We start from the raw sequence: 112,140 nt of genomic DNA, 5'->3' as shown, positions 1-112,140 counted from the left end.
TCGAACAGCTCACCCATTGGGTGAGCTGTGTCTTTTCTCGCCATCCGGATGACGAACGCCAAGAGCTGACCATCCGTTTCGTGGACGAAGAGGAGAGCCAGGCGCTGAATCGCGACTATCGCGGTAAAGACAAGCCCACCAACGTGCTCTCGTTTCCGTTCGAGAACCCACCCGGCATCACCCTGCCGCTGCTGGGCGATCTGATCATTTGCCACGTCGTGGTCGCCCGCGAAGCCGACGAACAGCAGAAACCGCTGGCCCACCACTATGCGCATATGGTCGTACACGGCACGCTGCACTTAATGGGCTACGATCATATCGACGACCAGGAAGCCGAGGAGATGGAGCAGCTAGAGCGCGAGCTGTTGGCGACTCTCGATATTCCTGATCCTTATCACGCGTAAGCCGCCCCCCTAAATCAAGCGAACGTTTAGAGTGGTGTCAACGGCAACTCAGTGATAAAACGATGGCGTGTACGTACGATCATCCTGGTAACACCTTTTTTCGTAACTGAGAGATTTGACGCAATGAGCGAAGACCGATCGAGCAACCCCAATCAAAAATCATGGCTCGAGAAACTCTTTGGCGCCCTTTCCGGAGACAACGACGAACCCAGCTCGCGGGATGAGCTGATGACGTTTTTACGCCACACCGCAGGGAAACTGAAGCTGGATCAAGACGCCATCATGATTATTGAGGGGGCGCTCGATATCAGCGATCAGCAGGTGCGTGAAATCTTGATCCCACGCTCTCAGGTGTCGGCCATTACCCTCGACCAAACGCGGGACGACTACCTGCCGTTGATCCAAGAGACCGGCCACTCCCGCTACCCGGTGGTGGGCGAGAACCTGGACGACGTAAAAGGCATTCTGCTGGTCAAAGACCTGCTGCCGCTGCTGTCGCAATCGCAAGAGAGCCGCGACGCGTTCAAACTGGAAGACGTGCTGCGTCCGGCGATGTTCATTCCCGAATCCAAGCGCCTCAATACCCTGCTCAAAGAGTTCCGCGAAACCCATAACCACATGGCGATCGTGGTGGACGAGTACGGCGGCACGGCGGGTATCATCACCATCGAAGATATTCTCGAACAGATCGTCGGGGATATCGAAGACGAGCACGACACCGATGAAGAGGACGACATCCGCACGCTGGAGAACGGCCACTTCGCCATTCGCGCCCTCACGCCCATCGAAGACTTCAACGAACGCTTCGGCACCGAATTCTCCGATGACGAATTCGATACGGTGGGCGGGCTGGTGATGCAGCAGTTTGGTCACCTACCCGGTCGCGGCGAACACACGACGCTGGGCGGCTGGCGGTTCGTCATTCTGAACGCCGATAACCGCCGCATTCGCCTGCTCGAAGCCTATCGCGACAGCAACGCCGCTGACGACGAACCACAGGACGACTAGGCGGTCGTTCTCTCACTGCCTCTACCACCCTAGATAGGATATCGCCATGGGGTTCACACCCACGTTGACGCTACAGCTGCTCGCCGCCCTGGTGGCGGGCGGCTTCACCACGCTGACTGCTTCCCCTTTCGAACTCTGGTGGCTAGGCCCGGTGGCCATGGGTCTGTTGTACGTGGGCCTACACACGCTTACCCCGCGCCAGGCAGCGCTAAAAGGCTGGCTGTATGGCGTGGCGCTGTTTGCCAGCGGCACCTCATGGGTTTACGTCTCGATTCACGACTACGGCTATACCGGTGTGCCGCTCGCGGTCTTTTTAACCGCGCTGTTTGTGGGCGTACTGGCGCTGTTCTTCGCGGGCACGTTCTGGCTCTACCGGCGCTTTATCGCCCCCCGCTGGGCGCTGCTTACCTTCGCAGGCGCGTGGGTGCTGGGCGAAGTGCTGCGCACTTACTTGTTTACCGGCTTCCCCTGGCTGCTGGTGGGCTCTAGCTACGTGGACTCCCCGCTGGCTAGCTGGGCACCCGTTGGGGGCGTGTACTTACTCTCGCTGCTGGTGGTGCTTACCGGCACGCTGGGGGTGGAAGTGCTGCGCCGCCAGTGGTGGGCCGCGCTTCCGCTGGCGGCCATTTGGCTAGCCCCGCTTGCGCTACCCCACCAGTGGACGACACCGGTCAGCGAATCGACTCGCGTGGCGCTGCTGCAGGGGAATTTGCCGCAGCTACTCAAGTGGACCCCCGAAGGCCAGCGCACCGCCGCCAATACCTACAGCGAGTTGACTCGCGACGTCGCAGACGAGGCAGATCTGATCTTGTGGCCGGAAACCGCGCTGCCCATGATCGATAGCCAGGCGCGGCCCGTGCTGGAACGAGTGCAGGCCAACCTGCCCGTCGACACCGCACTGCTGACGGGCATCGTGCAGTTGGATGAGGACGACCGCTACTTCAACAGCGTGATTGGCGTTGGTAACGTGGAAGGCAGCTACCAAAAAGAGCACTTGGTGCCGTTTGGTGAGTACCTGCCGCTGGAGAGCCTGCTGCGCGGCGCAATCAACTTCTTCGACTTGCCCATGTCCAGCTTTACCAAGGGCGCTGCGGATCAAACGCCCATGCAAGCGGCCGGTGTCGCTATCGGTAACGCCATTTGCTACGAGATCATCTACCCTGAGCTGGTCGCCCAACGGGCGGCAGACAGCGGCGTGATCGTGACCGTTTCCAACGACACGTGGTTCGGGGCCTCCATTGGCCCGCACCAGCACCTGCAAATGGCGCGCCTGCGCGCCTTGGAAAACGGCCGCTACGTGGTACGTGCCACCAGCAACGGTATTACCGCGATCATCGACCCGCGTGGCAACGTGGTGGACCGCGCGCCGCAGTTCGAGACCACCTACCTCACTGGCGAGTTTTACGCCATGGAGGGGCTCACGCCGTTCACCCGACTGGGCAGCCTGCCCGTTTGGTTGCTGGCGGGGTTACTGCTGCTGCCGGGGTTCGTGCGTCGGCGCTAATGCCCATAGCCCAGCGGCCATACAAAAGCCCCCAGCCACGTTCGTGGTCGGGGGCTTCGTGTTAGGCGGCTTCGTTAAAACGCGCCGGCTAAGTACTGCTGGGGATTTCTCCTAACACTTCCGGAATGGTCATGCGCACGTAGCGACCCGGTGCGGGTTCGATCACTTTTAACTCCCCCTCCCCCGGCTGGCGGGCGGGCACCATCTTTTTCGGGTCGGCATCCGCGTAGCCGTTCTCCGTCACCCACGCTTGCCAGTGGGGCCACCAGGAGCCTTCGTGGAAGGTCGCGCCTTCCTGCCAGGCGTCGTGACTGTCGGGCAGCGTGTCGTTGGTCCAATAGCCATATTTGTTTTTATGGGGCGGGTTCACGATACCGGCAATGTGTCCAGAACCACCCAGCACGAAGGTCGTCGGGCCTTTGGGCAACAGTGCGCCATAGTAGGTGCTGTTCCACTTGGCGATGTGGTCCTCTTTGGTGGACACAAAATAGCTGGGCGCCGAGATTTTGCGCAGGTCGATTTTGACGCCATCCAACTCGATGCCGCCGGGTTCCACCAAGCGGTTTTCAAGGTACATATGGCGCAGGTACCACGCGTGGGTACCGGCCGTCAGGTTGGTGCCGTCGGTGTTCCAGTAGAGCAGATCGAAGGCCGCCGGAATCTCGCCCTTCAAATAGTTGTTGATATAAAACGACCAGAACAGGTCGTTTTCCCGCAGCAGGTTGAAGGTATAGGCCATGGAGCGGCCATCCAGATAGCCCTTCATCTGCATGGTTTGTTCGATACCCTGCACCACGCGCTCGTTCAGGAACACGCCGATATCACCCGGATCGCGGAAATCCTGCAGCGTGGCCATATAGGTGACCGACTTCACCTTGCGGCCACGGCGGGTGCTGGTGAGGTAGGCCACGGTGGAGGCCGTCAGCGTGCCGCCCACGCAGTAGCTCAGCAGGTTGACCGACTTCTCGCCACAGGCATGCTCGATGGCCTCCATGGCACTGATCGGGCCCATCTGCATATAGTCGGCCCAGGTAATGTCGCGCTGCTCGGGACCGGGGTTACGCCAGGAGATCAAAAAGACCGTGTGACCTTGATCGACCATCCACTTCACCAGCGAGTTATCTTCCCGCAGATCGAGGATGTAGTACTTGTTGATCCAGGGCGGCACGATCAACAGCGGCGTTTTGAACGTTTTTTCGGTGGTCGGCGTGTACTGAATGAGCTGAATCAGCTCGTTTTCATACACCACGGCGCCAGGCGTTACCGCGATATTCTCGCCCACGCCAAAGGCGCTGCGGTCGGTCATGCGCACGTTGATGCCCTCTGCCGAGTTGGCGAGGTCTTCCCGCAGCCGGGTCAGGCCATCGACGAGATTCTGGCCTTTGGTTTCCAGGGTGCGGCGCATCACTTCCGGGTTGGTGGAGACAAAGTTGGTGGGTGACATCGCATTCACCAACTGTCGGGCATAGAACGTCAGGTTGCGCTTATGTACGGGGTCTAACCCGTCGAGGTCGTTAATCAGCTCGTCGACCATCTGCGAAAACAGCAGGTATTGCTGCATGATCGCCATGTAGTAGGGGTCGGTGGTCCAGGCGTCGTCCTTGAAGCGGCGGTCATGTTTGGGCGGCGTCACCAGCGGAGCCACCTGTTCACCGGCCATGGCGCGCACGCCCTGCTGCCATAGCAGCCACTGGTCTTGCAGCAGCCGCGACTGGGTCTGCCACAGCAGATTCGGGTTGCTCATCAGCGAGCGGGCGGCGGCTTCGAAGCTCTCGCGCATATCGCTGTAGACGGAGTCGGCGGCTTCGCTGGGCGCCATGCGTGTCAGCAAGTCTCCCAAGAGCGCTTTGTACTGCTCACCAATATCGTCGAGCTGCTCTTTCCATGCCTCCATCTCTTCTTGCGAATAGTGTTGAGACGGCATTTTCCACCCTGACTGCATACCACTTCCCCCTCACCTGCTGGGCGGCGTCCGCCCTGGCAACGCACTAAAGAACACGACAAAAGAAGGCGGCGCCTTATGGGCGCCGCACAACTCTTTCAACGATTAGCTCTTGCGAGACGACTGACTGGACGCCTTGGCAGGCTGCTCGCCTTTGGCGGCCGCGCTAGCTTGTTCGCTCATTTTTTGTCCGGCTTCGCTAAACAGCTTTTCCATTTCGGATTTGAACTGCAGGCTCATTTCGCTCATCACCCGCGCGTCCTCCTGCATTTGCTGGGAAAGCTCGTTCATCATTTCCGCTTGCTTGGTACCGAAATCGCGCAGGCTTTCGGCGTCGCTGATCTCTGTGGCGCTGCGGATGCGCTCGGTGCCCATTTGGCTGTAGCGTTTCATCGCTTCCAGCTGGTATTGGGTCATTTTTTCCATGTTGTTGAGCATTAGCGAGTTCATCTTACGCATCGGCTCGAACATTTGGCGGGTTTGGGCGTTAAAGGCGTCCATCATTTTATCTTGCATTGTGGTTGCTCCTGTCTCTCGTTCCTTGGCATGAGCCTGGAGTGGCTCATCACATCGCAAATTGTTGCACCGCAAAAAAGAGTAATACGTGGCATGCTGCTTTGCAACATGCCACTAACTCCCACTGCAGGGCCCCTTTTGATAGCGCCTGGCTCGCCTACCCTTTGGCTCGAGAGCGCGACGATGCCGTGGCTTTCGCCTTGGTGGTCTTCTCACTGGCCGCCGACGAGGGTTCGCTATCTGCTTGGCTGGCACCGCCACTATGGGCACTACCGGCCTGACGCAGCATATCCAGCATCATCTGCTGATAGGTGCCAAAGTTAGCAAGCCCCTGTGAAAGTCCTTGCTGCATCATGGGTTGCTGCAGGAAAGGACGCATCAAGCTCATGGGGTCGTAACCTTCTACCCCTGATTCCATCTGCCGTTGGATGTTGTCCAGCAGGCTCTGTTGGAACGCTTCCACATCGGGCAGCCCCAGCGACTGCCGAAATTCATCCGGCGTCAGGTCAAACTCAACGTTAATTTTCATAGGGCACTCCTTAACCGTCTTCCTTGAGTGTAGCAGCGAACCACTCAGCGTACCTTGGCGTTATTGCTGGCCTAAACGCGGTGTATCAACGCTGACATCAGCGTTTTGGCCCCGGTGGCGCAGCCAGTGGTCGAGCAGCGTAATCGCCATCATGGCCTCGGCAATCGGCGTTGCCCGAATGCCCACACAGGGGTCGTGACGCCCTTTGGTGATCACCTCGACCGGCTCGCCGTGCACATCGATGGAACGCCCTGGCGTGGTAATACTGGAGGTCGGCTTCAGCGCTAGGCGTGCGACGATGGGCTGGCCGCTGGAGATACCGCCCAGTACGCCGCCCGCATGGTTGGAAAGAAAGCCTTCCGGCGTCATCTCATCGCGGTGTTCGCTGCCGCGCTGGGCAATGCAGCCAAAGCCCGCGCCAATCTCGATCCCTTTTACCGCATTGATACTCATCAAACCGTGCGCTAGGTCAGCATCCAGACGGTCGAAGACCGGCTCGCCCAGGCCTACGGGCACGCCATCGGCAATCACGGTAATTTCCGCGCCCACGGAGTCTTGGTCCCGGCGCAGCTGGTCCATGTAGCTTTCTAGCTCGGCGACTTTATCGGGGTCGGGGCAGAAGAAGGCGTTCTGATCGACGGCTTCCCAGGTTTTGAAGTCGATCTTGATCGGGCCGAGCTGGCTCATGTAGCCGCGAATTTGAATGCCCTGTGCCGCCAGCACCTTTTTGGCAATGGCACCTGCCGCCACGCGCATGGCGGTCTCACGGGCGCTGGAGCGGCCGCCACCCCGGTAGTCCCGGTGACCATACTTGTGATGGTAGGTGTAGTCCGCGTGGGCGGGGCGGAACTGGTCTTTGATCTTGGAGTAATCTTTGGAGCGCTGGTCGGTGTTTTCGATTAGCAGGCCAATCGAGGTGCCGGTGGTTTTGCCTTCAAACACGCCGGACAGAATACGAACCTGATCCGGCTCTTTGCGCTGGGTGGTGTGGCGCGAGCTGCCGGGGCGGCGACGATCCAAATCGCCCTGCAGATCCTCTTCGCTAATCGCAATGCCCGGAGGGCAGCCATCGACAATGGCCCCTAACGCGGGGCCGTGGCTTTCGCCAAAGGTGGTGACGGTAAACAGTTTGCCAAACGTATTGCCAGACATGGGCGTTAATTCCTCACGCAAAAGACGCCGCATGGGCGTCGAGTTCAGCGGCGCTCAGGGCAAACACGCCCTGGCCGCCACGCTCGAATTCAAGCCAGATAAAGGGCACTTCCGGGAAGGCCGCCTCTAAGTGGCAGTCAGAGTTGCCGACTTCAACAATCAGCCAGCCCTCGGCCGTTAGATGGTTACGCGCCTCGCGCAGAATGCGCCGCACGATATCCAGGCCGTCGCTGCCGGAACCCAGCGCCAGCGCTGGCTCATGGCGAAATTCGGCGGGCATGGTGGCCAGGTCGCGCTCATCGACATAGGGCGGATTGGAGACGATCAGGTCGAAGCGCTGGCCTTCCAGGCCGTCGAACACGTCAGACTCCACGGCGCGTACACGGTCGCCGACATCGTGACGGGTAATATTCTGCCGCGCCACGGCCAAGGCATCCTGGCTGATATCCGCCAGCGCCACTTCGCAGGTGGGCAATACCAGCGCCGTGGCAATGCCAATGCAGCCGGAGCCGGTGCACAAATCCAGCACGCGGGCGGGCGGCTCTTCGGGGAACCACGCCGCAAAACCATCTTCGATCAGCTCGGCAATCGGTGAGCGGGGAATCAGCACGCGCTCATCTACATTGAAGGGGTAGCCTGCGAAGAAGGCTTCCCCCAGCAGGTAAGGCAGCGGGCGGCGCGTGGTAACGCGCTCGCGGGCGAGACGAATGATCCGCTCACGCTCGATGGGCAGCAGCCGCGCATCCAGCACGGCCGGGTCGACGTTCCAAGGAAGATGCAGCGCGCCCAGGCAGAGGGCGACCGCCTCGTCCCAGGGTGACTGCGTGCCGTGCCCATAGTGCAACCCCGCCAAGTAGAACTCGCTGGAGACCCAGCGCAAATAGTCCCGCAGTGTAAAAAGATCGCTGACCAGCGCCGAATCCGGCAGCGATAGCGTCGAAGGGGAGGACTCATCGGTGAGATGCGTGGTCACAAGGGCTCCTGGCGTCAAAAGGTCGTTGGGGGATTGTACCTTTGACGCCGCCCGGTTCACAGCAGCGCCAAGCTCGCTATACTGTCTCGCCTTAGCGTTTTTTATCCACCGCCCCTTTTTTCACCACTACTTAGTTGATTCGAGCCGACCATGACGCGACACCTGCCCAATGATGACGATATCAGTGCCTTTCGCCAAGCGCTGCAGGCGGCAGGGGTACGCCGTATTGCCACCAACCAAGCCGACCCCGGCAAGCCAAAGCGCCAGTCAGATGCCAGCGAAGCGCGTCGCCGAGCGGCGGTCGAGAGCAGTACGCTGCAAACCAGCGGGCGCACGTCCGATGGCCGGGTGGAGGCGGTTCGGCCCTCCGAGTATTTAGAGTTCAGCGTGCCGGACCTGCCCTGGCGCACCTTCAGCCAGCTCAAGCGCGGGCAGACGGCGTGGCAGGCGGGGTTGGATCTGCACGGTTACACCTTGGAAGAGGCGCGGCTGGAGCTGGAGAGTTTTTTGCGCGATGCCGCTGCCCAGGGGCTGCGCTGTGTGCTGGTGGTGCATGGCAAGGCGTGGGGCACCACGTCCGATTTCCCGGTACTGAAAAGCCACACCAACGCGTGGCTACGGGAGTGGCCCGGCGTGCTGGCGTTCTGCTCCGCCACCGATATCGATGGCGGCACCGGGGCGGTGTATATCCTGCTGCGCAAGCGCGGCCAGTAGCGATACCTTTTCTGCCATTGCGTTGAATCACTGTTTTTTCGCCGCCACGCCCTCGTCACGACTACTCAGCTGCATCCGAGGCGATGCTCGGCATGCGTCGCTCCAACGCTTCGTCGGCTAGGTGGCGGCCTAACCGAATCAGCTCGTTGGCGCGGTGAAACTCGTAGGTACTGCACACCGTTTTGGGAATTTCGATCAGTACGTCAGGCGGGTAGCCCGCCACTTTGTACTTCGCCAGCGCCGCCTGGGTGATATCGAACGACTCCAGAATCATATCCAGCTTGCCCCACTCGCGCTTACCGCGCAGGTCCACCGTCTCATCGTCGTCGCTGTCGTCACCGCCGCCGCCCAGGCCGCCCCAAAGCCGCCGGGTCGTGGCGCGTACTTCATCCATCCAGCCGCCTATATTGGCGTCGCGGTCTCGCTCCAAGGCGGTGCGGTCGTCATCGCCCCCCTCCTGGGGCAGCAGCTCGTCCAGCGTTACGGGCTGCGGGCTGTGGGCGGTAACGTTGACGGCAACCACGAAATCCGCCTCGTGGGCGGCGAGAATCGGCATCATGGGGAGCGGGTTGAGCAGCCCGCCATCCACCAGCACCTGCTCGCCGATGTGGACCGGCGTAATCACCCCAGGCACGGCAATCGAGGCGCGAATGGCTCGCAGCAGCGGGCCGTTTTGAAACCAGACTTCGCGTTGGCGCACCAAGTCCGTCGCCACGGTGGTCACCGGGATGGGCAGATCTTCGATCAGTCGGTCGCCCACTAACTCTTCCAATTTGCTCATCACTTTATTGGCGCGCATCGCCCCCATGGGGCTCCAGGTCACGTCGACCAGCTTTAGCACGTCCAAGTAGTCGAGGTTGCACACCCACTCGCGGTACTCCGGCAGCTTGCCCGAGGCATAAATGCCACCGATCAGCGCACCCATGGAGCACCCGGCAATCGAAATGATCTCGAAGCCTCGGGCCTCCAGCGCTTCGATCACACCGATATGGGCGTACCCTCTTGCACCGCCGCTCCCCAGCACCAGGGCCACTTTACGACCGCTCCCCAACGCTCTCCCCGTCAACTGGCTAACCACGTTCTGCCCCTCCTTTTTGGCATGGTGTCTCATACGCACACGTCGGTATTGTGTTCCAACGTTAACTGGCCGTGTGGCCTTCCCGGCAAATCACCTCGGCCACGCGCTCGACGGCCTGCGGCTCCAAATGCAAATGGTGACCGCCAGCCAGCACGTGCCGAGTGAGCTGCGGCACCGCCTGCCGCGCCTGGGCTGCCCAGGCACGCTCGCCCAAAATGCCCTGCTCTCCTTCTATCAATAGCACCGGTGCGCGAATCTCGCTCAGTACCGCTAGCACTTGCGGCGGTGTAAAGCGCACCAGAGAGGGCTTGAGCAGGCGGCTGTCGGTACGCATTTGCACTTTGCCATCGGCCGTGGCTTGAGTATTACGCTCGACCAGCGGCGTGGCGGTGATGCTATCCAACGGCGTGACGCCGCCCGCCACCCGGGCCGCAATGGCACTTTCCAGGTCGGGGTAGCGCGGTGTGCGAGACGAGGAGCGCCGGTGAGCGATGATGCCTTTACGCAGTTGGCTGGCCGTCTCTTCTGCCGACGTATTGAGCGCGCCCAACCCGTCCAGCAAAATCAGTCGCGCTACTTTTTCCGGCAGCGCGGCCGCGACCAAGCAAGAGACCGCCGCGCCCATGGAGTGCGCCAGCAGCGTGGTCTGCTCGAGGCCTAGGGCATCCATGGCATCCAGCACATCGTGGGTGTAGTCCCAAAGCGCGTAGTCGCTGCCAGTCGGGGCATGAGCGGAGTGCCCGTGGCCTCGAAAATCGATCGCCACGATGCGAATGCCCAGCGCGCTCACCAAGCGTGGGGCCAAGCGTGTAAAGCTGGCGGCATTATCCAGCCAACCATGCAGCGCCAGCCAGGTGGGTGCGTCGTACTGCCCCCAGCTCAATGCCGCCAACCGCCCACCGGCCAACGAAAGCGGCTGAGGCGCCGCGCCTACTCGGGAAGCGTCGTTCATAACAATGGGTCTCACTGCGAAAATCTGGCGCGTCTGATGATGCGCCTAAATGTGAACATTACGATGCAAACATTGCGGTGCAAACGTTGTGGCTCAAACGTTACCATGCTCGGCGCAGCGCTTGTGCTGCTTTTACGCGGCCATGGGCCACGACGCCGTTCATTTTTTGATGGAGATTGCCATGAAACCTCGCCGCGATACCCGCGTTCGCAACCTTGTGTTCTTTATTACAGTCATCAGTGCTTTGGTCGTGGGGCTGTGGCTGGCTCGCTAAGGGCAGTGCTTGCAATTTTTGCCTCGTGAATAAATACTGTTTATATATACTGTATATAAACACACTATTTATTCTTGAGGATACCGACGATGCCGTCTCAACTCGCCCCCGTTGCGACAGCCTTGCCGTTAACGTCTCAGCCGCTGCCGTTTCCTCCCCAAACGGGCCGCGCCGGCATTAGCGGCTTTCCCTCCCCCGCCCAAGATTACGAGCCGCGCACCCTCGATCTCAATGCGCGGCTGATCAAACACCCCACCCAAACGTTTTACCTCACCGCCACCGGCGACAGCATGGAGGGCTGGGGAATCTTCGAAGGCGATTTACTGGTCGTCGACCGCAGCGTGACGCCCCGCTTAGGGCATATCCTCGTGGCCATGTTCGACGAGGAAGTGCTGATCAAGCGCTACGCACTATATCGCGGCACGCCCCACCTCTGCTCTGCCCACCCCCACTATCCGCCGCTGCCGCTAGAAGGCACTGACTGCCAGCTATGGGGCGTGGTGCGCGCCGTCATTCACGAGTACTTGCCATGATCGGGTTAGTGGATGCCAATAACTTCTATGTCTCCTGCGAGCGGGTGTTCAACCCCGCGCTAGAGGGCAAGCCGGTTGGCGTGATGTCGAATAACGACGGCTGTGTGATTGCCCGCTCGGAGGAGATGAAAGCCATGGAGATCGCCATGGGCACGCCCGCGTACCAGTTAGAGGGGCTACGCCGCCGTGGGGCGATTCATCTGCTCTCTTCCAACTACGAGCTGTATGGCGATATGTCGGCGAGACTTGCCCAACTGCTGCGCGACGCCTGTCCGGAGGTTGCCCCCTACTCCATCGATGAGATGTTTATCTACCTGGATGGCTTCGACGACGCCCAGTGCCAAGCCATCGGTGCAGCGCTGCGCCGCCGTATTCGTCGCCATTTAGGGCTGCCCGTGTGCGTGGGCCTTGCGCCGACACACACGCTAGCCAAGCTTGCCAACCACGTGGCCAAAAAGCAGCCGCATTACGAGGGAGTGTGCTTGCTTCACGGCGAGAGCCTTACCACGCAGGTAGTGCTGAGACAACTGGCCGTTAGCGAGGTATGGGGCGTCGGTCGGCGCTTGGCGGAGCGGCTAGCGGTCAGTGGCATTCGCACTGCCTGGGATCTGCGCGAGTGCGACCCCAAGCAGCTGCGCAAACGCTTTTCTGTGGTACTGGCACGCACCGCGCTGGAGCTACGCGGTACGCCCTGCCTAGAGATGAACGCCGTGGAGCAGCCCCGCCAGCGCATCATGACCTCCCGCTCGTTCGGCCAATCCACCGGCGTAAAAGAGGAGCTGCACGCCGCCCTACGCCGTCACGCCCAGCGAAGTGCCGAAAAATTGCGCCAGCAAGGCAGTCTGGCCCGCGCGGTGATGCTGTTTTTAAACACCAATCGCCATCGCAAAGACCAGCCGCAGCTCTCGCCCAGCGCGATGATTCCCCTCGCTGCGCCCACTGACGATACCCGCCTCATTCTAGAAGCCGTGCGTGAAGGGCTCGATCAGATGTATCGCCCCGGCTACACATTCATGAAAGCCGGCGTCATGCTGCTGGACTTGGTGGATGCGCAGCAGTACCAGCTCTCTTTGCTGCAGCCCACGACCAAGGCGCACCCGCAGCTGATGAAGACGGTCGACGCCATCAACCAAAAGATGGGGCAAGGCACGCTGCGCTTTGGCATGACCGATGCCGACGCGCCTTGGCAACTGCGCTGCGCGCATCGTTCCAGGCGTTACACCACGTGCTGGGAGGAGTTAATGGAGGCAGGTACTCACCCTGGCGCGATTGCCGACGCCAGGGCAAGGCGAGAAAAACAGCGCTTAGCGGGCGGAAAGCGCTTGGCGAAGACGCGGGCTAATGGCTTCACCGATCACGGCAATGAGTACCAGCAGCGCTAGCAGCACCGGCCAATGGGCGGCAAACGAGACCTGATACAGGCCCAAGGCATCGACAAAGATCACCAAAATGCCCAGCGGGCTGACGTAGCGCACCATGGCCAACCACAGCGCATAGGGCAGCGGCGCTAGCCCCAGCTCGTCGCGGAACGTCTCGCTTTTCAATACGAAGCCCGCCAACAGCACCATGCCCAGACCGCCCAGCGGCATCATCCAGCGGGAGGTGAGGTAATCCAGCCAGTCAAAGACGTTCTTGCCCGCCATCGTCCAGTCGGCGCCCAGGTTGAACGACAGCATCGCCAGCGTGCTGATCAGCCACAGTACGATGCCGGTGGCCCAAGCAGCCGACTTACGGCTCATGCCTTTGTTATCGCACAGCCACGAGACCGTCGCTTCCACCATGGAGATCGACGACGTGAGCGCGGCCATGGAGAGCATCAAGAAGAACAGCACGCCGAAGAGCGTCCCCATGGGCATTGCTTGGAACGCCAGCGGCAAGCTCATGAAGATCAGCCCTGGGCCTTCGCCGGGATTCATGCCGTTGGCAAAAATCACCGGGAAGATCGCCAGCCCGGCCATGAGTGCTACCACGGTATCCGCCACGGCGACGCTGAGCGTGGTGCGGCCAATGGAGGTGCCTTTGGGCAGGTAGCTGCCATAGGTCAGGATCGCTCCCGACGCTAGCGAGAGCGTAAAGAACGCATGACCCAGCGCCGCCAGCATCCCTTCGCTGGAGAGGCTGCCCGCCTTGAAAGAGAACAGGAAGCGCACCGCGTCACCAAACCCGCCGGAAAACACGCCAAATACGATCAACAGCAGCAGCATGAGTACGAGGCCAGGCATCATCCAACTGACGTTTTTTTCGATGCCCTCTTGAACGCCTTTGCCGACGATGACCATAGTCAGCAGCGTGACCAGCGTACTCCATCCCCCCAGCGTCAGCGGGTTGGCATTGTTGGCCCCAAACACGGCCGCCATGTCGTCGACGCTGGTGCCTGCCAAACCGCCAGAGAGCATTTTCCACAAGTAGGAGAACGACCAGCCCGCCACCACGACGTAGAACGACAAAATCATAAAGCCGCACAGCATGGCCATCCAGCCCAGCAGCGACCAAGCGGACGAGCGGCCTGACTCGTTTACCACCCGGCGAATGGCGTCGATGGGGCTACCGCGCCCTCGGCGGCCAAAGGCAATTTCCGTCATCATGACCGGCACACCTACCGCCAAGATACAGGCCAAATAGACCAGCACGAAGGCCCCACCACCGTATTCACCGGTGATGTAAGGGAATTTCCAAATATTGCCGAGCCCTACCGCTGAGCCAGTGGCTGCCAGCATGAAGCCCCAGCGGCCCAGCCACTGAATGCGAGGTTGTCCCGAAGACGCCATGACCTTCCACCCTATCGGAAAAAAGCGCCTATCCTAGTGGATTTTGCCGCGAATGCCCACGTATCACGGCGTGGCATAGCTGGCTTTGGCTTCGGTATCTAGCCGCTGGGCGGTTTGGTCGACGCGACGCAGCCACGCCAACAGCAAGGCACCCAACCCCACAAAGCCACCCGCTAACCACAAGCCGACATCGTAATGGCCGGAGGCTTCCGCGAGCATGCCGGTGAGCGCAGGTGCCACAATCTGCGCTGCGCCGTAAGCCAACGTCATTTGTCCCATCAAGCGGGCGGGGCTGGCGGGGTACAGCCTACCCGCCATGGTCAGCACTAAACTGACGCACCCCAGGAACGTGCCGCCGTAGAGCACTGCGCTAATCAAAATGCCCGGTAACGTTGGGCTGATCGCAGGCAGCACAATGCCGACTACCTGCACCAGCATGGCCACAATTAGCGCGCCTAAGTAACCAATCCGCCGCGCGATTAAATCCCACAGCATCACGGCGGGTGCTGCGGCCAGCCCCACCAGCGCAAAGGCCCAGTTTCCGGCTCCGGCCAGCAGCGGTTCACGCTCCACAATCGCGACCAAAAACGTTGCGCTGATCACATAGCCATAGCCCGCACAAAAGTAGGCAGGCAGCATAAAACGCATAAAGGTGCGGCTAGGCGGCGTTGCAGGTGCTTGATGACTGGCAGCGCTGCCTACCACCGGTTTCACCGGACGCGGTAACCAGCACCAGGCAGGCACCAGCAGCACCGCCCCCAACGCGCTAAAGCCCCACCACTGCGCTTGCCAGCTCATTGGCAGCGCCAGCATTAGCTCTACTGCTAAGGCCGCGACCACAATGCCAATGCCGACGCCTGCAAAGTGGATGCCCAGCTCGCCCCGCTGATGGTGCTGAATCAGCCAGTGCAAAATCAGCCCTGATGCCAACAGCATCGAGCCGCTGCTAGAAAGCCCCGCCAAAAAGCGCAGCCCCGCCCATACCCAAAATTGCTCGGTTAGCGCCATACCGGCGGTGGTTAATACGGCCAGCACTAAGCCAATGCGAAACAGCGTGTCCTTCAAATAAATCGTGCGAATGGAGGCCGCCAGCACCGCTCCTAGCATATAGCCAGCGTAATTCAACGCTGCTAGCCAACCGCCATCGGCATCACTGATCCAGCTCTGCTGCTGCATCACCGGCAGTAGCGGCGTATAGGCAAACCGCGCAATGCCGATACATAAAATTTGGCTAAATACCCCCGCCAACAGAACTTTAAAGCGCTGGGCCTGAACACTTCTAGTAGGCATGGACACTCCCTCGTCGTGACTATTTTTGTTGTGGTAGTGTGGCTTAAATAGGTAGCCAGCTATCTTCCATCATACGCGGAAACCAGTGCCGTACTATCGGCTAAACGTGGCATGGAGAAGCAGCGCATTAGCGCTCGGAATCTGGCAGACTAACTCTCACGTTCACTACCCTCATAAGCGAGTAAGCACCATGAGCGATACTGCAAAACCCTGGACGCAACCGATGCCCGACGCGCAGTTCAAACTGATGCGCGACATTTTGGCAGCCCCCAGCCCGGTAGGCCTGGAAGGCGCGATGACCTACGGCGTGCTGAAGCCCTACTTCGAGCGCTTCGCCCCCAGCGACTGGCACTTGCACCAGTTCAAAGGCAACGCGGGCGTGGTACTGGATACGCACCCGGGCCGCGATGATATGTTCAAGCTGATGATCATCGGCCATGCGGACAAAATCCGCATGCAGGTTCGCTCGATTGGTGAAGACGGCAAAATCTGGATCAATACCGACTCTTTCCTGCCCGGCGTATTGATCGGTCATGAAGTGACGCTGTTCAGCGAAGACCCGGACGCCCCCGGCAGCTACCGCAGCATCGAGGGCGGCACGGTGGAAGCGCTGGGCGCGATCCACTTCTCCGACCCTGCCCAGCGCGATGGCAGCAAAGGCATCAAGAAAGAGCAGATCTACCTCGACCTGCAGATTCATGGCGAGAACAAGAAGCAGCAGGTGCTGAACCTGGGCGTGCGTCCGGGCGACTCGATCATCTTCAACCGCCCTATCCGCCAAGGCTTTAGCCCGAATACGTTCTACGGTGCGTATTTAGATAACGGCCTGGGCTGCTTTGTGACGGCTGAAGTCGCGCGCCTGATCGCCGAAGCAGGCGGCACCGAGAATGTACGGGTCATGTTTGCCATTGCCAGCTACGAAGAGATTGGCCGCTTCGGCAGCCGCGTGCTGGCCGGTGAGCTAAAGCCCGATGCGCTGATTGGCGTGGACGTGAACCACGACTACGTAGCAGCACCCGGCATTGGCGACAAGCGCATGCAGCCGCTGGAAATGGGCAAAGGCTTTACGCTATCGGTGGGTTCGATTGCCAGCGAGCAGCTCAACCGCATCATCGCCAGCGCCGCTAAAGAGCAGGACATTCCCATGCAGCGGGACATCGTGGGTGTGGATACCGGCACTGATGGCATGGCAGGCGTCCTGGCCTCCATCGATAGTGCAGCGACCTCTATGGGCTTCCCGATCCGCAATATGCACACCATTTCGGAAACCGGTAACACCCAAGACGTGCTGGCAGCGATTCACGCGCTGCACCACACCATTCAAGCGCTGGATGCCCTGCCCAATCTCAAGCGGGCGTTCTTGGATAATCACCCGCGTCTCGATCAAGCCAGCCCGCTGGCTCACCAAGGCAGCGCCAAACCCGGTAGCGACGAAGAAGTCTCCGCTTAATCAGCATAAAAAAACCCCGGCCAAACATGGCCGGGGTAGCAGTGACTCCTCCGTAATCCTTCTTCACGAACGTCCTGTTCGTGCATCCCTGGTCTTACAAGCGCTCCGTGCTTGCTCTTACTCCTTGACACCCTCCCTGTGTTACTGCCCACCATGAACCTTATATGTGTCAACGACATTAACGTGAGATAGAAAACACCGCACTTTTATTAAATTTTTTGACGCTTCCCTCTGCCATTCGCCCAAAAACGCCTGCGCATGCTTTTTATAGCGCTTTGTGTCAGCGCTACCTATACTTTTTGAGCATCCTTCGTGATGCTTCTCTACACGGACGTTACCACGCCTGAACCCATTCACCCCCTAGCGGTAGGAGGTCAGCGTGCGACATATCATGATCAGTTCGAAAGTCCACGGTGTGGATATCATGTGCCGCCACTGCGGCAATGCAGAATCCGCCACAACACCGTACCTCAATCGGTTCCGGTTGGAAGGCACCGGTAAAGACAGCGTGCTGCTGCGCTGTTTAAGCTGCCAAACGGCAGTGTCAGCACCCATGAGCCAGCTCAGCACTCTGTTCTATCACTACGCCTGTTAATGGCCTTTGCAACGGCCGCGACCACAGCAACAGTCCGTACGTTGCTGGCTCATAAAAAAACCCCGGCCATCGCTGGCCGGGGTTTCATCAGGTCCTCCTTAATCTTACGTCACGAACGTCCTGTTCATGCTTCCTTGTGCGCCGCAAGCACTCCCTGCTTGCACTTCCTTGTAACGCCATCCCTGCGTTATATGCACACAGTGCGCCCTATCACGGCTCAGTTATCTAACCTGGGATATGAAACGCAAAAAGTTTTTCGTGTCATCGCCGGGCGCGCTCACTCGCGCTTGCGCAGACGAGTGAGAAAAACATACCATCACGTACGTTTGTTACTCATAAGGACATACCCGTGACCATGAATCTCTCAACGTTTTCTGCCTCTGCTTCATCCACGCGCTTGGCCCCTTACCTCGCAGCAGCCTTCGGGGTCATGCTGGCGACCCCTGCCCTGGCTAATAGCTGGGAAGGTACCGTGGGCGCCGGTGCGGCCTACGCCCCCGACTATCTGGGTAGCGATGATTACGACGTGCAGCCGCTACCGGTGCTGAACCTCACGTACGGTGACGATGTTTCCATCAACCTGCGCGACGGGATCGCCTGGCACGCTCTCCGCCAAGGTGACTGGACCGTGTCGCCATATATCGGTTACACCTTCGGGCGAGACAACGAAGGCGACATCAGCCGCTTCGAGAAAGTGGATGGCGGCGCGACCCTTGGCCTGCGCGTCAGCTACCAGCAGGGCATGTGGCGCTACAGCATCGCGGGCAGCACGGCGGTGACGGGAGATGTCGAAGGCGCTAACTTCACGGGTGAGGCGGCCTTGCGACTGCCCATGAGCGAGCGCGCGCTCTTCACGCTGACGCCCAGCGTGAGCTACTCCAACGAAAAGTGGACCGAATCTTTCTTTGGGGTTTCTGCCCAAGATAGCGCACGCAGCGGTATCGCTCCTTACTCACCGGATGGCGGCTACTGGCGAGCAGGCGTCAATGCTTCTCTGAGTTACGCGCTCACCCGGGAATGGACCGCCACGGGCTTCGTAGGCACGACCATTCTCACCGGAAACGCGTCGGATAGCCCCATCGTGGATGAGCTGGGCAGTGACTGGCAGGGATTGGGTGGCGTATCGCTGACCTATCGGTTTTAGCATCTGACCGGCCACTCGCACAGGTATCAAAAAGGCGGGCTCAACGGCCCGCCTTTTTTCGCTGTCACGCCATGGATTAGCGCGTGAACCACGCCATCAGCGCTTCTGCCGTGGGTGCAGAGGAAGGCGGGTTCTGGCCGGTGATCAGTTGGCCATCTTCACGTACGTAGGGAGTGAAGAGATCGGCTTTGCTATAGATACCGCCGCACTTCTGCAACGCATCTTCCACCAAGTGTGGGACCACGTTGGTGAGGCCAACCGCCTCTTCTTCACCGTTGGTAAACCCGGTGACTTGACGGCCTTTCACCACCGGTTCTCCGTTGCTGTCCTTGGCATTCACCAGCACGATAGGCGCGTGGCAGACGGACGCCACCGGCTTACCCTGAGCGATGAAGGTTTCGATCAGTTTGATGGAGTCTTTGTCATCCACCAGATCCCACAAGGGGCCGTGACCACCGGGATAGAACACGGCGTCGAAATCATCAGCGCTCATGTCGCTCAGGCGGTGAGTGTTCGCCAGTTCGGCTTTCGCCACCTCATCTTGCTGGAAGCGACGGGTTTCGTCGGTTTGGCTATCTTCCGCATCGCTTTTGGGGTCCAGCGGCGGCTGTCCACCTTTGGGTGAGGCAAGCGTCACTTCTGCTCCCGCATCCTTGAATACGTAGTAAGGCGCTGCCAGCTCTTCCAGCCAAAAGCCGGTTTTTTCGCCTGTATCGCCGAGCTGATCGTGCGAGGTCAATACCACTAGAATACGCTTGCTCATCTCGATGCTCCTAATAGTGAAGAGTGGGATAGCGTGGTGCGTTGCTTCACCTATGTTGGGGCGATCATGGTGGGTTACAAGCCCCCTCCACGTCTCGTGTATAGAAAATCCAGCAGTGCCAACGCTCGGATAACGCGATGTTTTCACGCCAATAGATAACACGCAGCATCATTTACGTACTATTCAAGTACAATAAAGATACAATTTAATCTTGTACATTATTTATCCCTAACCTATAGTTAAACACGTTCGCGGCAGGGATACCGCGTCACAAGGGAATGAACGCTAAGGAACAGCGAGATACTGCTCATGGAAAGAGCATGCTCAGGAAGAGCCATGTAACGCCAAGGAAGGAGCACGCTCAGGAAGAGCTAAGTGATGACCATGGAAGGCTAGGTACTGGAAGCATTGGTGCTTAAAAAAGCGTTCTCATTTATGAGGGCGCTTTTTCATGGGCGCCATGTAGCCAACGCGATGACTCCCACCGTCATAGGTGACACGTGAGCTTTCACGAACGCACATTTTTTCGTAACGGTCCGCGACATCGCGCAGACGCTGCCAGCAGCTTTGGCGCAATTCGTCGCCAATTCGATTTCCGCTCCATCGAGATTGGCCGCTGGGTGACGAACGAAGAGCGCGACCGAGCCGCAGCGCTGTTTCACGACGCACTCTGTGACCTCATGCTGATCTTGCAGGGCACGGAAACGTTGATTTCGCTGAGAGGCACACTGGCACTACAGTACGGCACCGGAGGCCGCCCTGGGGTATCGGCACACTACGACCCCAGTCAGCGCAGCTTTGCACTCGCCAAGAACGCAGGACCGGGCAGCATTGCCCATGAGTGGTTTCACGCCTTCGACCACTACATTGCGCCCAAGTGCTTCCAGGCAGCCCCCCACAACGCCTTTGCATCCGCCGCTTGGTTAGCCGATGCCACGCCCATTCGCCACCCTCTCAACCAACGATTGATCGCCTGCTTTCGGGCCATCTTGCTTCAATCGGACGGCCAGCAGCCTAGCCCGCTATTTCGCCACTCTGCCGCGATGGACAAGGCCCTGGGACAGCTTTACTACAGCAAACCCGAAGAACTTTGCGCCCGCGCTTTCGAAGCCTTCGTGCAGGACGCTGCCATCACAAATCACTTTTTGGTCAAAGGTACCAAAACTTCGCCTGAAGCCGAGCGCGGCCTGTACCCACAAGGCGAACAGCGTGCGCAGATCAACGGAGCGTTTAGCGACTACTTTTCAGCTCTTGGTGCAGCGCTAGGCTGTGGGCGGTAGCCCAATGTGCGAAATCGTCCACTAGCGTCTAGGCTAATAGCTCACTCATTTCTCAAAGGACGAGAGCATGCCATCTACTACTACCATCGTGGTTGTCGTTGTCGTGGTTGCCGTGGCGGTTTTTGGCGTTAGCGGCGGCCTACCGTTTTAACATGGCGGATGACGAGCGTCCGCGCTGTCTCTTCATTCGATACATGTTGACGTCAGCATAGTGAAGCAACGCATCGGCACTTTTGCCGTCTTCAGGGTAGATGGCCACCCCTACACTGCAAGACGGCATGCCGATACTAGGTGTACCGCTCTCTTCGTTCGTGACTAACGCATCGAGCAGCTGGGCCACTTTTTCCATCGCGGTCTCTTTAGAGTGAATATCGGTCAACAGCACCGTGAACTCATCGCCGCCCATACGGGCCACCGTATCGGTTTCCCGGACGCACTCTTTCAAACGACGCGCTATTTCACATAGCACGGCGTCGCCTGCCGCATGACCATGCACATCGTTGATGCGCTTGAAGTCGTTCACATCCAAAAAGAGCAGCGCAAAACGCGTTCGATATCGCTTGGCAGCGCTCATCGCCGACGCCAGACGATCGTAAAACAGCGACCGGTTGGTCAGTTTGGTCAACGGGTCGTGGTGTGCAAGAAACCGCAGATCGTCTTCCGCTTGCACCAGGGCGGTCACATTGCGAGCCACCCCGATGCGTACTTGATCCTCCTCCGACCAGCGCGCCGACCACAGCACGTGCACCACGCTTCCACTTTTATGCAGGTAGCGATTGCGAAAATCGAGATGGGGCTGCCCGTTCATCACCCGCTTGATGGAGTCTTGGGTGACCGCCAAATCTTCTGGGTGCATATAGCGAGTAATCAGTGTCCCTACCAGTTCATCCGCGCGGTAGCCCAGCAACGACTCGCAGGCATCGCTGACGAATAGAATGCGATGCCCTGCATCGACTACGAACACAGTATCGAGCATCAAGTGAATCAACTTGGGATAAAGCGCCTGCAAATCAACGGACATGGGCAGCCTGGTGGGGTGACTTTATCCCGAGTATAGACGGATCACGAACCGTCTGGACACCCATTGTCCAGGCATGTGCACCGCTTGCTCGCCATGCAACCGGGATGGACTCTTGATATTCTTTGATAGTAAATACGAATATATATCATTAAGATTTGCAAAAAGACTCTTTTTCCGCTCAAATAAAAAGCTCACATAATCCCGCAACACTCCGACGAGGCTTTCAATGAAACGATTTTTCTTAGTGATGGTAGGTGGCTTGATGAGTAGCGGGCTGGTGCTGGCAGACAGCCAAGACCGCTTGGATCACTTTGAGGGCGCGCCCTCCGAGAACCTCCCCCAAGCCCTTGAGAATATTCAAGAAGGGAACCAACGTCTCAACCAACTCCTTAGCGCTGAGACGCTCTCGGACGAGCAAATGGGTGAGATCCACATGCTGACGTACACGCTTGAAAATGCACTGCAACGCATCGATCAAGAAGTCGACGCCATGGCAATCTCACTGGAAGAGGTGCACCTGGGCTCTGAAACGCTGGATCAAGAGCGCGTGAGCTCGAATGGCGAAGCTTACTTGGAAGCCGCTGCTCCCCTAACCAACCAGTAAACAATGCTCGAAAGCCCGTCGCACCGACGGGCATTACCTTTACCGCTGCCTAGAAAGCAACTTCATCGGCCTGGCTCCACATACGCAATAGCGCTCAACGGCGTGTCGCTTGGCTAGCGGCCAAGCCAAATTTCAAGCACAAAAAAGCCCGCTGATTGCTCAGCGGGCTTTTTTAAATTCTGTGGCGGAGAGGGAGGGATTCGAACCCCAGCTTTTACACACAAACACCTATAAGCCATTGATTTTATTTTATTAATAGTCCTTTATTCCCAGCCTTCCAGTCCCATTCAAGTCCCAATTATAGTGAACATTGCGCGTGACGCATGCGCAGGCGTCATATACGTAGGGTTCGGCGAGAATGTTTGGGGGTCTCGGAAAAAGGTAATAAAGGTAATCAACCTCACAAAAAACTCCTAACCTTATGAAAATAAATGAATTAAAACAGTCGTTCAAAAGGTAATAAAAAGGTGATCAATAGGTAACCACATTACCTTTTATAAAGGTGAGTTGTTCATTTATAAAAATCATTTACTATCAATAAGTTACTCAAAAATTACCTTTTACATCACCTTTTATTACCTTTTGGGGGTAATCGATAATCAACATAAAATCAGCCACTTATGAAGATAAAAAAGGCAGATCACCCAGGTTACCTTTTTCCGATCTCCCCATGCTTTTATGCCCCACTCCCTTCACGAAGCCACACCATGCTCTGTTTGAAGGAATTCGCATGATTCCGCATGGAAATGGGCGTACGGAATTTGGCCGCAGGCCCTAGTAACGGCGCGGTTTAGCGGCATGTGCATGGGTGCATAAAAATACACAGGTTTAGCGCGCAGGCGGGGCGGGGAGTCGACGGCGCGCCGTGGGACAATCTGCATAATCCTAGCTTTGCTCTTCAATCAATCCGTGAAGTTGCTTAGCTAGAAAATCATGTTCACTCGCTACAAAAGTTTTAATACTAGCTCGTATTGACCAAGCACCAAAAATAGTAATCGCTGGCCCCAAAGTGCCTATGAAAAAAGTCATTGAAAAGACTTTAACCCAAGCACTTTCAAGCTCAGAAAATGGTGTATTCATTACTGTCATAACGTGCCAAGCCAGCATAGAAAGGCCTGCAAAAAATAGGAATGCACCTAAGGTGAACAAGAACACCCCAGTCAAGAAGGTGAAAAAATTCCAGCAAATAGGATACTTTGTTGCACCACCGAGATTTGTCTTATGAGTACTAAAATTGCATCCAATTATGAGAGGGCTTGAATATCCAAAAACATTCCATGCTCTCAGCGGCCCCCAATGAACCTTCGCCAAATTACTTATCAATGGGGCGGTAGCCTTTTTCCCATAACATTTCCAAAAAGCAACTTCAAGTTTAAAACTTGCCGCTTGCAGTTTTCATTTTTCACGAAATTATCGTAGGCATCTTCTAGCTTCTTGATTTTATTATCATTACTCACAGCAAGTGTAATATTGGGTAAACTGAGATTTATCACTTCATACGTCTCCGATGATAAACAAACAAACCGCCCCAAGGGGCGGCTTGGCGTCGCAGATTGGCATCTAGGCTAACGGTTGCTGATGATCAGCTCTCCCCTAGGCTCTGTCGCCTGCTGTCCTACAGTGTATCGAATTTCAGTAGTGCGCTGCGTTAAGCCCTGGAAGGCGTCGCGCATCTCGGGCGTGTCGTTGACGCTGATCACGAACTGCCCCTGCCCTGCCCGTGCCAGCTCTCCCATCCGGTAGTACTCCTCCAGCGGGAAGTCGCAACCGTAGCCGGCTGTTCCCCAGTACGGTGGGTCGAGGTAGAACAGCGTGCCTTCCCGATCGTAACGCTTGATGCACTCTGCCCAGTCCAAATGCTCGACCACTGCACGAGCCAGGCGTAAGTGCGCAGCGCTGAGATCTTCCTCAATTCGCAGCAGGTTCATTCGTGGTGGGGAAACGGCAGAGGTGCCAAACGTTTGGCCGCTGACCTTACCGCCGAAGGCGAGTTTTTGCAGGTAGAAGAAGCGCGCCGCCCGCTGGATATCCGTCAGGTGACGCGGGTCGATCTCGCGTTGCGTGAGGTACTCTTCCCGGCTGATCAGCCCCCAGCGGAACTGTTTCACCAGCTCATCCGGGTGGTGCTTCACTACGCGGTAGAGGTTGACCAGCTCCCCGTGGGCGTCGTTGATGACTTCCACTTTGCAGGGGGCTTTCATAAAGAAGAGCGCAGCACCGCCGCAGAAGGGCTCCACATAGGCGGTGTGCGGTTTGAAAAGCGGTAGGATCTGTTTAGCCAAGCGGCGCTTGCCGCCCATCCAGGGCAAAATCGGTCGATTCATCATCCATGACACCTGTTCAAATATACAGTATTTATATACAGTAGTGGGTATCGCTTGCGGGGCCGGGACGCCTCCACTGCTTTCAGGGATGAAACGAGCGATATGCGCCTGGTCATGCCAGGCGCTTTTTTATTGTGGGTCTAGCGAATACTCCCGAAACCGAATCACCTCCTCCCCCAGCACATCGTTGATCTCACTGAACACCGCCTGCACCGGTTCCAGCTCGTTGGTAACGAACACCTTGGCGGCTTTCTCCACATCGCCAAACCCGCCGGTATTGTTGGGGATAATGCCCATCAGCTGAGGGGGGATGCGGTGGCCTGCCAGCTGGTCGTCGCGGGTAATGTTCTTGATCGCGGTGAAGTCGTCCTTGGCGGCCACCTCGCTGATCGGGATGATCTGGATGCCATCTTTCTTCCCGTTCGGGCTGTACAGGAACAGGTTGCGGAAGTTGCCCACGCCCTTCGACTCCTTCAGCGCGGTGCGCATGGCGTCGATGTCTTCCTGGTTGTGGGCGGCGTCGGAGACGTACATCACGAACCCCGCGTGGGAGCCGTTCAGGTAGTACTTGCGCCGAAACAGCGTGGCGTTCTCGTTGAGGAAGATCGACTGCAGCGCGCCCAGGTAATCCGGCACGCCGTACACCTCCTGGTTAATATCCGGTTCCAGCAGGTGGATGATGCTGCCATCCTCAAACTCGCTGCGCTCCGACCAGTTGGGCACCCAGAAATAGCGCTTTAGATCCGCCCCGCGGCGAACGTACTTCGCCCGCGCAGGCTTCAAGGCCAACAGCCTCCCCAAGCGGCCGAAGATCCGCTCCAGGTAGCAGTTGCCAAATACCAGGTAGTCGGTAGCCAGCGCGCTAAATGCTTGGCGGCTTAACAGCGGGTGGGGAATGAACGAGCGCACCAGAATATTGCGCTTCACCTGAATCGCCGAGCCGTGGTGCGCCGTGGCGCGGTAGGTCTGGGCCAGCGCGGGAAAATCCACCGGCGGCTCGTACCACTCATTGCCTAGCATCCAACAGCCGGTATAGAAAAAATCGTACCCATCGATCACCGGCGTCGGCTCACCGAAGCTAAACGCCTCCGCTTTGGCAGGCGCGGCGGTGGTGTCGGCGTCTGTCACGTAAGCGGGCACGCGCACCCGTGGCTTTGCTGCCGCGTCGCTCATCCGTACATCTCCATTAGGGAACGGCCCGTGCCATGGTCGGCGGGGCCATCAAGAGGCTCATTGTGTAAGGCGTGCATGGTCGCCCACGCCAAGTCAGCGTGGCCGGTTTGGTTATTGCGCCCTGCGGTGTAGGTCATCTGGCGCCCGGAAGCGGTCAGCTCCCGGCGGATCGCCATAAACGACTGGGCGAGATCCACCCAGCCAGCATCAAATTCAAGCCGCCCCTTGTTGATGATCTGCTGCGCCTGCATCACCAGCCGCGACTTCATTTCCGGGGTATAGCGGTACCGGGTCACGGTGGGGAAGAACTTCGCTACCAGCTGGGCCACGGCTTCCCCGAGGCCCGAGGTATCGATGCCGATAAAGGTCACGTTATAGCGGCGGGTCACGCTGCGGATAAATTCCGCCTGGGCTTCATAGTCGCGGCCCTTGAGGCGATGGCGTTCCAAGATGCGGTGCTTGCTGTCAGCGGTTTTCGGCGGCGCGACCACCACCAACCCTGCCCCATCGCCATCCTCACCATCCCCCGCCGGGTCGTAACCAATCCATACTGGAAACTCGCCATACGGCCGTGGTGCGAAGGGTTTCAGATCCCGCCAGGCATCCCAGCTATCCACCATGCAGCGCTGCATCATCGCCAGCGGGAAGGCGCTCTGCGTATCGTCCACGAACTCACACATCAGCAGGTTCGCAAACTCGTCATCCGAGTACTCCAGGCGCAGCTGGTCGATGTCGAACAGGTCACAGCCCCCGGCGATGGCATCCTCAATGGTCACGATCTGCCGCCATTGGCCATCCGGCCCCCGCGCCCCGCTCTTCAAGGCCGCGTGGCTGACATCGATCTTCACCCGGTCGGCTTTCTTCTGGCGTTTGTTGAACCGGTCACCGGTCCAGAACGGGTACGCCTCATGGGCTACCGAGGAAGGCGTGCTGAAGTAGGTCTGTTTCCACTTCTTGTGCATGGCCATGCCCGACGTCACCTTGCGGAACGTCTCGAAGCCATGAATCCAGAAGTATTCATCCAGGTAGGTATCGCCGTGGTAGCCCTGCGCCGTCTTGGCGTTGGTACCCAGAAAATGCAGCTCCGCGCCATTGGCGAGAATGATCGGGTCGCCCTTGAGCTCCACCCCGGTCACTTCCTTCACGAACTGCACGATGTAGTGGCGGAAGATATGCGCCTGGGCCTTGCTCGCACTCATGAAGATCTTGTTCTTACCGGTCTCCATGGCATCGGCAATCGCCTCGCGGGCGAAGTACCAGGTCGCACCGATCTGGCGGCTTTTGAGCAGGTTACGAATGCGCTCATGCTGCCCCGCCCGGTACCAACCCCGCTGGTAATCGAACAGCGAAGCCTCGAACGCCTCGACAATCTGAATCACCCCTTCATCGCCCACATCGTTACGGGCGGGCTTCTTCTTCGGCCCCGCGTTGCGGCGCTCGATGTTGGGGTTTAGGTCGGCTTCCTTCCCACTGCCCTGGTACTTATGCACCCGGGCCAGCCGCTCGATCTGGCGGCCCAGCAGGTCGATCTCCTTAAAATCCTTGCCCTCTTTCTGCTCCTTCCAAATCAGCTGCACCAGGCGCGCTTCCAGCGCCCCCTCAACGCGCTGAGTGGGCGTGGCGTCGTCCCAGGCGTCGCGCTTTTTCCAGCTATCAATCGTTGCCCGTGGCAAATCCAGAAACTCGGCAATGCGCGCAATCCGCCACCCCATCCAATAGAGATGGCGGGCAGAAAGGCGGTGCTGGTCGTCGTCAATCGGGGCTTGGGCTGTCATGCCGCCAGCGTACCCGCGCAGGCACGGTCACGATTGCCCCGCCCGATGTAAGTCACACCACTTACACCCAGCCCTCATTGAGCCAAGGCCCCACTGCGGGGAACCTGACCGCAGCCAAACGCCCACCCACTCACCGAGGCCCGACCATGCCCTGGCACCGTATTGCAAAAGAAGGCGCAACCACCGATGGCCGCACCATCAGCGCCGAATGGCTCACCCAAATGGCCGCCAACTTCGACCCCGCCAACTACGGCTGCCGGGTCAATATGGAACACATCAAAGGCCTGCTGCCGGATGGCCCCTTCAAAGCCTACGGCGACGTGACCGCCCTCAAAACCGAGGCAGACGACGACGGCAAGCTAGGCCTTTATGCCGAGATCGACCCCACCGACGAACTCAAGGCCATGGTCGAAAAACGCCAGAAGGTCTACACCTCCATGGAGATCGATCTCGACTTTGCCGACACCGGTGAAGCCTACCTGGTCGGGCTGGCGGTCACCGATTCCCCCGCCTCGCTCGGCACCTCCATGCTCAAGTTCAGCGCCTCTGAGGGCAAAAACTCCCCGCTGGCCGCCCGCAAACAGCGCCCGGAAAACCTCTTCTCCGAAGCGCTGGAAACCGACCTCTCCTTTAGCGAAGCGCCGCACGAGCAAGGCCCCACGCTGGCCGAGCGCGTCAAAGCGCTGTTCAAAAAGCAGGACGCCAAAAGCGCCGCCGGTTTCGAGGCCTTCCGCAGCGAGCTGGAAGAGACCCTCGGCCTGTTCGTGGAAAAACACCAGGCACTCGGCGACGCCCTGAAAAAGCGCCCCACGCAAGCCGCCTTCAACGAGCTAAAAAGCGATCACGACACCCTGAAAAAAGAGTTCAACGCGCTCTACACCCAGCTCGACAGCACCCCCAACCGCCCGGCCCGCACGCCCGCCACCGGCGGCGACACCGACATCGAAACCGACTGCTAAGAGACGCCCATGCGCAACGATACCCGCAAGCACTTCAACAACTTCGCCGCCAAAGTAGCGAAGCTCAACGGCGTCCCGGACGCCACCCAAAAATTTGCCGTCGACCCCACCATCCAGCAGCGGCTGGAAAAGCGCATTCAGGAATCCAGCGACTTCCTCTCGCGCATCAACATGGTCGGCGTCGATGAGCTGAAAGGCGAAAAGCTCGCCCTCGGCGTTACCGGCCCCATCGCCGCCCGCACCAACGTCGCCAACCAGGATCGTAAAACCCGCGACCTCACCACGCTGGATGCCCAAGGCTACGAGTGCCGAATGACCGAATTCGACACCCACCTGGGTTACGCCAAGTTGGATGCCTGGGCCAAGTTCCCCAACTTCCAGTCCATGGTGCGCGATGTCATCGTTCGCCAGCAGGCGCTGGACCGCATGATGATTGGCTTCAACGGCACCTCCGCCGCCGCGCAAACCGATCCGGTGGCCAACCCGTATTTGCAAGACGTCAACATCGGCTGGCTGCAGCAGTACCGCACCCAGTCACCCGCACGCGTCATGGCAGGTGGTAAAACCAACGGCAAAGTGGTGATCGACCCTACGGCTAAAACCAACGAACCCGGCATCGTTGGCGACTACGCCACGCTAGATGCTCTGGTCTACGACGTGGTGCACAGCCTCATCGCCCCCTGGTTCCGTCGCCTACCGGGGCTGGTGGTCATCCTTGGCCGCAACCTGATGTCTGATAAGTACTTCCCGCTGCTCAACCAGCTACCGCCTAGCGAGCAGCTCGCCGCCGATCTGGTCATTAGCCAAAAGCGTATCGGTGGCCTGCAAGGCATGGATGTGCCCTTCTTCCCCGATAACGCGCTGATGGTCACCACCCTGGATAACCTCTCGGTCTACTGGCAGAACGGTGCCCGCCGCCGCTTCGTCACCGAGAACCCCAAGCGCAACCGTATCGAGAACTACGAATCCTCCAACGACGCCTACGTGGTGGAAGACTTTGGCGCGGGCTGCCTGGTGGAAAACATCGAACTCTCTGAAAAAGCCATCAACGGTTAAGGAGATACGATGACCAGCCCAGCCCGCCGCCACTTTGAACGCGTCAGCGCTGCCCTCGCCGCCGCTGACGCGGGAGAAGCCCCCATGCAAGGCGAAGCGTATGAGCTGATGCAAGCCGCGCTGTTTGAAGACTATCGCCTGCTCAAATCCACCCAATCCATGGAGCGCAAAGCCGAGATCAAGCGCGAGATTTTGCCCAAGTACGCCGAGTACGTGTCCGGTGTGCTGGAAGCAGGCCAGGGCGCGCAAGACGACGTGCTGATGCGCGTGATGCTCTGGCGCATCGATGCCGGTGACCTCGCCGGGGCCATTGCCATCGCCAAGTACGCCACCAAGCACGGCCTTACCCCGCCGGATCAATTCGAGCGCGGCACCGCCGCCATCATCGCCGAGGAAGTCGCCGACCAGGCGCTGAAACAGTTGGATGAAGAAGGCGCAGACACCACCGCTCTGCTCGTGCACCTAGTGGATGTGGAAGCCCTCACCCGCGATGCGGATATGCACGACCAGATCCGCGCCAAGCTGCACAAAGCGCTGGGCTACGCCTGCCGAGCCACTGGCCAGCTAGACGACGCCCAGCACCACCTGGAACGTGCCCTCGCACTCAACGACCGCATTGGCGTGAAGAAAGACCTCGAACGCCTGGAACGAGAACGCAAACAGAACGCTGCCGCTGCGCCCACGGGCTAGCGGCCAACCGAGTCGACCGCCGACGTCAGGGGGCGCGACGTAAGAGCCAGGCGTTTTAACGCCCATGCTCGAACGCCGCCCACCCCCTTTTTATTCATCGCGCCCGACCCCGCGCGAAAAACGTTTAACCGCTACCAGGAGGCACGATGAGCAGCTTTATCTCGGCAGGTACACCGACAAATGAAACCAATGAGCAGCCGCTCGACAGCCCGCTCGAAAACAACGGCTTCTGGCCGGACATCCAGCCCAGCGATTTTCGCGCCACGCACCGGCTAGACAGCACCATCACTCAGCCGCGTATCGAAAGCGCCTTGAAGGCCGCCATGATCACGGTCAACCGTGTGCTGCGGCATTGGCAGCAGGCCAAGGTCGAAGCGGGTTACCCCACCATGGCCTCGCTGCCCATTCCCGTGTGGCAGTCGCCGGAAGTGTTCAACGTGCTCTACCTGCGCGCCGTGTACTCCACCGCTCACGCCAGCCTGCTGGAGCACTACGCCGATTATGACGCCACCAACAGCGCCCGGGAGCGCGGCGAGCAGCTCCAAGCCCCTGCCGATGGCTACCGACGCGACGCCGCCTGGGCGATCAGCGAGATCGAAGGGCGGCCACACAGCACGGTCGAGCTGATATGACCCGCTCTCAATCAACCACCGTGCGCGCCCAGCAGCACGACACCCTGGATGCCATTTGCTACCGCGTCTACGGCACCACCCGAGGCGTCACCGAGCAGGTGCTGGCCGCCAACCCCGGGCTGGCAGAACAGGGGCCGGTGCTGCCCCACGGCACGCCGGTCACGCTGCCTGCCATTCTCCAGGCCACCCAACGCGCCCCCACGGTAAACCTGTGGGATTAACGTTCTAAACCGCCGAGGCCCGAATGAGCCACCACTTTGAAATCACCACCGAAAGCGCCAAAGCCGCGCCCCCGGCCATCGTCTCGCTGCTGCACGTGGGCGGCATGACGCCCGCCGACTGGGTCACGGTGCTCACCCTGCTCTACCTGGCGCTACAAATCGGGCTGCTGATTCCCCGCTACCTCACCCGCTTACGTGACTATTGGGAGAACCGCCGTGGGTCTTAAAACCAAGCTCGGCGTCAGCCTTGCCGCCGGGGCCATCAGTATCGCCACCGCCGTGGTGTCGTTTTATGAGGGGTACGAGCCCACCGCCTACCGCGACCCCGTGGGTATTCCCACTATCTGCTACGGCCACACGGCAACCGCCCGCCTGGGGCAAACCCTTAGCCAAGTCGAATGCACTGCGCTGCTGCAGCAGGATCTTGGCGACGCCTTCGCGGTGGTGGATCGCCGCGCCCAGGTCAAACTTCCAGAACCCACTCGCGCCGCGCTGGCCTCGTTTGTTTACAACGTCGGGGCGGGTAACTTCGCCCGCTCCACCCTGCTGCGCAAGCTCAACCAAGGCGACCTGCGCGGCGCCTGTCACGAACTCAGCCGCTGGGTCTACGCCGGTGGCCGCAAGTTGAACGGTCTGGTCAGCCGCCGCGCTACCGAGCGGGAACTGTGCTTGGCAGGCTTAGCACAGGAGACCACGCCATGACCCGCCTACTCGCCGCCCTTGCCATTTTGGTGCTCGTGCTGCTAGTCACCTGGGCGCTGTGGCAACGCACCCACGCCGCCGAAACCCGCGCCGAACTGGCCGAACAGCAGCTCGCCCACTCACAGCAGCGGGAAGCAGAAAGCAAGGTGGTCATCGATGCGCTCTGGGAAAATGCCATGCGTCTAGAAAGCCAGCGCCGCGCCCTCGCTCAGCAGCAGGCCACACTCACCCGCACAGCGGCCAACCGCCTGGCCACCATTGAGGAGCTACACCGTGAAAATGCACAACTTCGCGCTTGGGCTGGCTCTCGCCTGCCTGATGCTGTTATCCGGATGCGCCGCCGCCCCGCCGTCACCGGTGCCGACGCTTATCATCAATCAGTGCGCGACCCCCAGCCCCTGCACGCTCCCCGCGAGTAACCCCGAAACCAACGGCGAACTCGACCTGCAGCTAGAACGCACCGAAGCCGCCTGGGCACAGTGCGCCGCCGAAGTCGATGCCGTCATCGCCTGCCAAGAGGCCCACCATGCAGAAGCTCCACCTGCTACGCGCACACCTGATTAACGCGGTACCCGCCCTGGCGAAAGACCCCGAACGGCTGCTCACCTTCGTGGAAGAAGGCAGCATCGCCTTTCGGCGTGGCCCCAACCTCACCCACGAATACCAGTTCACCGCCCAGCTCGTGCTCACCGACTTCAGCGCGAACCTAGACACCATCATCGTGCCGCTGCTGCAGTGGCTAGCCGAGTACCAGCCCGACGCCGACCCCGCCGAGGCCATCCGCTTCGAAGCCGAGATCCTCAGTCATCAATCGGTGGATGTCGCCCTGCGGGTAACGCTCAGCGAACGGGTGCTCGCCAAGGTGGAGTGCGCGACCGGGCACATTAAGATCGACCGCGCCCTGCCCCGGTTTGATTCAACCGCCTGCCCGGATACCCATTGGCAGCTACTGATCCGTGACAGCGACGCCCAAGCGGAGTACACCCTCGTAGCCGAATGGGACGGCCCGCATGGCGGATAACATGGAAGCACTAGAGGAGTGGGTCGGCCCGCTGCTCGCCAAGCTGGACGACCAACAGCGCCGCGCCCTGGCCCGCAACGTGGCGCGAGATCTTCGCCGCCGCCAGCGCGAACGCATCCGCGCCCAAACCAACCCGGATGGCACGCCCTACGCCCCGCGCAAAGAACAGCGCCTGCGCGCCCAGCAAGGCAGCATCAAACGGCGCGCCATGTTCAGCAAACTATCCACCGCCAAATGGCTCAAGGCCACCGCCCAAGGCGACACCGCCGTGGTGGGCTTCTTCGGCAGCGTCGCCCGCATCGCCGCCACCCACCAGCGCGGCCTGAAAGATCGCGTCACCCGCGACGGCCCCCGCGTGGAGTATGCACAGCGAGAGCTGCTCGGTTTCACCGCGTTAGATCAAGAACACATCATGGATTCTGTGCTGAAGCACCTCAGCCCCGGCTAAGCGGCTCGGTGTAAACCGCCCCATTCACACCCGCCGCCGCTTCGCCTTCGCCAAACGCCGCCGCAGGATAGCGGCTATGAACATTCCCGAACTCCTCCGCCTGCTGCACAACCTGATCCGCCTCGGCACCATCGCCGAGGTGGACCACCGCGCTGCCCGCGTGCGCGTCAAAACCGGCGAGCTATTAACCGATTGGCTGCCATGGATCGAAGGCCGCGCAGGCACCACGCGGGATTGGGACCCGCCCACCCAAGGCGAGCAAGTCATCCTGTTTTCACCCGGCGGTGACCCCGCCGCCGGGGTAGTGCTGTGTGGGCTGTGCTCCAACGCGCACCCCGCCCCGGCAGAGGTCGCCACGCTGTGGCGCAGGCTCTTCCCCGATGAAGGGCTGTTCGAGTACGACCACGCCAACAGCGTGCTGCGCATTCGCCTGCCCGGTGCCATCGAAATCAGCGCACCCGGCGGCACCACCTGGCAAGGCAACATCCAGCATACCGGCGAGCTCAACCGGCAAGGCGGCTACCAGCAGCAAGGCGGCGGCCTGACTCACAACGGCAAAAACGTGGGGCACGACCACGCCCATAGCGGCATCCAGCCCGGTCCCGCCAACACCCAAGGGCCAATCTAATGGCAGGCATGAACGCACACACCGGCCGCCGGCTAGATTCGCTGGCCCATATTCAGCAATCCGTGGCGGATATTCTTACCACGCCCATCGGCTCCCGGGTGATGCGCCGCGAGTACGGCTCGCTGCTGCCGGAACTGATCGACCAGCCCTTGAACGGCCCCACCGCCCTGCGCGCCTACGCCGCCACGGTGGTGGCCCTAATGAAGTGGGAACCGCGCATTCGCGTGCAGCAAGTCACTCGGCAGGTCTCCACCCAACGCCCTGGCCGGTTCGATCTGATCATCACCGCTCGGCGCGTGGATAACGGCAAGCGTATTAGCGTAGAGGTGCCCGCCCCATGAGCGTCGCTATCGACCTTTCACAGCTACCGGTTCCTACCGTCGTCGAAGCCATCGACTACGAAGTCATACTGGCCGAGCTCATGGCCGACCTACAGCAGCGCTACCCCGCGTTTGACGTACCGGCCGAATCCGACCCCATCTATAAAATTCTGGAGGTTGCCGCCTACCGGGAGCTGCTCGTTCGGCAGCGCGTCAATGAAGCCGCCCGGGCGGTGATGCTGGCCTATGCCGCTAAGAAAGATCTCGACAACCTGGGCGCGCTGTTCAACGTCAAACGCTTGCAGACCCACCCCGGCGATCCCGACGCTATTCCCCCAGCACCGCCCACGTATGAGGAAGACCCGGATTTTCGCCGCCGTATTCTGCTCTCCCTTCAAGGGCTATCCACCGCAGGGCCGGAAGGCGCGTACATCTACCACGCCCTCTCCGCTTCCGGGCAAGTGCTTGATGCCAGTGCGACTAGCCAGCAGCCGGGCGAAGTGGTGGTCACGGTGCTCTCAAGGGAAGGTAACGGCACAGCCAACCAGGCGCTGCTCACCACCGTCGACCAAGCCGTCAGCGCCGAGGAAGTACGCCCGCTGACCGACTTTGTTACGGTACAAAGCGCCGAGATTCTCCCCTATACCATTCAGGCCACGCTGTTTTTCTACCCCGGCCCCGACAGCCAAGTTGTATTGGCTGAAGCGCAGCAAATGGCCCAGCGCTACGCCAACGAACAGCACCGGCTGGGTAAAGACATCACGCTCTCAGGGCTATACGCCGCGCTGCATCGCCCTGGTGTGCAACGGGTAGAGATGGCCAGCCCCACCGCCAGTATCACCGTCAACCGACAACAGGCCGCTTACTGCACTCAGCTCCAACTCACCGATGGAGGCATCGATGAGTGACCAAAGCCTGCTACCCCCTAACGCCACCCCACTAGAGCGCAGCACGGCGGAAATCACCGTGCGGATAACGGACATACCCACGCCGCTGCGCGAGCTATGGAACCCGGATACCTGCCCTGCACCGCTGTTGCCATGGCTCGCGTGGTCGCTCGGCGTCGCCGCCTGGAAGCCCTACTGGTCTGAAGCCATCAAACGCCAGCGCATACGCCAGGCAGTAGACATTCACCGCCGCCGGGGAAGCGTGCAATCCGTTCGTCGTGTCGTGGAGTCGTTTGGTGCAGGCGTCGCCATCCGTGAATGGTGGCAAACCGAACCCAAAGGCCAGCCCCACACCTTCGAGCTCGTACTGACCGTGCGCGCCGATAACAACGCTGCCGAGCTACAGGAAGACATCGTTGAAGAAGTCATGCGGGTAAAGCCGGTGCGCAGCCATTTCAACCTGGTGGCGGGCATTGCCGCCGAAGGCAGCATCGGCCTATATGCCGCCGCCCGCCCCACGCTCTACCGTCGCCTTCAAGTCGAGGAATAACATGGCACTAAACATCACCGTTACGAATGCCGGGCGGGCCGAGCTCATCAACGCCGACCACACGGGCACCGGCCCGGTGACCATTACTCATGTCGCGTTTTCCAGCAGCGTCTTCACGCCCAGCAAAACCCTCACCGCACTCCCCGAAGAGATCAAACGGGTCAGCAGCATCGCCGGCGAAGTCGTAGCCGACGATACCATCAGCGTGACCGCAAAAGATGAAGGCACCGATGCCTACAGCGTGCATAGCATTGGCCTGATCAGCGAATACGGCACGCTGTTCGCCGTGTACAGCCAGCCTGCGCCCATCATCGAAAAGTCGGGGCCCACCACGCTGCTGCTCACCATCGATATCATCCTGGCCGACCTGCCCAGCGCCTCGCTCACCTTCGGCGATATCAGCTTTAGCAACCCACCTGCCAGCCTAACAACCCCCGGCGTGGTCACCCTGAACAACGCCACCGACAGTAGCGCGCAGCATCAGGCGGCCACCCCTCGTGCCGTGAAGGCCGCCAACGACAACGCTGAAACCCGCCTGGCCAAAAGCCAGAACCTGGGCGATCTTCCTAGCCCAAGCCAGGCGCGCAGTAATTTAGGCCTGGGTGCCTCCGCCACCATGGGCACCACCGCTAGCCGCACCTCCAACAGCACCGCGACCGTGCTGCAAGCCAAGGCGATGAACGATCACCGCCAAAGCGGCGACCACGACGACCGCTACGTGCAACGCAGCGGCGACAGCATGAGCGGGGATCTCACCCTCAGCAAAAGTAATCCCTGGCTCACACTCAACAGTACCACCAGCGGCGGCATAGGGTCCGACCAAGGTGCCGGGGTATCGATTGGGGAATCAGGCTACAAGGGAGGTGCCGCCATGCACCTCACCTACACCGGCGATGGCAAAGGCCACATCGGCATGGGCACAGTCGACCCCGATACCGGTATCCCTGAATTCAGCGCTATGGAGCTTCACTACCGTGGCCGCGAAGTCTCCTTCAAAGGCGCGCTACAACTGCCAGGGGCTACCACGCTGGAAGGAGCCACCAACGGCCTCAGAATCAGTAACGCGAGCAACGGATCGGTCGATATCGGCAACCGCAACACCGGCTACACCCACTACCAAAGCACCACGGGCAAGCACTACTTTTACGGCGATGTACACGCCCAAGGCCGTTTCGTCGGCGATGGCTCAGGGCTAACCGGTACGGCGTCGTTACGCGCAAGAGGAACAACCAAAGACGACGTGGGGCTGTCACGAATCCCCAACGTGGAGGTAACGGCGAACCCCGACCCCTCCACCATCATGCAACGCAACTCATCGGGTGATGTGTGGGCGCGGCTCTTTCGCTCCACTTATACCCCCAAAAACAGCAACGTCCAGGTCATCTACACCTCGGCCAGCGACGACGGCACCGACTTCATGCGGCCATCCACGCCTGCCCAGGTGATGGATGCCGTAGGGGCAACACGCAGAATCAATACCGGCAGTGGGCTAACGGGTGGTGGCAACCTCAGTGGCGACCGCACCCTAAGCGTAGACAGCTCCATCCTCAGAGCCTCGGGCGACAGGGCCGCTCACTTACGGCTCAACAGCTACACCTACTTGAACGACTACGACGAACCGTTCGGCTCCGATCACGGCCTGCGCTTCTACGTCCGCGATGGCGTTATCAATATGTCAGCCACCGGCGGCGAAACCCGCCATCCCGAGCTGAATTTGGGAAGCGACAGGGTCTATCACCAGGGCAATCTCGATAGCGCGTTTCCCGGTGACATCGCCCCCACAGGATGGACGCGACTCCCCAACGGTCTGATCATGCAATGGGGGTTTATTACCATTCCCGTTGGTTCACTATTCGCCAGTAGTGCGCTTCCCACCACGTTTCCCAATCGCGCCTTCCGAGGCGTGGCTACCCGCGTCTCGGCGGCAGTCTCGACGGAAGATACCTGCGGCATCGAGATCTCAAAAACCGGCATCACCATCGCCGCCGCTGGGTCGTCGGGTAACCGAACATTCAACTACTGGGTATATGGCAACTAAGGGAGAAAATGAGCATGAGAACGTTCTACAGCGCGGCAACCAACAGCTTCTACGATACCCGCCTCTTTGGTGAACCCACGCTCGCGATCATCGACCCAGACTTTGAATGGCCCATGATCGAGGTGCCCGACTCTGACCACCAGGGCGAAGGCGACGCGCCATTGATCCAGGTACGCGACGACACCATCGAACCGCCGATGATCACCGTACCCAATCCCGATTGCCGACTGCCTGAAGACGCCATCGAAATCAGCGCGGAGCAGCACCAGGCATTGATCAACCACGACGGGACCCAGCAGCTCGCTGCCGATGAGCATGGCCGCCCGATCCTGGTAGACCATCCGCCCATGCCGTTAGAAACATTGGCCGAACTCAAGCGCCAAGAGCTAGACCGAGCCCGCGATGCCGCTTTTGCTAAGGGATTGGAGTACGACTTCAACGGGGAAATCGATGTGGTGCAAACGCGCCCTCAAGACCAGATCAACCTATTAGGACTGTCAGCAAAAGCGCAGCGCTTGATCGCGGCAGGCCAACCTGACGCGACGCTGACGTTCAGAGGCGGCGACAACGTCAACCGCGAGCTGACCGCCGCCGAGATCGACATGTTGACGCTGGCAGCTCTAGCGCATATTGAGCAAATTTATCAACAGAGCTGGGAGCTTAAAGATGCGCTACAGGTTGCGCTAAATTCCCATGACCAAGAAGGCATCATAAACATATCTTGGCGAACCTAACTGATGACATCAATTAAGTAGCCTCAGCATTCCCGAATTAGTAGATTGGTGGCTCTACAATTGACAACGTTGCTTGCTGAAACGGGGAGCTGCTATGACCACTGAAGCGCAAAAACGCCAAGAAATACTGTTTGCCAAAAGAGTCGCTTCTCTTCTGGGTGAAGCATGGGAAATCAAAGAAGGAAAAAATGAAGAAGAATGGCCGGACCTCACCGTCACCCACCAAGGCGATACCTTTGGTGTCGAAGTTTTAGAAATTAACATCGACAATTCAGAGGAAGGATCAAAGCTAAGAGAAAAAGAAAACTATGCTAAGAAGTATCTATCCCAATTAGCTGAAAACTATTATCAAAAATCCAGCATCCCTATCAATGTAAAACTCTCTGGAATAAATAGAAACAAAGAAAACAAAGGAAAGAAAAGTAAAACAGCTCAAAAGAAGAATATCATTGACACATTGGTCGCCATATCAAAGGACATTGAAGAACTTGAGCAGAAAAGAGTAGAGATTCACAGAGGATGTGTTGCTTACATCCGTCGCTTACCCGCACGCTTCAAGAACTATAACCAATGGGAGTACGTACCTGACCGGGTAGGCTGGGTTCACTCTCCTAGCGCATCCTTTTTTCAAAAAGAACTCGATAAAAAAATAGAAAACCTCGACAAATACAAAAAACACATGCATGACGTCAGAGTTCTTTTGGTTGCAAACAGGGCCTACAACTCAGGACGTATCGCATTTTCAGATGACATTCAGTTAAATAAAAATGGCTTTAAGAACGTGTACATTCTCATCTTCCCTGAATTCGTTAAAAAATTCTGAAAAGCCCAAAAAATTGCCAAGTAGTTCCTAATAAAAGCAGCGGCGCGAGGTTACATAGCTCAATCTCTTAGCCTCGCGCACTGATCTTCTCACACAATATTGTCCCCCAGTTCCCGCACAACGCCCGCCGCTACCCTCCCACGCGCAAGCACCACACCATGGGCTTCACTCAGCCAGTACTCCATGAACCCGCTTGAACCTGCGCAGGAGACAAGCCATGACCGACCGTTTTCACAGCATCCGCGTGACCGAGATTAACGAAGGCACACGCCCTATCCGCACTGTATTAATGAATTTTTCTTTTTCGTGATGTGGTAAGAACGCCGGCTCTAGTCCATAGTCTTGGTAACTCCATCTGTAATTGGGAAAAAGTAATGTCGGCTTCTGACTGGGTAGCATTAACGGTAGGCTTAGGAAATGCTGCAATCGTAGCGATAGGTTTGTTTATGGCTCGAAAGCATGCTCGCCAATCTGTTCGGCCTTACATTATGAGCCAAATGACATTTCCAGATGATGCGTTTGGAACCGGAGATGTGGCACTTCACAATTGTGGTCTAGGTCCAGCTGAAATAACAAAGATCACTATTTTCAAGGAAGGAAAGCCTTACCCTGGAACAATTGACGAGGCTTTCAAGGCCGTAGCCTATGACCTTGGAGAGAAAGGAAATATTAAACCTTTAGGCTGGATTGATTACCAAAAAGGGCATGTAATCCCGCAAGGTGGTGCTATGCCTATCGGAAGGTTTAGATGTACATCAGAAACAAGCTCTGATGACACGCGGGCTGAACTAGCCAAGTTACGTATACAGATTGAAATAGAATACTGCGATATGTATGGGCAAATTTTTAAACGACGTGACCCTAATGATGGTAATCAAATCTAACTTACCTTGAAAATCAGCCCGCCTCGGCGGGCTTTTTCATGCCTGCTTCACACCCACTATGTAAACCACCCCACTTACACCCACCACCGCTACCACCCTCCCCTCAGCCCCCGCACGATACCTGCGTGAATTCACCCTTTTCGTTACCCGAACAGTGAACCTGCGCAGGAGCCACCATGGCACTCGACCAATTCCACCACGGCGTGCGCGTTGCGGAAGTTAATGACGGCACGCGTACTATCCGCACCGTCTCCACCGCCGTCATCGGCGTGGTTTGCACCGCGCCGGATGCGGACGCCACCACCTTTCCCCTCAACCAGCCCGCGTTGGTCACCAATGTGGACACCGCCATCGGCAAAGCGGGCACCCAAGGCACGCTAAAGGACACCCTCACTGCCATTGGTCAGCAGGCCAAGCCCATCATCGTCGTGGTGCGGGTAGAAGAAGGCATCGACGCCGATGAAACCACCGCCAACGTGATTGGCACCACCACCGAGCTAGGCCAGCGCACCGGGCTGCAGGCGCTACTGACCGCCAAGCAGAAGCTGGGCGTCACGCCGCGCATTATTGGTGTGCCTTACCTGGACACCCAGCCGGTGGCCACCGCCATGGTCTCGGTGCTGCAGCAGCTGCGCGCCTTTGGCTACGTGTACGCCCACGGCTGCGAGACCACCAGTGATGTCATCGCCTACCGAGATGAATTCGGTGCCCGCGAGCTAATGGTGCTTTGGCCCCAGTGGCAAGCGTTCGATACCGACGACGCGCAAACGCTGGACATTAGCCCCGTGGCTATCGCCCTGGGCCTGCGCGCCAAACTCGACCAAACCGTGGGCTGGCACAAAACCCTGAGTAACGTGGCGGTGAACGGCGTCACCGGCATCAGCAAAGACGTGTTTTGGGATCTGCAAAGCCCCAACACCGATGCAGGGCTGCTCAACGCCGCCGATGTCACCACCCTGGTTAACCAAAACGGCTACCGCTTCTGGGGTTCGCGCACCTGCGCCGGGCCGCAAAGCCTCTTCCCGTTCGAGAACTACACCCGCACCGCCCAGATCCTCGCCGACACCGTGGCCGAAGCGCACCTGTGGGCGGTGGATCTGCCCCTGCACGCCTCACTAGCGCGAGACATCATCGAAGGCCTAAACGCCAAGTTCCGCGAGCTGAAAACCCTAGGGCTGATTGTCGATGGCAGCGCCTGGCTGAACGAGGAGCTCAACACCCAGACCTCTCTCAAGAGCGGCAAGCTGCGCATCGACTACGACTACACGCCGGTACCGCCGCTGGAAGACCTCGGTTTTCAGCAGCGCATCACCGACTCCTACCTGGCCGATTTCGCCGAGCGCGTCGCGGCCACCGCCTGATTGGATTAGCGAGAGACCCCCATGGCACTCCCCAAAAAGCTCAAAGACCTCAACCTGTTCAGCAATGGTGAAAGCTGGCAGGGCATCGTCCAGTCGATCACTTTGCCCACCCTCACCCGCAAAATCGAAGAGTGGCGCGGCGGAGGTATGGATGGCGCGGTGGGTATCGATATGGGCCAAGACGGCCTGCTCACCGTGCAATGGACAGTAGGCGGGCTAGTTGAAAGCCTGTTCGACAACTTCGGCACCGCCCGCATCGACGCCGACATGCTGCGCATGACCGGCAGCTACGAACGCGACGACATCGACGACGCCTCCTCAGTCGAGGTGGTCATGCGCGGCCGCCACACCGAGATCGATATGGGCGACGCCCAAACCGGCGAGAACACCGAGCACCAGGTCACCAGCACGCTCAGCTACTACAAGCTCACCATCGACGGCACCGAGAAAATCGAGATCGACCTGGTGAACGGCGTGTTCAAGGTCAACGGCGTTGATCGCCTCGCGGGCCGCCGCCAGCGCCTGGGTATTTAACACAGGCATTTAACCCGCTTCCTTTTGCCCTTAACCCAACACCAGGAACACTCTCATGACCAAAGCTGCCGTCACCCAAGCCATCGCTGCCACCATCACCCTGGATACCCCGCTTACCCGGGGCGAGACCGAAATCACAGAGCTACGCCTGCGCAAACCCACCTCCGGCGAGCTGCGCGGCGTCTCGCTGGCCGATGTGCTGCAGATGCAAACCGACGCGCTGATCACCCTGATCCCGCGCCTCTCCAATCCATCGCTCACCGCCACCGAGGTGCGCCAAATGGACCCGGCGGATCTCGTCCAGTGTGGCGGTGAAATCGCCGGTTTTTTGCTGACGAAGCGGGCCAAGGGCGAGAGCGAATAAACCTCCCCAACCAGGTAGAAGACGCGATGGCGGATCTCGCCATCGTCTTCCACTGGACCCCGCAAGACTGCGCCGCCTTTACCCTGCGCGAACTCATGGCCTGGCGAGAACGGGCGCGCAAACGTAGCACCACCACCGACACCAGGAGCCAGCGTGGCCGGTAACAACCTCAAGCTGCAGGTCATTTTAAACGCCGTGGATAGGGCCACCCGCCCGCTGCGGGCCATCGACCGTGCCAGCCAGGCCGCGTCCCAGGCCATGCGTGAAAACCGCGACCGCTTAAAGCAGCTACAGGCCACGCAGAAGAACGTCAGCTCCTTTCGTACCCTCACCCGGCAATCCTCGGAAACCGCCACCGCCCTGCGGGAACAGCAAGAGCGCATCCGCCGCCTCTCGCAGCAAATGCACACCCACCAGGGCGACAGCGCCGCCCTGCGCGCCGAACGGCAAAAGGCCATTACCCAAGCGCGCAGGCTTAGCCAGCGGGTGGATGAAGAACGCCAGCAGCTTCAGCGGCTGCGCAGCACACTAAACGAAAACGGCGTCAGCACCGCTCACCTCTCCCGCGATCAACGCCGGCTTTCCAGCGAGATCCAGCAGGCCAACACCGCCGTGGAAGAGCAGCGTCAGCGGCTCAAACGGCTGGCCGAACAACAGCGCAACGCCGCCCAAGCGCGTGGCCGCTACGACCGCGCCATGAGCCTACGCAGCAGCATGGCCGGCACCGGCGCAGGCATGGTAGCCAGCGGCGGTGCCGCGCTGTACGCCGGGGCACGGCTGCTGGCCCCTGGTGTTGAATACGGGGAATCCATGTCGCGGGTGCAGGCGCTCACACGCCTGGAAGGAGACGACGAACGCCTGGCAGCGCTTCGCCAGCAAGCGCGGGAGCTAGGGGCCACCACCGCCTTTAGCGCCGGGCAATCCGCCGATGCCCAAGGCTACCTGGCGATGGCCGGTTTCGACCCCGCCGCCATTCAAGCGGCCATGCCGGATATGCTCAACCTGGCACTGGCCAACCAAACGGATCTCGCCCGCACGGCGGATATCTCCTCCAACATTCTCTCCGGCTTCGGGTTAGACCCCGCCGAGATGGGCCGCGTGGGCGATGTGCTCACCGCCACCACCACGCGGGCCAACGTCGATTTAGAGATGCTCGGCGAGTCGATGAAGTACGTCGCCCCGCAAGCGCGGGCGATGAATATGTCGCTGGAACAATCCGCCGCCATGGCCGGGCTGCTAGGTAACGTGGGTATTCAAGGCAGCCAGGCAGGCACCACCCTGCGCGCCATGGTCACCCGCTTGGCCGCGCCCACTGGGGCCGCCGCCGGAGCGCTGGCCGACCTCGGCGTGAACGCCAAAGACGCCGAAGGCAACCTGCGCGACATCCCCCGCATTCTCACTGATGTGGCAAGAGCCACCGAAGCGATGGGCAACGCCGACCGCGCTGCTTACCTAAAAGAGATCTTCGGCGAAGAACCCGGCGCTGGCATGGCGGAACTGATCGCCCAGCAAGGCAGCGAAGGCATCGAAGCGTTTGTCGAGATCCTTTCCAACGCCGCCGGCGAAAACGCCCGGGTGGCGAAAACCATGGCCGACAACATCGACGGCGACCTGAAATCGCTCAAATCGGCTTGGGATGAAGTGGGTATCTCGATCACCGAGACCAACAACGGCGCGCTGCGCGGCTTGATTCAGAACGTCACCGCCATCACTCGCGGCATCGGCCGCTGGATTAACGAAAACCCCAAGCTGGCAGGCACCCTTGCCAAAGCCGCCGCCCTTGTGGCGGTGCTGGTGGCAGCGGGCGGCGCGCTTACGCTGATGCTCGCCTCCATCCTCGGCCCCTTCGCCATGGTGCGCTTTGGCATGGCAATGCTCGGCCCGCAGGCGCTCATGCTGGGTAAAGCACTTACCTGGTTAGGAGGGGTGATTCGCGCCGTGGGCATGCTGGCGGTGGCTAACCCCATTGGCGCAGCGGTGGCCGCGATCGCCGCCGCCGCGTATCTCATCTACCGCTACTGGGAACCCATCAAAGCCTTCTTCCAAGGCTTGTGGCAGCAGGTGAAAACCGCGTTCGGTGATGGGCTAGGGGCAGTCGCGCAGCTGCTGATGAACTGGTCGCCGTTGGGGCTGTTGTATCGGGGCATCACCACCGCCCTTTCCGCGCTGGGCGTCGAGATCCCCGCCCGCTTCACCACATTAGGCAGCGCGGTGATTGATGGGCTGCTGGTAGGGCTGCGCAACGGTCTCGGCACCGTGCGCCAGGTGATTACCGATCTCGCCAGCAGCATCGCCAACTGGTTCAAAGAGATCCTCGGCATCCACTCCCCCAGCCGTATATTCGCCGGGTTTGGTACCAACATCATCGAAGGGTTAATCGGCGGGCTGACCGGCAAACTCGCCGACCTACGCGACCGCGTGATGGGCATTGCGGGTAACGTGCGCAGCTGGTTTGCCGACGTGCTGGATATCAACAGCCCCTCCCGCGTGTTCACCCAGCTAGGCGGCTACACGGTGGACGGCCTGAACCAAGGGCTAGACGCCCAGCGAGACGAACCCGCTAGGCGCATTCAAGAGATCGCCCGCCGCGTGAGCCGCGCCGGTGCCGGGCTGGCACTCGGGGCGGCCACCCTGCCCGCCGTGGCGATGCCCAACATCGAGCAGCAAGCGCCCATCCAGTTTGATAACAGGCCGCCGCTCACGGCGCAAAGCCCCCAGACCAGCGGTTTCACGATGGGCGATATCAATATCAACGTCACGCCCGCCCCCGGCATGAACGAACAGCAGCTCGCCCAATACGTGGCGCAGGAAGTGCAGCGCGCCCTCACCAACGCCCAGCGCGACGCCCAGGCGCGGCAACGTTCGTCAATGAGAGATTTGGATTAGTGCTTCTCTTGGTCACTCTCAACCGACTGGAACACCAAAGTAGCCAGGTTATAGGTGATGCCATAAAGCGAAATGAACATCAGCGAGATTGGCCCATAAATCGCTGTCCGCCTAGCAAAGTTATAAGGGCCGAACTCGATATCCGTGGGTATCAGACTGACCAACTGCGAAGAGACCGCCATGAGCAGGCAAAACAATGCGGATAAGGCCAGAGGGTAACTTTTTGAATGGCGAATTTTGATGTAGCCAATCATCACCATGGCAATAGCCACGTAGGTAGAAGCATCGAAGCTTTTGACCATTTCCATAAACACTTCATTTGTAGGCGAGAAGTGCCTGGAAAGGAAAGTGATGCAGGCTAAAAACACCACCAAGCCCGTCAAGCATTGCATCAAGAACCTACTCGCCAGTTCCACTTTGGGGTGCTTAATCTGGCGATCAGCGTCTTGCCAACCTAGATAACGTTTAAGGAGATGTTTCATGCTAATGGCCCTTGGCATGTTCGTATTTGAGACCCGTAGCGTGCCCTACCAGGAATTAAAACGCATCACCGAATGGCGGCACCCCAGCCAATCCCGCGTGGGGCAGCGGCCCGCTTACCAGTTTGCTGGCCCAGGGGCGGATACCATCACCCTCAGCGGCACCCTGCTACCCACCTTCACCGGCGGCCGTTTTAGCCTAGATGAGATCCGCGAGATGGCCGACCAAGGCAACGCCTGGCCGCTGGTCGAAGGCACCGGCCGCCAGTACGGCCTATGGGTGGTAACCCGGGTAGAGGAAACCAGCACGCACTTTTTCCGTGATGGTGCCGCAGAGAAAATCGAGTTCAATCTCACGCTGGAACACGTCGACGACGAACGCACCGACCTGATCGGCCGCTTGGCACTGCCCGCCGTGGCACGGTTAGCAGGGGGCTATGTATGAATGCCTACCCCAAGCCCAGCTACCGCATCACGCTGGATGGCATCGACATCACCCCACGCATCAACGGCCGTTTAATCAGCCTCTCGCTGCGCGAACAGCGCGGGCTGGAAGCCGACCAGCTGGACATTACCCTGGCCGACCACGACGGCCAGCTCTCCATTCCCCCACGCGGGGCAGAGCTGCAAGTGGCATTTGGGTGGCGGGAGGAAGGGCTGGTGGATAAGGGCCGCTTTACGGTGGATGAAGTGCAGCACACCGGCACGCCGGACCAGCTCACCATTCGCGCACGCTCGGCGGATATGCGCGGCCAACTGCCCGGCAAGCGCACCCAGGGCTGGCACGATGTCACGCTGGGCGAGATCGTCACCACCATCGCAGGCCGCAACCGCCTAGAGCCGGTGGTGGCCGCCGCGCTCAACGGCATCCGCATTGGCCATATCGACCAAACCGACGAATCCGACCTGAATTTTCTCACCCGCCTGGGCGAGCGTTACGATGCCATTGCCGCCATCAAAGCCGGGCGCATGCTGTTCACCGTGGCCGGCCAAGGGCTAACGGCCAGCGGCCGTGCCATGCCCGCCATCACCCTCACCCGCCGTGACGGCGATCAGCACCGCTACAGCGTGACCGACCGCGACGCCTACAGCGGCGTGAAAGCCTACTGGAACGACACGCGAGGCGCAGAGCGCCAAACCGTTCTGGCAGGCACGGAAGAGAACGCCAAACAGCTACGCCCCACCTACGCCACCGAAGACGACGCCCTAGCCGCCGCCCGCGCAGAATGGCAACGCATCCAACGCGGCCTGGCAGAGTTTGAGCTTACGCTGGCACTAGGCCGCGCCGACCTGCTGCCCGAAACCCCGCTCACGCTAACGGGCTTCAAGCCTCAGATCGACGCCACGGCCTGGCTGGTGAGCGAGGTCACGCACTCGCTGAATGATGGAGGGTTTGGGACGGTGGTTAGGTGTGAGGTAAGAGGTTAGCTTTATGCAGCTATTATCAAATTCGTCGCATTAAACTGCTCAATTATCCCAGAATCAGCTTCTGATATTTTTTGTGCTGCTTTAGATGGAGATACAGGAGCCTCGAACTTGTTAAAGCTCCACATCCGGTACAATTGAACTCTTTCGCTGTGATCAGATGTTAGATAGATAAAAAATTTCGTATCTGAATGCTCAAACATAATTTTTTCTGAACAGTATCTCCTTACTCGCTCACACAAAGGGTCAATCTCTAAAAGTTCATTATGCAGCTTTGCCACGGATCTCGCTGAAGAATTGTGTTCAGTGTATTCCAAACGACTTATGAGACCCTTCTTTCTCTCCAGTTCATCAATAAGATTCAATCTGTATGCATGGTTAAAAATGTTCAACCCTTGAACCTCATCCAATGTATGCGTGAGGACACTTACTTCCTTCTCGACTTTACCTGTGACTTCGCTCTTTTCTTCAACTACTTTCCTAACATCCACAGTTATAGATCGCCTACCTGATTTAGCCATTTCCTGTAGCTTTGAAACAGCACCAGAAGGTAAAGAATTTATCAAATCAGAAACATATTTATTCACACCACTTATCTTTTGAGCTTCTGCTTCTATTTTATTTATAATCTTTTCTTTATCATAGAAACAATGATTAACATACCTAACTCTTTCAAAGAACCGCTTTTTATTGTCGTAGTGAACCACTGACCTTCTTAGCTCACCTTCTGGATCAAAATCTTTAACGCATGTACTTCCAAGGAGCGACTTGATTCCATCAGTTAACTCAACAACATATCCATTTCTGTGATTTTGACCACATATATCTTTTTTCTTTTTTTCACAAAAACACTTTAAATGAGGTTCTGAATCTTTTAAGCGGTAATCTCCTATCAGTGCCACAAAATTATTGGCATTCACTGCGGTAGGGGTTTGAGTATCTACGATCTCAAGAATATCACTAGTACGCTCATAAGAATTTATATCCAATCTCTTACTCATCCCTACCCCTAGCTGTATTAGGTTCACGGATATTTTCTTAATATAACCTAGCACACAGGTAGCGCGTGAACCAATCTGGATCGGGAGTCAGATTAATACCCCCAGCCATTCCATGGCCGGGGGTATCAGTGCCGCAATCTTCTGGCGAAACGATCCCGCAACGCGTGCTTTTAGGCGACGCTCTCACTATGACAAATCCGCTCAGACAATGATGTAAGCTATTGACTACAAAACCTGTAAGTCATTTCTTACAACGCCCAACACCTCGCCTGCCTGACCACCACCCCACGAAACTGCTTCGCGGTGATGAAGCACCCTTCCCCGCCCGAGGGCGGCAACAGGCGGCAGCGGCTGCCGACGCGGTGGGTTTTGAATAACCGGTACTCGCCCTCTACCTCCGCCACTACCAGATCCGCGTGTCCATACGAGCGTGCCTCGTCCACCACCAGCACGTCGCCTTCCATCCATGGCCCACCTGGGTGCGCCTCCTCGCTGATCTCCACCAGAAAACAGGTCGGCGGAAATTTTCGCCGGTCCATCTCCGCTACCGCCGGGTGCTCCACCCCCACCACGGCAGGCCCCAAATAGGTCACTCGCATGCTGTTGCCCTGTGCTAGCTCCATATTCAGCGACGTATATTAGCGTTTGCCTGTCGCCTCCCTAATGTCTAATACTGTATAAACGAACAGCATTTAACAAGGGTTAAGGAGGCGACATGATCGGGTTGGTGGACTGCAACAACTTCTACGTGAGCTGCGAGCGCGTGTTCAACCCCAAGCTAAGGCGCCGGGCGGTGGGCATTCTCTCGAATAACGACGGCTGCATCGTCGCCCGCTCTAATGAGCTCAAAGCCCTGGGCGTGGAAATGGGCACGCCCGCCCATCATGTGCGCCACCTGGTCGAACGCGGCGAGGTGATTCTCTACTCCTCCAACTACGAGCTGTACGGCGATATGTCTCACCGGGTGCAGAGCGTGCTCGAGGAGGAGACCGCCGGGGTCGAGCCCTACTCCATTGATGAAATGTTCGTGCGCATGGATGGCTTCACGCCAGAGGCGCTGCTGGCCCACGCTAAAACCCTGCGCTGGAAAGTGGGCCGCTATACCGGCATTCCCGTGTGTGTAGGCGTGGCGGCCACCCACACCCTCGCCAAGCTCGCCAACCGCATCGCCAAAAAGCACCCCGGCTACCCCGGCGTGTGCATCCTCCACGCCGACAGCGACGAAGCGCGGCACCTGCTGGAGCAAATCGACGTGGGCGACGTGTGGGGCATCGGCCGCCGCCTGAACGAGCGGCTGCAGGTAATGGGCATCAAAACCGCCTGGGATCTGCGCGAAGCGGACGCCAAACGCCTGCGGCGCAAGTTCTCGGTAAACGTAGAGCGCACGGCGCTGGAACTACGCGGCATTCGCTGCCTGGAAATGAACGACCTGCACGAACCCAAACAGCGCATCATGACCAGCCGATCGTTCGGCCAAACCACCCAGCAGCTCAGCGACCTGCAAGGGGCCATCCGCCACCACGCCCAACGCGGCGCCGAAAAACTACGCCAGCAGAAAAGCCTGGCGCGTGCCGTCATGGTGTTTCTGAAAACCAACCGCTTCCGGCCCGACCTGCCGCAATACTGCCCCAGCGTGGTGGTGGAACTGGAACGCCCCACCCAGGACACCCGCGAGATCCTCCACGCCGCCCAAGAGGCGCTGCGCAAGATCTACCGCCCTAAATACGCCTACAAAAAGGCCGGGGTGATGATGCTCGACCTCACCGACCAGCACCGCCAACAGCTCAGCCTGATGGACACGCCACAAACAGAAGAAGAACGCCAACGCAGCCAAAAGCTAATGGCCACCATGGACGCCCTGAACGAGAAGATGGGAAAAGGCACGGTACGCCTGGGCCTACCGGAAAAGAACGCCCCCTGGCACCTACGCTGCGCGAACCGCAGCCCGCGCTATACGACGCGTTGGGATGAGCTGATGAAGGCGTATACGGATGAGGGGGCGGCTAAAAAAACACACTTTACTATAAACTCAAATGAGTGGTTTAAATAATATTTTAAAAAACTTAGCAAAAACAATAGAAACCAGACCTTTTACAAAAAAGTAACATGGCAAAAAATATTTCTTGAAAACTAAAAAAACAAACGAAAGAAATGAACACAGCAGCTTATACAGCATCATTAAAAAAACATATAAAGCTAGAGGTGAGCCTTTCTTTATAGATGAACGTGCAAATTCAAAAAAACCTTTCTCAGAGTTTAAATATGCATTATAGGATATATTGAAGACATTTCTTTTATATAAAGCAACTGCGTATCTTTTTTTCACAGTAACACTAACCACCTCTAAGTCTCTCATCACTCTCACTTCTTCAGCAGGAAACCCAAAAGCTTTTTCAAAACACTGTCTAATTTCAGAGGCATTAGAGTTCTTTAAAAACACATAGTGTGCATCTAGGTTTGAGTAAAACAAAACCAACTGATCTTTATCCGCCTCATTTATCGCACTTAATGAGATCTGAGGCTTCACCGCAATGAATTTCAAGTGTCTTCTATGGTTAAAAAAATCTGCCTTCTCATCCATAAAAAACTCATTCGGCACATACCAACCATTAAAAATGAAGTAAAAATAAGAAATATTACAGTCCTTTAACATTGAAAAAAAGACTTTATTTGCTAAGTAAAAATTATTCAATATATGAAAATCAAATACAGAAAAAAAATAATGAGAGAAATGATAGTCGTATGGGGTAATTGTTGCGCCTTGATCAACGCCATTAATCCCACCAACTCCAGATTTTTTTATCAATGGCCAGGCTTTATTGCCAAATTCACTTTTTTCACTAAATGAAACCTCGTTAGGTACTTCCATTGACCTTGCAGCGTTTAACTCTATGTAAGAAACACTGCTGTGCAACAAATAATAAAACTCAAGCTTCTTAACTTTGAAAGATCCTTCGCTTCTTCTGTTAAACCTCATATATTCAGTTTTGAAGTTACTGAAAAAGCGACTAGATATAACCGAAACCGATGCCAACCCCCTCTCGGCGTGAACAGCTTCGTCTTCTATTTCAGATAGCATCTCTTCCGCAAATGACAAATCACTTTCGTCAATAAAAACATGAGGGGGAATCTCGCCTAAATCATTGATTTCATTTAATGCATGCAAAGCTTTTTTTCTTACTTTCTTCTTGATATCATCAAGCTCATTAAGCCTTTTAGCCACAAGATCTTTCATTATAAACAGCCGCAACCTACCTTTAACCAACCACAAGGTAAGCACTATAGAAACAGGAATCTTTAAAACATCAATTATTGCCAAAAAGAAATCTTTTGCATAACCCCCACTGCTGGACTCACCACTTTCCGCAAGTGCTAAGCATGCGAAAAAAACAAAAAAAAATGCAACTGCGCATTTTAATACTTTAATCATCGTTAATCTCGATATTGTCGTTTAAACAGGCTATGCTAATTCTCACGAATCAGTTACAACATTTTAATTGCTTCGCGTCTCACTCTGGCATCTCGCCAGTTTCCAACAGCTTCAAAAAGTCAGCCTCATCCAATACCGGGACACCTTTCGCCTGAGCATTCCGCAGCTTGGTCGGCCCTGCCGTCGGTCCACCGCAAACAAAAGAAAGGCCCACCGTGACGGTTTTACAAACCCGCATGCCTGACTCCGCTGCAGCAGCTTCTAGCTCTGCCCGGCGCGATTTTGCAAACCCAGTAAAGAGAATTTCCAGTGAGTCCGACCGCTTTTTGCTGGCCGTAATTGCACGATCGACAAGGTGCTGAGGCATGGAGATAGGCTTGAGACTTTCGCCGCCTTCATGAACCACCTGAATACGGTCTCGCCTGAACGTTTTACGGCGGTTATCGCTTGAACAGATGCCCGTTAACAGCCAACCATCTTCACTCCATTGGCTGACTTCACGCGTGCTAACGTTCCCTTTCGCATCTTCATAATCAAAGGTTAAAACGCTCATCCCTACCTCCCTGTATTATCTTTCAGCAGTCTCATAGCTGCCTTTATGTGTTCATGGTTTTACAGTTACACAACCCGCCCAATCCGAATCTCACACCGCCCTAAGATCTCCACATCGTGCATATCCTGCGGCTTGATCATTTCCGGTTGGTAATGGTCGTTATCGCTAATCAGATACAGCGCACCACCCGCTAACCGCTGCACCCGCTTAATCCGTCGCTCGCCACTCACCAGCAGCAGAAAAACCCCTTCCTGCTTAGGGTCACGGTTGCTGCGATCCACCAGCACCCAATCGCCATCGGCCAGGGTGCCGTCCATCGAATCGCCGCGCACTTTGATGCCCACCACCTGGGCAGGGTCTAGCCCCTGCTCGGCCAGCTCGCTGCTAGGAAAATGAAGGGTGGTTTTAATCGGCTCACCTTCGAAGCTACGACCAGCGCCCGCAGCAGCTTCGATGTCGTACATCTTGATGGGTGAAAGCTCTGCCGATGGTTCACTTAACGCAACCCCTAAAGGTTGAGCAGTGGCAGTTCCTGAACGCTGGCCTTTGAGCACGTAAAAGACATCTACGCCTTCATCAGAAACGGCGGAAAGGTAGGAAGAATCAGGGCTGCTGGTACCTTTTTCATATTTGATCTGGGTGGTTTTTCCTACACCCCCAATCTGCGCAAGGGCCGTTTGGCTCAACCCAATCCGCTCACGTTCTTCTCTCAGGCGTTCGCCAATGCTCATTTTTATGAACCATCCTTATTGACAGGTTCATTTTTGTGAACCATTCTATTCATGTCTTTCACTTCGATACACATAGCAAAGGGAGCCACTGCCATGGTCACCATCATTGCCACGATCATCTTGCCGCCTTCCACCACCGTGCTGTTTCGCGGGGTAGAGGTAGATCTAGACCGTTGTTCGCCACATATCCGCGATGCCATTGAAATGGCACTGACCCAGGGCACCGAGAAGCCTAACCCGCTGGCCGATCTCGAAGCGCTGGAAGAGCGCACCACCGCCCAGGCGGTGAGCCAGCTCGCTGCCACGATGCTGGCCCAAAACGCGCCGTTCGAACAGGTGGAAGACGCTTTGTGCGAACTGCGCACCCACATGGATGAGCACTTCCTGCAGCGCAAGCTGGTGCGCTTGTACGAGCGCTAAACCGCTGCGGCCAAAGTTATTCAACCTGATACGGAAGCCTACCCCATGACCTCGACCAACGCCATTGCCCCAAAGCCAATTTATGCCCCTAAAGGCTGCACCAGCACAGTACTGACCCGCATGACCGAAGACGAGCGCGCCGACCTGGAGCGCATCGCCGAGCTGGAAATGCGCACCCTCTCCGCCACGGCGCGGATGCTGATGCTGCGCGGCATCGCCGAGTACGACCAAGACACGCTGAATGCCGAATGACCCTGCTTGCATAAGGATGTTTGCCATGTACCAGGACCCCAAACGTGTGCGCACCCGCTACGCCGCTCTCAATTTGGATCAGTACGAGGCCCAACTGATCGATGCGCTGGTGGATTACACCGGTATCGAACGGGCGTCGCTGCTGCGCCAACTGGTGCTGAAGGAAGCCCTAGAGACGCTGGGCGTTGCGGATCTCTCACTTAGCACTGTGCCCCAGCAGGCGTCGTAAAGGCAGGGCTTTTTGAGGCCCTCAAGGAGCATTGAGGTATGGCTGACCAACCGGCACGCGGCGAATTACGTCTTCCGCTGAACGACCAGCTAGAGGCCGCGCTGCAGCAGGTATGTGAACAGCAGGATTTAACCAGCCTGGACGACGCCGCCGAATGGCTACTGCGGCGGCGGTTACGCAAAGGCACCCAAGGGCTCACCGGCCGCGGCCGCGCCCTTTATCCGGTAGGGAGAAACCATTGATGTCGACCGCTTCCAAGCACCGTATGCCCTGCCCCCACTGCGGCCACAACATGCGGGTACGCAACAGCCAGGGGCTAACACCGGTGTACCGCGAAGGGGTAGTGGAGTGCCGCAACGTGGAGTGCGGCTTTCGAGGCAAGGCGGGGTTTCAGGTGCTGCACACCCTAACCCCGAGCGATATCCCCAACGCCCGGGTGAATCTGCCGTTCGCGCCTCGCCTGATCCAGCAGATGCAATTGGACATCACTCGCCCAGCCGCCAATGACGAACGTTATGAGGGTTAAGACGATGCAGAGAGCTGCCCATCACCCAAGGCCCCCGCGGCCACCACGCCCCTTTCGGCCTGTGTGTTATGCCCGGCCGAAAGGGGGCACCCACGGCCCAGCCGGTGCCGTGATCTAGCCCCAAGCCCAGCCCCATCCATTTGTTGAATAAGGAGGCGAGCGTGAATTCATCGCTGCGCCAGGACATTGTTGCGCGCTTAATCAGCGATTTTGAGGCGATTGAGCGCGGCCCCTACCTGCAACGGGTGCGCTGCCCGGAGTGCGGTAAGCGCGAGGCGTACATCAACGCCGACGCGCCGTGGATGCTGAAATGCGGGCGGGAAAACAACTGTGGCGCGCAAATCCACATCAAAGCGCTGTTCCCGGATCTGTTCTGCTCCTGGAGCGAGCGCTACAGCCCGAAAGCGAACGAGAAGGCCACCTCTACCACGCCGGTGGCCGATGGCTACCTGCGCGATGGCCGGGGCTTCGAGCTTTCCCGCATTCAGGGCTGGTACACCCAAGAGAGCTACTGGAAGCCGGAGATCGGCGGTACCGCCACCGTGCGCTTCGCACTGCCCGGCGGCGCTTACTGGGAGCGCTTGCTGGATAACCCGGAGCGCTTCGGCAAACAGAAGGCCAATTTCGTTGGCCGCTACAAAGGCCAGTGGTGGTGCCCGCCTGCTCTCACCGCTGCTGACTTAGTAGCGGCTGAGGAAGTGTGGATTGTAGAGGGCATCTTCGATGCGATCGCCCTTTACCACCACGGCATCGCGGCCGTTTCCGCCATGAGCTGCGGCAACTACCCCGATGAGGCGTTGAACGCCCTTTCCGATGCCGCGCATGAGGCAGGCACAAGCCGGCCCACGTTGGTATGGGCGCTGGATAACAACCGCGCCGGCCACAACGCCACCCATAAGCACGTGAAGCGCGCCCGGGCGGCGGGCTGGGAGTGCCATGCGGCGCAGATCCCCCACGGTGGCCACGACTGGAACGACGCCCACCAGCGCGGCGAGCTGACCGAGAAACACCAGGAAACCTACCGCTACCACGGCGACCTGCTGTTGGCCCCCACGGCCATGGCGAAAGCGCTGCTGATGTACAAGCGCCGTGAACAGCGGGAGTTCTGGTTCGAGTTCAAACGCCAACTGTGGTGGTGGAAGCTGGACATGGACGCCTTCGACCGCGCCCTGCGCGCCGATGGGCTGGACGGCGAAGACCAGCGGCAGATCGACCCCGCCCTGCGCGATGCGGCGCTGGAGCAATCCGGCAGCGTGAAGCGCATCTGCACCTGTTTCCCCACGGCGCTGTACTACCAGGCCAACGCGGTGACCGATGAGAGCTGGTACTACTACCGCGTGGAGTTTCCCGACGGCCGCCCGCCGATCAAAAACACCTTCAGCGGCGGCCAGTTGGCCTCGGCTTCTGAGTACAAAAAGCGCCTGCTGGGCATTGCGCCGGGCGCGGTATGGACAGGAACCAGCCAGCAGCTCGATAGCCTGCTGCAGGACCAGATCGGCAACATCAAAACCGTCGAGACTATCGACTTCATCGGCTACAGCAAGGAGCACGGCGCGTATGTGTTCGGCGATCTTGCCGTGGCCGGTGGCAAGGTGGTGCCGATCAACAGCGAGGACTTTTTCGAGCTTGGCCCCCGCCGCCAGCTGAAAACCCTGAGCCAATCCGTATCGCTACACATCAACCCCGACCGCAAGGCGTTCAGCACCGAGTGGACACAGCAACTACTCGGCGCGTTTGGCTCCCGGGGCGTGGTGGCCCTGGCGTATTGGATGGGCAGCCTGCTGGCCGAGCAGATCCGCGCCGAGATGGGCAGCTTCCCGTTTTTGGAGATTGTGGGCGAAGCCGGCGCGGGTAAATCCACGCTGATCGAGTTCCTCTGGAAGCTGTGCGGCCGGCGCGATTATGAGGGCTTCGACCCCAGCAAGGCCACCATGCCCGCCCGCAGCCGTAACTTTGCCCAGGTGAGCAACCTGCCGGTGGTGCTGATCGAATCCGACCGCGAGCAGGAAGGCGGCGCCAAGCAGAAGCAGTTCGATTGGGACGAGCTGAAAACCGCCTTTAACGGCCGCTCGATACGCGCCCGTGGCGTGAAGAACAGCGGCAACGACACCTACGAGCCGCCCTTTCGAGGCAGCATCGTGATTAGCCAGAACGCCCCGGTGCAGGCTGGCGAGGCGATTCAAACCCGTATCTGCCACCTGCATTTCACCCGGGATGGTCAGAACAAAACCACCAAAGCGCTGGCCGAGGCGCTGGAGCGTACCGAGCTCGAGCACGTCAGCCAGTTCGCTTTGGCCGTCGCCCAGCGGGAAGCCGCGCTGCTGGCCACCATCACCCAGCGCGCCCGCCACTACGCCGACCGCTTGGCCGACGACCCGGAAATCAAGGTGCTGCGCATCGCCAAGTGCCACGGCCAGCTAATGGCGTTGGTGGAGTGCCTGGGGCCGGAGGGCCTGGGGCTGTTCGACCAGCAAATCATCGATATGGCCAACGGCATGGTGGAGCAGATGGCCCGCGAGCGGCAGCAATCCATCAACGCCGATCACCCGATGGTGGCCGAATTTTGGGAAGCCTTCGACTACATCGAAGGCCTGCGCGATGAGCCGCAGCTCAACCACTACGGCAAGGGCAGCGAGCACATCGCCGTGAACCTCAAAGACTTCGAGCGCACCTGCGCCGAGTACAAGCTGCGCACCCCCGAACTGCGCGAGCTGAAGCGCTATTTGAAGACCAGCAAGACCCGCAAGTTTGTCGATTCCAACCGCACCGTGAACTCCCGCGTCCGCCTGCACGGCGGCAGCGTGAAGTGCTGGGTGTTTCAAGCATGAAGGAGCCTGTGATGACCACTCAACCCAGTATGCCCCTGGTGGTTCAGCGTATTCGCGAACGCAACCGCCAGGCATTGGAAGCCAAAGCCGCCGCTGAAAACGAAGCCGAGATGCAGAGCACACAAATCACCGTAGCTGGCCTGCTAGCCCTGCAGGAATTGGTGGAGATCGCCCAAGGCGACACCCAGCAGCCGCAGCACTGCCGCCGCGTACTGCTGGCCGTTTACAACAGCTACGCCTGGCCGCTGAACCTAACCAGCCTGCGCGTGCTGGATACCGACCTACGCCGCGCCGCCCTGGCAGTGATCGAGTGGTCGGCCGTCAGCGACCGCGAGCTTCACGAGTACCTGCCGCACGGCCAAGAACTGATGCAGCGCTTTGCCGCCATTGAAAAACAAGAGGAGCAGTAACCATGGCCGACAACGCCGACATCGCCGCCGATCTGATGGAGCGCCGCATGCAAGCCGCCCTCAGCAGCCGCCTTTCCCTGCGCATTCCCAACCCGGATCCGGAGTGCGAAGACTGCGGCCACGAGATCCCCCAAGCCCGCCGCGACGCCCTGCCCTGGGTAGCCACGTGCATCGAGTGCCAAAGCATCCGCGAACAACGGGGGCGCTATGGTCGCTGAAATCCGAAATTTGCTAATGATATTCCTTTGGATATTTGGGGTGGTCGTTGCGCAGGGTTTCTGGTCCTCGTTCTTTGCAATCACGTTTTTTCCCTATGCCTGGTATTTGGCGGTGGAGCACCTACTGAAATATTGGGGGGTGATATGAGCCAACAAGGAAGATCGACAATCAAGGGAGGCACCCTGGCACGGCAAGCCGCCATGCTGTGCCAGGACGCGCAATTTCAGCTCTACCTCGACCGCCGCCGGCGCGCCAAGCACGGCATGACCGAAAGCCAACTGCCCGACGGCACCCACAACACCGACGACGCCCGCGACTGGCTCTGCGCCGCGTGCCAGATCCAAAGCCGGGCGGAGTTGGATCATGACCATCGTGCAGCAAGCATGTTTTATGCTATTCGTAAGCGGTACCAACAATGGCGCTTGAAATGAAAAAAGTGAGTTATGAGCAGCAATCCGATTGATCAGATCTTAGCGAAATCATTACGAAGCCCTTTAACTCAGGAGGAACATGCCCGCTTATCCGCCAGCTTTAACGCTTTAAGAAAGCAGGCTCCAACCCAAACTGAGGCGAGCTTGATACGTGAGATAACTCACCTGAGAGAAGAGCTGTCACGGTGCCGAGAACTCATCCGCAAATACGATATCAACGAAAATATGGACTAGTAGCCACCTCCCTTTCCCGCCGCATTACGCGGCGGTTTATTCAACCGACCAAGATAACGGTATAAGAAATCAAAGCGTTTCGCTCCCTTTCAAACTGAAATACACTGTTTATATTTACAGTTCAACAAAGGGGGCTTCATGGCAGGCGTTGAGGTACGCGGCGATAAGGTGCGCGTCTATTTCCAGTTTCAAGGTGAAAAATGTCGGGAGCCGGTTGGCCCAGCCACTCCTGACAATATCGCTCACGCTGAGCGTTTGGCGGCGTCTATCGACCACGAAATGCGGGCAGGAACGTTCGACTATGCCAGGCTATTCCCAAGCTCTCGTCGATTAGCGATCAACACGGTTGGCCACTATGCAGATTTATGGTTAGGCATCATCGAAAACGATGTCGCCGATACGACGTTGCGCAGCTACCGAAGCAAGGTGAATAGCCATATCAAACCACGATGGGGGAAAGTGCAGGCTGACCAGGTCTCCACCATCGACCTGCAAACATGGGTGAAAGGAGATCTGCCAAAAACGCTTGCCAGTAAAACGATCAAAGAAATCGTTACTATTCTGCGGCAAATCTACCGCCTCTACTGTTCCCAGCACCGCCAGGCCTATGACCCCACACAGGGTATCCAGGTACGGCTACCCGATCCGGAAGACCCAGACCCTTTTACCCGGGACGAGATCAAGCACATCCTTGCCACGCCCACAAAACGTGTACAGGAGCTCAATATGATCGATTTTATGCTCTGGGATGGCCCGCGTTTATCTGAGGCAATGGCGCTAGCGTGGGAGGATGTCATTGACCTGGAGCGCGGCATTATCCGTTATCGGCGACGGCAATTCCGCAATGCCTACCGTGTTACCAAGACCCGGCGATCTACACGCGAAAAACGGTTACTTCAACCCGCACTCGAAGCATTGAAACGTCAGTGGAAAATAACTGGCCACCTTCCACCACAGCCAATTGAAATCATCGACCGAGACAACACGACGCGCCGTAAAGCCAATCTGCGCTTCGTGTTTCTTAACTCAAATACTGGAAAGCCGCACTACGGTGACACCGGCATCCGCGATCGCTTCTTCAAACTGCACCTGGAGAAGGCTGGCGTGCGGTATCGAGGGCCAGGCCAGTGTCGTCATACCTATGCCAGCCAGCTGCTAAGCACAGGGGTCGCCCCCATACAGTGGGTAGCTGAACAGATGGGGCATACCTCTCCTGCGATGATCTACAAGCACTACGGGCGCTGGATTTCCGAAGACGGGCCAGATATCAACTCACTGGTGGAAATCGCGCTGGAAGTGAAGCGTTAAAGCACACGCCAGTCCCAAGCTAGTCCCTGAAAGCCAGAAACGAAAAAGGCCGCCAAGCTAAGTGCTTGACGGCCTTCAAAATTCTGTGGCGGAGAGGGAGGGATTCGAACCCTCGAAGCCTTTCGACTTACACACTTTCCAGGCGTGCTCCTTCGACCACTCGGACACCTCTCCACATTTTAGCTCTGCTGTTAGGCGCTGCCTTTCTCAACAGAACGGCGCATATTCTATGGTCTAAGCTGTGAAATAGCAAACCTTTTTCCTGACTAGGCGTTTGGCAGCACGGCGTAACGGCCTGTGGCTTCTAAACAGAGCGCATCACCGCAGTAGAGCTGGTGGGTCAATTCGATACTGCCCTTGCCTCTCTCGCTGAGTTTGGCGGCGAGCTTTGCAGGGCCATCCGGATGGCGGGGGGCACAGGTCATGCGGTAGTCACCCGTGACCGGGGCGAGAAAACATTGGCTAGCCTCGGCGACCACCACGTCTTGCGCCCTGCCCTGCTGGCGAAGCCACAGGGTGACCCAACACCAGCCTTGCAGCGTGGTTTGCGCGGTCAGCGCCCCACCGAAGCCAGTGCCTTTGTCGTTGAGATTGGGCGTCAGCGCCAGTTGCCACGTGAGTGCACCGTTGGCTTGGCTCATACGGGTAATACCAAGCGCTGCCACCATGGGAATGGCGGCCTCCAACCAGCGCTGGAAAGCGATGAGATCCTCTTCTCCTTCCGGCAGCGGCAATCGTGGGTGTGGCATACCCGGCTGGCGTGTTGGGCGCATGTCGCTCTCCTTGGCGGCGGCGATTATTGCCAACGTTCGACGAAATCTGCCGTGTCGTGCTGGGGAAGAGGCTTGTGGCGACCGCCCACGCTACCCAGATAGATGAAGGCGACGACCTCGTCTTCTTCCTCAAGCCCTAACCCCTTACGCACCACGGGGTCGAACGCGTATTTTCCGCTGCGCCACATGGCCCCAAGACCAAGCGCATGAGCCGCCAGCAGGATGCCGTGAGCGGCACAACCCGCGGAAATCACCTGCTCCATCTTGGGCACCTTGGGAATATCCGGGGTGACCTTGGCTATCACGGCAATGATCATCGGCGCGCGTAAAGGCTTTTTACGCGCGGCGTTGAGCGTCTCGTCGCTCGCGTGAGGGTCTTCCTGAAACTCCGCTTCGGCAAACAGCTCGCCCAGGCGCTCCCGGCCTTCACCGGTGAATTCGATGAAGCGCCACGGTCGCAGCTCTTTGTGGTCGGGGGCACGAAGCGCCGCTTGATAGATGGCGCTGAGCTGGTCGGCGCTGGGGGCAGGCTCAGCGAGCTTGCCCATGGAGCTACGTTCGTGAAGCAGCGTGAGGGCGTCCATGGTGACTCCTTATCCGTTAGGGTGAGCGTTACTGGCGCGCCAGGCGCAGCGGGCTAGGGGGTACCAAGCCCGGTGTGGCACGCCACGGGCTGATGTCCAAGCCGCCACGACGCACGTAGCGCGCCAACACCAGCAACTCTTCCGGCTTCGCCTGCTGCATTAAATCAGTGAAGATATGCTCGACGCAGTGCTCGTGAAAATCCTGGTGCTGCCGGTAGCCAATCAGGTAGCGCAGTAGCCCTTCTCGGTCGAGCTTGGGGCCTTTATAGCGAATCAAAACGCTTCCCCAATCCGGCTGACCGGTCACCGGGCAGTTGGATTTTAGCAGATGCGAATGCAGGGTCTCTTCGACGATCTCATCACGGGTAGCAAGGTGCGTGGCACTTGGCGTGTAGTCGCTCACCTCAATATCCAGGTCGTCTAAGCACTCCCCTGGCAGGCGCTTGGGCGCCAGTTCACTGTCATCAACGCCCAGCAACTCGACGCTAACGCTGGCACCGGCAGCGCGGCTCAGGTCGTGTACCAACGTCTTCTCTACCTCGGCTTGGCTGGCAAAGCGCGTTTGGTTGAGGCTGTTGAGGTAGAGTTTCCAGGATTTGGACTCGATGAGATGAGGCGAGCTGGCGGGCAAGCGAAACCGCGCCACCGCAACGATGGGTTTGCCACGCGCGTTGAGCCAAGAGACCTCGAACGCGTGCCACTCGTCTTCGCCGACAAACGGCAGCGCGCCCTCTTCAATACCAAGCGGCGCGCGGTTGGCAGCACGGGGAATCGGATACAACAACCCCGCATCGTACTGCTCTGGGTAAACGGAATCGCGCCCCAGGGGCGCGTGTTCTAAAGTGTCGGGGCGATGTGCCATGGAAACTCTCTCAGTCGTGCTAGTTCAATAAGGGCATTGCAGTCAGGCCGTGAATTAGCTGCGAATGCCTTTACCGCGCTCTAGCATGGTCAGCGCGACCATGAACAGGACGATAATAAAGGCAAAAATGGCGGCCAGCGCCCAGCCTACCGGAATATCGGAAACGCCCAGAAAACCGTAGCGGAAGACGTTCACCATATACAGAATCGGGTTGAGCATCGAAACGCCCTGCCAGAAATCCGGCAGCATCGAAATCGAATAGAACACACCGCCTAAATAGGTGAGCGGCGTCAGAATGAACGTCGGCACGATGGAGATATCGTCAAACTTATTCGCCAGCAGCGCGTTGATAAAACCGCCAATGGAGAATAGCGCCGAGGTCAGCACCACTACCAATATCGTGAGCAGCGGATGCTCGACCGTCAAACGGGTAAAGAACAGCGACACCATCGTCACAATCAAGCCCACGCCCAAGCCTCGCGCCATGCCACCGAGTATGAACCCGGAGAGAATCACGCCATTGGGCATGGGCGACACCATCATCTCTTCGATGGAGCGTTGAAACTTGTTGGAGAAGAAGCTGGACGCCACGTTGGAGTAGCTGTTGGTAATCACCGACATCATGATCAGCCCTGGCACGATGAAGTCCATGTAGCTGAAGCCGTCCATATCACCAATGCGCGAGCCGATCAGGTTGCCAAAAATGATGAAGTACATGGCCATGGTGATCGATGGCGGCAGCAGAGTTTGCGGCCAGATACGCGTAAAGCGCTTGATCTCTTTGAGCACCAGCGTCCATAGAGCCACCAGAGTTTGCATTGCGTTCATGAGCGGGCCTCCGGCTGTTCACGCTGGTCGATGGCCTGCTGACTGCTCTCTACCATGGAAACGAACATCTCCTCTAAGCGGTTGGCGCGGTTACGCATGGACACCACCTGAATGCCCTGCGCACTCAGCGCACTGAACACGTCGTTCAACTGCTGGCCACGGTGAATCACCAGCGCCAGCTGAGACGGCTCGATTTGCTGCAGTTCGAAGCCTTCGAGGGTGGGCACTTGTTCTACCGGCTCGGCCAGATCCAGCAGGAAGGTTTCGGTATCCAGCTCTGCCAGCAGCTCGCGCACGCTCGTATTTCGCACGATCTCACCGTGATTGATGATCGCGATATTACGACACAAGCTCTCGGCTTCTTCGAGGTAGTGCGTGGTGAGGATGATCGTCGTCCCTTCCTCACGATTGATACGCCGCATGTACTCCCACATGCTGCGGCGAAGCTCGATATCGACCCCGGCGGTAGGCTCGTCAAGGATCAGCAGTTTGGGGCGGTGCATCAAGGCACGCGCAATCATCAGGCGGCGCTTCATGCCACCCGAGAGCATCCGCGCGCTGCCGTTTCGCTTCTCCCATAGCCCTAAGTCAGTCAAGAGCTGCTTGGCGCGAGGCAGCGCTTCGTTGCGCTTCATGCCGTAGTAACCCGCCTGGGCCAGCACGATATCCAGCACTTTCTCAAACTGGTTGAAGTTGAATTCCTGCGGCACCACGCCGAGCTGATATTTCGCTTTGGCGAAGTCTTTGTCGATGTCGATTCCAAAAATCGACACCTTGCCCGCCGTTTTCTGCACTAGCGAGCACACCACACCCAGAGTGGTGGACTTTCCCGCCCCATTGGGACCCAGCAGCGCAAAAAAATCGCCCTGCTGGACGTCTAAATCGATACCTTTTAACGCTTGAAAACCGTTGCCATACATCTTGGTAAGGCCACGGATCGACAATGCCGGTTCGGCCATGAACATGTCCTGTCAGCAAGTGGGGAGCAAAAAAGAGCTAGAAGGCAGGATATCGGGGCATGCATATGTTTTTTCAAGTTTGCGGCTTATAACCTCTGAACCACCACTTCCATGCCCCTGATTTTTCTCTATTTAGCACTACATTAGGTGACACTTTGCCACGCTATTGCTGCGGTAGCGCCTCGATTAATACTTTAGTATTAGCCCAGTGCCCGCCTGCCCAGGCAGCGGCACTTCAAGGGAACATACTGACCATATAAGCGAGCCTAACCGATAATGAGCACCGCCATTACGTCGTCACCCGTCGCTAACACTCACCCGTCATCAGGGTCGACTGCTTCCGCACAAAAAGGGCTGGCCGCCCTACCGCTGCGTCGCCAGCGTCTGCTGGGCGTCGCCATTTTATGGCTGATTCTGGCCATAATGATTGCGATCAACGCGTTTCAAAGCCGCGCGCTACTTTACGCCGAGCGCGAGCAGCGCATGGTCACCGCCGTGGATATCGCCGTGTCTACGCTGGAGCATTACCATCAGCTTGCCGAACAGGGCCAGCTCTCCATGCCAGAAGCGCAGCGACAAGCCTTCAACACCCTACGCGACGTGCGCTTCGGCGAAGAGGACAACTATCTGTTCGCGTTCAACGGCAGCCTGCGCATGCTTGCCCACCCAAGCCGTGACGTAGGAGAGGATATTTCGCAAGTCAAAGACCCCGAGGGGACGCTGATCTTCCAAACCATTCTGGATAATACGCAGCAAACCGGCAGTGGCTTTACCGAGTACTTCTCCAACTTTGCTCGTGGGGGCGACGCCAAACCCAAAGTGCGCGCTTACTCAGCCGCCTTTACGCCGTGGGATGTCTACGTGGCAAGCGGCGTCTTCGTGGGTGACGTCAGTAGCACCATCATGCGCCAGCTCGTCAAAAGCATCTTGGTCGGCATCGTGGCAGGCGCGCTGGTCACGCTGGCCTTTTGGGGCATGATCTCACTCATTCTGCGCCGGCTGGGCGGAGAGCCACGCTACGCTGCGGGTGTGGTATCGCGCATCGCCCAGGGCGACTTGACTGCCCCCGTAACGCTTCACCCCAACGACACGAGCAGCCTGCTGTATGACATTCGACAAATGCGCGACAAGCTGCGCGATGCGATGCAAGAGATTCACTCCACCAGCACCGCTGTGGATCATAACGCGGGCGATATCGCTGCGGGCAACCAGGAACTGTCATCGCGAACCGAACAGCAGGCTGCTGCGTTACAGCAAACGTCCTCCAGCATGGAAGAAGTGACCGCTACCGTCCGTCAAACGGCCGACAGCGTGGAACAAGCCAAAGAGCTGGTGCGCAGCGCAGGTGAAACATCTCAAGCGGGTCAGAAAGCCATCGGCGACGCCGTGGCGTCCATGAAAGAGATCACGGCCGAAGCGGACAAAATCACCGAGATCGTCACGCTGATCGACAGCATCGCGTTTCAGACCAACATTCTGGCCCTCAACGCCTCTGTCGAGGCCGCCCGGGCGGGTGAACATGGCCGCGGTTTCGCGGTGGTGGCCGGTGAAGTGCGCCAGCTAGCCAACCGCTCGGCCAACGCGGCTCATGAGATCAAAGGCTTGATCCATACCTCCAACGCCCAGGTCAGCAACGGCGCCACCTTAGTAGATACCGCTAAACAGCGCATGCAGGATATCGATCAGCGCATACAGCGGGTCAACGACCTATTCACTGACATCACTGCCGCCACCCATGAACAAACGCGCGGAATCGAGCAGATCAACGTCGCCATTGCTCAGTTGGATCAGGCCACGCAGGACAACGCCGCCATGGTGCAGCAGACCGCCACATCTGCCCACGACCTGAAGCAGCGCTCCCAATCGCTCAACAGCGTCGTCGGCCACTTCACCTTGGTGGATTGACCCGCCGACTGCCCAGGCCGTTGGCCTGGGCACGCACCTGCCATCTGCCATCCGCATCGCTTGACGCAAATCACGGGCACACAAAAACGCCGCTTCGAGGCGGTGTCAAAAGAATCTTCTAGAGAGATATAAAAAAACAGGAAGGAGTTTGCATGGAGCGGGAAAAGAGATTCGAACTCTCGACCCTCGCCTTGGCAAGGCGATGCTCTACCACTGAGCTATTCCCGCACTGCAAACATGCTACACGCTTAAGAGTGAGTGGCGTCCCATAGGGGGTTCGAACCCCTGTTCCCGCCGTGAAAGGGCGGTGTCCTAGACCACTAGACGAATGGGACGTGCTGGAGCGGGAAAAGAGATTCGAACTCTCGACCCTCGCCTTGGCAAGGCGATGCTCTACCACTGAGCTATTCCCGCTAAACAAGCTGTCTCACTACACAAGCGTTTTTGCCATCGGATTGGCGTCCCATAGGGGGTTCGAACCCCTGTTCCCGCCGTGAAAGGGCGGTGTCCTAGACCACTAGACGAATGGGACGTGCTGGAGCGGGAAAAGAGATTCGAACTCTCGACCCTCGCCTTGGCAAGGCGATGCTCTACCACTGAGCTATTCCCGCAACTCCGATACCTTAACGACTTAATTGGCGTCCCATAGGGGGTTCGAACCCCTGTTCCCGCCGTGAAAGGGCGGTGTCCTAGACCACTAGACGAATGGGACGTTTCATTGCCTCGTCGAGGTGGCGCGTATATTACTCAGAGCAGGGGGTGAGTGTCAAGCACTCTGATATCAAAACATTAATTAACGAATCATGAGAGGTGACCACCCTACGCAGCGACTGCGCAATCGTAGTGCTTATCAAGGAGGGTACGCCTCGTTTCCGCATCATCGCGGTGCATTTCCCTTCTTCGTGCGCCAGTAGTAGCCCCAACCTTCCCATGGCAAAGTAACGACAAACCGGCAAAAATCTTTCATTTAAAATAAAATCGATTTTTTGGCACACCCCTTGCAACGCCTTTAGTGAACGAACGACGTGACTGATCCGCTAACTCTCGTTTCTCCTGACGGCTTGAGGTGCCCTATGTCCTTTACCCGACGCAAGTTTCTTACCACCGCTGCATTGACCTCCACGGCTGGCTTGGTGCTTGGCGCACCCAGCGTGGCCACCGCTCAATCCGCCGAGCGCTTCAACTGGCGCATGACCAACGCCTACAGCCCCGGCTCGCCCTTCTATGTCGAAGGTCCCGGCAGCCCCACCGATGTGATCGCCAAAATCAATGCCATGTCTGGCGGGCGCTTGAACATTCAACACTTTTCCGCAGGCGAACTGATTCCTGCCCTGGAAGGCTTCGAAGCCGTACAAAGCGGCACCATTCAAATGAATGCGGCCAACAGCTACTTTTGGTCGGGCACCACGTTCGCTGCCCAGTACTTCACCACCGTGCCCTTCGGCATGAGCTTCATGGGCCACATGGCTTGGCTCTACCACGGCGGCGGTTTAGAGCTGTGGGAAGAGGTCTACGCGCCTTACGGCATGATCGCCCTGCCGCTCAACAACACCGGCGTGCAGATGACCGGCTGGTTCCGTGAGCCGATCGAAGAGATCAGTCAACTCAATGGCCTACGCATGCGCGTACCCGGCTTAGCCGGAAAGGTGTACTCGGCACTGGGTGTCGATGCCCGCGTACTGCCCGGCGGTGAAATTTTCCCGGCCCTGGAACGGGGCGTGATCGACGCCGCTGAATTCGTTGGCCCTTACCAGGACCGTCGCATGGGGCTGCAAAATGCGGCCAAGTTCTACCACACCACCGGCTGGCACGAGCCTTCCACTACCGGCGAGCTGCTGATTTCCAAGCAGCACTGGGACGAACTGCCTGATGACCTGAAGATGATCGTGAAGAGCGCCTGTATGGCCGCCTGTCTGGAAAGCGTGACGTGGTCAGAAGCGGTGAACGGCGAAGCGATGACCGACCTTGTTGATAACCACGGCGTGACCGCCAGCATGCTCCCGGAACCCGTAGTGAGCGCCCTGCGCGAAGCCACCATGGACACACTGGCCACCGAAGCCAACGCCGACCCGCTAGTGCGCAAAGTACACGACAGCTACATGGCCTTTAAGGCCAACCATGACCGCTGGGCAGGCGCCAGCGAACGTGCCTGGTTAAACGACATTATTGGGGTGTGATATGCAAGCCGTGGAACGTGTTGTCCACGGGATCGAAGCGGTGGTCCGGCTGTTTGGCTGGATCGCCGCTTGGACCTGCGTGGTACTAGTGGCCCTGGTCGCGGGCGATGTGGTGATGCGCTACTTTTTCAGCATTGGCGCCGTATGGCTACAAGAGCTGCAGTGGCACTTAATCTCCCCCATTGCTCTATTTGGTATGTCGTATCTGCTGTTTATGGGCGAACAGGTGCGGGTCGACGTGTTTTATGAACGCTTCCCAGTGGCGCTCCAGCGGGTAATTGAAGTGATTGGCGGCCTGCTGCTGCTCGCCATGGGGCTGTATATCGCTTGGCTTACGCTGCCTTGGGTCGAGCAGTCCTACCTACGTAGCGAGGCGTCCCCCAACCCTGGCGGCCTGCCGCTTCGCTGGGTGCTCAAAGCCCTGATCCCCTTTGGCTTTCTCTTACTGGCAATGCAGGGCTTGGCCCACGCGCTGCGCCAAGGGTTTGCCCTTCCAAGCCGAGGTGAATAACGCATGTCTCCTAATGAGTGGCTCGCGATCGGCATGATCGCCGCTTTTTTTGTATTGCTGATCATTGGTATACCGGTGGCCATCAGCATTGCCGTCACCGCCTTTGTGTTTGGCTATTTGGGCTTTGGCCCAATGCTGTTCAACCTGTTGCCGTCACGCATTTATGGGGTAGTGACGAACTACACCTTTATGGCGATACCGCTTTTCGTATTTATGGGGGTCATGCTAGAGAAGTCGAAACTGGCCGAAGAGTTAATCGATGTGATTGGCCACCTGTTCGGCGGGATTTCCGGCGGTATGGGCGTGGCGATTATTTTTGTGGGTGTGCTGCTGGGAGCCGCCACCGGTATCGTGGGGGCCACCATCGTCACACTTGGCCTGCTCACCCTGCCCACCCTGCTGCGCCGGGGCTATCCCAAAACTTTGGCCACCGGCATGATCTGCGCATCAGGTACGCTGGGGCAAATTATCCCACCTAGTTTGGTACTGATTCTCTTAGCAGAAATCCTCGGCGAATCCGTAGGCACCATGTTTGCCGCCGCGATGGTGCCTGGCTTGGCGCTGGCAGGCATCTACATCGTGGCCATCTTAGTGGTGGCCCAACTCTACCCTGGCATGATGCCACCCATTCCCGCTGAAGAGCGTGCCCAGCTCAGCAAGAAACGGCTGCTGTATAAAGTGGTCACCGTGGTCGGCCCACCGGTAGGGCTGGTATTTGCGGTCTTGGGCTCCATCATTGGCGGTATTGCCGCCCCAACCGAAGCCGCCGCGATGGGCGCGCTGGGGGCGCTGGTGTTTGTTGCCTGCTCTGGACGCTTAACCGTATCGCTGTTGAGCGACGTGGCCAAAGCCACCTTGGTGATCTCCGCCATGGTGTTCTTTATTTTGATCAGCGCTCAGGTGTTCGGCCTCGCGTTCCGGGGCTTGGGCGGCGAGCACTTGGTCGCACGGATGTTTGAGTGGGTGCCCGGTGGAGAAGTCAGCGCCCTGCTGTTCATGCTGCTGCTGATGTTTGTACTTGGCTTTTTCCTGGAGTGGATTGAGATTAGCTATATCGCCCTGCCGCTCTTTTTACCCTTCTTCGTACAGATGGGCGTGGATATGGTGTGGCTAGGCATTTTGGTGGGACTGGTGCTACAAACGTCGTTTCTAACCCCACCGTTTGGCTGGTCGCTGTTTTTCTTGAAAGGCGTGGCGCCTAAAGAAGTCTCCACCCTGGATATCTATAAAGGGGCGCTGCCGTTTATCGGGCTACAGTTTTTAGCCGTGGCGCTGGTGTTTATCTTTCCAAGCATTGCCACGTGGCTACCAAACGCCATTGGCTGGTAACCACAACCAATAACAAAGGACTTTTCAATGCTCCATACCCAACGTAGTTACGGCGGCAGCTGTGTCGCGCCGCACCACCTTGCCGCGAGCGCCGGTCGCGATGTATTAAAGCAAGGCGGCAATGCCGTCGAAGCCATGGTTGCCGCGGCGGCGGCCATCGCCGTGGTCTACCCGCACATGAATGCCTTGGGGGGCGATGGCTTTTGGCTGATTCACGAGCCGGGCAAAGCGCCGGTGGCCATCGACGCTTGTGGCCCTGCCGCCCAACTCGCCAACCGTGATTTTTACGCAGGCGAGTCGCAGATCCCGGAACGTGGGCCAAAAGCCGCGCTGACCATGGCGGGCACCATTAGCGGTTGGCAGGAAGCGCTCAACGTAGCGGCGGGCTGGGGTAACGCGCTGCCGCTGCCCACGCTGCTGGCCGATGCCATTCGCCATGCCGATGAGGGCGTGGCCGTCTCACAGAGCCAGGAAACGCTTACCGCCAAACACCTGGAACGCCTGAGCCAAAGCCCCGGCTTTAGCGATGCCCTGCTGCTTAACGGCCAAGTTCCCCGTGAAGGCGAGCGCCTGCGCCAGCCGCGCTTGGCTAATACGTTAAAGCGCTTGGCCAGTGCCGGGCTGGATGATTTCTACCGTGGCGAGCTTGCCGCCAGCATGGCGAAGGATTTAGAGGCGCTAGGCAGCCCGCTGCGCTTAGCCGATTTTCACGCCTACCGCGCTCAGCAAGTCACACCGCTGCACGTACAACTCAATGACGCTACGCTGTATAACCTGCCCGCACCGACGCAAGGCATGGCGTCGCTGATGATTTTGGGCATTTACGAGCGTATCAAAGCCGCCGAGCCCAACGGCTTTGCCCACCTGCATGGGCTGATTGAAGCTACCAAACGCGCCTTCATGCTGCGCGACCGCTATGTCACCGACCCACACCGAGTGCCCACGCCGCTGCAGGCGCTGCTCAGCGACGAACGCCTTAGCGCAGAAGTCGCCGAAATTGATGCCGCCCAAGCACTGCCTTGGCCTTACGAGCCCGCGCCCGGCGACACTATTTGGATGGGCACCGTCGACAGCGAAGGCCGCTCGGTGAGCTTTATTCAAAGCATCTACTGGGAGTTTGGTAGCGGCGTGGTACTGCCTGAAAGCGGCGTGCTATGGCAAAACCGTGGCATTAGTTTTTCGCTCGACCCAGATGATTTACGCGGCTTAGCCCCGGGACGCAAACCCTTTCATACGCTCAACCCGGCACTGGCACTGTTCAACGACGGCCGCACCATGGTGTACGGCACCATGGGCGGCGAAGGCCAACCGCAAACCCAGGCGGCGGTGTTCTCCCGCTACGCGCTGCACGGCATTCCGCTGCAACAGGCCATCACCGCCCCGCGTTGGTTGCTAGGCCGCACCTGGGGCGAAACGAGTACCAATCTCAAGCTGGAAAAACGCTTCGATGATGAGCTGGTCGCGGCGCTGGCCACGGCGGGCCACGATGTCGAGGTTTTGCCCGACGCCTTCAGCGACACCATGGGCCACGCGGGCGGCATCGTGCGCCACCCAGACGGGCTGATCGAGAGCGCTCACGACCCACGCAGCAACGGCGGTGCCGCTAGCGTATAAAGCCCACTGGCGAATTTGGCGAGTTTCGCACATGCTGAACTAGGATGGTCGGCCTATTGTCATTAGCCACAGCGCGGCCTAACGATGATAGGCTAGCCGACCTAGATAGCCTCTGATGAACGGCAACCAGAGGGAGAGGAGACCCCATGGCGAAAATAGAAAAATCCCCCGACGAATGGCGCAAGCAGCTCACCCCAGAGCAGTACCGGGTCGCCCGGGAGAAAGGCACCGAACGGCCATTTACCGGTGACTACCAAGTGAGCGATGCCCAAGGTATCTATCACTGTGTTTGCTGCCATGCACCGCTATTTGAAAACGAGCACAAATTCGACGCGGGCTGCGGCTGGCCAAGCTTTGACCGGCCGCTAGGAACGCGCTGCGTCGAGGAGCACCGCGACACCTCCCACGGCATGATTCGCACCGAAGTGGTCTGCTCTCACTGCGATGCCCACCTGGGCCACGTCTTCCCGGACGGGCCGCCAGACACCACCGGCTTGCGCTACTGCATCAACTCCGTCTCGTTGGAGTTCCACCCCGACGAGTAACCCCTGAAAGGAAGCACGGCAAGGCGGGCACCATCTGCTAGAATGGGCGCCCGCTTTTTTGTGCTTGTAGGAGAAACCCATGCTCGGCTGGTTCCCCGGACATATGAACAAGGCCCGCCGCCAGATCAAGGACGCGCTGCCGGAAATTGATGTGGTGATCGAGGTGCTCGATGCGCGCCTGCCCTACTCCAGCGCCAACCCCATGCTGGCCGAGCTGACCCGCCATAAGCCGGTGCTGAAAATTCTTTCTCGCGCGGATTTGGCAGACCCCACCCGTACCGACGAGTGGGTCGCCTTTTTCGATGCTCAGGAAGACACCCGCGCCCTGGCGATTACCACCACCAACACCCGCGAGCTAAAAAAAATTCCCAAGCTCTGCCACGAGCTGGCCGGTGCAGTGCGCGCCGACCGCGACGTGCGCGTGATGGTGATGGGCATTCCCAACGTAGGGAAATCGACGCTGATTAACGGCCTAGCCGGGCGCAAAATTGCCAAAACCGGCAACGAGCCTGCGGTGACCAAGCGCCAGCAAAAAGTGCGTATTGATGGCCGAGTAGCGCTGATCGACACCCCTGGGGTGCTCTGGCCCAAAATCGAAGACCAGGCCAGCGCCTACCGCTTGGCGGCCAGCGGCGCGATTCGTGATACCGCCATTGAGTATACCGATGTGGCTATCGTGGCCAGCGCGGAGCTCGCCAAACGCTACCCTGCCGAGCTCACCGCCCGCTACAAGCTGAAAGAACTGCCCACCTACGAAGCCCCCGTGGTGGAGGAAGTCGACGCCGACGGCCCTAAGAAGCCTGATTTCCTTGCTATTGCCGGGTTTGACGGCCACGCCATTCTCAAAGAGATCGCCGGAAAACGCGGCGGCCTGCGCCCTGGCGGAGAAGTGGACCTGCACCGTGGCGCCGAAGTGCTGCTGCATGAATTGCGCGACGGTAAGCTTGGCCGGGTCACGCTGGAAACCCCGGCGGATATTCCGCCGCCGCCCGAGCAAAACGACCAAGACAGCCCGGCACCATCCGACGCATAATGAACCGCACAACAGATACTTCCTCGGCACTGGACACTTTTGGATAACGCACCCCATGGACACCCCGCAGCCTAGAGACTCACACACGCTGAAAAAATCACATAAACTGCACAACGTTTGCTACGACATTCGCGGCCCGGTCCTCGACCACGCCAAGCGCCTCGAAGAAGAAGGCCAGCGAATCTTGAAGCTCAACATTGGCAACCCGGCACCGTTTGGCTTCGAAGCGCCGGAAGAGATTCTGCAGGATGTGATGCGCAATCTGCCCACTGCCCAGGGCTACTGTGATTCCAAAGGCCTTTACTCTGCCCGCAAGGCGATCATGCAGGAGTGCCAGCGTAAGCAGATTCCTGGGGTGGGTATCGAAGATATCTATATTGGTAACGGCGTTTCCGAGCTGATCGTCATGGCCATGCAGGCGCTGTTGAACGATGGCGACGAAGTGCTGATCCCCGCGCCGGATTACCCGCTCTGGACAGCAGCCGCCCACCTTTCCGGCGGCCACGGCGTGCATTATCTCTGCGACGAGCAAGCCGACTGGGCACCGGATATGGCCGATATTCGTGCCAAAGTCACCAGCCGTACCCGCGCCATTGTGATCATTAACCCCAATAACCCCACTGGTGCGGTCTACCCACCGGAAGTGGTGCGGGAAGTGCTGGATATCGCCCAAGAGCACAATCTGGTGGTGTTCTCCGATGAGATCTACGACAAGATTCTCTATGACGGCGTCGAGCACACTGCTACCGGCGCGCTGGCCGACGATGACCAGCTGGTGATCACCATGAACGGGCTATCGAAAAGCTACCGCTGCGCGGGCTTTCGCTCTGGCTGGATGACCATCTCCGGCACGCTAGCAAAACAGCGGGCGAAGGACTTTATTCAGGGCCTGACCATGCTGGCCTCAATGCGGCTATGCGCCAACGTTCCTGCCCAGCACGCCATTCAAACGGCGCTAGGCGGTTATCAGTCGATCAACGATTTGATTCTGCCGGGCGGGCGTTTGCTGGCACAGCGCGACATTACCGTTGAGAAGCTCAACGCGATTCCTGGGGTCTCCTGCGTAACGCCCAAAGGCGCGCTCTACGCGTTCCCGCGCTTGGATCCCAAGGTGTTCAATATCAAAGACGACCAGCAGTTGGTGCTGGACTTACTCTTGCAGGAGAAAATTCTGCTGGTGCAGGGCACTGCTTTCAACTGGCCAGACCCCGACCACGTGCGTATCGTCACGCTGCCCTGGGCCGACCAGCTGGGTGACGCGCTCGACCGCTTTGCCAATTTCCTGTCTCGCTATCGACAGTAACGATCGACAGAAAAAACAGCGACTTGAAACTGTCATGCAAAGCACGTATCTAAGCCATCAGTCCATTGACACTTGTTATGACCTTGAGGGAGACCCTAACCCATGATGCGAATCGTGCTGTTTCTAGCCACCAACATTGCCGTGCTGCTGGTTGCCAGCATCACGCTGCGACTGTTGGGTGTTGAGAGCTATCTCAGTAGCCAGGGCATTAACTTTACCAGCCTACTGATCTTCTGCTTTGTGTTCGGTATGGCGGGCTCGCTGGTATCGCTGTTCATCTCCAAATGGATGGCAAAGCGCTCGACGGGTACCGTGATTATCGAAAACCCGTCGAACTCCACCGAACAGTGGCTGGTGGATACCGTGGCCGAGCTCTCTCGTGAAGCGGGCATTAAAACCCCGGAAGTGGGTATCTTCCCCGCCCAGCAGTCCAACGCCTTTGCCACCGGCTGGAATAAAAACGATGCCCTGGTAGCGGTATCGGCAGGCTTGCTCAACCGCATGCGTCCTGAAGAAGTCCGCGCGGTGCTGGCGCACGAAATTGGCCACGTGGCTAACGGCGACATGGTGACGCTAGCGCTGATCCAGGGCGTGGTGAACACCTTCGTCATGTTCTTTGCCCGCGTTGTCGCTCACTTGGTCGATAGCTTCCTGAAAAGCCGCAGCGACGGCGAAGGTGGCCTAGGCTTTATGGGCTACTTTGCAGTGGTGATGGTCGCTGAGATCGTCTTTGGTATCGTTGCGTCGGCCATCGTGGCCTGGTTCTCCCGCTACCGCGAGTACCGTGCCGACGAAGCGGGTGCCCGCTTGGCTGGCACTGGTGCGATGGTCAACGCCCTGGCACGCCTGAAAGCCGAAACCGAGATGCCCGATCAAATGCCGGACACCCTGCGCGCGATGGCCATCACCAAAGGCCAGACCCGCTCGCTGGTCGAGCAGCTGTTCGCCAGTCACCCGCCGCTGGATGACCGCATTCGCGCCCTGAAAGAAGCCGCGTACCGTCAGTAAGCTGTGAAAGCTCGATAAGATACGCCAAGGCCCGCCAATGCGGGCCTTGTGCGTTTAGGCAAACCTATCAGGTGGGTTGGTCGCAGCGCACCTGAAAACCGGCTGCCTGCAGCGATGGCTGCAATGACACCGCGTCGTTCTCCAGGTAAACGGTCAGCGTGGCGAACTCGCGGCGCAGCGGGTAGTTGGCGCGGCAGCTATCGAAGCCCTTGGCAACTCCCTGATGCATCACCTGACGCTGCAACGCATCGTGGTCGCGGCGCACGTCATACACGGCCCGCGCGCAGAGCCGAAGCGCCTCTTCCACCGGCAGTGCGCTCTGCAGCGTGAGGGTGGCCAGCGCTGGCGGCGGGCAGAGTTCGCTAAACGGCATGCTGCCTGACTGGCCCAACTGCGCTGCCAACGCTTGCTGAATCATCCAGGTGCCGCGTAGCTTGCCGTCCAGGCTGTGCCCGGCAATATGCGGCGTTGCCAGCGCAACCAGATCACGCAGCCCTGCATCGATGCCCGGCTCGTCTTCCCAAACGTCCAACACGGCGGTGATATCGCCCTTCCCCGCCAAACGGCTGCGCAGCGCTAAGCCATCGATGCAGTCGCCACGCCCGGCGTTCAACAGCAGCGTACCTGGGGTCAGCTCGTCGATACGCTGAGCATTCAACAGTTGATAGGTGGCGTGAGGGCCAGCCTTCACCAGCGGGGTGTGCAGACAAATCACGTCGCACTCATCAATCAGCGTATCGAGGGATACAAAACCACGTGCGCCCTCTCGCTCCGCTCTAGGCGGATCACACACCCTTACCGCCACGCCGAGCGCCTGTAAGCGGCGCTGCAAGCGGCTACCCACGTTGCCTGCCCCAACGATACCCACGGTTCGCTCCAACAGCGGCCAGCCTTCTCGCTCGCTCACCGTCAGCAGGCTGCTGAGTACATAATCGACCACCGCCTCCGCATTGCATCCCGGGGCGCTGGCAAAGCCAATATCGCGTTCTTTGAGATAATCGAGATCAATGTGGTCGGTGCCAATGGTGCAGGTGCCCACAAAACGCACCGCGCTGTTCGCCAGCAGTGCGCGATTCACCTGCGTGATGGAGCGGACGATCAGCGCATCGGCGTTTTTCACGTCTGCCGCTCGGATCTCACGGCCCGGCAGGCGGTGCAGCAACCCTAGGCCTCCAAAACAGGCGTCGGCAGCGGGGATATTAGCGTCGATAACAAGTTTCATAGGCGTTTTGGTATCCGGGCTTTACAATACGCCCGCAATGGCTTGCTGTGCAGGCGTGATCAAGCAGTGGTTAAGGAGATGGGTGTGATCGTACGCTGGGAAACCGACCATGACTATGTGTTGGTGCATATTCACCAGGATATGTTCGGCGACTGGATTTTCAGCCGCGCCTGGGGGCAAATCGGCACCCAGTTTGGCGGGTTGAAACACCAGTTGGCGGACACTCTGGAGCAAGCAGAGATGTGGCTAGAGGATGAAACGACGATTCAATCCTCACGCGGGTTTCGCAAAGTGCTGGAAGCCGACGACCATACACCGGAAGGCCAAGAAGCGATGCGCCAGCTGTCGCTATTAGACGCGCTCTGACGCATCACTCTTTTAGACTGACTCTCCCCGCTTCATTAGCCTAAGAAGCGCCGCCCGTTGCGCTGATGCGCCCCCACAGGGGGCGCGTGTTCTGGCGGCGTTGTGAGCGCGGCAAGTGCCGCCTCATCCAACCAGCCCCGCTCGTTCAACCAGTGGCTCAAACGCGCCACATCGAAGCCGCGATCTAGCTCAACCCCGTTGGCATCCACCAGTACCGGGATTCGCGTGCCGTATTGCTCCACCAGCGCGTCGTCGTCGCTGATCTCGATGTGGTGCAACCTCACCTCTTGATTAGCCAGTGTGGCCACCAGCGCCTCTAGCTGGGCGCACAAATGGCACCCCAGCGTGGTATAAATCGATAGTTCAATCATCGCCCTTGCTCTTTATCGGCTCAGGAGGAGTGGCTCATGAAGAGTGGCGCAGCAAAAAAACGTGGTGCAGGTTGGTGCGCCGCTGGAAATCCGGGTCGAAGGTGCGCGTGGTGATCTCCTCTACTGCATAGCGCTCGCTTAGCGCTTCATCCAGCTTAAAGCGCCGCTGGTTGTTGGAGAACACCAGCGTACCGCCGGGGGCCAGGCGTGCCATGACCAGTTCCACCAAACGCGGATGGTCGCGCTGAACATCCAGCGTGTCGCGCATCTTCTTCGAGTTCGAGAAGGTCGGCGGGTCCATAAAGATCAGATCAAACTGCGCATTGGCGGTTTCCAGCCAGCGGAAGCAGTCATCCCGCACCACACGGTGCAGCCTAGGGTCGAGCTTGTTGAGCGCAAAGTTGTCCCGCGCCCACTCCAGGTAGGTGTTGGACATATCCACGCTAACGCTGTCGCTGGCCCCGCCCAGCGCGGCTTGCACAGTGGCCGTCGCGGTGTAGCAGAACAGGTTGAGAAAGCGCTTGCCGCTGGCCATCTCGCCGAGCATCCGACGTACCGGACGGTGATCTAGAAACAGGCCAGTATCCAAGTAATCGCGCAGGTTGACCCATAGTCGTGCGCTACCCTCCTGCACTTCAAAACGCTCGCCGCTGGCATCGCGCTTTTGGTACTGGGCCGCACCGGTTTGCCGCTCGCGGCGCTTGACGTAAATCTTACTGGGGTCGACACCCAGCGCCTCAGGCAGCACGTCCAGGGCATCGAACAGCCGTTTTTGCGCCTGCGCCGGATTAATAGAGCTGGGTGCCGCGTACTCCTGCACATGTACGCGGTCGCCGTAACGATCCACCGCCAGCGCGTACTCCGGCATATCGGCATCGTAAATGCGGTAGCAGGTCTCACCGCTCTGCTTTAGCCACTTTTTCAGCCGTTTCTGGTTTTTCGCCAGACGATTGGCAAACATCTGCGCATTTTCCGACACCGCCGGTTTTACCGTACGGCTTGCCTGAGGCGCTACGCCCGCGTCTGTCGGCTCACCGCTCTTCTCAGGCGCAGGGCGGGAGCTGCCAATCTCCATTAAAAGCAGTTTGGTATCCAGCGCGCCGTTTTTCAGTGCGTACTGTTTGTGGGCACGCAGGCCTAAGCGGTGGCCTAGGTCCGGGTTGCCGGTAAACAGCGCCAGCGTCCAGCCTGGGAACAGCGCTTTGGCTTTTTCACCTAGTTGGGCATAGAGCCGCACCAGTTCCGGCAGCTCGCCCAAGCGCTCGCCGTAGGGCGGGTTGGTGATCATTAGCCCCTGCTCGGCGGTCAGGGTGTCTGGTCGGCTCAGTTGAGCCAGGCTCTGTCCGTGGAGCGTAATTAACGCCGGAATGCCAGCCCGCATGGCATTAGACTTGGCGGCAGTCAGTGCTGCCGGGCTTTGATCGAAGCCCAACAGTTCCGTTTTGCAGCGTTTTCGGCCAATGGAGGCGCGTGCTTCGGCTTCGCGTTTTAACTCACTCCACACAGCGTCTTGATGGCCTGCCCAGCCGTGAAAGCCAAACCGCTCGCGGTTCAGGTTAGGGGCTTGGTCAGCCGCCATCAGCGCCGCTTCGATCAGCAGCGTTCCTGCCCCACATAGCGGATCGATCAATGGCTCGCCCGCTTTGGCCCGCTCCGGCCAGCCGGCCCGCACCAGCAGCGCCGCTGCCAGGTTCTCTTTAAGCGGCGCGTGGCCCACATCGCGGCGGTAGCCACGGCGGTGCAGGCTCTCGCCAGAGAGATCAATCCCCAGGCTCAGATTAGCCCGGTGCAGGTGGGCGTAAATACGCAGGTCGGGGGTTTTGGTATCGACATTGGGCCGTTCTTGACCGGCCAGCTGCAGCGCATCCACTACGCCATCTTTCACCGTTTGTGCGCCGAAGCGCGTGTGGCGAATATGGTCGCTGCGGCCATGAAAATCCACGGCCAGGGTCTTGCCGGGGGCAAGATGCTGGCTCCAGGCGATGCGCGCAACCACGTCGCGCACCTGCTCGGCGGTCTCTATCATCGCTTCACGCGCCAATAGCAGAATCACGCGGTTCGCTAGGCGGGACCATAAACAAACCCGGTAGGCAGTGGCTTGATCAGCAGAAAAATAGACCCCCGCCACAGTGATTTTACCCGGTTCGGCGCCCAGGGCCGACAGTTCATCCGCCAGCAGGCCTTCGATGCCTTTGGGGCAGGTCGCCAGGAGATTAAGAGGGGCAGTTTGGCTCAGCTCGGTCATGATGATCGCCGCGCGTAACCGCGCGATATTCCTATATATGGCAAATGAATGTATGTCTTATGACAATTTGATGGTCGACAAGTGACCCCATCATGGTCTAACAATAAGAGGGTAGCTACTAAAAACGCATGCGTTGCTTGTCAGGGTCTCTATCGTGTCTGTTTCAAAACGCCGATAACGACCCATGGCTTGTCTGAGCTTGCCGCTTCGCCCGTTCAGCACGTGAGTGCTAGGCATTAGCGCTGAGGCAGCAGCTCGCTCTTGAACTTGAAGTCACCTCTCGAAGTGGAGTTGGCAATCCTGGTAAAGCGCGCCTGCGGGCCTGCTGTTACTACGTTGCCTTACGCACTGCTTCTTATCAAAGGCTTTCATGCAAAGAGGTTAGCCAATGAAACGACAAAAACGTGATCGCTTCCAACGGGCTTATGTTCACGGCTACAAAGCGGGCATTACGGGTCGCTCCCGTGATGATTGTCCCAGTCAAGATGTCAATTTACGCGAGTATTGGATGAGCGGTTGGCGTGAAGGTCGCGGCGACCAGTGGGATGGAATGATCGGCGTTTCCGGCATTCACAAAAACCCCATGGTCATGACCTAGTTTATTTACCTTTTACCCAAACATTGGAGACGGAGCCCGCTACCAAGCGGGCTTTTTATCGTCTCAACGCCACGTCTCCTCTCAACACTGCGGTGTTAGCCCTGCTGCTTTAGCGCCTCGACACACTGCCTCACCAGACCGGGCCCTTGGTAGATCAGCCCTGAGTAGAGTTGTACGACATCCGCTCCCGCGGCTATTTTCGCCCTGGCCGCCTCGCCGCTATCGATACCGCCTACGCCAATGATCGGCAGCTTAGGGAGATGCGAACGCAGCAGACGGATGACCGTATTGGATGCCTCGAACACCGGCTTACCCGAAAGTCCGCCAGCCTCTTGGGCTTGAGGGTCGTCCTGCACGGCGTCCCGAGAGACGGTGGTATTGGTCGCAATCACGCCGTCCAGCTCGTTGCGCGCAATGCTGCCAGCCACCAGCGCGACTTCCTCTTCGCTCATGTCCGGTGCGATTTTTACCAGCAGCGGCACGTTTCGGCCTGCTTGGTCGTTCAGCTCTCGGCTTTTCTCACGAATCGGCCCCAGCAGCGCGTCTAACTGTTCGCCAAACTGCAGCGTGCGTAGCCCCGGCGTATTGGGTGACGAGATATTCACCGCAATGTAGTCCGCCGCGCCATGTACGGCGTCGAGGCACATCAGGTAATCATCCAAGGCATGCTCTACCGATGTCGTCAGATTCTTACCGATGTTGATACCGACAATACCGTTGTAGTGGCGCTTTTTGACCTGGGCAACGAGATGCGCCACCCCTTTGTTGTTGAACCCGAAGCGGTTGATGATCGCCTCATGCCCAGCCAGCCGAAACAGGCGTGGTTTCGGGTTACCCGGTTGGGCTTTGGGCGTCACGGTGCCCACTTCCACAAAACCAAACCCCAGCTCGCCCAGCGCATCGAGATGGTCGGCGTTCTTATCCAGCCCGGCGGCCAGCCCGACCCGATTAGGAAAACGTAACCCCATGAGTTCGATAGGGTCACTCACCGGCTCACCATACAGCCGCTGAATACCGCCCACTTTGTGCAACGCGTCGAGCGCGTTCAGCGCCATGCCATGGGTGGTTTCGGGGTCCAGGCGAAACAGCAGCGAGCGGGCAATTGGGTACATCGGCAAGACTCTCCTAAGCGGTGGGCGACATGCGGGCGGGCGCAGTATAGCGCACATCGCCCGGGCTTCGCAGGATGAAAAAAGCCGCGCCTTGGTCTCCCAAGGCGCGGCTTTTCCACGAGCGTACAGCGAGTCGCTGAGTACGCGTTGCGGCTTACGCTTCGCTATCGCTCTCGGCGAGGTCGACCAACTCACGCACGGCCACGGCAAACAGCGCGAATCCACCTTCACTGCCACCGCGCACTTCGTCGATCAAGCGGCACCAGCGACGGTGTAGCTCGGCATGCTGCTCTAGCCACTGTGCTACTCGCTCCTGGGTATCGCGGCTGCCCGCCTCCAACTTCAGGACGCTGGTGGTCAGCGCCAGCTGCTGGCGGTCAATGTCGTCGCGGAAGGTTTCCCGCGCCTGGGCCTGCCAGGCGTCGCGAACTTCCAGATGCGTGACCTGTTGGATCATCCAAGGTAGCTCTAGGCGGCTGCCGATTTCGTAGAACACCTCGGCCACCCGCTGGGGTTTCTCGTTGGTGATCCGTGCGGCCTGAATGATGCCCAGACCAGCGTAGAGGCTGGGCGCGGCGGCCACCGTAGCGGCCAGTGCTTCCGGCACGCCGGCTGCTTGCAGCTCGTCGCAGCGCTGACGCCATACGGCCTGCTCTTCGCCGCTGAGCAGCTCGCCGATGCCCTCCTGCAACTGCGCCAAGCGCGGACCGAAGTACTCGATGGTGTCCTGGGTCGAGAGCCCCAGATGCTGACGCAGGAACCAGCGCGTAGCGCGGCGGATCATGCGCATCAGGTCCAGCATCATGGAGTACTGCACACGGCTCGGCACTTGGTTATCCAACGCTTCGATCTGCGCCCACAGTGACGGCAGGTTGAAGGCGTCGCGAGCCACCACGTATGCGCGGGCGATATCGGCGCGGCCAGCGCCCGTCGAGTCCATCAAGCGGCGTACGAAGACGATGCCCATGTGATCGACGAGATCGTTGGCCACCTGCGTGGCGACGATTTCACGCTTCAGGCGGTGGTCGTACATCTCGGTTTGATAGCGCTCGGTGAGCACGGCGGGGAACAGGCGCTCCAGATGACGGTGAATATAGAGATCGTCCGGCACGTCGGAGTTGATCAAGTCGCCCTTCAGAGTGCTCTTGGCGTAGGAGATCAGTACCGACAGCTCCGGCAGGCGCATGCCCTGGTTGTTGCTGGCACGCTCTTTCAGGACATCATCGGCAGGCAGGAACTCAAGCTCGCGATCAATTTGGCCAGCTGACTCCAGCTCGCTGATAAAGCGACGGTAAGGCCCCATACCCTGATGGGAGAGAATTTCCGACAGATCCAGCGCCTGGGTCTGGCGGTAGTTATCCAGAATCACCAGGTCGGCGACTTCTTCGGTCATGTCGGCCAGCAGCTGGTTACGCTGCTTGTCGGTCATATCGCCACGCTTGACCACTTCATCGATCAAGATTTTGATGTTGACCTCGTGATCCGAGCAGTTCACGCCGCCCGCGTTGTCGATAAAGTCGGTGTAGACGCGTACCCCGTTGGCGGCGGCTTCCATCCGGCCACGCTGGGTCAGACCCAGGTTACCGCCCTCGCCGACCACGCGGCAGTTCAATTCTTTACCGTTGATACGCAGCGCATCGTTGGCTTTGTCGCCCACGTCTGCATCGGTCTCTTCAGAACTCTTCACGTAAGTACCGATGCCGCCGTTCCAAATCAGATCGACCTTCGCTTTGAGCATGGCGCGAATCAGGTCGTTGGGCGACAGGCGAGCGTCTTCGATCCCAAACGCTTGCTGCATTTCCGGCGTGATGGTGATCGACTTGGCGCTGCGGCTGAATACGCCGCCCCCTTGGGAGATCAGTTCGCTGCTGTAATCTTCCCAGCTGGAGCGCGGCAGATCGAACAGGCGCTTACGCTCGGCAAAGGCCGCTGCGGCATCCGGGTTCGGGTCGACGAAGATGTGCAGATGGTTGAAGGCGCCCACCAGTTGGATCTTGTCGGAGAGCAGCATGCCGTTACCGAACACGTCCCCCGCCATGTCTCCGATACCCACCACGGTAAACAGATCTTCTTGGGTATTCACGCCCAGGTTCTTGAAGTGGCGCTTCACGGACTCCCACGCCCCACGAGCCGTGATTGCCATCTTCTTGTGGTCGTAGCCGTTTGCGCCGCCTGAGGCAAAGGCGTCGCCTAGCCAGTGACCGTACTCCACCGAAATCGCGTTGGCGATATCGGAGAAGGTCGCGGTGCCTTTATCGGCAGCAACCACCAAGTAGGTATCGTCATCATCGTGACGCACGACGTTTTGCGGCGGCACTACCTCGCCACCTACGAGGTTGTCGGTGACGTCTAACAGCGCGCGAATGAAGATTTGGTAGCAGGCGATCCCCTCTTTCTGCTGGGTTTCGCGATCGGCGTTTTCCGGCATGCGCTTGCATACGAAACCGCCCTTCGCGCCGACGGGCACGATGACTGCGTTTTTCACCTGCTGCGCTTTCACGAGGCCTAGCACTTCGGTTCGGAAATCTTCGAGGCGATCCGACCAGCGCAGACCACCCCGCGCCACTTTACCACCGCGCAGGTGAACGCCTTCGACCCGCGGTGAGCAGACGAAGATCTCGAACGCCGGACGCGGCTTGGGCATCCCGGTGACTTTCGATGGCTCTAGCTTGTAGGCAATGTAATCCTTGTAGCGGCCGTCATCGGTGGTCTGGTAGTAGTTGGTGCGCAGCGTCGCTTGAATCAGCTCCATGAAGCGGCGCAGCAGCTGGTCGTCGTTGAGACTGGCAACGCCTTCCAGGTGCTCGTTGAGTCGCGCAAGGCAGTCATCGACACTGCTGGGCTGCAGGGCCGGGTCGAAACGCAAGCGGAACAGCTCTACCAGGGTCTGGGTAATGGCCGGATAGTTGGCCAGCGTTGCGGCAATGTAGTCTTGCGACATACCGAAGCGAATCTGCTTCAAGTAACGGGCGTAGCCGCGCAGCATGGCCACTTCGCGCCAGTCCAGCCCAGCGCCGATGATCAGGCGGTTGAAGGCGTCGTTATCGGCCTCGCCTGCCCAAATACGCTTGAACGCTTCGCTGAAGGTATCGCGCATTTCGCTGAGATTGACGCCTTCACGGCTGTGCTCCAGCTCGAAATCGTGAATCCAGTAGCGCTGCTGTGGGGCATTGATATCGTAGGGGCGCTCGCCAATCACGCGCAGCCCCAGATTTTCCATCATTGGCAGCACGTCAGAGAGCGGAATTTGCGATTCGCGGTGGAACAACTTCAGGTTCATGCCGCCCGCCTGCTCTTCCAGCGGGCGATAAAGCGAGAGCGAGAGATCGTCGCCGTTATCCAGATTCAGCAGGTGCTGGACATCGAACACGGCCGTGCGAGCGTTGAAGTCTTCCCGATAGCTGGCGGAGAACGCATCGTGGAACTGATCGATTAGGTGGTTCGCACGCTCTTCACCGAAGCCTTCGATCATCGCCGCCTGCAGGTCATCGCGCCAGCTGCGCGCCAAGCGGGCGACTTTGCTCTCCAAACGCTTCAGGTCGTACTGGCTGGGGGCGTCGCCGTTAAAACGTAGAATGAGCTGGATACGCGCCAGCACCGACTCAGACAAGTAAGTATTGAAGTCGCCAAAGTGGGCATCCAACTCATCACACAGCATGCCCTGAATGCGCTGGCGCAGATCGGTAGAGAAGACGTCGCGCGGCACGAACACCAAGCAGGAGTAGAACTTACCGCTGACATCGGCGCGGATGAATAGCCGCACCTGACGGCGCTCGCGAATGTTGAGAATACCCAGCGCCGTGCTGGCCAGGGATTCGGTGCTGATCTGGAACAGATCGTCTCGTGGGTAAACTTCCAGCACCTGCAAGAGCTGTTTGCCGTTGTGGCCCTGGGGGTTGAAGCCAGCAATATCCATCACGGCCTTGAGTTTGCGGCGTAGCAGCGGAATATTGCGCGGCGACTCGTTGTACACCGTGGCGGTGAACAAGCCAAAGAAGCGACGCTCACCGATCACGTTGCCGTCATCGTCGTAGCGGTCGACGGTGATGTAGTCAGGGTACGTTGGCCGATGCACGCGGGAGTGGTGGGCACTTTTGGCGAACGAGAGCAGCTGCGGCACAAGCACATAGTCATCGTGCTCATCGATGCCCTCTTCGGTGCGGATACGCTCACGGTAGCGCGGCTGGTCCAACCGGAACACACCCAGCACGCTGTTGGGATCACGCTGCAGCTCGTTGCCTTCCAGCAGGTACTCATCGTAGCCCAGGAAGGTGAAGTTATCTTTCAGCAACCACTCCAGGAAAGCGATGGCCTCTTCATGGTCGTCCGGGTCGATCTGCGGCGGGCAGTTTTTTTCCAGCTCTTGAATGGCGGAGGTGATTTGACCGCACATGGCATCGAAATCACCCACGGCGGTACGCACGTCCCGTAGGACTTCTTGCAGGTTACGCTCGATTTTTGCCAGAGACTCGGCATCGGTGTGGCGATCAACTTCGATGACGATCAGCGATTCACGGGCGTCCGGTGCATTCTCATCTTTGGGAGAGGTAAGCGCCTTCAGCTGATGCTGGCTATCACGGGCCACAGCGAACACGGCGTTTTGAATGGCGTGTACCGTTAGGCCGCGACGGTTGAGTTCGATGCGCACGGAGTCGACCAAAAACGGCATGTCTTCATGCAGCACCGCCACGAAGGTGTGGGTAGACTGCCAGCCGTGCTCTTCGAAATCCGGATTGAAGATGCGGACTTTAGGGCTTTTCGGATCATGGTGCTGGAGAAATTGCCAGATGGACAGCGTCGCACCGTACAGATCGTCCAAGCGACGGTCGACCAAGTCCTCTACCGGCACCGTGGCATAAAAGTGGCGCGCAAAGGCTTCGATGTCGGCCGCCCGCGCTGGCTCCAGTCGCGCTTCCAAGCGCTCTTGTAGCTGCTTTAAAAGATCCCGCCGACTCTCTTCGATCGCAACGTAATGCATCCATCACCTCGACTGCCTGGGGCCACTACTTAGGCCAAAAAAACGAAGGACAATAGGCCTTTAGGCCACACTACCCGTTAGCTTACGCTACCCATCATCGCCACCCTAACCATCTGACAGGTTATTCATGGTGTATGCCGCTTGTGCATCATAAGCACTATTGACAAGTTCCTCGCCGCTCATGTGCGTTTGTTCAAGACGCGCGTCGAGTGAGCAGCACGCCACATTCACAGTGGTGGGTAAACGGAAACTGGTCAAATAGCGCGAATCGCTCGATGTCGTGGGTCTTGGTCAGCAGCGCTAAGTTCTCGGCCAGTGTGACCGGGTTGCATGAAATATAGACGATTTGCGCGTATTCGCTGATTTGATGGCAGCTCTGCTCATCCAGCCCCGCTCGGGGTGGATCGACCAGCACGGTCGTGAAGTCGTACTCGTCGAGGGCCATGTCGGCCACGCGGCGGCCGGTCTTCTCGCCCTTCAACGCCAGCGCAAACTCTTCCGCCGACATGCGAGCTACGTGGGCATTGGTCACGCCGTTGGTCTCGAGATTGACGTTGGCGCTAGCCACCGAGGTGCGCGAGATTTCAGTCGCCAGCACGCGGCGGAAATTGTCGGCCAGAGCAATCGTGAAGTTGCCGTTGCCGCAATAGAGCTCCACCAGATCCTCTGCTTGGCGACCTTGCGTCACCTCTTTGGCCCAGCTCAGCATGGTTTGGCAAATGTGCGCATTGGGCTGGGTAAAACTGTTTTCGACTTGCTGATAGTGCAGCGTGCGGCCATCCACCGTGAGCCGTTCCCACACGTGATCTTGGGTCAGCACCAGGCGCTGCTTGCGGGAGCGGCCAATGATCATGATATCCAGCGCTTTCTCCAGGGCACGCGCTTCTGCCTCCCAGGCCTCCCCCAGCGGGCGGTGATAAATCAATGTCACCAGCGCTTGGCCGGACAGCGTGGTGAGAAATTCCACCTGAAACAGACGGCGGCGCAGTTCGTCGCTGGCCAGGCATGCCTCACGTAGCTTGGGCATCAGCGCGTTGATCTGGGCGCTGGCGACTGGAAACTGATCGAGGCGCACGACGCGTTTGTTCTTGGGGTTCTCCGGGTCGACCTCGAACATGGCATAGAACAGGTCATCCTCTTCATGCCAAATACGGAACTCGCAGCGCTGGCGATAGTGGCTGGGCGGCGAGGGGTACACCTCCAGTTCAGGTGTATCGAACGCGGCGAAGGTGCTGGCCACGTAGGCTTGCTTTTCGGCCAGCTGCTCGTCGTAGCGTGCTGGATCTACAGTCGGGATCGCCAAGGTGGCTCCTCATTACTCATGGTGAACGTCTAAAAAGGCGCTTTACTGGTCGACAGCCTCACGGGCATCGGGCAGCGCCAGCAGCCGTGGTGGCTGAAAGCCGTAGCGGGCGAAGCCATCGGTCAACGCGGTAGCGGGCGCTGTCGTGTAGCAGCGACCATCGTGGGCGCTGCTGACCAGCGTGGTGGCAACTTGCCCGACCCGGCGGGCAATGGCATCGCCGGAATCGACCCAGGTAATCGGCACCGGGGCCAGCGTGACCAACTGCGGCTGCAGTAGCGGAAAATGGGTGCAGCCCAGCACCACGGTATCCAGCGCGGGGTGCGCCTTGGTGGCTTGCCATAGGGGCGTCAGCGCCTGCTGCACACGCGACATGTCGAGAGGCACGCCCGCCAGCCACGCTTCGGCTTCCGTTACCAGGGCATCTGCCGCTATTTTGGTGACGCGGCAATCGCTGGCGAAGCTATCGATCAACCCTTGGGTATAGGGGCGATTCACCGTGGCCGTCGTGGCCAGTAAACCGATATGCCGCGTGGCACTCAATTGCGCCGCCGGTTTGATCGCCGGTACGGTGCCAATCACTGGAATCGAAAGCGCTTGGCGCAGCCCCTCCAAAGCGAGGGTGCTGGCGGTATTACACGCCACGACAAGCACGCTAGCCTGGCAGGCTGTTACCGCCGCTTGGCATACCGTGACGATGCGCTCGGCTAGCGTCGTGTCGTCACGCAGCCCGTAAGGAAGCCAAGCGTTATCGCAGGCGTAGCAAAGGGCAGCCGAGGGATAGTGCTGGCGCAGCGCATGGGCAACGGACAGCCCGCCCACGCCGGAATCAAAAATCAGTATTGGCCCTGACATCACCCCTCACCTGCCCATCCGCATTGTTAAATCCCAGCGCTACGCAACGCCCCATGGCCAGTCACGTCACGCGTTGGCGTAACCTGTCAGCCGCCCATAAAAACGGGGCGCTAGTTTAACACGCCCCGTTCGGCACAGAAGGATTCACATGGGATCGCACTTACAGCGCGGGCACATCAGCCCCGCACAGCTCGGCGTATAGCTCAGGGTAGGCAAGCTGAAGCCGCTCCAGCTCTTTTTCGGCACCGTCCGGCAGGGCCTGACGAAGCTCTTCCATGTCCTCTTCGCTGAAGTGTTTGTCGATCAGCGGGAAAAGCCCTTCACGCTCGTGGCGAAGATAGCCGCGGTGCGCGTCCAGGTACGCCTTGAGATCTTCGGCAAAGCGATCCATCGGCAGAATGTTATCCATGAGAATCATGTCGATATCATGGGAAAGGCGCATCAAACGGGGCTTGAGCTCACGATAATCGCTGGCCATCTGCTCCATCAGAGGCAGGTGTTCCGGAGCCTGAACCTGCAGCCGCTCGACACAGATCCGCTCCAGCGGCGTTGCAAAACCATCCATGTAGGACAGAATGTAGTCCACGACTTCGCGCATCAGTTGGAAGTCAGGCCGCTCACCGCTGGCCAAGGTTTTATGCTTTAGCTGCAGCACATGGAGCATTCGCGCCATGTTGGCATGATCTAGACGCAGTTGGTTTAACATCGTGCCGTCTCCTTCGTAAGTGTCATGCCTGCTGCTCTCTCCCTACAAAAGCAATAGGCACGCGATCATGAGCTGGGTTCTACTACACTAGCGTTAATCCTTGCCATGCGCCTCTAGATTGATCCACACAGGACGGGCGCTTATTCACGGTTATGCCAAAAGGTAGCCTGACGTTACGCTATTTACCACAGACACTTGTTAAGCGTTGGTCGTTCAACGTCTCGATTTACAACGGAAGTTTATATGGATCTTTTTGATGCAACCCCCGGTGACGAGGCCCCGCTAGCCTATCGCATGCGCCCGTTGACCCTGGATGACTACATCGGCCAGCAGGCACTCGTTGGGCCAGACAAGCCGCTGCGCCGTATGGCCGAGTCGGGGGTAGTGCGCTCGATGATTTTGTGGGGCCCACCCGGCGTTGGTAAGACCACCCTTGCAGAGCTGTTGGCACGGGCGTCCGACGCCCATCTCGAGCACTTAAGTGCGGTAATGGCTGGCGTCAAAGAGATTCGTTCGGTGGTGGAGCGCGCACGCCAGCGCACCGCGCCCACGCTTCTCTTTTTAGATGAGATTCACCGTTTGAACAAGAGCCAGCAGGATGCGCTGCTGCCTCACGTAGAGTCCGGCTTGTTAACGCTGATTGGTGCCACCACCGAAAACCCCTCGTTCGAGGTGAATTCGGCGCTGCTCTCCAGAGCGCGCGTCTACGTGCTGAAATCCTTGACACCGCAAGAGCTGATCGAGGTGATGGAGCAAGCGCTTGCCGACACGCAGCGCGGGCTGGGCAAACGGGCCATCGAGGTGGAGCCCGGCGTATTGGCAGCATTGGCACACGCCAGCGCGGGGGATGCCCGGCGCGCCCTAGGGCTGCTTGAAACCGCCTGCGACTTCACCGAACGGCAGAATGGACGTGACGTGCTGCGCAAAGCGGTGCTGGCAGATGTAGTGGGCCATCAATCCAGCGCGTTCGATAAACAGGGCGATGCCTATTACGACCTGCTATCGGCGATTCATAAATCGATTCGCTCCTCCCGCCCCGATGCTGCGCTTCTCTATATGGCACGCTTCATTCAGGGCGGTGGTGACCCGCTGGACATCGTGCGGCGTTTGACCGCCATTGCCTCCGAAGACGTCGGCAATGCCGACCCGCGTGCGCTGCCGTTGGTCATCGCTGCCTGGGATGCCTATTTACGGCTAGGTGATTATGAAGGCCAGCGGGCGATTGCTCACGCGGCCATTCATTTAGCGGTGGCTCCCAAAAGCAACCGCATCGACCGCGCCTGGAAGAGCGCCCAGCAGTTCGTGCAACAGCAGCCGCAGGTAGAGGTGCCCACCTACTTGCGTAATGCGCCCACCAAACTGATGGAGCAGCTGGGTCATGGTGAGGGCTACCGTTACGCCCATAACGAGCCGAACGGTTATCCAGCAGGCAGCGCCCACGACTGCTGGCCGGAAGACGTGCCCAACGCACGCTTCTACGAGCCGAGCGCATTTGGACAGGAGAAACGCTTCGCAGAGATCATGGCGTGGCGGGAAGAGCGCGACCAGGAGGCAGATCGAGCGCCATAGAGCGCTCGATCGTCACATCACAGGCGGGGCTGAACACGCCCGCCCTTCTCTACGGACTCGCTCTCTACATCTCTTCGCGAATAACGTCCGTGCCTTCCGGAATTTGGAAATCGAACAGTTCGCGGTCGATATTACCGTTGCGAGTAATGTCGCTAAAGGTAATGGCGGTGCGCTGACCGGTGCTGTCCATCATCCACAGCTCGGTGAGGGTATCGCCGTCGAACACCATGCTGAGCTCTTCAAACAGCGTATCTGCCAGCGTAGGCATCAAGGTAAAGACATCGTCGCCATCCTGCTGCTCGTAGAACACATCGTAGCTTTCGGTCAGCTCGTCGGCACTGCCTGATAGCAGCAGCGCGGGCGTGTGGGTGACCCGGTCATCCATCGCCTGTACCGTCACCTGCTCCAGGTCGGGGTCGTAGAGATAAACGTCCTCACCATCGGAAACCACGGTTTGCGAATAGGGCGCCTCGACTTCCCAGCGCAACATGCCGGGACGCGACAGCCACATTTCCCCACGCGCGCTCTGCAAACGATCACCGCCTCCATCGAGAATCTGCTGTTCGAAAGTGGCGTGGTAGTTTTCCAGCGGATCTAGACGTTCGGTGAGCCGTTCTGCAGCTTCATTGGCCCAGGCTGCCATGGGGGCAGCAAAGGTCAGACCGAGCGCACTGGCTGCCAGTGCCAAGGCCGGTGAGCGGCGGTTAGAGGGTTCGCGCATGTTCTTTCTCCCTAGGCAATCATTGCCGAATAGCGGACGAGGCAAAGAGCGTAAAAAAGCTCCCTATGCCCCTCAGACGCGAAACGCGCCGCGGGGTTTCACCAGCGGCGCGACTTTCACGCTTGTTGCATGGTTGGTGTGGTCACGCTCAGTGGCCCACCGGTGGCGGCGCCAGCACCTCGCGGGCACCGTTGGTTCCCATGGAAGAGACCACACCCGCGCCTTCCATGGCTTCGACTAACCGCGCCGCGCGGTTATAGCCGATCTTAAAGCGCCGCTGTACGGCGGAAATGGACGCCTTGCGGGTCTCGGTAACGAACTGCACCGCCTCATCGTAGAGGGCATCTTGTTCGGCATCGTCACCGTCGACGCCTTCCGCTTCGAGCCCGGTAAGCGCATCGGCAGATACGCCGCCGGAGAGAATCTCTTCGATGTACTCCGGCTCACCGCGACGTTTCCAGTCATCGACCACCCGGTGGACTTCATCGTCGTCCACGAAGGCACCATGGACACGATTCGGCGGACCGGAGCCCGCGGGCAAGTAGAGCATATCGCCATGACCCAACAGGCTTTCAGCACCGCCCTGATCGAGAATGGTGCGCGAATCGATGCGTGAGGAGACCTGGAACGCCATCCGTGACGGAATGTTCGCCTTGATCAGACCGGTCACCACATCCACCGAGGGGCGCTGGGTGGCCAGAATCAGATGGATACCGGCGGCCCGCGCTTTCTGTGCCAGTCGCGCGATGAGCTCTTCGACCTTTTTGCCGACGATCATGAACATATCGGCAAACTCATCGATGACCACCACGATGTAGGGCAGCTTTTCCAGCACCGGCGGTGTTTGGTGCATCTCCCAAGGCTGCGGCTCCCACAACGGGTCGGCGACCTGGGCACCCGCGCGCTCAGCTTCATCGAGGCGCGCGTTGAATCCGGCGATGTTGCGCACACCCATGGCAGCCATCAGCTTGTAACGGCGCTCCATCTCGGCCACGCACCAGCGCAGGCTGTTGGCCGCCTCTTTCATATCGGTGACGACCGGGGCCAGCAAGTGCGGTATGCCGTCATACACCGACAGCTCCAGCATCTTGGGATCGACCATAATCAGCTTGAGTTCGTCGGGCTTGGCCTTGAGCAGCATGGAGATCAGCATCGCGTTGACGCCCACCGACTTCCCCGAACCGGTCGTACCGGCCACCAGCAGATGGGGCATTTTGCCCAAGTTCGCGACCACCGGGCCTCCGCCGATATCCTGGCCAAGCGCCATCGTGAGCGGCGAGCTCTCCTGCTGGTAGCGGTCCGAGTCGATCACTTCGCGCAGGCGAATCATGGCACGGTGCGGGTTAGGGATCTCGATGCCCACCGTGGGCCGACCGGGAATAACCTCGACCACGCGAACGCTCTTCACCATCAGCGAGCGCGCAAGGTCTTTCGCCAAATTGCTGATTTTGGAGACTTTCACCCCCGCAGCCGGTTTGATTTCGAAGCGGGTAATGACCGGACCGGGCCAGGTATCCACTACCTCGGCTTTGACGCCGTACTCCCGTAACCGTACTTCCAGTAGCTCGGCCATGTCGGCAAGCTGCTCGTCGGTATAGTTTGGCTGATGCGGCTCCGGTGGCGTAAGTAGCTGCAAACTGGGCACATCCCCCTCGGGCTCCGGCAGCGTTTCAAAGGCGGGGCGCTGGCTCTGCAGGTGTTCGACGGTCCAGAGGGTGGGGCCGTTATCGGCCTCGTCGTCCACCGAGTCGGTCGAGAACGTGGGTTCATGCCGGGCGCTGGCCGCAGCCTGCGGAGCGGTAGCCGGACGGATCGGGAGCTCCTCGTCATCGTCCTCCCACACCGGCTCGGGCACTACCTCGGGCACGCGCTCTCGGCGCGGCTCCGCTGACATGGGAGACGCCTGATAGGCAGGTGGATGCGCCTCACTGCGCAGCGTGCGGGGTTCTGGTTCTGGCTTTGGCTCTGGCTCTGGTTCCGAACGACGCGTCACCGTCCCCGGCGCGATAGGTACAGATGACTCTTGCTCGTCGTGTTCATCGCGAGTTGCGCGCAGCGGCACGGTCGGGGCATAGGCATCGCTTGCCTGCTCCTCGCTGGCGTTTAAAGGTGAGTACTCACTCTCTTTCTGATGTACTGCAGGCTCTGGTTCACCCACGGGCTTGGTCGCAAACGCCTGTGCGTTTGGCGAGGATGCCTCGGACGCTTCGAGCGGCACCTCAGTATCGGCGATAGAGGGCGTTGGCTCTGGAGCAGGCTCCTCGACGTCCTCCGGTTTGCGCGCGGAGAGCGGCATGATCGGCTCGCCGGGCGCGTCTTTCTCTGGCGTCATCTTCGGAGCAGGCGCTGTCTCCGGCTCGGGGTCTTGAGATGCGGCAGCAGCGGGAGGGGGCGGTGCATGACGCTCGCTCAGTACAGCGGCCGCTTCCCAAGGAATCGACGTATCGGTGACCGACGACGCCTCTTCCTCTTCGGCGGGTGCCGTGAAGCTCGGCTCACGGCGCTCACGACGACCGGCAGGTGAACGCTCACTCACGGCAGCACGCACGGGTGGCTCGGGGGCTTCACGGATGCGCGGAGCGACTGTCGCTTTCTCCTCATCGACCTCTTCATCGACAGGGTCAGTACTCGTATCGCTCGGCTCTGCCCAGGAGCGCTGCTTCACTTTGTTGGACGCCGCCTTGGCCGCTGCACGCACGGCAGCACGTTCGGCACGCTTTTCGCGCCGCTTGGCACGACGCTCACCAAACCAACCGCCGATACGGCAAAGCTTACGCCCGACTTCATCGGCAATCTGTAGCCACGACATGCCACTAAACAGCGGAAACCCAATCAGGATGAGCGCTGCCGCAATCAGGCCCACGCCGCCGCTACTGACGAGGGGTTTCAAGGTGCCCACGAGCCCCTCTCCCAGGATACCGCCGGAGGCATAGGGCAAAATGCTATCGGGGTGATAAAAGTGCAAGGCGCCCAACATGGTCGTGCCGAACATCAGCAGCACAAGGCCGCCCGCCCGCACGGCAATCGCCACGGGGTCTAATTCGAAGCGCACCTGGCGTGAGCGCATTAGCCACCAGGCGGCGTAACCAAACATGCCCGGCCACCAGAGCGCGCTCGCTCCGAGCAGCGAATACAGCACATCGGCCAGCCAAGCTCCGACCGGCCCCATCCAATTGCGCACCTCGGTTTCCGGACCTTGATACGACCAGCCAGGGTCGGCAGGGTGATAACTAAACAGCGCTAATAACAAGAAGACGCACAGCGCCAGCATGACGACCACCACCCCTTCACGGGCGGAGCCCTGCAGGCGCAGGCCAAAACGGCGCGCCTTGTCCTTCGCGGCATTGACCCGCGTCGATGATTGAGAACTCGATGGTGACTGACGCGACTGCCGCTGCGTTCGCTTGTCTACCGCCTTATTTACTTTCAAGCGATTCTCCCTTTACACCACACGGTGTCTTTAATCCACTTGCGAGTTTGCATCATACCGAGCATCCTTCCGCCGTCACAGCGCTTCGACGGACGCCACTAGCAACAGGAGCAAGCGATGCTACCTTGGCTCTCATCGCCACACCCCACTTTTCCTTCCACCGAGCGGGCGTTGGATAACCCTAACGGCCTGCTGGCTGCCGGTGGAGAGCTTACACCAGCCTGGCTGGTAGACGCTTACCGAAAAGGGATATTTCCTTGGTATAGCGACGATGACCCCATTTTATGGTGGAGCCCAGATCCACGCATGATCCTGCTGCCTGCACAGTTTAAACGACGCCGCAGCCTAGCTAAACGGCTGCGACATGGTGGCTTTCACGTGACGCTGAATCAACACTTCACGCAAGTGATCGAAGGCTGCGCCGCCCCGCGCAAAGACGCGCCTGGCACCTGGATCCATCCAGAGATGCGCCACGCCTACCAGCGTCTACATGCGTTGGGCATTGCCCACAGCGTCGAAGTCCACCACGGCGGCCAGTTGGTGGGCGGGCTCTATGGCTTGGCGATGGGACCAGTATTTTTCGGCGAGTCGATGTTTTCACGCCAGCCCGACGCCTCTAAAATTGCTTTGGCCCATTTGGCAAGCGCCATGCACACCCATGGCGGCAAGCTGATCGACTGCCAAATGCACACGCCGCACCTGGCCAGCCTGGGCGCAACGACAGTCGCCCGCAGTACGTTCATCAACTATCTTGAAGAGTGGTTGCCAGACAAAGCATTTTGCTTGGCCAGCGCTGCGGATCAAGCACCGGGCGTCCCAGACTCGCCGTGGCTCGCCGCGATTGCATCAGGCACCGCAGCAACAGAGTGACTGCCGTTCATGACCAAGGAGGCAAGCCGTGAGTAGTAACGCTCCTCGCCGCCCCGTGCGGGATTTGCGCTTCTTCCTAACCGTTCCTCATGCCTGCAGCTATCTGCCAGGCAAAGAGGCAACCACGCTGTTTCTCGACCCTCAGGAGTCGCCCGTGCCTGGGGTGTACGATTCGTTGTCGCTACTGGGCTTTCGACGCAGCGGACGCCACTTATACCGCCCCCACTGCGAGGGATGCAACGCTTGTCGATCGGTGCGGATTCCGGTCAATGACTTCCGCGCCAATCGCACCCAGCGAAAAGTCTGGCGGCGCAACGCCGATATCGAGACCCGCGTCATCCCAGCGCGTTTCGATGCAGCGCACTATGCCCTCTACGCCGACTACATTCGACAGCGACACGCCGACGGCGACATGTTTCCGCCTAGCCGCGATCAATATCGAACGTTCTTGACGCTAGAAGAGCCGTACGCGCATCTGCTGGAAATGTACCTGGAAGGCGAGTTGGTAGCGGTGGCAGCCTTCGATCAGCTCGAGCACGGGCTATCGGCCATTTATACGTTTTTCAAAGTGGACGAAGCCCTGGAGAGGCGCTCCTTTGGCACCTTGGCGATTTTAAAGCTGATCGAACTGTGCCAAGAGAAACGGTTGCCGCATCTTTATCTCGGTTACTGGATCGAAGAGTGCCGCAAGATGCGTTACAAGCAGGCGTTTTCGCCTATCGAGCTGCTGGACGGGCGTCATTGGCGACCGTTGATGCGCTAATCTGGCCAGCTTTTTTGCCTTGACGGCAGGCTTACGGCACAATATAGCGCTGTTTCTTAGGCATGCTGGTTTGTGTCGACGCCGTCGGAAACACTCATTCGACTATCCACGATGTAAAATAAGTGAGGATCTGCCTATATGGCACGCGAAGATCATATTGAAATGGAAGGCGTTATTGTTGATACCCTTCCCAACACCATGTTCCGGGTTGAGCTGGAAAACGGCCACGTCGTGACGGCTCACATCTCTGGCAAAATGCGTAAAAACTACATCCGCATTCTGACTGGCGACAAGGTCAAGGTAGAGTTGACGCCCTACGATCTGTCCAAAGGCCGTATCGTTTACCGCTCGCGCTAAGCCTTGCTAGTGCCCTCAAGCAACGTCTGCTCGCAGACACGCCCCACGGCTATTCGTACCGCGTAATTACGGCGCCGCTCCCTGGAAACGACAACGCCCCGTCGAAGACAGGGCGCTGTGCGTTACTGCTTGTCGGTCATCTTAGCGCCCTTTTCAGGGCGCATCTGCCATCTCCGACTCCGTCGAGAGGCGAAGCTCTCCCTCTTCCAAGCTGACATGCACGATACCGCCGTGCTCGGCCAGCTCCCCGAACAGAATCATTTCTGCAAGTGGCTTCTTGAGCTTCTCTTGGATCAAGCGAGCCATCGGCCTTGCACCCATATCCGGGTCATAACCTTTCTCTGCCAGCCAATCCCGCGCGGTGTCGTCTACGTCCAGCTGTACGCGCTTCTCGTCCAGCTGCGCCTGTAGCTCGATAAGGAACTTGTCGACGACGTTGCGCACCACCGTGGTGGGCAAGGCATGGAACTGGATAATACCGTCCAAGCGGTTGCGGAATTCGGGCGAGAATGTCCGACGAATCACTTCCATCGCATCCGTCGAATGATCCTGGCTCTGGAAGCCGATGGAGCGACGCGACGCCTGCTCGGCCCCGGCGTTCGAGGTCATGATCAGAATTACGTGGCGGAAGTCTGCCTCGCGGCCGTTGTTATCCGTCAGACGCCCATGGTCCATGACCTGCAGCAACAGGTTGAAGACCTCTGGGTGCGCTTTTTCGATCTCATCGAGAAGCAATACGCAGTGAGGCTGCTTGGTGATCGCTTCGGTCAGCAGACCGCCTTGATCGTACCCTACATAGCCAGGAGGAGCACCGATCAACCGCGATACGGTGTGACGCTCCATGTACTCCGACATATCGAAGCGCACCAACTCGATGCCCATGATATGCGCCAGCTGCTTGGCCACTTCCGTTTTACCCACCCCAGTCGGGCCAGCAAACAGGAAGCTGCCGACCGGCTTATCAGGAGACTTCAGCCCTGCGCGCGAGAGCTTGATGGCCGCCGACAGTGAGTCGATGGCTTCATCCTGTCCAAACACCAGCATTTTCAGATCGCGGTCCAACTTCTCGAGCTGCTTACGATCCGAGCTCGACACGCTCTTCGGTGGAATGCGGGCAATAGAGGCCACTACCGCTTCCACCTGCTCTACGTCGATCGTGTTTGCACGCACTTCTGGAGGCAGCATCCGCTGATGCGCGCCCGCTTCGTCAATCACATCGATCGCTTTGTCAGGCAAGAAGCGGTCATTGATGTAGCGATCTGCCAGACGCGCCGCACTTTCCAGAGCGCCATCGGTGTACTTCAGTTCGTGGTGCTCCTCGAAGCGCGAACGTAGCCCTTTGAGAATCTTGATGGTGTCTTCCACGGACGGCGCCAACACGTCGACCTTTTGGAAACGGCGCGCCAGGGCACGATCTTTTTCGAAGATACCGCGAAACTCCTGGAACGTGGTCGAACCAATGCAGCGCAGCTCGCCTGAGGAGAGCAGCGGTTTCAGCAGATTGGACGCATCCATCACGCCACCCGAGGCAGCGCCTGCACCAATCACCGTATGAATCTCATCGATGAACAGGACGGCATTGGGCTGCTTGCGCAGCTCGCTCAACAGGCTCTTGAGACGCTTCTCGAAGTCGCCGCGGTACTTGGTGCCCGCCAGCAGTGCACCCATATCGAGGGAGTAGACGACTGCATCGGCGATGACTTCCGGCACGTCTTCTTCGACGATGCGCTTGGCCAATCCTTCGGCGATGGCGGTTTTACCGACACCGGCCTCACCCACGAGCAGCGGATTGTTTTTACGGCGACGGGCCAAAATCTGCACCACCCGCTCGAGCTCGTGATCACGACCAATCAGCGGGTCGATTTTACCTTGGCGCGCCTGCTCGTTGAGGTTGGTAGCATAGCCGGTGAGCGGATGCGCAGCCCCTTCGGCGCTGCCCTCTTCCGCATCGTCGTTCTCTTGAGACGAGGGAGACGGCGACGGGCCATGACCGGAGACTTTCGAGATGCCGTGAGCGATGTAGTTCACCGCATCGACCCGCGCCACACTCTGCTGCTTCAGGAAATAGACCGCTTGACTCTCTTGCTCAGAGAAAATCGCCACTAAGACGTTAGCGCCAGTGACTTCGCTCTTACCTGACGATTGCACATGGAACACCGCACGCTGAAGCACGCGTTGGAAGCCCAGCGTCGGCTGTGTTTCACGATCACCCTGGCCCTCGGGGATCAGCGGTGTGGTCGAGTTAATGAAATCCTGCAGATCGGACCGCAGCTTGTCGAGGTTTGCCCCGCACGCCTTCAGCACATCCACCGCAGAAGCATTGTCCAGCAGCGCCAGAAGCAGGTGCTCAACGGTCATGAATTCGTGGCGCTTTGAGCGAGCCACGGTGAAGGCCGTGTTCAGGGTCAGTTCAAGTTCTTTGCTCAGCATGGCAGTCCCCTTTTCGCTACTACCTAGGGCATATCGCCACCTAGGGCTTGCGTCGGATCAGTTTAATCGACCGGCACTTTCAACATCGGGTACAAATGGCGTGGTTGCAAGCCCCTTCACTACTTTTTTTCAACGCAGCTCACATCGATTCGGTCAGTCCGCCGCTTCGATATCGCTCATCAACGGGTGCTCGCACTCACGGGCATACTCATTCACTTGATAACTCTTGGTTTCAGCAATATCCCGGGTAAAAATGCCGCACGTGGCTTTTCCCTGAGTGTGTACGGCCAGCATGACCTGCACAGCTTTTTCACTGTCCATATTGAAAAAGCCTTGCAGTACTTCAACGACGAACTCCATGGGGGTGTAGTCGTCGTTATGCAAGACCACTTTGTAAAGCGGCGGCTGCGCCAACGCGGGCTCGGCAGACTGTACTGCCAAGTCATCATCATGCTCGGGCATGCCAGGGCGCGTCATGCCTGCCTGTAACGTGGCCGCCACGAGGGGGCTTTCTGTAGTACGCATAAGCAGCAAGGATCATCTTCTCTCGGCTGACGGGCGATGTCTGACACGCAGGTCGTCTGAAGACGCTAGACGCGTGGTTCAGTTGTACACACTATAACCTGCTGTATAAGACGCGCGCCATCAACAAGGGTTCATGAAAAACTCAAAATTATCACACTGGGCTAAACAAAAAACCCCTGCCCGCAAAGCAGGCAGGGGGTCGAGCCGCGCATAGCGCGTAGCTAAACGTGGGGCGACTTAGCCCTTGGCGACCATCGCCAGCGCATCGTTCAGCGTCTTGCTCGGACGCATGGCTTGGCTAGCCAGCTCACCGTTCGGGTGGAAGTAGCCTTGGATATCGACCGCCTGTCCCTGAACGCTGTTGAGCTCGTCCACGATGGCCGTCTCGTTGGCTTTCAGGGCTTCGGCTAGGCGGGCGAACAGGGTCTTCATTTCAGCATCCTGGTCCTGCGCTGCCAGCGCCTCTGCCCAGTAGAGGGCCAGATAGAAGTGGCTGCCACGGTTGTCCAGCTCGCCGACTTTACGCGACGGCGACTTGTTGCTGTCGAGGAATTTGCCGTTGGCTTCATCCAACGCCTTGGCCAGCAGCGTGGCGCGGGCGTTGCCGAAAGTGCTACCTAGGTGTTCGAGCGATGCAGCCAGTGCCAGGAACTCACCCAGTGAATCCCAGCGCAGATGGTTCTCTTCCAGGAACTGCTGAACGTGCTTCGGTGCAGAGCCGCCAGCGCCCGTTTCGAACAGACCACCGCCGTTCATCAGCGGAACGATAGAGAGCATCTTGGCGCTGGTGCCCAGCTCCATGATCGGGAACAGATCGGTGAGGTAGTCACGCAGCACGTTACCGGTGACGGAGATGGTGTCTTCCCCCTTGCGAATACGCTCCAGGGAGACTTTCATCGCGTCGACCGGTGCGAGGATACGGATATCCAGGCCAGCGGTGTCGTGATCTTTCAGGTACGTTTCGACCTTCTTGATCAGTTGGGCGTCGTGGGCACGGTTGGCATCCAGCCAGAACAGCGCCGGTGCACCGCTGTCGCGGGCGCGAGTCACGGCCAGCTTCACCCAATCCTGAATCGGAGCATCTTTGGTCTGACACATACGCCAGATATCGCCCGCTTCTACTGCATGGCTAAATACCGTGTTGCCCAAGTCATCGGTCACTACGACGGTACCGTCGGCAGGCATTTGGAAGGTCTTGTCGTGAGAGCCGTACTCTTCGGCCTTCTGCGCCATCAGACCCACGTTGGGCACGCTACCCATGGTGGTCGGATCGAACGCACCGTACTGTTTGCAATCGTCGATCACCGCTTGATAAATAGTGGCATAGCAACGATCTGGGATGACGGCTTTGGCATCCTGCAGCTCGTCGTTGGCGTTCCACATCTTGCCGGAGTCACGAATCATCGCTGGCATGGAGGCGTCGATGATCACGTCACTGGGCACGTGCAGGTTGGTGATGCCCTTATGGGAGTTCACCATCGCCATGGCCGGGCGTGTTTGATACAGCGCCTCAACATCGCCTTTGATGGCTTCTTGCTGGTCGCTGGGCAGCTTCTCGATGGCGCTGTACAGGTCGCCAATACCGCTGTTGGCGTTGAAGCCCGCGCTCTTCAGTGCGTCAGCGTGCTTCTCCAGCACCTCTTTGTAGAACTCCTCGACCACGATGCCAAACATGATCGGGTCGGAGACTTTCATCATGGTGGCTTTCAGGTGCAGCGAGAACAGCACGCCGCTCTCTTTGGCATCGTTGATCTGGCTGTCGATGAAGCGACGCAGACGACGGCTGCTCATGCAAGCCGCATCGATCACTTCACCAGCCTGAACCGCGAGCCCTTCTTTCAGCACCACCTGGGTGCCATCCGCTTGCTGCAGCTCGATCTTCAGCGTGCCAGCTTTTTCCATTACTGCCGACTGCTCGCTGCCGTAAAAGTCACCGTCGCTCATATGCGCCACGTGGGACTTGGAGTCAGCGCTCCACTCGCCCATGCGGTGCGGGTATTTACGCGCGTAGTTCTTGACCGATTTCGGCGCACGGCGGTCGGAGTTGCCTTCACGCAGCACCGGGTTTACTGCACTGCCTTTGGCTTTGTCGTAACGCGCTTTGATGGAGGCTTCTTCGTCGTTTTTCGGCTCTTCCGGGTAGTCCGGCAGCGGGTAGCCCTGGCTTTGCAGCTCTTTGATGGTTGCTTTGAGCTGCGGGCCTGAAGCGCTGATATTGGGCAGTTTGATGATGTTGGCTTCGGGCGTCTTCGCCAGCTCGCCCAATTCCGCCAGGTCATCGCTGACGCGCTGCTGATCGTTCAGAAGATCGGGAAATTGTGCCAGCACACGGGCGGCAAGCGAGATATCGCGGGTCTCTACTTCGACACCGGCAGAGTCAGTAAAGGCATCAATAATGGGTAACAAGGAATAGGTAGCGAGCGCAGGAGCTTCATCGGTGAGCGTATAAATGATCTTCGGCGTTTTAGACATTTTTGCGTTAACCTCTTTTCGGTCGCTGTGATTATAAAAAATCCTGAGCTACGCGGCTCATACGACGATAGGCCTTGCCGCGAAGCGTTTGGAGCATCCTGTATGCGCTGCCCCTCTGGTCACTCGGTGGTTACTGCGGTAACGATGACGACGGATGATACGGTGAGCATCGTTGTGCTGCCGGGTCATCTCAAACAGCTGCGCCAGATTATACCAGCGCTGCACTTTAACCGCATGAGCGATTGTCGACAAATCCTCCACCTCTAGATCTTGAGACCGTTCGTGAGACGATGAGCACCCTATATTTACTGCATAAACCCTACCGCATGCTTTCCCAGTTTACTGACAGCCAAGGCCGAGCCACCCTGGCCGACGTGCTCGATGCGCCGGGCGTTTACGCGGCCGGACGCCTCGACTTCGACTCCGAGGGGCTTTTATTACTGAGTGATGACGGCAGTCTGATCCACCGTATCGCCCATCCACGTCATAAACAGCCGAAAACCTATTGGGTACAGCTGGAAGGCGACATTACCGACGAAGCCATTCGTGCACTCGCCTCAGGCGTTACCTTAAAAGATGGCCCTACCCTGCCTGCCAAAGCTCGGCGTATGTCTCCCCCTAACGTGGCTGAGCGCGATCCAGCCATCGACCCCAAACGCCATCCTGTGACCAGCTGGCTGGAACTCACCATTAGCGAGGGGCGCAATCGCCAAGTGCGCCGCATGACCGCCCACGTTGGCTTTCCCACGCTGCGCCTGATACGTGCCGCGATTGGCCCCTGGCAATTGGGTGATCTCGCTCCCGGGGAGTGGCGCAAAGAGACGCTACATGCTCCACGGCCGACCCACGCGACCAAGCCCCGCACTAGGCAACAACAGCCACTCAACACCCGCAAAGGCGCTGACAAGAGCGCCAAGCGCGGCACGAAGAGAAACGCAACACCAAAAGGGGGACGCAAATGAGCCGCGTCGCCCAAACGGACGTTGCCCGCCCCATCATTCACAGCACCGTTGCCTGCGTGATTGAGCAGCAGGGGCGCTTTCTGATGGTGGAAGAGGATAAAGGTGGCCCACACACGCTGTTCAATCAGCCTGCCGGACACGTCGAACGTGGGGAAGGCCCAGTGGCCGCCGTTCACCGTGAAGTCATGGAAGAGACCGCTTGGCAGATCACCTTGACCGGCTATCTGGGGCTGTACGTCTTTCACACGCCGACCGGTACGACCTTCCATAGTCACGGTTTCGTTGCCTTGCCCAACCAGCGCCTTAGCTCAGCTATCGACCCGGCCATCGTCGCGACCCACTGGCTGACCCGAGAGGAGATTGCCATGTTGGGCGGCGCCCGACGGCTGCGAAGCCCGCTGGTTCTCCAACGTATCGACGACGCGCTAAACGGCCACCGCTACCCGCTTGGCGTGATCAAGGAGTGAAGCACTCGAAGCATCGAGCCCCCATCGTGTATAATCGCCGCCCAATTGCACACCACTTCAACCGAGGATGCTCATGACATCCACCCATGGCACAGCCACCCAGGACGCGTCAGACACCCGCAGCGCTGCCACCGGCAAGGTCATCGTCGGCATGTCGGGCGGCGTCGACTCCTCCGTATCGGCGCTCCTTCTGCTCCAGCAGGGGTACGACGTCGAAGGCCTGTTTATGAAAAACTGGGATGAAGACGACGGCACCGAATACTGCACGGCCAAAGAGGATTTGGCCGACGCGGAAGCCGTGTGCGCCAAGCTGGGCATCAAGCTTCATACCGCCAACTTCGCCGCCGAATATTGGGACAACGTTTTCGAGCATTTTCTAGCGGAGTACAAGGCGGGCCGTACGCCAAACCCGGATATCCTTTGCAACCGGGAGATCAAGTTCAAGGTCTTCTTGGAGTATGCCGAGATGCTGGGTGCCGATAAAATCGCCACCGGTCACTACGTGCGCCAAGGCATCCGCGACGGTCACCCTCGCCTGTTGAAAGGCCTGGACGGCAACAAAGACCAAAGCTACTTCCTGCACGCCGTACCGGAAGCGGCCATTGCCCGCACGCTGTTTCCAGTGGGCGAACTGGAAAAGCCGGAAGTACGCGCGCTGGCCGAGCAGCACGACCTCGTCACCGCGAAGAAAAAAGACTCCACCGGTATCTGTTTCATCGGTGAGCGTCGTTTCCGCGACTTCCTACAGCAGTACCTACCGGCTCAGCCAGGTACCATCGAGACCCCCGAGGGCGATGTGATCGGCCAGCACATGGGCTTGATGTACTACACCCTAGGCCAACGCCAAGGGTTAGGCATCGGCGGTTTGGCTAACTACTCCGAAGAGCCTTGGTACGTGGCGGCAAAAGACCTCGACCGTAACGTATTGATCGTGGTGCAGGGCAAGCATCACCCTTTGCTATACACCGACGCCCTAGCCACCGAGCCCATGGACTGGGTCGCTGGCAAGCCGCCGGTTCAGCAAGGCCGTTTCACTGCCAAGACCCGCTACCGCCAAAGCGACTGCCCCTGCGAGATGACTGCCCAGCCGGACGGCAGTGTGGAAATCGTGTTCGACGATCCACAGTGGGCGGTCACGCCCGGCCAGTCGCTGGTGCTTTACGATAACGACATCTGCTTAGGCGGCGGCGTTATCCGCGCCACCTGGAAGGTTACGGAGGCCGCCGCATGAGCGCCACCCCGATACACCGTGCGCCCGACACACCCGCCGCGCGACAAGCCCTCGCGCTGGCGGGGGTATTTCAAGCTGCCAGTTTGGTGGATGAGCTGGCCCGCACCGGGCAGGTCGATACCCGCGCCTGGGAAACGCTGATCAACGCGACGGTCGATACCAATCCCGAAAGCTTTGAAGCCATCTACGGCGGCCACCCCAACAATCTGCGCCGCGGGCTGGAGACACTGGAGGCCTTGGTAGGCCGAAAGCAAGCCAATCCAGTCGTGCTTCGCTACGGTTTCTCGCTGCTTTTGTTGATGAACAAGCTGCGCACCGACCGACGAATGATGGACCTGTTGGGCCAAAAGCTCGCCCATGTCCAAGGGCAGGCGGAGCATTTTGGCACGACCCATGAAAACGTCATTGCCAGCCTTGGCGAAGCCTACCAAGAGACCATTTCGACGTTTAAAACGCGCATCGTGGTGCAGGGTGACCCCTCACTGCTGCAAACCCGCATGATGCCCGAGCGGGTACGCGCCTGCTTGATGGCGGGCATTCGCTTTGCCCTGCTGTGGCATCAGCAGGGCGGGCGCCGCTGGAAGCTGGTCTTCCAACGCAAGGCGCTACGCCGAGCCCTGGATGGCTTCAGTTAGCCGCCTTGCCACCTCACATTCGACCTCCGACTTTGACCACTCTGGAAACCAAGCCATGCAACTCTCTGCTCTGACCGCTCTCTCTCCCGTTGACGGCCGCTACGGCACCAAAGCCGCCGCGCTACGTGAACACTTCAGCGAATTCGGCCTGATCCGTGCGCGCGTGATTGTGGAAGTGCGCTGGCTGCAGCGCCTTGCTGAGCACGGCCAGATTGTCGAAGTCCCGCCGCTCTCTGCAGAAGCCACCGCATTTCTAGAGCAGTTGATTCGCGATTTCTCCGTAGACGACGCCGAGCGCATCAAAGAGATCGAGCGTACCACCAACCACGACGTCAAAGCGGTCGAGTACTTCTTGAAAGAGAAGATTGCAGGCCAGGCCGAGTTGAACGCGGTCACCGAGTTCATCCACTTCGCCTGCACCAGTGAAGACATCAACAACCTCTCCTACGGCGTGATGCTAGCAGACGGCCTAAAAGCTATGCTGCCGACGATGCACGAAGTCGCCGACGAGATTGCCAAACTGGCCATTGCTCACGCCGGCCAGCCAATGCTGTCACGCACCCATGGCCAAACCGCCAGCCCGACTACGTTAGGCAAAGAGATGGCCAACGTGGCGTACCGCCTGAAGCGCCAGCTCAAGCAGATCGAAAGCGTCGAGATTCTGGGTAAAATCAACGGTGCGGTAGGCAACTATAACGCTCACCTGACCACCTACCCGGACATCGACTGGGAAGCCAACGCGCGCACTTTCGTCGAGGGCCTGGGCTTAAGCTTCAACCCCTACACCACACAGATCGAACCCCACGACTACATTGCCGAGCTGTTCGATGCGATTTGCCGCTTCAACACCATTTTGATCGACTTTGACCGCGACGTATGGGGTTACATCTCGCTGGGTTACTTCAAACAGCGCACCGTAGAAGGCGAAATTGGCTCGTCTACCATGCCGCACAAGGTCAACCCGATTGACTTCGAAAACTCCGAGGGCAACCTGGGACTCGCCAACGCAGTCATGAGTCACCTGGCGCAAAAACTGCCGATCTCCCGCTGGCAGCGCGACCTGACCGACTCCACCGTGCTGCGCAACCTGGGCGTTGGCTTGGCCTACGCCCTGATTGGTTACCACGCTAGCCTAAAAGGCATCAGCAAACTGGAAGCCAACCCCGAACGCCTCGCGGAAGATCTGGACAACAGCTGGGAAGTGCTGGCCGAGCCGATCCAGACCGTCATGCGTCGCTACGGCATCGAAAAGCCTTACGAGAAGCTCAAAGAACTGACCCGGGGCAAGCGGATCGACCAAGCGGGCTTCGCCGCCTTCATCGATACCCTCGCACTGCCCGGCGAGGTAAAACAAGAGCTGAAAGCCCTCTCGCCAGCCAGCTATATTGGTAATGCGAAGGCCCAGGCCGAAGCACTCAACCAGCGGCTTGCTGCACTCTAAACGACGCCCTGCGACACTGACGTAGCGCTCACTTGAACTAGGATAACGCCATGAGTCATCACGATAAGCCACTCACCCTGCTGGGCGATTTAACGCCTGCAGACTTCTTGGCCAACTACTGGCAGCAGAAGCCACTGCTGATTCGTGGCGCTATCCCCGATTTCGTCAGCCCCATCGACCCCGATGAGTTGGCAGGCCTTGCCTGCGAGCCCGGTGTCGAAGCGCGACTGGTCGAGGAGAAGGGTCCCGACGGCCCTTGGCAGGTATCGCACGGGCCGTTCGATGACGCCACCTTCGAGCGTTTGCCTGAAGGTCACTGGAGCCTCTTGGTGCAGGCAGTCGACCACTACGTGCCTTCCATTGCTGCGCTGATGGACGAGTTCGATTTCCTGCCCCGCTGGCGTCTGGACGACATCATGGTGAGCTACGCTCCCCCCGGTGGCAGTGTCGGTCCGCATATCGACCAGTACGACGTCTTCCTCCTGCAGGCTAGCGGCCACCGCCGCTGGCAGCTGGGCGGCAAGCAGCCGGACAACGCGCCGATCATTCAGGGCATCGACCTGCGCATTCTCGAGACGTTCGACATCGAAGCGGATTCGGACTGGACCCTGGCACCCGGCGACATGCTCTACCTTCCCCCCGGCTGGGCCCACCATGGCGTCAGCCAAACCGACGACTGCATGACCATCTCGGTCGGCTTCCGCGCCCCTTCGGCAGACGAAGCGATCACGTCGTATGCCGATTACGTCGGCGAGCAAATGTCGGATTCCCAGCGTTACAGCGATGCCGGCATGACACCCGCCGAGGAAGTGGGCGAGCTGGACGATGCCGCTGTCGAGCGCATGCGTCAATTCATTCTGAAGACGCTGGACAACCCCGAACAGGTAGCCCAGTGGTTTGGCAGAGTGATGACGCAGCCCAAATATATCGATCAAGTCGTGCCCCTCGAAGCGCCAATGAGCGAAGCCGACCTTGTTGCTCAACTACAAGACGGCGAACCGCTCTTCCACATGCCAGGGTCTCGTTTTGCCTGGCGTAGCGATGCTTCTGGCACCACGCTGTTCGTCGATGGCGATGGGCACGCCTGCTCAGAACCCCTCGCCAAACGCCTTGCCGACGCCACACCGATGTACGCGGACGTGCTGGATATCGACGGCGCCGCGGCCCTGATTACCCAGCTGATCAATAGCGGTAGCCTGGGTTTCATGGGTGAAGGCGACGACGAGGAGTAACCCATGGAAGGAACGGTCACCGTGACAAGCGGCGACTGGGAATCGCTGGGGGAACCCGCCTCGCTGATTCGCCGAGTCGTCTTCATCGATGAACAGCAGGTGCCCCAAGAGGAGGAGTGGGATGGCCTTGACTCGGCATGCCTGCATTTTCTCGCGACGCTGCAAGGGGAACCGGTCGGCACTGCTCGCCTCCTGCCGGACGGCCATATTGGTCGGGTGGCGGTACTGAGCCGCGCCCGCGGCAAAGGCATTGGCTATCAGCTCATGCAGGCGGCTATTCACGCGGCCCGCGATGCTGGCCACACCCAGGCGGTGCTGAGCGCCCAACTTCATGCCCTCGCTTTTTACGAGCGGCTCGGCTTCGTGGCCCATGGCGATGTGTTCATGGATGCAGGCATTCGCCATCGTGAGATGATGTTGGCCTTGTAACGCGTCTTTGATTGATGAAAGCGCCACCACGTGTGGCGCTTTTTTTATGCCTACGGTCACGTCCATGACTTACCACTGACGAAAAACGACTACACAAACAGGGCGTTTGGCGTAGTCGCTGTCGTCGGACTACAACGCCGTGTGCCCCCAAGTGACAATTGTTGGATCCCCTCGGCTAGTCGATAGTTATTGCACTGCAGCGTTAATGAGTTTCTCTTCGGAGACATGAACGCTGTGCAAAGCGAAGCGCCTCACCGCGACGTTTTGCTGAGAGACGATTGGTGTAGAGACAGCACCGCGAAATTGAACAATGCTGGAGTCTATCTCGCAGGTGCAGCATAAGAACAAGCTAACGTGCGAATGACGATAACCCTGGAGGAATCAGCTCATGTCAGGACTGCTCGACGATATCAAAGCGATGGCCCAACTTCGCGAAGCCCAAGGCGGCAAATGGTCAGCCATCAAACCTGAATACGCTGCCCGTATGCGTGCCCAAAACCGCTTCCACACCGGCTTGGACATCGCCCGCTACACGGCTAAGATCATGCGCGACGACATGGCCGCCTACGATGCCGACAGCTCCCAGTACACGCAATCACTGGGATGCTGGCACGGCTTTATCGGCCAACAAAAGCTGATCTCTATCAAGAAGCATTTCGGTACCACCAAGCGTCGCTACCTCTACCTCTCCGGCTGGATGGTGGCCGCGCTGCGCTCCGAGTTCGGCCCGCTGCCAGACCAGTCCATGCACGAGAAAACCTCGGTCGCCAACCTGATCGAAGAGCTGTACACCTTCTTGAAACAAGCCGACGCGTGGGAGCTTAACCATCTGTTCCGCGCTCTCGATGAAGCGAAGGCCGCCGGTGACAGCGCAAAAGAGCAAGCACTGATCCATAAGATCGATAACTACGAAACGCATATCGTGCCGATCATCGCCGATATCGACGCCGGGTTCGGTAACGCCGAGGCGACCTACCTACTGGCCAAAAAATTCATTCAAGCAGGTGCCTGCTGTATCCAGCTTGAAAACCAGGTCTCCGACGAAAAACAGTGCGGCCACCAAGACGGCAAAGTCACCGTGCCCCATGAAGACTTCCTAGCGAAAATCAACGCGGTGCGTTACGCCTTCCTGGAGCTGGGCGTAGAAGATGGCGTCATCGTCGCTCGCACCGACTCGCTCGGCGCAGGCCTGACTCAGAAGATCGCCGTGACCCACGAGCCGGGCGACTTGGGCGATCAGTACAACAGTTTCCTGGATGGGGATGTGATCGACAACGCAGCGGATATCAATAACGGCGATGTGGTCATCAAGCAAAACGGCAAGCTGGTCAAGCCCAAGCGCCTGGCCTCCGGCCTCTACCAGTTCAAACCGGGCACTGGCGAAGATCGTGTGGTGCTGGACTGCATCACCAGTTTGCAAAACGGTGCCGACCTGCTTTGGATCGAGACCGAAAAGCCCCACGTTGGCCAAATCGCCAGCATGGTGAACCGTATCCGCGAGGTGGTGCCGGATGCCAAGCTGGTGTACAACAACTCGCCTTCCTTCAACTGGACGCTGAACTTCCGCCAGCAGGTCTTCGATGCCTGGGAGAAAGAAGGCAAGGACGTGTCGGCTTACCAGCGCGACAAGCTGATGAGCGTCGAGTACGACAACACCGAACTTGGCCAGCTCGCCGACGAGTGGACGCGCAACTTCCAGCGCGACGGTGCCCGTGAAGCCGGTATCTTCCACCACTTGATCACGCTGCCCACCTACCACACGGCGGCCCTGTCGACCGACAACCTGGCCAAGGGCTACTTCGGTGATGAAGGCATGCTGGCTTACGTCGCAGGCGTGCAGCGCCAAGAGATTCGCCAGGGTATCGCCACCGTCAAACACCAGGACATGGCAGGTTCCAACATCGGCGACGACCATAAAGAGTTCTTCCACGGTGATGCCGCGCTGAAAGCGGGCGGTAAAGACAACACCATGAACCAGTTTGGTTAACCCTCTCTTTGCATGACCCACAGGAGGCTTCGGCCTCCTGTTTTCTTTGCGACCGCCCCGCTGCAAATTTTTTGCACACTGCTTTCTTAATGCCTGTCTACACTCTACTTTGTGACCTTTTCTTGGGATGGCTGGTCAAAGCTGTACGTTTCCGTTATCTTTTAACGAACGCTGTTCTAAAACGAGATGTATGCAACGTTTTGCGATCGGTTAACCGCCATCGACGCTGATACCCACTGGAGGTTTTAATGAAACGTTTACTACCCGTTGCCGCATTGAGCATTCTGACACTGGCCGGTTGCGCCAACACCGCACCCTACTCAGGCGATGTCTACCGTGGTAACCAAGCGCAAACGGGGCAAAGCGTCAGCTATGGCACCATCGTGGCCGTCCGCCCCGTCCAAATTCAAGCCGATAGCCGTACTGGCAACCTGCTGGGCGGTGGCGGTGGCGCCGTCATCGGCGGTCTGCTGGGTAGCCAAATCGGCGGTGGCTCTGGTCGCCAGCTCGCGACCGTGGCAGGTGCGCTGGGCGGCGCAGTTGCTGGTACTGCTGCAGAAGACCGCGCTAACCGCGTTAACGCGCTGGAGATGGAAATCCGTCGTGACGACGGCACGGATGTCGTCGTCGTGCAGAGCGCCGACCGCCAGTTCCAGGCAGGCCAGCGGGTTCGCTTGATTGGCAGCGGTGCCAACCTAAGCGTAGCCCCTTACTAAAACAGATCGGGCGCGCCTACCCAGCAGCGTGCCCTGGCAGACCATACGCAAGCACTTAAAGCGATGGCTCGTCAAACGACAGCAGCCCGGCCAAGTTGGCCGGGCTGCTGTCGTTAGGTATCAATCAACGCACGTCTAGGCAAAGATCGTCTAGGGCATGACCACTCAGTGCGCCATGCTGCTTGCCCAGTTGGCGAGTTTTACGATGATCAAGCCAATCACGGCCAGCAAAATCGCTACCAGCAGCACATCCACCGGGCGAATCAGCGTCGTCGCACCCAGCACGGCCAATGCAGCGACCCACAGGTAACGGTTATCACCGTGGCTTTTCAATACCTCGGGCAGCATTTTGTCCAGCCCCTGGCTAACGCCGCTTTCCCAACGCTTGTTGGCAAAATATGCAATCAGCACGAAGGCGACAACCCAAATCAAGAAGATGGTCATAACGGACTCCAGTGAGTGTATGGCAGGTGAAAAAATGATGGATGTAGGGTATCCCTGCACACCCCCAGGCGCAATAGCGCTAAAGGCGTGGGGGTGGAAAAACCCCGCTTACCCCCTGACAAGCCGCTCCACACGCGTTACCATGTTGGGACATGCACTCACCGAAAGGTTAATCAATGCAAATTGCGCAAAACTCGGTTGTCGCGTTCCACTACACCCTGACCAACGATGCAGGTGAGGTGCTAGACAGTTCCGAAGGCCGCGAGCCTCTGACGTATCTCCACGGTGCGGG

General features: G+C 58.7%; 113 protein-coding genes and 7 tRNA genes (2 of these 120 cut by a window edge). 73 read left to right on the top strand and 47 right to left on the bottom strand.

Annotated elements, in window-relative coordinates:
- The 3 genes from ybeY to lnt form a co-directional block, all read left to right on the top strand.
- Positions 1-404: the 3' portion of an rRNA maturation RNase YbeY gene (ybeY, locus tag NH398_RS06005; RefSeq protein WP_253017217.1), read on the top strand. 58 nt of this gene lie to the left of the window's left edge; 404 of the gene's 462 nt are visible here — the last part of the coding sequence; the start codon falls outside the window, past its left edge; it ends in the stop codon at positions 402-404.
- Positions 405-527: 123 nt separating this feature from the next.
- Positions 528-1,412 (top strand): transporter associated domain-containing protein, encoded by an 885-nt coding sequence (locus tag NH398_RS06000; RefSeq protein ID WP_159341643.1) that lies wholly within the window; start codon positions 528-530, stop codon positions 1,410-1,412.
- A 46-nt stretch (positions 1,413-1,458) separates the two neighbouring features.
- Complete coding sequence (gene lnt, locus NH398_RS05995) at positions 1,459-2,916, top strand: apolipoprotein N-acyltransferase (RefSeq protein WP_253017215.1); 1,458 nt, start codon at positions 1,459-1,461, stop codon at positions 2,914-2,916.
- An 88-nt stretch (positions 2,917-3,004) separates the two neighbouring features.
- Here lnt and phaC read toward each other — a convergent pair whose 3' ends face one another.
- From phaC to prmB, 5 genes are all read right to left on the bottom strand, one after another.
- A complete protein-coding gene (gene phaC, locus NH398_RS05990; RefSeq protein ID WP_253017213.1) occupies positions 3,005-4,858 on the bottom strand; it encodes a class I poly(R)-hydroxyalkanoic acid synthase in 1,854 nt (617 codons plus the stop codon).
- A 105-nt stretch (positions 4,859-4,963) separates the two neighbouring features.
- The gene (locus NH398_RS05985) at positions 4,964-5,374 is read right to left on the bottom strand and encodes a phasin family protein (RefSeq protein ID WP_159341640.1); all 411 of its coding nucleotides are present in this window, start codon (positions 5,372-5,374) and stop codon (positions 4,964-4,966) included.
- Between the two features lie 157 nt (positions 5,375-5,531).
- Positions 5,532-5,903 carry a hypothetical protein gene (locus tag NH398_RS05980; protein ID WP_159341639.1) on the bottom strand — a complete coding sequence of 124 codons (372 nt, stop codon included), beginning with the start codon at positions 5,901-5,903 and terminating at the stop codon, positions 5,532-5,534.
- 60 nt (positions 5,904-5,963) lie between these two features.
- A complete protein-coding gene (aroC, locus tag NH398_RS05975; RefSeq protein ID WP_188638118.1) occupies positions 5,964-7,055 on the bottom strand; it encodes a chorismate synthase in 1,092 nt (363 codons plus the stop codon).
- A gap of 13 nt (positions 7,056-7,068) precedes the next feature.
- Positions 7,069-8,028, bottom strand: a complete 960-nt coding sequence (gene prmB, locus NH398_RS05970; RefSeq protein ID WP_253017212.1) for a 50S ribosomal protein L3 N(5)-glutamine methyltransferase — start codon at positions 8,026-8,028, stop codon at positions 7,069-7,071.
- A gap of 150 nt (positions 8,029-8,178) precedes the next feature.
- On the opposite strand from prmB, the gene NH398_RS05965 reads away from it, so the two are divergent.
- Entirely contained in the window at positions 8,179-8,742 is a 564-nt protein-coding gene (locus NH398_RS05965) for a Smr/MutS family protein (protein ID WP_159341636.1), read from the top strand.
- Between the two features lie 61 nt (positions 8,743-8,803).
- Here the strand turns inward: NH398_RS05965 and NH398_RS05960 are convergent, their stop codons facing one another.
- Both NH398_RS05960 and NH398_RS05955 read right to left on the bottom strand, forming a co-directional pair.
- On the bottom strand, positions 8,804-9,853 hold the full coding sequence (locus NH398_RS05960; RefSeq protein WP_159341635.1) for a patatin-like phospholipase family protein: 1,050 nt from the start codon (positions 9,851-9,853) through the stop codon (positions 8,804-8,806).
- A gap of 28 nt (positions 9,854-9,881) precedes the next feature.
- A complete protein-coding gene (locus NH398_RS05955) occupies positions 9,882-10,772 on the bottom strand; it encodes an alpha/beta hydrolase (protein ID WP_159341634.1) in 891 nt (296 codons plus the stop codon).
- Positions 10,773-11,135: 363 nt separating this feature from the next.
- Between NH398_RS05955 and NH398_RS05950 the strand changes: the two genes are divergently transcribed.
- Positions 11,136-11,579, top strand: a complete 444-nt coding sequence (locus NH398_RS05950; protein WP_159341633.1) for a S24 family peptidase — start codon at positions 11,136-11,138, stop codon at positions 11,577-11,579.
- Positions 11,576-12,961, top strand: coding sequence for a Y-family DNA polymerase (locus NH398_RS05945; protein WP_253017210.1), 1,386 nt, complete (start codon positions 11,576-11,578; stop codon positions 12,959-12,961). Before NH398_RS05950 ends, NH398_RS05945 begins: the two co-directional genes overlap by 4 nt.
- Here the strand turns inward: NH398_RS05945 and NH398_RS05940 are convergent.
- On the bottom strand, positions 12,884-14,347 hold the full coding sequence (locus NH398_RS05940) for a sodium-dependent transporter (protein ID WP_159341631.1): 1,464 nt from the start codon (positions 14,345-14,347) through the stop codon (positions 12,884-12,886). The genes NH398_RS05945 and NH398_RS05940 overlap by 78 nt on opposite strands.
- Positions 14,348-14,410: 63 nt before the next feature.
- A complete protein-coding gene (locus NH398_RS05935) occupies positions 14,411-15,637 on the bottom strand; it encodes a YbfB/YjiJ family MFS transporter (protein WP_253017208.1) in 1,227 nt (408 codons plus the stop codon).
- 190 nt (positions 15,638-15,827) lie between these two features.
- On the opposite strand from NH398_RS05935, the gene NH398_RS05930 reads away from it, so the two are divergent.
- The 3 genes from NH398_RS05930 (at position 15,828) to NH398_RS05920 (ending at position 18,826) form a co-directional block, all read left to right on the top strand.
- A complete protein-coding gene (locus NH398_RS05930) occupies positions 15,828-17,087 on the top strand; it encodes a M20/M25/M40 family metallo-hydrolase (RefSeq protein WP_253017206.1) in 1,260 nt (419 codons plus the stop codon).
- Positions 17,088-17,466: 379 nt separating this feature from the next.
- Positions 17,467-17,682: a hypothetical protein gene (locus NH398_RS05925; protein ID WP_159341628.1), complete on the top strand. Its 216-nt coding sequence runs from the start codon at positions 17,467-17,469 to the stop codon at positions 17,680-17,682.
- A 355-nt stretch (positions 17,683-18,037) separates the two neighbouring features.
- Entirely contained in the window at positions 18,038-18,826 is a 789-nt protein-coding gene (locus tag NH398_RS05920) for a MipA/OmpV family protein (RefSeq protein ID WP_253017205.1), read from the top strand.
- Positions 18,827-18,902: 76 nt separating this feature from the next.
- Here NH398_RS05920 and NH398_RS05915 read toward each other — a convergent pair whose 3' ends face one another.
- A complete protein-coding gene (locus tag NH398_RS05915; RefSeq protein WP_159341627.1) occupies positions 18,903-19,589 on the bottom strand; it encodes a type 1 glutamine amidotransferase domain-containing protein in 687 nt (228 codons plus the stop codon).
- 500 nt (positions 19,590-20,089) lie between these two features.
- Here NH398_RS05915 and NH398_RS05910 point away from each other — a divergent pair, with 500 nt between their 5' ends.
- Entirely contained in the window at positions 20,090-20,869 is a 780-nt protein-coding gene (locus NH398_RS05910; RefSeq protein WP_253017203.1) for a CLCA_X family protein, read from the top strand.
- A gap of 139 nt (positions 20,870-21,008) precedes the next feature.
- Here the strand turns inward: NH398_RS05910 and NH398_RS05905 are convergent, their stop codons facing one another.
- Positions 21,009-21,890, bottom strand: coding sequence for a GGDEF domain-containing protein (locus NH398_RS05905; RefSeq protein WP_253017201.1), 882 nt, complete (start codon positions 21,888-21,890; stop codon positions 21,009-21,011).
- A 226-nt stretch (positions 21,891-22,116) separates the two neighbouring features.
- On the opposite strand from NH398_RS05905, the gene NH398_RS05900 reads away from it, so the two are divergent.
- Positions 22,117-22,494: a DUF6746 family protein gene (locus NH398_RS05900; protein ID WP_253017199.1), complete on the top strand. Its 378-nt coding sequence runs from the start codon at positions 22,117-22,119 to the stop codon at positions 22,492-22,494.
- An 885-nt stretch (positions 22,495-23,379) separates the two neighbouring features.
- Here NH398_RS05900 and NH398_RS05895 read toward each other — a convergent pair.
- The 4 genes from NH398_RS05895 to NH398_RS05880 all read right to left on the bottom strand — a co-directional run bounded on the left by NH398_RS05895 (position 23,380) and on the right by NH398_RS05880 (position 27,766).
- Positions 23,380-23,643 (bottom strand): hypothetical protein, encoded by a 264-nt coding sequence (locus tag NH398_RS05895; protein ID WP_253017197.1) that lies wholly within the window; start codon positions 23,641-23,643, stop codon positions 23,380-23,382.
- Between the two features lie 416 nt (positions 23,644-24,059).
- On the bottom strand, positions 24,060-24,821 hold the full coding sequence (locus tag NH398_RS05890; RefSeq protein WP_253017195.1) for a DNA adenine methylase: 762 nt from the start codon (positions 24,819-24,821) through the stop codon (positions 24,060-24,062).
- Positions 24,822-24,947: 126 nt separating this feature from the next.
- Positions 24,948-25,991: a phage portal protein gene (locus NH398_RS05885; protein WP_253017193.1), complete on the bottom strand. Its 1,044-nt coding sequence runs from the start codon at positions 25,989-25,991 to the stop codon at positions 24,948-24,950.
- A complete protein-coding gene (locus NH398_RS05880; protein ID WP_253017191.1) occupies positions 25,988-27,766 on the bottom strand; it encodes a terminase family protein in 1,779 nt (592 codons plus the stop codon). Before NH398_RS05880 ends, NH398_RS05885 begins: the two co-directional genes overlap by 4 nt.
- Positions 27,767-27,912: 146 nt before the next feature.
- On the opposite strand from NH398_RS05880, the gene NH398_RS05875 reads away from it, so the two are divergent.
- From NH398_RS05875 to NH398_RS05770, 24 genes are all read left to right on the top strand, one after another.
- On the top strand, positions 27,913-28,725 hold the full coding sequence (locus NH398_RS05875; protein ID WP_253017189.1) for a GPO family capsid scaffolding protein: 813 nt from the start codon (positions 27,913-27,915) through the stop codon (positions 28,723-28,725).
- 9 nt (positions 28,726-28,734) lie between these two features.
- The gene (locus NH398_RS05870) at positions 28,735-29,781 is read left to right on the top strand and encodes a phage major capsid protein, P2 family (RefSeq protein WP_253017187.1); all 1,047 of its coding nucleotides are present in this window, start codon (positions 28,735-28,737) and stop codon (positions 29,779-29,781) included.
- A 9-nt stretch (positions 29,782-29,790) separates the two neighbouring features.
- Positions 29,791-30,471 (top strand): phage terminase small subunit, encoded by a 681-nt coding sequence (gene gpM, locus NH398_RS05865; protein ID WP_253017186.1) that lies wholly within the window; start codon positions 29,791-29,793, stop codon positions 30,469-30,471.
- 146 nt (positions 30,472-30,617) lie between these two features.
- On the top strand, positions 30,618-31,103 hold the full coding sequence (locus NH398_RS05860; RefSeq protein ID WP_253017184.1) for a head completion/stabilization protein: 486 nt from the start codon (positions 30,618-30,620) through the stop codon (positions 31,101-31,103).
- Positions 31,100-31,324 (top strand): tail protein X, encoded by a 225-nt coding sequence (locus NH398_RS05855; RefSeq protein WP_253017182.1) that lies wholly within the window; start codon positions 31,100-31,102, stop codon positions 31,322-31,324. Before NH398_RS05860 ends, NH398_RS05855 begins: the two co-directional genes overlap by 4 nt.
- A 23-nt stretch (positions 31,325-31,347) precedes the next feature.
- On the top strand, positions 31,348-31,551 hold the full coding sequence (locus NH398_RS05850; protein WP_044627847.1) for a hypothetical protein: 204 nt from the start codon (positions 31,348-31,350) through the stop codon (positions 31,549-31,551).
- The gene (locus NH398_RS05845; protein WP_253017180.1) at positions 31,541-32,026 is read left to right on the top strand and encodes a lysozyme; all 486 of its coding nucleotides are present in this window, start codon (positions 31,541-31,543) and stop codon (positions 32,024-32,026) included. The genes NH398_RS05850 and NH398_RS05845 overlap by 11 nt, the downstream gene beginning before the upstream one ends.
- A complete protein-coding gene (lysB, locus tag NH398_RS05840; RefSeq protein ID WP_253017178.1) occupies positions 32,023-32,445 on the top strand; it encodes an Rz-like lysis system protein LysB in 423 nt (140 codons plus the stop codon). Before NH398_RS05845 ends, lysB begins: the two co-directional genes overlap by 4 nt.
- A complete protein-coding gene (lysC, locus tag NH398_RS16800; protein ID WP_219863188.1) occupies positions 32,345-32,590 on the top strand; it encodes an Rz1-like lysis system protein LysC in 246 nt (81 codons plus the stop codon). Before lysB ends, lysC begins: the two co-directional genes overlap by 101 nt.
- Positions 32,553-33,047: a phage tail protein gene (locus NH398_RS05835; RefSeq protein ID WP_253017176.1), complete on the top strand. Its 495-nt coding sequence runs from the start codon at positions 32,553-32,555 to the stop codon at positions 33,045-33,047. Before lysC ends, NH398_RS05835 begins: the two co-directional genes overlap by 38 nt.
- A complete protein-coding gene (locus NH398_RS05830; protein ID WP_253017174.1) occupies positions 33,037-33,495 on the top strand; it encodes a phage virion morphogenesis protein in 459 nt (152 codons plus the stop codon). Before NH398_RS05835 ends, NH398_RS05830 begins: the two co-directional genes overlap by 11 nt.
- A 76-nt stretch (positions 33,496-33,571) precedes the next feature.
- The gene (locus NH398_RS05825; RefSeq protein ID WP_253017172.1) at positions 33,572-34,123 is read left to right on the top strand and encodes a phage baseplate assembly protein V; all 552 of its coding nucleotides are present in this window, start codon (positions 33,572-33,574) and stop codon (positions 34,121-34,123) included.
- Positions 34,123-34,464, top strand: coding sequence for a GPW/gp25 family protein (locus tag NH398_RS05820; RefSeq protein WP_253017170.1), 342 nt, complete (start codon positions 34,123-34,125; stop codon positions 34,462-34,464). Before NH398_RS05825 ends, NH398_RS05820 begins: the two co-directional genes overlap by 1 nt.
- Positions 34,461-35,351 carry a baseplate J/gp47 family protein gene (locus NH398_RS05815; RefSeq protein WP_253017168.1) on the top strand — a complete coding sequence of 297 codons (891 nt, stop codon included), beginning with the start codon at positions 34,461-34,463 and terminating at the stop codon, positions 35,349-35,351. Before NH398_RS05820 ends, NH398_RS05815 begins: the two co-directional genes overlap by 4 nt.
- Positions 35,344-35,880 (top strand): phage tail protein I, encoded by a 537-nt coding sequence (locus NH398_RS05810; protein WP_253017166.1) that lies wholly within the window; start codon positions 35,344-35,346, stop codon positions 35,878-35,880. The genes NH398_RS05815 and NH398_RS05810 overlap by 8 nt, the downstream gene beginning before the upstream one ends.
- Position 35,881: 1 nt before the next feature.
- Complete coding sequence (locus tag NH398_RS05805) at positions 35,882-37,918, top strand: tail fiber protein (protein ID WP_253017154.1); 2,037 nt, start codon at positions 35,882-35,884, stop codon at positions 37,916-37,918.
- 14 nt (positions 37,919-37,932) lie between these two features.
- Complete coding sequence (locus tag NH398_RS05800) at positions 37,933-38,652, top strand: DUF4376 domain-containing protein (protein WP_253017153.1); 720 nt, start codon at positions 37,933-37,935, stop codon at positions 38,650-38,652.
- Between the two features lie 94 nt (positions 38,653-38,746).
- Complete coding sequence (locus NH398_RS05795; RefSeq protein WP_253017151.1) at positions 38,747-39,475, top strand: hypothetical protein; 729 nt, start codon at positions 38,747-38,749, stop codon at positions 39,473-39,475.
- A gap of 374 nt (positions 39,476-39,849) precedes the next feature.
- Positions 39,850-40,359: a hypothetical protein gene (locus NH398_RS05790; RefSeq protein WP_253017149.1), complete on the top strand. Its 510-nt coding sequence runs from the start codon at positions 39,850-39,852 to the stop codon at positions 40,357-40,359.
- Between the two features lie 176 nt (positions 40,360-40,535).
- Positions 40,536-41,720, top strand: coding sequence for a phage tail sheath protein (locus NH398_RS05785; protein ID WP_253017147.1), 1,185 nt, complete (start codon positions 40,536-40,538; stop codon positions 41,718-41,720).
- 21 nt (positions 41,721-41,741) lie between these two features.
- Positions 41,742-42,254 carry a phage major tail tube protein gene (locus NH398_RS05780; RefSeq protein ID WP_044627860.1) on the top strand — a complete coding sequence of 171 codons (513 nt, stop codon included), beginning with the start codon at positions 41,742-41,744 and terminating at the stop codon, positions 42,252-42,254.
- A 55-nt stretch (positions 42,255-42,309) separates the two neighbouring features.
- Complete coding sequence (locus NH398_RS05775) at positions 42,310-42,618, top strand: phage tail assembly protein (RefSeq protein ID WP_139525405.1); 309 nt, start codon at positions 42,310-42,312, stop codon at positions 42,616-42,618.
- 26 nt (positions 42,619-42,644) lie between these two features.
- Entirely contained in the window at positions 42,645-42,782 is a 138-nt protein-coding gene (locus tag NH398_RS16725; RefSeq protein WP_082051383.1) for a GpE family phage tail protein, read from the top strand.
- Positions 42,772-45,504 carry a phage tail tape measure protein gene (locus NH398_RS05770; protein ID WP_253017145.1) on the top strand — a complete coding sequence of 911 codons (2,733 nt, stop codon included), beginning with the start codon at positions 42,772-42,774 and terminating at the stop codon, positions 45,502-45,504. The genes NH398_RS16725 and NH398_RS05770 overlap by 11 nt, the downstream gene beginning before the upstream one ends.
- Here the strand turns inward: NH398_RS05770 and NH398_RS05765 are convergent.
- Positions 45,501-45,986: a hypothetical protein gene (locus NH398_RS05765; protein WP_253017143.1), complete on the bottom strand. Its 486-nt coding sequence runs from the start codon at positions 45,984-45,986 to the stop codon at positions 45,501-45,503. The two genes, NH398_RS05770 and NH398_RS05765, sit on opposite strands and share 4 nt — an antisense overlap.
- On the opposite strand from NH398_RS05765, the gene NH398_RS05760 reads away from it, so the two are divergent.
- Entirely contained in the window at positions 45,985-46,428 is a 444-nt protein-coding gene (locus tag NH398_RS05760; protein ID WP_253017141.1) for a phage tail protein, read from the top strand. The genes NH398_RS05765 and NH398_RS05760 overlap by 2 nt on opposite strands.
- Positions 46,425-47,411 (top strand): phage late control D family protein, encoded by a 987-nt coding sequence (locus NH398_RS05755; protein WP_253017139.1) that lies wholly within the window; start codon positions 46,425-46,427, stop codon positions 47,409-47,411. The genes NH398_RS05760 and NH398_RS05755 overlap by 4 nt, the downstream gene beginning before the upstream one ends.
- A 2-nt stretch (positions 47,412-47,413) precedes the next feature.
- Here the strand turns inward: NH398_RS05755 and NH398_RS05750 are convergent, their stop codons facing one another.
- A complete protein-coding gene (locus NH398_RS05750; protein ID WP_253017137.1) occupies positions 47,414-48,409 on the bottom strand; it encodes a hypothetical protein in 996 nt (331 codons plus the stop codon).
- 248 nt (positions 48,410-48,657) lie between these two features.
- Positions 48,658-49,008, bottom strand: coding sequence for a hypothetical protein (locus NH398_RS05745; RefSeq protein WP_253017135.1), 351 nt, complete (start codon positions 49,006-49,008; stop codon positions 48,658-48,660).
- Positions 49,009-49,124: 116 nt separating this feature from the next.
- On the opposite strand from NH398_RS05745, the gene NH398_RS05740 reads away from it, so the two are divergent.
- A complete protein-coding gene (locus NH398_RS05740; RefSeq protein ID WP_253017133.1) occupies positions 49,125-50,459 on the top strand; it encodes a Y-family DNA polymerase in 1,335 nt (444 codons plus the stop codon).
- On the opposite strand, the gene NH398_RS05735 is transcribed toward NH398_RS05740, so the two are convergent.
- The 3 genes from NH398_RS05735 to NH398_RS05725 all read right to left on the bottom strand — a co-directional run bounded on the left by NH398_RS05735 (position 50,439) and on the right by NH398_RS05725 (position 53,123).
- Positions 50,439-51,839, bottom strand: a complete 1,401-nt coding sequence (locus tag NH398_RS05735; RefSeq protein WP_253017131.1) for a hypothetical protein — start codon at positions 51,837-51,839, stop codon at positions 50,439-50,441. The two genes, NH398_RS05740 and NH398_RS05735, sit on opposite strands and share 21 nt — an antisense overlap.
- A 79-nt stretch (positions 51,840-51,918) precedes the next feature.
- On the bottom strand, positions 51,919-52,392 hold the full coding sequence (locus NH398_RS05730) for a BRCT domain-containing protein (RefSeq protein ID WP_253017129.1): 474 nt from the start codon (positions 52,390-52,392) through the stop codon (positions 51,919-51,921).
- A gap of 65 nt (positions 52,393-52,457) precedes the next feature.
- The gene (locus NH398_RS05725) at positions 52,458-53,123 is read right to left on the bottom strand and encodes a LexA family transcriptional regulator (RefSeq protein WP_253017127.1); all 666 of its coding nucleotides are present in this window, start codon (positions 53,121-53,123) and stop codon (positions 52,458-52,460) included.
- A gap of 93 nt (positions 53,124-53,216) precedes the next feature.
- Between NH398_RS05725 and NH398_RS05720 the strand changes: the two genes are divergently transcribed.
- The 10 genes from NH398_RS05720 to NH398_RS05675 all read left to right on the top strand — a co-directional run bounded on the left by NH398_RS05720 (position 53,217) and on the right by NH398_RS05675 (position 59,980).
- On the top strand, positions 53,217-53,543 hold the full coding sequence (locus NH398_RS05720; protein ID WP_253017125.1) for a hypothetical protein: 327 nt from the start codon (positions 53,217-53,219) through the stop codon (positions 53,541-53,543).
- Positions 53,544-53,588: 45 nt separating this feature from the next.
- Entirely contained in the window at positions 53,589-53,795 is a 207-nt protein-coding gene (locus NH398_RS05715) for a hypothetical protein (protein ID WP_253017124.1), read from the top strand.
- 25 nt (positions 53,796-53,820) lie between these two features.
- Entirely contained in the window at positions 53,821-54,024 is a 204-nt protein-coding gene (locus tag NH398_RS05710) for a hypothetical protein (protein ID WP_139525392.1), read from the top strand.
- 38 nt (positions 54,025-54,062) lie between these two features.
- Positions 54,063-54,266: a hypothetical protein gene (locus tag NH398_RS05705; protein WP_137094437.1), complete on the top strand. Its 204-nt coding sequence runs from the start codon at positions 54,063-54,065 to the stop codon at positions 54,264-54,266.
- Positions 54,266-54,550 (top strand): ogr/Delta-like zinc finger family protein, encoded by a 285-nt coding sequence (locus tag NH398_RS05700; protein ID WP_253017122.1) that lies wholly within the window; start codon positions 54,266-54,268, stop codon positions 54,548-54,550. The genes NH398_RS05705 and NH398_RS05700 overlap by 1 nt, the downstream gene beginning before the upstream one ends.
- A 161-nt stretch (positions 54,551-54,711) precedes the next feature.
- Entirely contained in the window at positions 54,712-57,378 is a 2,667-nt protein-coding gene (locus NH398_RS05695) for a toprim domain-containing protein (RefSeq protein WP_253017120.1), read from the top strand.
- An 11-nt stretch (positions 57,379-57,389) separates the two neighbouring features.
- The gene (locus NH398_RS05690) at positions 57,390-57,788 is read left to right on the top strand and encodes a hypothetical protein (RefSeq protein ID WP_253017118.1); all 399 of its coding nucleotides are present in this window, start codon (positions 57,390-57,392) and stop codon (positions 57,786-57,788) included.
- Between the two features lie 2 nt (positions 57,789-57,790).
- Complete coding sequence (locus NH398_RS05685) at positions 57,791-58,006, top strand: TraR/DksA family transcriptional regulator (protein WP_193460760.1); 216 nt, start codon at positions 57,791-57,793, stop codon at positions 58,004-58,006.
- Positions 58,007-58,150: 144 nt separating this feature from the next.
- Positions 58,151-58,438, top strand: coding sequence for a hypothetical protein (locus NH398_RS05680; protein ID WP_253017116.1), 288 nt, complete (start codon positions 58,151-58,153; stop codon positions 58,436-58,438).
- A gap of 372 nt (positions 58,439-58,810) precedes the next feature.
- Positions 58,811-59,980, top strand: a complete 1,170-nt coding sequence (locus NH398_RS05675; protein ID WP_253017114.1) for a DUF3596 domain-containing protein — start codon at positions 58,811-58,813, stop codon at positions 59,978-59,980.
- Positions 59,981-60,066: 86 nt separating this feature from the next.
- Here NH398_RS05675 and NH398_RS05670 read toward each other — a convergent pair.
- The 6 genes from NH398_RS05670 to NH398_RS05645 form a co-directional block, all read right to left on the bottom strand.
- Positions 60,067-60,154 (bottom strand) — tRNA-Ser (locus NH398_RS05670).
- A 92-nt stretch (positions 60,155-60,246) separates the two neighbouring features.
- On the bottom strand, positions 60,247-60,753 hold the full coding sequence (locus NH398_RS05665; RefSeq protein ID WP_253017113.1) for a YiiD C-terminal domain-containing protein: 507 nt from the start codon (positions 60,751-60,753) through the stop codon (positions 60,247-60,249).
- Between the two features lie 23 nt (positions 60,754-60,776).
- Positions 60,777-61,337 (bottom strand): nitroreductase family protein, encoded by a 561-nt coding sequence (locus tag NH398_RS05660; RefSeq protein WP_253017112.1) that lies wholly within the window; start codon positions 61,335-61,337, stop codon positions 60,777-60,779.
- 28 nt (positions 61,338-61,365) lie between these two features.
- On the bottom strand, positions 61,366-62,199 hold the full coding sequence (gene queF, locus NH398_RS05655) for an NADPH-dependent 7-cyano-7-deazaguanine reductase QueF (protein ID WP_253017111.1): 834 nt from the start codon (positions 62,197-62,199) through the stop codon (positions 61,366-61,368).
- A 54-nt stretch (positions 62,200-62,253) separates the two neighbouring features.
- Positions 62,254-63,027 carry an ABC transporter permease gene (locus NH398_RS05650; protein ID WP_253017109.1) on the bottom strand — a complete coding sequence of 258 codons (774 nt, stop codon included), beginning with the start codon at positions 63,025-63,027 and terminating at the stop codon, positions 62,254-62,256.
- On the bottom strand, positions 63,024-63,986 hold the full coding sequence (locus NH398_RS05645) for an ABC transporter ATP-binding protein (RefSeq protein WP_253017107.1): 963 nt from the start codon (positions 63,984-63,986) through the stop codon (positions 63,024-63,026). Before NH398_RS05645 ends, NH398_RS05650 begins: the two co-directional genes overlap by 4 nt.
- 276 nt (positions 63,987-64,262) lie before the next feature.
- Between NH398_RS05645 and NH398_RS05640 the strand changes: the two genes are divergently transcribed.
- Positions 64,263-65,891, top strand: a complete 1,629-nt coding sequence (locus tag NH398_RS05640; protein ID WP_253017105.1) for a methyl-accepting chemotaxis protein — start codon at positions 64,263-64,265, stop codon at positions 65,889-65,891.
- Between the two features lie 153 nt (positions 65,892-66,044).
- Here the strand turns inward: NH398_RS05640 and NH398_RS05635 are convergent.
- The 6 genes from NH398_RS05635 to NH398_RS05610 form a co-directional block, all read right to left on the bottom strand.
- A tRNA-Gly gene (locus tag NH398_RS05635) sits at positions 66,045-66,119 on the bottom strand.
- Between the two features lie 31 nt (positions 66,120-66,150).
- Positions 66,151-66,226: transfer RNA gene (locus NH398_RS05630), tRNA-Glu, on the bottom strand.
- A gap of 4 nt (positions 66,227-66,230) precedes the next feature.
- Positions 66,231-66,305 (bottom strand) — tRNA-Gly (locus NH398_RS05625).
- Positions 66,306-66,347: 42 nt separating this feature from the next.
- Positions 66,348-66,423 (bottom strand) — tRNA-Glu (locus NH398_RS05620).
- A gap of 4 nt (positions 66,424-66,427) precedes the next feature.
- Positions 66,428-66,502, bottom strand: a tRNA-Gly gene (locus NH398_RS05615).
- A gap of 25 nt (positions 66,503-66,527) precedes the next feature.
- A tRNA-Glu gene (locus NH398_RS05610) sits at positions 66,528-66,603 on the bottom strand.
- A 361-nt stretch (positions 66,604-66,964) separates the two neighbouring features.
- Between NH398_RS05610 and dctP the strand changes: the two genes are divergently transcribed.
- From dctP to htpX, 8 genes are all read left to right on the top strand, one after another.
- Positions 66,965-68,068 carry a TRAP transporter substrate-binding protein DctP gene (dctP, locus tag NH398_RS05605; protein ID WP_253017103.1) on the top strand — a complete coding sequence of 368 codons (1,104 nt, stop codon included), beginning with the start codon at positions 66,965-66,967 and terminating at the stop codon, positions 68,066-68,068.
- 1 nt (position 68,069) lies between these two features.
- The gene (locus NH398_RS05600) at positions 68,070-68,579 is read left to right on the top strand and encodes a TRAP transporter small permease subunit (protein ID WP_253017101.1); all 510 of its coding nucleotides are present in this window, start codon (positions 68,070-68,072) and stop codon (positions 68,577-68,579) included.
- Positions 68,580-68,582: 3 nt separating this feature from the next.
- Entirely contained in the window at positions 68,583-69,908 is a 1,326-nt protein-coding gene (locus tag NH398_RS05595) for a TRAP transporter large permease subunit (RefSeq protein ID WP_253017099.1), read from the top strand.
- 27 nt (positions 69,909-69,935) lie between these two features.
- Positions 69,936-71,522, top strand: coding sequence for a gamma-glutamyltransferase family protein (locus NH398_RS05590; protein WP_159341594.1), 1,587 nt, complete (start codon positions 69,936-69,938; stop codon positions 71,520-71,522).
- Positions 71,523-71,668: 146 nt separating this feature from the next.
- Positions 71,669-72,067, top strand: a complete 399-nt coding sequence (msrB, locus tag NH398_RS05585; protein WP_159341593.1) for a peptide-methionine (R)-S-oxide reductase MsrB — start codon at positions 71,669-71,671, stop codon at positions 72,065-72,067.
- 79 nt (positions 72,068-72,146) lie between these two features.
- Complete coding sequence (gene ylqF / locus NH398_RS05580; protein WP_253017097.1) at positions 72,147-73,100, top strand: ribosome biogenesis GTPase YlqF; 954 nt, start codon at positions 72,147-72,149, stop codon at positions 73,098-73,100.
- A 55-nt stretch (positions 73,101-73,155) separates the two neighbouring features.
- Complete coding sequence (locus tag NH398_RS05575; protein WP_159341591.1) at positions 73,156-74,403, top strand: pyridoxal phosphate-dependent aminotransferase; 1,248 nt, start codon at positions 73,156-73,158, stop codon at positions 74,401-74,403.
- Positions 74,404-74,505: 102 nt separating this feature from the next.
- Positions 74,506-75,411 carry a protease HtpX gene (htpX, locus tag NH398_RS05570; RefSeq protein ID WP_159341590.1) on the top strand — a complete coding sequence of 302 codons (906 nt, stop codon included), beginning with the start codon at positions 74,506-74,508 and terminating at the stop codon, positions 75,409-75,411.
- Between the two features lie 67 nt (positions 75,412-75,478).
- Here htpX and pdxB read toward each other — a convergent pair whose 3' ends face one another.
- On the bottom strand, positions 75,479-76,633 hold the full coding sequence (gene pdxB / locus NH398_RS05565; protein WP_253017095.1) for a 4-phosphoerythronate dehydrogenase PdxB: 1,155 nt from the start codon (positions 76,631-76,633) through the stop codon (positions 75,479-75,481).
- Between the two features lie 84 nt (positions 76,634-76,717).
- Here pdxB and NH398_RS05560 point away from each other — a divergent pair, with 84 nt between their 5' ends.
- Positions 76,718-76,999 (top strand): hypothetical protein, encoded by a 282-nt coding sequence (locus NH398_RS05560; RefSeq protein WP_253017093.1) that lies wholly within the window; start codon positions 76,718-76,720, stop codon positions 76,997-76,999.
- 35 nt (positions 77,000-77,034) lie between these two features.
- Here NH398_RS05560 and NH398_RS05555 read toward each other — a convergent pair whose 3' ends face one another.
- The gene (locus NH398_RS05555) at positions 77,035-77,370 is read right to left on the bottom strand and encodes a glutaredoxin family protein (RefSeq protein ID WP_159341588.1); all 336 of its coding nucleotides are present in this window, start codon (positions 77,368-77,370) and stop codon (positions 77,035-77,037) included.
- Between the two features lie 34 nt (positions 77,371-77,404).
- A complete protein-coding gene (rlmKL, locus tag NH398_RS05550; RefSeq protein ID WP_253017091.1) occupies positions 77,405-79,615 on the bottom strand; it encodes a bifunctional 23S rRNA (guanine(2069)-N(7))-methyltransferase RlmK/23S rRNA (guanine(2445)-N(2))-methyltransferase RlmL in 2,211 nt (736 codons plus the stop codon).
- A 388-nt stretch (positions 79,616-80,003) separates the two neighbouring features.
- Here rlmKL and rmf point away from each other — a divergent pair, with 388 nt between their 5' ends.
- On the top strand, positions 80,004-80,213 hold the full coding sequence (rmf, locus tag NH398_RS05545) for a ribosome modulation factor (RefSeq protein ID WP_159341586.1): 210 nt from the start codon (positions 80,004-80,006) through the stop codon (positions 80,211-80,213).
- A gap of 95 nt (positions 80,214-80,308) precedes the next feature.
- Here the strand turns inward: rmf and NH398_RS05540 are convergent, their stop codons facing one another.
- From NH398_RS05540 to NH398_RS05520, 5 genes are all read right to left on the bottom strand, one after another.
- Positions 80,309-81,325, bottom strand: a complete 1,017-nt coding sequence (locus tag NH398_RS05540; protein ID WP_253017089.1) for a quinone-dependent dihydroorotate dehydrogenase — start codon at positions 81,323-81,325, stop codon at positions 80,309-80,311.
- Positions 81,326-81,479: 154 nt separating this feature from the next.
- Positions 81,480-86,303, bottom strand: a complete 4,824-nt coding sequence (locus tag NH398_RS05535) for an NAD-glutamate dehydrogenase (protein WP_253017087.1) — start codon at positions 86,301-86,303, stop codon at positions 81,480-81,482.
- A gap of 193 nt (positions 86,304-86,496) precedes the next feature.
- Positions 86,497-87,606 carry a tRNA (uridine(54)-C5)-methyltransferase TrmA gene (gene trmA / locus NH398_RS05530; protein WP_253017085.1) on the bottom strand — a complete coding sequence of 370 codons (1,110 nt, stop codon included), beginning with the start codon at positions 87,604-87,606 and terminating at the stop codon, positions 86,497-86,499.
- Between the two features lie 42 nt (positions 87,607-87,648).
- Positions 87,649-88,461, bottom strand: a complete 813-nt coding sequence (murI, locus tag NH398_RS05525) for a glutamate racemase (RefSeq protein ID WP_253017083.1) — start codon at positions 88,459-88,461, stop codon at positions 87,649-87,651.
- Between the two features lie 160 nt (positions 88,462-88,621).
- Positions 88,622-89,167, bottom strand: coding sequence for a hemerythrin domain-containing protein (locus NH398_RS05520; protein WP_159341581.1), 546 nt, complete (start codon positions 89,165-89,167; stop codon positions 88,622-88,624).
- A 243-nt stretch (positions 89,168-89,410) separates the two neighbouring features.
- On the opposite strand from NH398_RS05520, the gene NH398_RS05515 reads away from it, so the two are divergent.
- Positions 89,411-90,736 (top strand): replication-associated recombination protein A, encoded by a 1,326-nt coding sequence (locus tag NH398_RS05515; RefSeq protein ID WP_253017081.1) that lies wholly within the window; start codon positions 89,411-89,413, stop codon positions 90,734-90,736.
- Positions 90,737-90,800: 64 nt separating this feature from the next.
- Here NH398_RS05515 and lolA read toward each other — a convergent pair whose 3' ends face one another.
- Positions 90,801-91,457 carry an outer membrane lipoprotein chaperone LolA gene (gene lolA / locus NH398_RS05510; protein WP_159341579.1) on the bottom strand — a complete coding sequence of 219 codons (657 nt, stop codon included), beginning with the start codon at positions 91,455-91,457 and terminating at the stop codon, positions 90,801-90,803.
- A gap of 148 nt (positions 91,458-91,605) precedes the next feature.
- Positions 91,606-94,887, bottom strand: coding sequence for a DNA translocase FtsK 4TM domain-containing protein (locus tag NH398_RS05505; RefSeq protein ID WP_290441410.1), 3,282 nt, complete (start codon positions 94,885-94,887; stop codon positions 91,606-91,608).
- Positions 94,888-95,004: 117 nt separating this feature from the next.
- Here NH398_RS05505 and aat point away from each other — a divergent pair, with 117 nt between their 5' ends.
- The 3 genes from aat to infA all read left to right on the top strand — a co-directional run bounded on the left by aat (position 95,005) and on the right by infA (position 96,877).
- The gene (aat, locus tag NH398_RS05500) at positions 95,005-95,757 is read left to right on the top strand and encodes a leucyl/phenylalanyl-tRNA--protein transferase (RefSeq protein ID WP_253017079.1); all 753 of its coding nucleotides are present in this window, start codon (positions 95,005-95,007) and stop codon (positions 95,755-95,757) included.
- 28 nt (positions 95,758-95,785) lie between these two features.
- Positions 95,786-96,520, top strand: coding sequence for an arginyltransferase (locus tag NH398_RS05495; protein WP_159341576.1), 735 nt, complete (start codon positions 95,786-95,788; stop codon positions 96,518-96,520).
- Between the two features lie 138 nt (positions 96,521-96,658).
- A complete protein-coding gene (infA, locus tag NH398_RS05490; protein ID WP_007111068.1) occupies positions 96,659-96,877 on the top strand; it encodes a translation initiation factor IF-1 in 219 nt (72 codons plus the stop codon).
- 153 nt (positions 96,878-97,030) lie between these two features.
- Here infA and clpA read toward each other — a convergent pair whose 3' ends face one another.
- The 3 genes from clpA to NH398_RS05475 all read right to left on the bottom strand — a co-directional run bounded on the left by clpA (position 97,031) and on the right by NH398_RS05475 (position 102,304).
- Positions 97,031-99,307: an ATP-dependent Clp protease ATP-binding subunit ClpA gene (gene clpA, locus NH398_RS05485; RefSeq protein WP_159341575.1), complete on the bottom strand. Its 2,277-nt coding sequence runs from the start codon at positions 99,305-99,307 to the stop codon at positions 97,031-97,033.
- Positions 99,308-99,460: 153 nt separating this feature from the next.
- On the bottom strand, positions 99,461-99,769 hold the full coding sequence (gene clpS / locus NH398_RS05480) for an ATP-dependent Clp protease adapter ClpS (RefSeq protein ID WP_044627932.1): 309 nt from the start codon (positions 99,767-99,769) through the stop codon (positions 99,461-99,463).
- A gap of 300 nt (positions 99,770-100,069) precedes the next feature.
- The gene (locus tag NH398_RS05475; RefSeq protein ID WP_253017077.1) at positions 100,070-102,304 is read right to left on the bottom strand and encodes an NADP-dependent isocitrate dehydrogenase; all 2,235 of its coding nucleotides are present in this window, start codon (positions 102,302-102,304) and stop codon (positions 100,070-100,072) included.
- A gap of 290 nt (positions 102,305-102,594) precedes the next feature.
- Between NH398_RS05475 and NH398_RS05470 the strand changes: the two genes are divergently transcribed.
- From NH398_RS05470 to NH398_RS05430, 9 genes are all read left to right on the top strand, one after another.
- Positions 102,595-103,266 (top strand): pseudouridine synthase, encoded by a 672-nt coding sequence (locus NH398_RS05470; RefSeq protein WP_253017075.1) that lies wholly within the window; start codon positions 102,595-102,597, stop codon positions 103,264-103,266.
- Positions 103,263-103,733 carry an NUDIX hydrolase gene (locus NH398_RS05465; protein ID WP_253017073.1) on the top strand — a complete coding sequence of 157 codons (471 nt, stop codon included), beginning with the start codon at positions 103,263-103,265 and terminating at the stop codon, positions 103,731-103,733. Before NH398_RS05470 ends, NH398_RS05465 begins: the two co-directional genes overlap by 4 nt.
- A 73-nt stretch (positions 103,734-103,806) precedes the next feature.
- Positions 103,807-104,964 (top strand): tRNA 2-thiouridine(34) synthase MnmA, encoded by a 1,158-nt coding sequence (mnmA, locus tag NH398_RS05460; RefSeq protein ID WP_159341571.1) that lies wholly within the window; start codon positions 103,807-103,809, stop codon positions 104,962-104,964.
- The gene (hflD, locus tag NH398_RS05455) at positions 104,961-105,599 is read left to right on the top strand and encodes a high frequency lysogenization protein HflD (protein ID WP_159341570.1); all 639 of its coding nucleotides are present in this window, start codon (positions 104,961-104,963) and stop codon (positions 105,597-105,599) included. The genes mnmA and hflD overlap by 4 nt, the downstream gene beginning before the upstream one ends.
- A 55-nt stretch (positions 105,600-105,654) precedes the next feature.
- Positions 105,655-107,040, top strand: coding sequence for an adenylosuccinate lyase (purB, locus tag NH398_RS05450; protein WP_253017071.1), 1,386 nt, complete (start codon positions 105,655-105,657; stop codon positions 107,038-107,040).
- A 50-nt stretch (positions 107,041-107,090) separates the two neighbouring features.
- Positions 107,091-108,272 (top strand): cupin domain-containing protein, encoded by a 1,182-nt coding sequence (locus tag NH398_RS05445; RefSeq protein WP_253017069.1) that lies wholly within the window; start codon positions 107,091-107,093, stop codon positions 108,270-108,272.
- Positions 108,273-108,275: 3 nt separating this feature from the next.
- Positions 108,276-108,701, top strand: a complete 426-nt coding sequence (locus NH398_RS05440) for a GNAT family N-acetyltransferase (RefSeq protein ID WP_253017068.1) — start codon at positions 108,276-108,278, stop codon at positions 108,699-108,701.
- Between the two features lie 388 nt (positions 108,702-109,089).
- Positions 109,090-110,688 carry an isocitrate lyase gene (locus NH398_RS05435; protein WP_253017066.1) on the top strand — a complete coding sequence of 533 codons (1,599 nt, stop codon included), beginning with the start codon at positions 109,090-109,092 and terminating at the stop codon, positions 110,686-110,688.
- Between the two features lie 248 nt (positions 110,689-110,936).
- Positions 110,937-111,404 carry a glycine zipper 2TM domain-containing protein gene (locus NH398_RS05430; protein ID WP_062373622.1) on the top strand — a complete coding sequence of 156 codons (468 nt, stop codon included), beginning with the start codon at positions 110,937-110,939 and terminating at the stop codon, positions 111,402-111,404.
- Between the two features lie 165 nt (positions 111,405-111,569).
- Here NH398_RS05430 and NH398_RS05425 read toward each other — a convergent pair whose 3' ends face one another.
- On the bottom strand, positions 111,570-111,848 hold the full coding sequence (locus NH398_RS05425) for a hypothetical protein (protein WP_159341565.1): 279 nt from the start codon (positions 111,846-111,848) through the stop codon (positions 111,570-111,572).
- Positions 111,849-112,024: 176 nt separating this feature from the next.
- On the opposite strand from NH398_RS05425, the gene NH398_RS05420 reads away from it, so the two are divergent.
- Positions 112,025-112,140, top strand: the beginning of a protein-coding gene (locus NH398_RS05420; RefSeq protein WP_159341564.1) for a peptidylprolyl isomerase. It continues 367 nt past the right edge of the window; 116 of the gene's 483 nt are visible here — the first part of the coding sequence; the start codon lies at positions 112,025-112,027; the stop codon falls past the right edge of the window.

The organism is Halomonas sp. CnH100-B (assembly GCF_024124605.1).
Classification (GTDB): domain Bacteria; phylum Pseudomonadota; class Gammaproteobacteria; order Pseudomonadales; family Halomonadaceae; genus Vreelandella.
Note: the sequence above shows the minus strand (reverse complement) of the source record. Positions and strands in the feature narration are given on the sequence as shown.

What these genes read in the sequence shown, in the direction of transcription:
- aroC (WP_188638118.1), bottom strand. Translation starts at nt 7,055, where the DNA reads ATGTCTGGCAATACGTTTGGCAAACTGTTTACCGTCACCACCTTTGGC.
- rlmKL (WP_253017091.1), bottom strand. Translation starts at nt 79,615, where the DNA reads ATGACCGAGCTGAGCCAAACTGCCCCTCTTAATCTCCTGGCGACCTGC.
- NH398_RS05825 (WP_253017172.1), top strand. Translation starts at nt 33,572, where the DNA reads ATGAACATTCCCGAACTCCTCCGCCTGCTGCACAACCTGATCCGCCTC.
- NH398_RS05805 (WP_253017154.1), top strand. Translation starts at nt 35,882, where the DNA reads ATGGCACTAAACATCACCGTTACGAATGCCGGGCGGGCCGAGCTCATC.
- NH398_RS05880 (WP_253017191.1), bottom strand. Translation starts at nt 27,766, where the DNA reads ATGACAGCCCAAGCCCCGATTGACGACGACCAGCACCGCCTTTCTGCC.
- NH398_RS05465 (WP_253017073.1), top strand. Translation starts at nt 103,263, where the DNA reads ATGAGCCGCGTCGCCCAAACGGACGTTGCCCGCCCCATCATTCACAGC.
- NH398_RS05820 (WP_253017170.1), top strand. Translation starts at nt 34,123, where the DNA reads ATGGCAGGCATGAACGCACACACCGGCCGCCGGCTAGATTCGCTGGCC.
- NH398_RS05760 (WP_253017141.1), top strand. Translation starts at nt 45,985, where the DNA reads ATGCTAATGGCCCTTGGCATGTTCGTATTTGAGACCCGTAGCGTGCCC.
- NH398_RS05515 (WP_253017081.1), top strand. Translation starts at nt 89,411, where the DNA reads ATGGATCTTTTTGATGCAACCCCCGGTGACGAGGCCCCGCTAGCCTAT.
- NH398_RS05535 (WP_253017087.1), bottom strand. Translation starts at nt 86,303, where the DNA reads ATGCATTACGTTGCGATCGAAGAGAGTCGGCGGGATCTTTTAAAGCAG.
- NH398_RS05935 (WP_253017208.1), bottom strand. Translation starts at nt 15,637, where the DNA reads ATGCCTACTAGAAGTGTTCAGGCCCAGCGCTTTAAAGTTCTGTTGGCG.
- NH398_RS05645 (WP_253017107.1), bottom strand. Translation starts at nt 63,986, where the DNA reads ATGGCCGAACCGGCATTGTCGATCCGTGGCCTTACCAAGATGTATGGC.
- NH398_RS05705 (WP_137094437.1), top strand. Translation starts at nt 54,063, where the DNA reads ATGGCTGACCAACCGGCACGCGGCGAATTACGTCTTCCGCTGAACGAC.
- NH398_RS05875 (WP_253017189.1), top strand. Translation starts at nt 27,913, where the DNA reads ATGCCCTGGCACCGTATTGCAAAAGAAGGCGCAACCACCGATGGCCGC.
- lnt (WP_253017215.1), top strand. Translation starts at nt 1,459, where the DNA reads ATGGGGTTCACACCCACGTTGACGCTACAGCTGCTCGCCGCCCTGGTG.
- NH398_RS05680 (WP_253017116.1), top strand. Translation starts at nt 58,151, where the DNA reads ATGAGCCAACAAGGAAGATCGACAATCAAGGGAGGCACCCTGGCACGG.
- NH398_RS05930 (WP_253017206.1), top strand. Translation starts at nt 15,828, where the DNA reads ATGAGCGATACTGCAAAACCCTGGACGCAACCGATGCCCGACGCGCAG.
- NH398_RS05685 (WP_193460760.1), top strand. Translation starts at nt 57,791, where the DNA reads ATGGCCGACAACGCCGACATCGCCGCCGATCTGATGGAGCGCCGCATG.
- NH398_RS05725 (WP_253017127.1), bottom strand. Translation starts at nt 53,123, where the DNA reads ATGAGCATTGGCGAACGCCTGAGAGAAGAACGTGAGCGGATTGGGTTG.
- mnmA (WP_159341571.1), top strand. Translation starts at nt 103,807, where the DNA reads ATGACATCCACCCATGGCACAGCCACCCAGGACGCGTCAGACACCCGC.
- NH398_RS05600 (WP_253017101.1), top strand. Translation starts at nt 68,070, where the DNA reads ATGCAAGCCGTGGAACGTGTTGTCCACGGGATCGAAGCGGTGGTCCGG.
- NH398_RS05675 (WP_253017114.1), top strand. Translation starts at nt 58,811, where the DNA reads ATGGCAGGCGTTGAGGTACGCGGCGATAAGGTGCGCGTCTATTTCCAG.
- NH398_RS05745 (WP_253017135.1), bottom strand. Translation starts at nt 49,008, where the DNA reads ATGCGAGTGACCTATTTGGGGCCTGCCGTGGTGGGGGTGGAGCACCCG.
- hflD (WP_159341570.1), top strand. Translation starts at nt 104,961, where the DNA reads ATGAGCGCCACCCCGATACACCGTGCGCCCGACACACCCGCCGCGCGA.
- NH398_RS05755 (WP_253017139.1), top strand. Translation starts at nt 46,425, where the DNA reads ATGAATGCCTACCCCAAGCCCAGCTACCGCATCACGCTGGATGGCATC.
- NH398_RS05555 (WP_159341588.1), bottom strand. Translation starts at nt 77,370, where the DNA reads ATGATTGAACTATCGATTTATACCACGCTGGGGTGCCATTTGTGCGCC.
- NH398_RS05940 (WP_159341631.1), bottom strand. Translation starts at nt 14,347, where the DNA reads ATGGCGTCTTCGGGACAACCTCGCATTCAGTGGCTGGGCCGCTGGGGC.
- infA (WP_007111068.1), top strand. Translation starts at nt 96,659, where the DNA reads ATGGCACGCGAAGATCATATTGAAATGGAAGGCGTTATTGTTGATACC.
- NH398_RS05885 (WP_253017193.1), bottom strand. Translation starts at nt 25,991, where the DNA reads ATGAGCGACGCGGCAGCAAAGCCACGGGTGCGCGTGCCCGCTTACGTG.
- dctP (WP_253017103.1), top strand. Translation starts at nt 66,965, where the DNA reads ATGTCCTTTACCCGACGCAAGTTTCTTACCACCGCTGCATTGACCTCC.
- NH398_RS06000 (WP_159341643.1), top strand. Translation starts at nt 528, where the DNA reads ATGAGCGAAGACCGATCGAGCAACCCCAATCAAAAATCATGGCTCGAG.
- NH398_RS05470 (WP_253017075.1), top strand. Translation starts at nt 102,595, where the DNA reads ATGAGCACCCTATATTTACTGCATAAACCCTACCGCATGCTTTCCCAG.
- NH398_RS05890 (WP_253017195.1), bottom strand. Translation starts at nt 24,821, where the DNA reads ATGATGAATCGACCGATTTTGCCCTGGATGGGCGGCAAGCGCCGCTTG.
- NH398_RS05700 (WP_253017122.1), top strand. Translation starts at nt 54,266, where the DNA reads ATGTCGACCGCTTCCAAGCACCGTATGCCCTGCCCCCACTGCGGCCAC.
- NH398_RS05780 (WP_044627860.1), top strand. Translation starts at nt 41,742, where the DNA reads ATGGCACTCCCCAAAAAGCTCAAAGACCTCAACCTGTTCAGCAATGGT.
- NH398_RS05785 (WP_253017147.1), top strand. Translation starts at nt 40,536, where the DNA reads ATGGCACTCGACCAATTCCACCACGGCGTGCGCGTTGCGGAAGTTAAT.
- NH398_RS05860 (WP_253017184.1), top strand. Translation starts at nt 30,618, where the DNA reads ATGAGCAGCTTTATCTCGGCAGGTACACCGACAAATGAAACCAATGAG.
- NH398_RS05650 (WP_253017109.1), bottom strand. Translation starts at nt 63,027, where the DNA reads ATGAACGCAATGCAAACTCTGGTGGCTCTATGGACGCTGGTGCTCAAA.
- NH398_RS05590 (WP_159341594.1), top strand. Translation starts at nt 69,936, where the DNA reads ATGCTCCATACCCAACGTAGTTACGGCGGCAGCTGTGTCGCGCCGCAC.
- murI (WP_253017083.1), bottom strand. Translation starts at nt 88,461, where the DNA reads ATGTCAGGGCCAATACTGATTTTTGATTCCGGCGTGGGCGGGCTGTCC.
- NH398_RS05440 (WP_253017068.1), top strand. Translation starts at nt 108,276, where the DNA reads ATGGAAGGAACGGTCACCGTGACAAGCGGCGACTGGGAATCGCTGGGG.
- NH398_RS05715 (WP_253017124.1), top strand. Translation starts at nt 53,589, where the DNA reads ATGACCTCGACCAACGCCATTGCCCCAAAGCCAATTTATGCCCCTAAA.
- NH398_RS05855 (WP_253017182.1), top strand. Translation starts at nt 31,100, where the DNA reads ATGACCCGCTCTCAATCAACCACCGTGCGCGCCCAGCAGCACGACACC.
- NH398_RS05575 (WP_159341591.1), top strand. Translation starts at nt 73,156, where the DNA reads ATGGACACCCCGCAGCCTAGAGACTCACACACGCTGAAAAAATCACAT.
- NH398_RS05540 (WP_253017089.1), bottom strand. Translation starts at nt 81,325, where the DNA reads ATGTACCCAATTGCCCGCTCGCTGCTGTTTCGCCTGGACCCCGAAACC.
- NH398_RS05920 (WP_253017205.1), top strand. Translation starts at nt 18,038, where the DNA reads ATGAATCTCTCAACGTTTTCTGCCTCTGCTTCATCCACGCGCTTGGCC.
- aat (WP_253017079.1), top strand. Translation starts at nt 95,005, where the DNA reads ATGCTACCTTGGCTCTCATCGCCACACCCCACTTTTCCTTCCACCGAG.
- clpS (WP_044627932.1), bottom strand. Translation starts at nt 99,769, where the DNA reads ATGCCCGAGCATGATGATGACTTGGCAGTACAGTCTGCCGAGCCCGCG.
- NH398_RS05900 (WP_253017199.1), top strand. Translation starts at nt 22,117, where the DNA reads ATGAAACGATTTTTCTTAGTGATGGTAGGTGGCTTGATGAGTAGCGGG.
- NH398_RS05815 (WP_253017168.1), top strand. Translation starts at nt 34,461, where the DNA reads ATGAGCGTCGCTATCGACCTTTCACAGCTACCGGTTCCTACCGTCGTC.
- NH398_RS05750 (WP_253017137.1), bottom strand. Translation starts at nt 48,409, where the DNA reads ATGAGTAAGAGATTGGATATAAATTCTTATGAGCGTACTAGTGATATT.
- NH398_RS05425 (WP_159341565.1), bottom strand. Translation starts at nt 111,848, where the DNA reads ATGACCATCTTCTTGATTTGGGTTGTCGCCTTCGTGCTGATTGCATAT.
- NH398_RS05795 (WP_253017151.1), top strand. Translation starts at nt 38,747, where the DNA reads ATGACCACTGAAGCGCAAAAACGCCAAGAAATACTGTTTGCCAAAAGA.
- NH398_RS05870 (WP_253017187.1), top strand. Translation starts at nt 28,735, where the DNA reads ATGCGCAACGATACCCGCAAGCACTTCAACAACTTCGCCGCCAAAGTA.
- NH398_RS05790 (WP_253017149.1), top strand. Translation starts at nt 39,850, where the DNA reads ATGTCGGCTTCTGACTGGGTAGCATTAACGGTAGGCTTAGGAAATGCT.
- NH398_RS05730 (WP_253017129.1), bottom strand. Translation starts at nt 52,392, where the DNA reads ATGAGCGTTTTAACCTTTGATTATGAAGATGCGAAAGGGAACGTTAGC.
- NH398_RS05435 (WP_253017066.1), top strand. Translation starts at nt 109,090, where the DNA reads ATGTCAGGACTGCTCGACGATATCAAAGCGATGGCCCAACTTCGCGAA.
- NH398_RS05520 (WP_159341581.1), bottom strand. Translation starts at nt 89,167, where the DNA reads ATGTTAAACCAACTGCGTCTAGATCATGCCAACATGGCGCGAATGCTC.
- NH398_RS16725 (WP_082051383.1), top strand. Translation starts at nt 42,645, where the DNA reads ATGGCGGATCTCGCCATCGTCTTCCACTGGACCCCGCAAGACTGCGCC.
- NH398_RS05665 (WP_253017113.1), bottom strand. Translation starts at nt 60,753, where the DNA reads ATGCGCCCAACACGCCAGCCGGGTATGCCACACCCACGATTGCCGCTG.
- gpM (WP_253017186.1), top strand. Translation starts at nt 29,791, where the DNA reads ATGACCAGCCCAGCCCGCCGCCACTTTGAACGCGTCAGCGCTGCCCTC.
- NH398_RS05800 (WP_253017153.1), top strand. Translation starts at nt 37,933, where the DNA reads ATGAGAACGTTCTACAGCGCGGCAACCAACAGCTTCTACGATACCCGC.
- NH398_RS05810 (WP_253017166.1), top strand. Translation starts at nt 35,344, where the DNA reads ATGAGTGACCAAAGCCTGCTACCCCCTAACGCCACCCCACTAGAGCGC.
- NH398_RS05445 (WP_253017069.1), top strand. Translation starts at nt 107,091, where the DNA reads ATGAGTCATCACGATAAGCCACTCACCCTGCTGGGCGATTTAACGCCT.
- NH398_RS05595 (WP_253017099.1), top strand. Translation starts at nt 68,583, where the DNA reads ATGTCTCCTAATGAGTGGCTCGCGATCGGCATGATCGCCGCTTTTTTT.
- queF (WP_253017111.1), bottom strand. Translation starts at nt 62,199, where the DNA reads ATGGCACATCGCCCCGACACTTTAGAACACGCGCCCCTGGGGCGCGAT.
- NH398_RS05660 (WP_253017112.1), bottom strand. Translation starts at nt 61,337, where the DNA reads ATGGACGCCCTCACGCTGCTTCACGAACGTAGCTCCATGGGCAAGCTC.
- lolA (WP_159341579.1), bottom strand. Translation starts at nt 91,457, where the DNA reads ATGCGCGAACCCTCTAACCGCCGCTCACCGGCCTTGGCACTGGCAGCC.
- NH398_RS05735 (WP_253017131.1), bottom strand. Translation starts at nt 51,839, where the DNA reads ATGATTAAAGTATTAAAATGCGCAGTTGCATTTTTTTTTGTTTTTTTC.
- NH398_RS05740 (WP_253017133.1), top strand. Translation starts at nt 49,125, where the DNA reads ATGATCGGGTTGGTGGACTGCAACAACTTCTACGTGAGCTGCGAGCGC.
- NH398_RS05985 (WP_159341640.1), bottom strand. Translation starts at nt 5,374, where the DNA reads ATGCAAGATAAAATGATGGACGCCTTTAACGCCCAAACCCGCCAAATG.
- NH398_RS05835 (WP_253017176.1), top strand. Translation starts at nt 32,553, where the DNA reads ATGCAGAAGCTCCACCTGCTACGCGCACACCTGATTAACGCGGTACCC.
- lysC (WP_219863188.1), top strand. Translation starts at nt 32,345, where the DNA reads ATGCTGTTATCCGGATGCGCCGCCGCCCCGCCGTCACCGGTGCCGACG.
- NH398_RS05720 (WP_253017125.1), top strand. Translation starts at nt 53,217, where the DNA reads ATGGTCACCATCATTGCCACGATCATCTTGCCGCCTTCCACCACCGTG.
- msrB (WP_159341593.1), top strand. Translation starts at nt 71,669, where the DNA reads ATGGCGAAAATAGAAAAATCCCCCGACGAATGGCGCAAGCAGCTCACC.
- NH398_RS05430 (WP_062373622.1), top strand. Translation starts at nt 110,937, where the DNA reads ATGAAACGTTTACTACCCGTTGCCGCATTGAGCATTCTGACACTGGCC.
- NH398_RS05950 (WP_159341633.1), top strand. Translation starts at nt 11,136, where the DNA reads ATGCCGTCTCAACTCGCCCCCGTTGCGACAGCCTTGCCGTTAACGTCT.
- NH398_RS05965 (WP_159341636.1), top strand. Translation starts at nt 8,179, where the DNA reads ATGACGCGACACCTGCCCAATGATGACGATATCAGTGCCTTTCGCCAA.
- ylqF (WP_253017097.1), top strand. Translation starts at nt 72,147, where the DNA reads ATGCTCGGCTGGTTCCCCGGACATATGAACAAGGCCCGCCGCCAGATC.
- clpA (WP_159341575.1), bottom strand. Translation starts at nt 99,307, where the DNA reads ATGCTGAGCAAAGAACTTGAACTGACCCTGAACACGGCCTTCACCGTG.
- NH398_RS05955 (WP_159341634.1), bottom strand. Translation starts at nt 10,772, where the DNA reads ATGAACGACGCTTCCCGAGTAGGCGCGGCGCCTCAGCCGCTTTCGTTG.
- NH398_RS05905 (WP_253017201.1), bottom strand. Translation starts at nt 21,890, where the DNA reads ATGTCCGTTGATTTGCAGGCGCTTTATCCCAAGTTGATTCACTTGATG.
- htpX (WP_159341590.1), top strand. Translation starts at nt 74,506, where the DNA reads ATGATGCGAATCGTGCTGTTTCTAGCCACCAACATTGCCGTGCTGCTG.
- NH398_RS05765 (WP_253017143.1), bottom strand. Translation starts at nt 45,986, where the DNA reads ATGAAACATCTCCTTAAACGTTATCTAGGTTGGCAAGACGCTGATCGC.
- phaC (WP_253017213.1), bottom strand. Translation starts at nt 4,858, where the DNA reads ATGCAGTCAGGGTGGAAAATGCCGTCTCAACACTATTCGCAAGAAGAG.
- NH398_RS05640 (WP_253017105.1), top strand. Translation starts at nt 64,263, where the DNA reads ATGAGCACCGCCATTACGTCGTCACCCGTCGCTAACACTCACCCGTCA.
- NH398_RS05980 (WP_159341639.1), bottom strand. Translation starts at nt 5,903, where the DNA reads ATGAAAATTAACGTTGAGTTTGACCTGACGCCGGATGAATTTCGGCAG.
- NH398_RS05915 (WP_159341627.1), bottom strand. Translation starts at nt 19,589, where the DNA reads ATGAGCAAGCGTATTCTAGTGGTATTGACCTCGCACGATCAGCTCGGC.
- NH398_RS05960 (WP_159341635.1), bottom strand. Translation starts at nt 9,853, where the DNA reads ATGAGACACCATGCCAAAAAGGAGGGGCAGAACGTGGTTAGCCAGTTG.
- NH398_RS05475 (WP_253017077.1), bottom strand. Translation starts at nt 102,304, where the DNA reads ATGTCTAAAACGCCGAAGATCATTTATACGCTCACCGATGAAGCTCCT.
- NH398_RS05830 (WP_253017174.1), top strand. Translation starts at nt 33,037, where the DNA reads ATGGCGGATAACATGGAAGCACTAGAGGAGTGGGTCGGCCCGCTGCTC.
- NH398_RS05710 (WP_139525392.1), top strand. Translation starts at nt 53,821, where the DNA reads ATGTACCAGGACCCCAAACGTGTGCGCACCCGCTACGCCGCTCTCAAT.
- NH398_RS05690 (WP_253017118.1), top strand. Translation starts at nt 57,390, where the DNA reads ATGACCACTCAACCCAGTATGCCCCTGGTGGTTCAGCGTATTCGCGAA.
- NH398_RS05850 (WP_044627847.1), top strand. Translation starts at nt 31,348, where the DNA reads ATGAGCCACCACTTTGAAATCACCACCGAAAGCGCCAAAGCCGCGCCC.
- pdxB (WP_253017095.1), bottom strand. Translation starts at nt 76,633, where the DNA reads ATGAAACTTGTTATCGACGCTAATATCCCCGCTGCCGACGCCTGTTTT.
- NH398_RS05775 (WP_139525405.1), top strand. Translation starts at nt 42,310, where the DNA reads ATGACCAAAGCTGCCGTCACCCAAGCCATCGCTGCCACCATCACCCTG.
- rmf (WP_159341586.1), top strand. Translation starts at nt 80,004, where the DNA reads ATGAAACGACAAAAACGTGATCGCTTCCAACGGGCTTATGTTCACGGC.
- purB (WP_253017071.1), top strand. Translation starts at nt 105,655, where the DNA reads ATGCAACTCTCTGCTCTGACCGCTCTCTCTCCCGTTGACGGCCGCTAC.
- NH398_RS05945 (WP_253017210.1), top strand. Translation starts at nt 11,576, where the DNA reads ATGATCGGGTTAGTGGATGCCAATAACTTCTATGTCTCCTGCGAGCGG.
- lysB (WP_253017178.1), top strand. Translation starts at nt 32,023, where the DNA reads ATGACCCGCCTACTCGCCGCCCTTGCCATTTTGGTGCTCGTGCTGCTA.